Here is a 115,343-nt window from a genome sequence, read left to right as displayed (position 1 = left end):
GGGGATCAGCCGCAGGGTGTCGGCCTGGAGCCGCTCCTCGGCGCCCACCAGGGCGGCGAGTTCGGGATCGGCGGCGTGCAGCGCGGGATGGGAAAGGGGCAGTGACATGGCGTCCTCCGGGGCGCTCGATCGGTGGTCCGGTCGGGTCCCGGGTGCCCAGGCGGGCGGCACCTCGTGATGGCGTCCTCGCACCGCTCCCTCGGGGTCGATTCCCCGCACGCCAGTCGCGGTGCGCACCGCCGAGTCTAGGGCCTTTCCGACCCCGACCCATCGGACAGGCCCTAGGGGGTGCCGCCCGGGGGTGCCTCGCCTCTCCGCGTATGCCCGCCGGTGCCGGAACACCGAACCACCCCAACGGCTTCCGAACAAACCGCCCACGCGGCAAGATAGAGGGGCATCTCGATGCATATGCCCCGTACGGCCTACCGAACGGAGTCACCGGTGACGTCAACGGAACGCAGCATCGCCGCCGCCGAAGCCCACAGCGCGCACAACTACCACCCGCTGCCCGTCGTCGTGGCCACCGCCGAGGGCGCCTGGATGACGGATGTGGCGGGCCGGCGCTATCTGGACATGCTCGCCGGGTACTCCGCGCTGAACTTCGGGCACGGCAACCGCCGTCTGCTGGACGCCGCCAAGGCCCAGCTGGAACGGGTCACGCTCACCTCGCGCGCCTTCCACCACGACCGGTTCGCGGACTTCTGCGCCGCGCTGGCCGAACTGTGCGGCATGGAGCTGGTGCTGCCGATGAACACCGGCGCCGAGGCGGTCGAGACGGCCGTGAAGACGGCCCGCAAGTGGGGCTACGAGGTGAAGGGCGTCCCGGACGGCCGGGCCAGGATCATCGTCGCGGAGAACAACTTCCACGGCCGGACCACCACCATCGTCTCCTTCTCCACCGACCCCGAGGCCCGCGCCGGCTTCGGTCCGTACACCCCCGGCTTCGAGATCGTCCCGTACGGCGACCTGGCGGCGCTGGAGGCGGCCGTCGACGACCACACCGTCGCCGTCCTGCTGGAGCCGATCCAGGGCGAGGCGGGCGTGCTGGTGCCGCCGCCGGGCTACCTGGCAGGCGTGCGGGAGCTGACCCGCCGCCGGAACGTGCTGTTCATCGCCGACGAGATCCAGTCCGGGCTGGGCCGCACGGGCCGGACCTTCGCCTGCGAGCACGAGGGCGTGGTGCCCGACATGTACGTCCTGGGCAAGGCGCTGGGCGGCGGAGTGGTGCCGGTGTCGGCGGTGGTCTCCTCCCGCGAGGTGCTCGGGGTCTTCGCACCCGGCGAGCACGGCTCGACGTTCGGCGGCAACCCGCTCGCCTGCGCGGTGGCGCTGGAGGTCATCGCGATGCTGCGGACCGGTGAACTCCAGCAGCACGCCGCGGAGTTGGGCGAGCATCTGCACGGCGAGCTGAGGCTGCTGGTGGGCGACGGCACGGTGGACGCGGTACGCGGCCGCGGGCTGTGGGCGGGCGTGGACATCAACCCCGCGCGCGGCACCGGACGGTACGTCTCCGAGCAGCTGATGGCCCGGGGCGTGCTGGTCAAGGACACCCACGGCGCGACGATCCGGATCGCCCCGCCGCTGGTGATCAGCAAGGAGGACCTGGACTGGGGGCTGGCCCGGCTGCGGGAGGTCCTGGAGGGGTAGCGCGGCTGCCGCGAGCACGCAGCGGGCGACCGGCGGGCCGAGGGCCCTGGCCGCTCGCTGCGCCATGCCGCGGGCGGGCGGACGCGCCGGCGCCTGGGCGCGCGGGGCGCGGTGGACGTGCGATCCCGGTGGACGCACGATGCCGGTGGACGCACGATGCCCGCTGCGGCACACCCTGTGGCGCGCCTCAGCGGATCAGGTCAGCGGGTCAGGTCAGCGGATCAGGTCAACGGATCACATGCGGCACGAAGCGCGCGTACTCGTCCGTGACCGGTCCGGACGACTCCCGGATGCCCAGCCCCGCCGCCTCGTCCTCGACGACCCACGCGCCGAGGACGACACGGTTGCCGTCGAAGTCCGGCAGCGGCGCCAGCTCCTGGTAGCAGCACGGGTCTTCGGGCTCGCGCGGCACCGGGGCGGCACCCGGCTCGTGCAGCGTGACGCCGGCGCCCTCCCGGCCGAGCAGCGGCTTGGCCGCGTAACCGCGGGTGTGCGCCAGCTCGCGCGGCCCGTCGAGGTAGGCGGCCAGCAGGTTCGGATGCCCGGGGTAGAGCTCCCACAGGATCGCCAGCAGCGCCTTGTTGGAGAGCAGCATCTTCCAGGCGGGCTCGATCCAGAGGGTGGAGCCGGTGCCGCCGCCGTTGTCGAGGGTGTCCAGGACGTACGGGCCGAAGTCGTCGGTGGCCAGCCACTCCCACGGGTAGAGCTTGAAGCACGCCCGCATGAAGCGCAGCCGCTGGTCGACGAAGCGGCCCGAGAGCCGGTCCCAGCCGATGTCCTCCATCGAGACGGCGACCGTCTCCAGGCCCGCCTGCTGCGCCGTCTCCTCCAGATACGCGACGGTCATCAGGTCCTCGCCCAGCTCATCGCCCGCGGAGTGCGCGAAGTGCAGCGGCGCACCGGGCGGCAGCAGCGGGGCCTGCCGCTTCCAGGCCGCCACCAGCCGCTCGTGCAGCGAGTTCCACTGGTCGGCGCCCGGGAAGCGCTCCTCCATCCAGAACCACTGCGGGCTGGCGGCCTCGACCAGCGAGGTCGGCGTATCGGCGTTGTACTCCAGCATCTTGGCCGGGCCGGTGCCGTCGTAGTGCAGGTCGAACCGCCCGTAGAGGGAGGGCAGTTCGTCGCGCCGGCGCCAGGACTCGGCGACCAGGGCGGCCAGCCGGGGATCGTCGATGCCGAGGTCGGCGAAGCGGTCGTGCTCGACGATGTGCGCGGCCGCGGCCAGGCACATGCCGTGCAGCTCCTCGACGACCTCCTCCAGGGCCTCGACCTCGGGGAGGGTGAACTCGTAGTAGGCGCTCTCGTCCCAGTAGGGCCGCAGCGAATCGTCCGGGTAGCGGGTGAGCGGGTAGATCAGCCCCTGCGCCTCGACGGTCTGCTGCCAGCCGGGGCGGGGCTCGATGGTGTGGCGTTCCATGCCGTCCGGGCCGCTCAGCCGCCGAAGGAGCCGTGCCGGCCGCCGCCGCTGCTGCCGTGCGACCCCGAGCAGCCGAAGCCGCCGCGGTTGACGGCCGAGCTCTTGCTGAAGGTGCCCTCGACGGCGTAGCTGCCGCCCTTGTTGCTCGGGTCGTAGTACCACTGGCCGTCGACGGGGCGCTTGGCGCTCTTGCCGCCGCCCTTGCCGTACCCGCCGCTCGTACCGCTGCTCCCCGTGGACGAGCCGCCGCCCGCGGAGCAGTTCTTGGAGTCGACGATGCGGTAGCCCTTGACCACGTCGTAGCTGTTGCGGTCGACGCAGCGCTTGTCGGGCTCGGAGCCGCAGGACGTCAGGGCCGCGGCGAGCGCGCCCATGCCTCCCAGGATCACCGTGCTCGAACGCAGCCGCCGACGTGCCTTCTCGGCCATTTCTTCCCGCTTCCCCCGTGGATGGATCAACGTGCTCTCGTGCAGCACAGCCACCCTAGAGGGCGGCCGCGCCCCGCCCCGGACGGGCCCCGCCCCGCTTCCGGATCCGCCCCCTACGGCCGCTTCACGGCCCTTCGAGGGCCCTTGGCGGGATCTGCGCCCTGCCGTCCCGGACGCCTCCGCCGCCTGGGGCTCCGGCGGCTTCTGAGACTTCCGGAACTCCTGGGAGACGCCACACCACTCGCCCTAGGCTGACCGCCATGACCGAAAACACCCCTACACCCGGTCCGACACCCGCCCCGATATCCGACGGGCTGTCGCTGCGCCATCCGGTGGCATCGGACCATCCGCGCCTCCAGCTGGCGCTGGCCGACTGGTGGGGTGGACTGGGCGGTGAAGCGGGCGCGCTGCAACGGAAGTTGCTGGTACCGCGCCTGTTCCTCCAGCACTTCGCCGACACCAGCTTCCTCGTCGAGCGCCCCGACGGCACCCTGCACGCCTTCCTGATCGGCTTCCTGTCCCAGACCGACCCGCGCACGGCCTACATCCACTTCGTCGGCGTATGCCCCGACGGCAAGCGCGGCGGCGTCGGCAGCGCGCTGTACGAGCGCTTCTTCGCCCTCGCCCGGGAGGCGGGCCGCAGCCGGGTCCGCTGCATCACCAGCCCCGACAACCGCGACTCGATCGCGTACCACACCCGCATGGGCTTCCAGTGGGAACCGGGCGACCGGACCGACGACGACGGCGCCGTACCGGTGCACACGGACTACGACGGTCCGGGCCTGGACCGGGTGTCCTTCGTACGGGAGCTGTAGCCGGGCCTGCGCACGGCCGTTGCCGCCACGCCGTACGGGAGTCGCCGCCACGCCCGCCCCGGAACCGACCACTGCCACGGAATCGATCACCTGTCCCGAAGCCAGAGGCAACCCCGAGCGCACAAAACCCTTCCTTATCAACGGCAAGTCTTATGCGGTATGCGGAACGAACAGGGGGAGTCGTGCGTCGGCGTTCACTTCTCGCGGCGACAGCCGCGCTCACTTTGACCGTCACCCTCGGCCTGGGGCTGCTCGGCTGCGGCTCGCCCCGGATGGCGGCCCTGCACGCCGACTGCACGACGAAGAGCCTGCGCTGGAAGCTCACCGTGCTGAAGAAGAAGCCGCACACCACCCACCGCGACGCGCGGCTGTCCATCGCCAACAAGGGCCCGGGAACCTGCGTCTTCCGCGGCTTCCCGGTCTTCGAGGTCCACGTCGGCAAGGGGCCCGAGTCCGACGCGCAGGGGCACGGCCGCACCATGCCCATAGACCTCCCCCGCGGCGGCACCCTGACGTCCGCGCTGCGCTACAGGGACTCCGACCGGGCCACCCAGCCCGAAGGCTGCATGGTCAGCAACGACACGGCCATAGTCGCCGCACCGCGCGACGACCAGGACCGCCACCCGATAACGGCCCACGACGAGAAGGGCCGGCGCACCTCGATGAGCATCTGCGAGGACAAGATCGCCATGAGCCCGCCGACGGAGGTCGCGGAGTAGGGCGCTCACGGCCCCCTTCATCGGTCGTCATCCGCTCCCCCGCTTCGGATGGGAGTGGCGGCACATCTCGACGTTGCAGTCGGTCGCCTTGGACTTGTCCCCGACGGCGTGAGCCTTCGCGCGCTGCTCGGCCACATAGATGTACTCGTCTACGCGGCAGTCTTTCTCCATGAGGCGTATCCGCGCCTCAATGACCTCTTACGCGAGCGCGCCGCCGAAGGCTGCACCGTACGGATTGCGATAGGTGACGCCGACAGCGCCAACGTTCAACAACGTGGCCAGGAAGAGAAGTTCGGCCACGGGATCGAATCACGCTGCCAGCTGGCGATCATGCATTACCGGCCGCTCGTGAGCACACCAGGGATCGAACTGCGGACACATGGAACAACCCTCTACAACAGCATCTACCGCGGCGATGACGAGATGCTGGTGAATTCCCATGTGTGGGGTGCGAATGCCTATGCTGCGCCCGTATGGCACCTCCGTCGCAACGACGTCGGGGGCATGTTCGACGGCTACGCAGGAAGCTTCGATGCCGTATGGGCTACGGCGACCCCTGTACAAGGAGGCTGAGCAGTGACTCGGACCGAATATTACGACGACCCTGACGCGCCCGAGCCGAACAGTCTGATCGTCGCCGCCTCGGCCGTAGTTACGGACGATGCAGGACGCATTCTGCTGCAACGCCGCACCGACAACGGCCTGTGGGCACTTCCCGGTGGCGGAATGGACATGACGGATTCCCTGCCGGGAACGGCCGTACGGGAAGTCAAGGAAGAGACAGGGCTGGATGTGAAGATCACCGGCCTTGTCGGCACGTACACGGATCCACGCCACATCATCGCGTACAGCGACGGAGAGGTAAGACGACAGTTCAACGTGTGCTTTACCGCGCGCATCGTCGGTGGCTCACTGGCAATCTCCGGGGAGTCCTCCGAAATTCGATTCGCATCCCCCAGTGAGATTCACGGACTTCCCATGCACCACACGCAGCGGCTGCGGCTTCAGCACTTCCTGGAGAACCGTCCAACTCCACACCTGGGCTGAAGATCTTCAAAAGTGCGGGCACATATCGGGTGGTGACGGCTATCCGATGCAGGCAGAAGACCGTTCCGACCGTCTGAACGGAGGAGCACACTGTGATCGAGGCAGAGCTGAAAGCACGCGTGCACGATCCCGAGTACGTCATGGGGCAGCTTGACCACATTGCAGAAGGGCGGGTCGAGGTATATCAAGACACCTACTACGACGACCCGTCGGGTGGCCTCGACGCGCAGGATCAAGAGCTGCGGGTCCGCACGATCCATGGGCCGTACTCGACACGCTCCTTCCTGACGTACAAGCGCGCCCGGATTGACGCCGAGTCCGGCTCGAAGCCGGAGCATGAAACGCGCGTGGAATCCCCAGATGCTGTTCATGCCATGCTGCACGGACTGGGATACGTTCCAACAATCGCATTCCAGAAGCGGTGCCGGAACTATGAGTTCAGCGCTCATGGACGCAGCTTGCTCGCCACGCTGGTCCAGGTTCCTGAGATCGAAGGAACCTTCCTGGAAGTCGAGACCATGGTGTCGGAGGAGAAGGAACTTTCCACGGCGCTTTCCGACGTCCGGTCCGTCATGGGTGAACTCGGCATCGGCGCGGGTGACTTCACGACGGAGCTCTACACAGGTGCCGTGGCTTCCCGGCGCGCCCCGGATGCGGAATCAACTCGACTTACATGAGTGTTCCAGCAGCGTTCCAAACGCCGCGGCCATGCCCGCCGACACGCACGTCACTACGGAGCGGGCCGGCGCTACCGTCTGCTCGTGTGTCTCCGCCGCTGGGGAAAATGCAGCCATAGGGTGAGCCCAGTCGTCGGCAAAACTGGCGCGGGGCTGCCCGCCATACGCGATGTCGCCGTCCAGCTGTCCAAGAGCTCCCGGTGGGAGGCGGCTCAAGCCTCGCGGACGAACGTCGCGCAGTCCGGGCAGTCGTCGAGATATCGGTGGCGGCAGTCAACGGTGTGTTGCAGGAAGGTGATCGCCTGCTGTCTGCGGAGGACTTCGCTTTCGAGTGCGGCGATCTTTTCCCGCACGACCGTCTGTGCCGCCGACTTCTTCGGTGACATGGCGGAGATGATCTCCGGCAACGAGAGCCCGACGCGTCGCAGTTTCAGCACGGTGCGTGCCTGTTCCCGTGCGTGGTCGTCGTAGCGGCGGTAGCCGTTGCCATCGCGACGCGTGGTGAGTGCCCCGACGTGTTCCCAGTGCCGCAGCACATGGGATTCGATGCCGAGTTCTGCGGCTACTTCTCCGATCGTCTTCAGCGCCTGCTCCTTGCCTTCATGTCGACCTGAACCCTTAGCGTCTCGATCATGCCTGACACCACTCGCCCGGCGGGCGCCCGTCACAGTTCATCGATCCTGGTCACCGGCGCGGCCGGCAACCTCGGCCGGGAGGTCGTTCTCCGGCTCCACGCACACGGCGCACGCGTGCGAAGCCTCGTGCGCCATCAGACCGCTCCGCGCGACGGGGTCGAGTCGGTGGTCGGCGACCTCACAGACCCCGCTGTCGTCCGCGCGGCGCTCGTGGGCATCGACGCTGTCTTTCTGATCTGGCCACTGCTCGATTCCGCCCCTGCCCACGGCCTGGTCGCGGAACTCGCCGCGGCGGCACCCCGCGTCGTCTACCTGTCCTCGGCAGTCATAGACGACGATGCCGCCCGCCAGAGTGATCCCATCGTTCAGGTGCACGCGGAGATGGAAGCCCTGCTCCGCGATGCCGGTCTGCGGCCCTCGGTGCTGCGGAGCGACACTTTGGCCTCCAACGCCCGTGGCTGGAGGCGGCAGTTGCGGGCGGGCGATGTGGTGTCGGGCCCGGATGTGGCGCGCACGGCCGTCGTCGACGAGCGCGATGTGGCTGACGCAGCCGTAGCCGTATTGCTCGACCACCATGACCCACGCGATCACGAGCCGTATGTGTTGACGGGCCCTGAGGTGCTCGGTCGCGACGACCAGGTCGCTCTCCTCGGTGCCGCGGTCCGGCGCCGGCTGCGCTTCCAAGCGCTCCCCGCCGACCAGGCACGATCACGCATGCTCGCGGACGGTCGCCCCGAGGGTCTGGTGGAAGCGCTGATCGCGGCCTCGGTGCACCGAGGGGAGACACGCCGCATCACCGATCATGTGGAGCGCCTCACCGGCCGACCGGCCGGCACCTTCGCGCAGTGGGCCGTCGACCACGCGGCCGAGTTCAGCTGATGACATCCGCGGCACGGCCACCAGCCAGACCATTACGGACTACTCCCCCGGCGGCAGCGTCCTCACCAGTGCGTCCAGGGCGCCCGTGAAGGAGTGGTCGGGTGGGGTGCCGTAGGCGACGACCAGGGCGTCGCGCGGGGGTGTGGGGGTGGCGGGGGCGCGGAAGCGGGACAGGCCCTCCAGGGCGAGGCCCTGCCAGCGGGCGGCCTGGATGATGGACTGCTCGGTGCCGGGCGGGAGTTCGAGTACGGCGTGGAGGCCGGCGGCGATGCCGGAGACATGGACGTGCGGGGCGCGCTCGGCCAGGGCCGTGACCAGCTGGTCGCGGCGGCGCCGGTAGCGCAGCCGCATACCGCGCAGATGCCGGTCGTAGGCGCCCGAGGAGATGAACTCGGCGAGGGTGAGCTGCTCCAGCGTGCCGGAGGACCATTCGCCGGCGCTCTTGAGGGCGAGTACGGGGTCGATGAGGCGGTCCGGCAGCACCATCCAGGCGAGCCGCAGCGCGGGGGCCAGGCTCTTGCTGGCGGTGCCCAGGTAGACGACGTGGTCGGGGTCGAGCCCCTGGAGCGCGCCGACGGGCTGGCGGTCGTAGCGAAACTCGCCGTCGTAGTCGTCCTCCAGGATGTAACCACCGGTGGCGCGCGCCCAGTTGACGGCGGCGGCCCGGCGGTCGGGGTGGAGGGGGACGCCGGTGGGGAACTGGTGGGCGGGGGTGAGCAGGGCCGCCCGCAGGTCGTCGTGGGCGGTCAGCTGCGCCGTCTGTGCGCCGTGTTCGTCGATGGCGAGGGGGACGGTGCGCAGACCGGCGCGGGCGACGACCTCGCGGTGGAAGTCCAGGCCGTAGGACTCGACGGCCAGCTGCCCCGCCCCGTCGCCCAGCGCGCGGCCGAGCAGGGCCAGTCCCTGCATGAAGCCGGTGCAGACGACGATGCGCTCGGGGTCGGCGCGCACACCGCGGGCGCGGCCCAGATAGTCGGCGAGGACGGTGCGCAGTTCCGGGCGGCCGGCCGGGCTGCCGTATCCGAACGCCTCGCTGGGTGCCGCGGTCAGCGCCCGGCGGGCGGCCGCCAGCCAGGCGGTACGGGGGAAGGCGGCGACGTCGGGGGTGCCCGGGGTGAGGTCGAAGCGCGGTGGACCTGCGGGTCCGGGCGGGCCGGGCGCGCGCCGGGCGGCGGGACCGGTGCGCGGCAGCACCCGCTCGGCGACGCGGGTGCCGGAGCCCTGGCGGGCGCTGAGCCAGCCCTCGGCCACCAGCTCGGCATAGGCGTCGGCGACGGTGTTGCGGGCGATACCGAGGTCGGCGGCGAGCGAACGGGAGGACGGCAGCCGGGTGCCCGGGGCCAGCCGCCCGGACCGTACCGCCTCCCGCAGCGCACGCAGCAGTGCGGCCCGCGGCCCGCCGGAGCCGGTGAGGTCCAGGTGCAGGTCACGGCCGAAAGTGGCCCAGGAACTCTCCATGAGAGTGGACCATACAGTTGCGCCATTACGGTCGTAGCGTCGCAGTCATGACGACAACGACGAGTACGACGAGTACGAACACCGCAGGGACGAACGCCTCCGGGACGGGGCACCGGCATGGGCCCCGGCTGCGCTGGGCCAAGCTCGCGCCCGACGTCTACAAGGCCATGATCGCGCTGGACGCGGCGGCGAAGAAGGGCCTCGACCCGGCGCTGGTCGCCCTGGTCGAGATCCGTGCGTCACAGCTCAACCACTGCGCGTTCTGCATCGATATGCACAGCACGGACGCCCGCAAGGCCGGCGAGACCGAGCAGCGCATCCACCTCCTCAACGCCTGGGAGGAGGCCACCGGCTGCTACTCCCCCAAGGAGCAGGCCGCCCTCGCCCTCACCGAGGCGATCACCGTCCTGACCGACGGTTTCGTGCCGGACGCCGTCTACGAACGCGCGGCCGACCACTTCGAGGAGGCCGAGCTGGCCCAGCTGATCGCCATGATCACCACCATCAACGCCTGGAACCGCTTCGGTGTGTCCACCCGTATGGCCCCGGGGCAGGCATGACCACGTACCCCTCGACCTCCATGACCACGGGCGGTGCCGTATGACCGCCGCCCGGCTGCGCGCCCTGCACCACGGTCCCGGCCTGCCGCTGGTGCTGCCCGGGCCCTGGGACGCGGCCAGCGCCAGGGTCTTCGCGGACGCCGGGTTCCCGGCGCTGGCCACGCCGAGCGCGGGTGTGGCGGCCTCGCTCGGCTACGAGGACGGCCGGACGCCGCCCGACGAGATGTTCGCCGCGATCGCCCGCATCGTCCGGGCCGTCGACATCCCGGTCTCGGCGGATGTGGAGGCCGGATACGGGCTGTCCGCGAAGGAGCTGGTGGGCCGGCTCGCCCAGGCCGGGGCGGTGGGCTGCAACCTGGAGGACACCGACCACGCCACCGGCGCGCTGCGCGATGCACAGGAGCAGGCTGACTGGCTGGCCCGCGTGCGCGCCGAGGCGGGCGGGGAACTGGTGATCAACGCCCGGATCGACACCTTTCTGCGCGGCGTCTCGGACCCGGCGGAGACGGTGCGCCGCGGCCGGCTGTACGCCGAGGCGGGCGCCGACTGCGTCTACCCGATCACCGCTCCGCCCGAGCAACTGGCCTACCTGGCCGACGCCATCGGCCTCCCGGTCAACGCCGTGGTGCTGCCGGACGGCCCCGGCCCCCGGGCGCTGGGCGACCTGGGCGCGGCCCGGGTCACCTTCGGCCCGGGGCTCCAGCGCAGGGCCATGGCCGCGGTGGCGGGCCTCGCACAGGGGCTGCGGGAGGAACTGGGGGCGCAGGAACAGGGGGACTGAGGCGCCGTTGCCGAGGGGGCCGGGGCGTCTGTCGCCCCGCCCCGCACGGGCGTCTGTCGCCCCGCCCCTCACCGCTCGTCGGTGCCCGGTACCTTCCCCGTGCTGATGGCGATCCGGTTCCAGGTGTTGATCGTGAAGATCAGGGCGAGCAGCCGGGCCAGCTCGTCGGCCTCGAAGTGCTGGGCGGCCCGCTCGTAGACCTCGTCCGGTACGCCGCCCTGGGCGACCAGCGTCACCGCCTCGGTGAGGGCCAGCGCCGCCCGCTCCTTCGCGGTGAAGAAGTGCGCCGCCTCCTGCCAGACGGCGACCATGTGCAGCCGCTCCTCGCTCTCGCCGGCCTTGCGGGCGTCGGTGGTGTGCATGTGCAGGCAGTACGCGCACTTGTTGAGCTGCGAGGAGCGGATCTGGACCAGCTCGACCAGGGAGTGGTCCAGGCCCTCGCGGGCGGCGGCGTCGAAGCCGATGAGGGCCTTGAACGCCTTGGGGGCGGCCTTGGCGAAGTCCACCCGGGGGGTGCGGGGCGCCGCGTCGTCGAGGTGGTTGTCGTGGTGCGTGTGCTGCGTTTCGTTCGTCATACCCTGAAATCTATGGGCCCCGGCGACCGGCTGTAGGGTGCATTTCCATGCCGGAATCATGGGTCAATCCAGCCGAGAGCCTAGGTGCCGATCTGCATCTGGAGCTGAGCGGACCGGGCGGCCGGCGCGCCGTTCTCCTGCGCGCGCTGCGCGAGGCCGTACGGTCCGGGCGACTGGCCCCGGGCACCCGGCTGCCGCCCTACCGTTCACTCGCCGCCGACCTCGGTATCGCCCGCAACACCGTCGCCGACGCCTATGCCGAGCTGGTGGCCGAGGGCTGGCTCAGCGCCCGCCAGGGCTCCGGCACCCGCGTCGCCGAACGCGCCGAACCGCTGACGCCCACCCGCGCGCCGTCCCGTCGCGCCCCGGTGGCCCGCCCCGTGCACAACCTCCTCCAGGGGCAGCCGGACGCCGCGTCGTTCCCCCGTACCGCCTGGCTGGCGGCCGCCCGCCGGGCGCTGACCGCGGCCCCCAACGACGCCTTCGGGCCCGGCGATCCCCGCGGCCGCGTGGAGCTGCGCCGTGCGCTGGCGGACTATCTGGCCCGCACCCGCGGAGTGCGCACCGACCCCGAGCGCATCGTGATCTGCTCCGGTTTCGCACACGCCCTGCGGCTGCTCTTCCCCGCCGTGCTCCCCGGCCCCCTGGCGGTGGAGTCCTACGGCCTGCCCTTCCACCGGCAGCTCCTGGCGGCGGCCGGGGTGGACACCCGCCCCCTGCCGCTCGACGAACACGGCGCCGACACCGAGCGGTGGGGCGCCCTGGACGACGTGGGCGCGGTCCTGCTGACCCCCGCGCACCAGTTCCCCACGGGGGTGCCGCTGCACCCCGACCGGCGCGCGGCGGCCGTCAACTGGGCGCGCGCCGGCGGGGGTTACGTCCTGGAGGACGACTACGACGGCGAGTTCCGCTACGACCGCAAGCCGGTCGGCGCCCTCCAGGGACTGGACCCGGAACGCGTCATCCATATCGGCTCGGTCAGCAAGAGCCTGTCGCCGGCGGTGCGGCTGGGCTGGATGGTGCTCCCCGGCCGCCTGGTCGACGCCGTCCTTGCGGCCAAGGGGGAACGCGAGGCGTGGGCGGGCGTCACCGACCAGCTGACCCTCGCGGAGCTGCTGGCCCACGGCGCCTACGACCGGCATATCCGCAAGATGCGCCAGCGCTACCGCCGGCGCCGCGACCAGCTCGTCGACGCGGTCACCGGGCAGGCCCCGCACCTGGGCGTCACCGGTATCGCCGCCGGCCTGCACGCCGTGCTCCAGCTGCCCGCCGGCTCCACCGAGGCCGACGAGCGCGCCGCGCTGCGCGCCGCCCGCTTCCAGGGCCTGGCCCTGGACGTGCTGTCCGACTACCGCCACCCGGCCGCCACGATGCCGCCCCGCCACGGCCTGGTCGTCGGCTATGCGACCCCGGCCGACAGCGCCTTCCCTGGCGCCCTGGAGGCGCTGTGCCGGGCGCTGCCGCCGGGGCCGCGGACGGCGGCCGCTACTGGTTCGCGAACTTCCGGCTGATGCCGTCGAAGACCCGCTGGGCCTCCGGCCCCAGGTGCGGGCCGGCGAGCCAGGTGTGGGCGTTGGAGCTGATGGAGCTGTTGGACACCAGGGCCAGCTTGCCGCCGCGCTCGGCGAACCAGCCGCCGCCCGAGGTGCCCCCGGTCATGGTGCAGCCGATGCGGTCCATGGCCGGCGTGCCCTGCTCCATGACGAGGCGACCCGGACGGCCCTGGCAGGCCATCATCTGCGCGCCGTCGTACGGCGGCGCCGCCGGGTAGCCGACGGCCCGCACGAAGTTGACACCCTTGGCGGACGGGGCGTTGAACCAGACCGGGATGGCGATCCCCACGGTCTCCTGGAGCGACTTGCCGCCGCCGTTCTCCGGCTCGACGTGCAGCACCGCGAAGTCGTACGCGGAGCCGCCGTTGCCGCTCTCCTCGCTGCCCATGTTGATCCACTCACCGGAGGTGGTGATCCAGTCCGCCCAGAAGCGGCCGTACGGCGTGACCTGCTGCGCGGGCAGGGCGCCGACCTGGCTCATCGGCGCGCCGTTGTCGTTGTACGACGGCACGAAGACGATGTTGCGCATCCAGCCGCCGCGCTTGCCGGAGTGCACACAGTGCCCGGCGGTCCACACGAGATTGGACTTGCCCGGGTGTGCCGGGTCCTCGATGACCGTGCCGGAGCAGACCATCGGGCCCTTGGGGCTGTCGAAGAAGATCTTCCCGACCGGGGCCATGTTCCGGTGGTACGGGCGGCCGACCTGGATGGCGCTCACCGGCCGCGGCTCGGGGTCGGTGGCGGCGAACTCGCTGCCCGCGCCGGTGGCCTTGACGCCGATCTCGGGGGCGGCCTTCGCCTTCGCCAGCCGGTCGCTCTTCCAGTGGTCCTTGATGATCGGGTTGGCGAAGTCCTTCGCCTCGCGGGCCCACTTGTCCCAGTTCCGCCAGCCGCCGTCCTGCCACTTCTTCAGGTCGTCGATGCTGGTCGGCACGCCCTTGGGGAGCTTGAGGCCGCCGTCGCCCCGCTCGTTGTCGTCGGCGGCGGCCGAACTGCCCGGTCCGGCGGCCTTGTCGTCGGCAGGGCCGCAGGCGGTGGCGGTGACCGCGAGCAGCGCGGCCAGTGCGGCGGCCGCGGCGGTGGAGCGGCGGATGGATGGCATGGAGCGAGTCCCCCTGATACGTGGCGGCGCCGAAGGTGCGCCGCGCCGTGATGTGTTCATGTCCCGCGTCGGACTGGGCTCTACTATGCCGCCACGCCGGGGCCGGCGGGCGGCCGGGTCGGCGGGCCCGAACGCCCGCGCGGGCGGCCGCACCTCGTGCGACCGCCCGCGCGGTGTGAGCCGGAACCGGCTACTTCTTCGGCAGCCAGGACTTCCAGACGTCCGGGTGCTTGTGCACCCAGCGCTTGGCCGCCTCATCGGCCGACAGGCCCTTGGAGGCGATCGACTCGGACACCTCGTTCTGGGCGTCCTTGGTCCACTTGAAGTTCTTCAGGAACGCCGCGGCACTGGTGCCGCTCTTGGCGAAGTCGGTGTTGAAGTACTTCTGGAGCGGGGTGGTGGGGTACGCGCAGTCGATGGACTGCGGGTCCTTGGTGCCCTTCTCCGCGCAGGCGTCGGTGTACTTGGGGAGTTTGACCTCCACCATCGGCACCTGGTTGAAGAGCCACTGCGGCTCGTACCAGTACGTCAGGAACGGCTTCTTCTCCTTGGCGAACTGCTGGATCTGGGTGATCTGCGCCGCCTCGGAGCCGGCGAAGACCACCTCGTAGTTCAGATCCAGGTTCTTCACCAGCGCCTTGTCGTTGGTGACGTAGGACGGTGAACCGTCCATCAGCTGGCCCTTGTTGCCGCTCTCCGAGGTGCGCAGCTGGTCGGCGAACTTGTTGAGGTTCTTCCAGTTGGTGACCTCGGGGTGCGCGTCGGCCCAGTACTTGGGGACGTACCAGCCGATGTGGCCGGTGACGCCGTTGCCGCCGCCCGCCGTGATCGTCTTCTTGTCCTTGACGTAGCGCTGCTCCTGGTCGGGGTGGCCCCAGTCCTCCAGGATCGCGTCGACCCGGCCCTGGCTCAGGGCGTCCCAGGCGGGGATCTCGTCCACCTGGACGGTGTCGACGTGGTAGCCCAGCTCGTGTTCGAGCAGGTACTTGGCGACCGCGACATTGGACTGGGCACCGACCCAGGTCTGCACGGACAGCGTGACGGACTTGGAGCCCTCGGCCGCGGCGAACGGCGAGGACTGCTTGGTCATATCGGCCTTGCCGCAGGCCGACAGGGACAGGGACAGGACCGCCGTGCCGGCCAGCGCGGCCGCCCCGATGATCGTGGTGCGCTTACGGGACATGGTCAGGCTCCCTTCCCCGTCGTACGGCGTTCCGTGGGCTGGGTGACCCGGTCGAGCATCAGGCCCAGGCACACGATCGCCACACCCGCGACCAGGCCGAGGGCCAGGTCTCCGGTGGCCAGACCGGTGACGACGTCGTACCCGAGGGCACCGCCGCCGACCAGGCCGCCGATGATGACGACGGCGAGGACGAGCACCACGCCCTGGTTGACGGCCAGCAGCAGCGCCGGCCGGGCCAGCGGAAGCTGGACCTGGCGCAGCATCTGCCAGCGGGTGGCGCCCAGCGAGCGGGCGGACTCCACGGCCGCGGGGTCCACCTGGCGCAGGCCCTGGGTGGTGATGCGGATGACGGCCGGCAGCGCGTAGACGACCGCCGCCGCGGCGGCCGGGGCGCGGCCCACGGCGAACAGCGCGACGACCGGGATCAGGTACACGAACTGCGGCATGGTCTGCATGACGTCGAGGACCGGGCGCAAAATCGCCTCGAAGCGCTTGCTGCCCGCCGTCAGGACGCCGATGCCGAAGCCCAGCACCAGGGTCACCACCAGGGCGGCGAGGACCTGGGAGAGGGTGTTCATGGACGGCTTCCACACGCCCAGCACGCCGATGGCGGCCATCGCCAGGACGGCGGTCAGGGCGGTGCGCCAGGTGCCGATGAGCCAGGCCAGCGCGGCGACGATGAGCAGCGTGCCGTACCAGGGCAGCGCCGTCAGGCCGTCCCGCAGCGGGTTGAGCACCCAGTTGGTGAAGTGCGCGGCCCAGTCGGCGGTGCCGCCGACGACGGGGACTCCGGAGTAGAGGTGGTCGACCATCCACTCCTTGAAGTCGTTGACGGGGGCGGCGATGTTCACCGACCAGGCGTCGGGCCAGACCAGCGAGCCGGACAGCCGGCCGAGGACGGCGAGCGCGGCGGTGACCGCGGCCACCCCGGCCCAGGCCCGCCAGCCGCGCAGCCACTGCGGGCCGGCGGCGCCGGCGGCCGCGCCGATGCGTTCGCCGGCCGCGGCGGTGGTGCGGTCCATGACGATGGCCAGCAGGACGATCGGGATCGCGGCGGCGAGCGCGGCGCCCACATCGACCGAGGCGAGGGCCTGGTAGACGCGGTCGCCGAGACCGGCGGCGCCGATCATCGAGGCGATCACGACCATGGACAGCGCCATCATGATCGTCTGGTTGACGCCGAGGAGGAGTTCCTTGCGGGCCAGCGGCAGACGGGCGGTCAGCAGCCGCTGCCGTCCGGTGGCGCCGAGCGAGGAGACCGCCTCCAGCACGCCGGGGTCCGCACCGCGCAGCCCGAGCGCGGTCAGGCGGGCCATCGGCGGCGCCGCGTAGACGACGGTGGCCAGCAGCGCGGCCGGTACGCCGATGCCGAAGACCAGCACGACGGGCAGCAGGTAGGCGAAGGCCGGCAGGACCTGCATGGTGTCCAGGACCGGGCGCAGGATCTTGAACAGCCGGTCGGACAGGCCCGCGGCCAGGCCCAGCAGGGCGCCGACGACGACCGAGACGGCGACCGCCACGACCATCAGCGCCAGCGTCTGCATGGTCGGGACCCACATCCCCATCAGGCCGCTGACCAGGAAGGACAGCAGCGCGACGGCGGCGATGCGGACACCGGCCACCCGCCAGGCGACCAGCGTGACGCCGGCCGTCACACCGGTCCAGCCCAGCGCGAGCAGCAGCAGGTAGACGGCGCGTACGGAGATGACCACGGCGTTGGAGAGGTGGCCGAGGAAGTAGACGAACAGCGGGTGGCTGTCGCGGTTGTCGATGATCCAGTCGCTGGTCCTGCCGAGCGGGCCGGAGACATCGACGGTCAGCGACGACGGCCAGGCCGCGCCGTACTTGGCGGCCAGCAGCGGGACGAGGACGGCGGCGGCGAGGGCGAGCAGCAGCAGCTTGACCGTGCCGCGGCGGTGCAGCAGGAGCTGGGCCGCGCCCTTGGGGGTGTCGACGCCGAGGGTGCCGCGCGGGGAAACCGGGGTGGGGGCTGCGCTGCTCATGCGCGCCCCCGCTTGACGGTGCCCACCGGCACGTTCATGGCGGCGGCGCGCTGCGCCTCCCGCCACTGGCGCAGCAGCGCGGCGCGCATCCGGGACCGCGGGGACGCCGCGGGAGCTCTGGAGCCGACGGCGCGCAGGGCGCCGCCGTGGGGGGTCGCGGCGTACATCAGGCAGCCACCTCGCCGTGCTGCGGGTGGTCGATCCGGGCGACCACGTTGAGCAGGCAGGCGTGGTCGACGATGCCCAGGCAGCGGCCGTCGTCGACGACGCGGGCCGCGCCGCCGGAGCGGGCGACCGCCTCGATGGCGTCGGAGATCAGGGTGTCGGGGCCGAGCGCCGGGCCCTGGTCGCTCTCGCCGTCCTCGACCGGACGCATCGCGCGGCGGACGGTCAGCACCTGCTCGCGCGGGACGTCGCGGACGAAGTCGCGGACGTAGTCGTCGGCCGGGGAGCCGACGATCTCCTCGGGGGTGCCGAGCTGGACGATCTCGCCGTCGCGCATCAGGGCGATCCGGTCGCCGACCCGCAGCGCCTCGGCGAGGTCGTGGGTGATGAAGACCATCGTCCGGCCCTCCTCGCGGTGCAGGCGGACGACCTCCTCCTGCATGTCGCGGCGGATCAGCGGGTCGAGCGCGCTGAACGGCTCGTCGAACAGCAGCACCTCGGGGTCGACGGCGAGCGCCCGGGCCAGGCCGACGCGCTGCTGCTGGCCACCGGAGAGCTGGCCCGGACGGCGCTTCTCCAGCCCGGCCAGACCGACCTTGTCGACCATCTCGCCGGCCTTGACGCGGCGCTCCGCCTTGCCGACGCCCTGGATCTCCAGGCCGTAGGCGACGTTGTCGACGACGGAGCGGTGCGGCAGCAGACCGAAGTGCTGGAAGACCATGGCGGCGCGGCGGCGGCGCAGTTCGCGCAGCGCGCCGCGGTCCATGGCGCGCACGTCCTCGCCGTCCATTTCGAGGTTGCCGCTGGTCGGCTCGATCAGCCGGGTCAGGCACCGCACGAGGGTGGACTTGCCGGAGCCGGACAGGCCCATCACGACGAAGACCTCGCCCTTGTGGACGTCGAAGGAGACATCGCGGACGGCGGCGGTGCAGCCGGTCTGCTCGCGCAGCTCCTGGGCGCTCAGGCCGGCGACGGCGGAGTCGCCGGGGATCTTGTCGGCCTTGGGGCCGAAGACCTTCCAGAGGTTGCGGACGGAGAAGACGACCTCACGGGCGTCCGGCTCGGTCTCGGTGGCTTTGCGGGCGTTGGGTATCTCGGATGCGCCGGCGGAGGTGCTAGCCATCACGCATCACCTCCCTTGGTCGGGGCTTCACGGAGCAGTTCGGCGCACTTCTCCCCCACCATCAGCACGCCCAGCATGGGGTTGACGGCCGGCATCGTCGGGAAGACCGAGGCATCGGCGATTCGGATGCCGTCCAGCCCGCGGATCTTCAACTGCGGGTCGACGACGGCGAGTCGGTCATCGGCGGCACCCATCTTGCAGGTGCCGGCCGGGTGGTAGACGGTGTGCGCGGCCTTGCGCACCAGCTCGCTGATCTCCGCGTCGTCCGTCACGTCCGGACCGGGGAAGACCTCGCGCTTGAGCCACTTGGCGAACGGCTCGGCCTGCGCGACCTTGCGCGCCAGCTTGATGCCGTCGACGAGGGTCTGCCCGTCGTAGTCGTCCTCGTCCTCGAAGTACCTGAAGTCCAGGGCCGGCTTGGCCTCGGGGTCGGCGGAGGTGAGGTAGAGGCGGCCGCGGGAGCGGGACTTGGGGATGTTCGGCGTCATCGACACCCCGTGCTCGGGGCGCTCGTAGCCCAGCCGCTCGGGGTTGTCGGTGAAGGGGATCTGGTAGAAGTGGAACATCAGGTCGGGGCCCTTGTGCTCCGGGTCCCGCTTGACGAACAGGCCCGCGTCGGAGTCCATCGCGGAGTTGCCCGGGATCGGTCCGTTCGTCTCCCAGACGATCACCGACTCCGGGTGGTCGATGAGGTTCTCACCGACGCCCGGCAGGTCGAGCACGCAGTCCAGGCCCAGCGCCTCAAGGTCCTTCCTCGGGCCGATGCCGGAGTGCATCAGCAGCCGCGGGGTGTCGACGGCGCCGGCGCACACCAGCACCTCGCGGGCGGCCTCGACGTAGACCTCCTCGCCGTCCTTGGTGCGGACGTGGACGCCCTTGGCGGTCGTCCCGTCCAGCTCCAGCTTGTGCGCCCAGGTCTCCAGCATCAGCGTGAGGTTCGGGCGGTCGCCGGCCTCCATGTGCGGGTGGAGGTAGGCGACGGACGCCGAGGACCGCTTGTTGTTCTCCGGGTGGTAGGAGAGGTCGAAGAAGCCGACGCCCTCGTCGAAGGGCTGGTCGTTGAAGCCGACGACCTCCGGGACGCCGAGCGCCGTCTTGGTGGCCTCGATCCAGTCGGTCGCGATCTGGTTCTGGTCCTTCTTCGCCACCCGCACGATGTTGTTGCGCAGCTTGCCGAAGTACGGGTCCATCGCCTTGGCGTTCCAGCCCTTGGCGCCCGCCTCCTCCCACTCGTCCCAGTCGGACGGCAGCGGCTTGAAGGAGATCAGGGTGTTGTGGGAGGAGCAGCCGCCGAGGACCTTGGCGCGGCTGTGCAGGATGTGCGAGTTGCCGCGCGGCTGCTCGGTGGTCGTGTACTCGTAGTCCAGCTCGCCGCCGAGCAGGCCGAGCCACTTGCGCAGCGTCAGCACGTCCTCACGGCCGATGTCGGAGGGACCGCCCTCGATGACGGCGACGGAGACGGCGGGGTCCTCGGTGAGGCGGGAGGCGATGACGGAGCCGGCGGTGCCGCCTCCGACGACGACATAGTCGTACACGGGCATGAGGGGTACTCCTTTACTGCGCGGTGCGTGGTGCGGGGGTGCGTGCTCGGGCCGGGGGGTCAGCCCGCGAACCACCGCACCGGCGCCGGCCGCAGGTTCTCGTAAATGTGCTTGCTCTCGCGGTACTCGTCCAGACCCGTGGGGCCCAGTTCCCGGCCGATTCCGGACTTGCCGAAGCCGCCCCACTCCGCCTGCGGGAGGTAGGGGTGGTAGTCGTTGATCCACACCGTGCCGTGCCGCAGCCGGGCGGCGACCCGGCGGGCGCGGGCGGTGTCGGCGGAGAAGACGGCGCCCGCGAGGCCGTACTCGGTGTCGTTGGCGAGCGCGACGGCCTCGTCCTCGGTGGCGAAGGTCTCCACCGTCAGGATCGGGCCGAAGGTCTCCTCGCGGACCACCTTCATCTCGCGGTGGCAGCCGTCCAGCACGGTCGGCGCGTAGAAGTAGCCGGTGGCCGGGCGCACGTCCGAGGGCTTGGGCCGGGAGCCGCCGCACCGCAGCTGCGCACCCTCGGCCAGCGCGGAGGCGACATAGCCCTCCACCTTCTCCAGCTGCTGCTGGGAGACCAGCGGACCGCACTCCACGCCGTCCTCGGTGCCCCGGCCGAGCTTGATCCGCTCGGCGCGGCGGGCGAGCTCGGCGACGAAGCGGTCGCGCACCGACTCCTCGATGATCAGCCGGGCGCCGGCCGAGCAGACCTGGCCGCTGTGGATGAACGCGGCGTTCAGCGCCTGGTCGACGGCGGTGTCGAAGCCCTCCTCGGTGGCGCAGGCGTCGGCGAAGACCACGTTGGGGTTCTTGCCGCCCAGCTCCAGCGCGATCTTCTTGGCGCCGGAGACCGCCGCCGCGCCCGCCTTCGTACCGCTGGCGAGGCCGCCGGTGAAGGAGAACAGATCCACGTCCGGGTGCTCGGCCAGCCGCTGGCCGACCGGCACTCCCGCGCCGGTGACGATGTTGGCGACACCGGCCGGCAGCCCGGCCTCGACCAGCAGCTTGATCAGGTGCACGGTCGAGAGCGGAGTGACCTCGCTGGGCTTGATCACAAAAGTGTTGCCGGCCGCGAGGGCCGGCGCGATCTTCCAACTCGCCTGGAGCAGCGGGTAGTTCCATGGGGTGATCAGCGCACAGACGCCGACCGGCTCGTGCACGACGACGCTGTGCACATCCGCCGACCCGGCGTCGACGACCCGTCCGCCGCTCTCGTTCATCACCACGTCGGCGAAGTACCGGAAGGCGTTGGTGACGTCGTCGACGTCGACCCGGCCCTCCTCCAGCGTCTTGCCGGTGTCCCGGCTCTCGATGAGGGCGATCTCCTCGCGGTCGCGCTGCAGCAGGTCGGCGACCCTGCGCAGCAGCGCGGAGCGCTCGGCGACGGCCGTGCGCGGCCAGGCACCGGCGCCGCCCGCGAAGGCACGGCGGGCGGCCGCGACCGCCGCGTCGGCGTCGTCGGCGCCGCCCTCGGACACGAGCTGGAGCGTCGTCGCGTCGGCGGGGTCGAGGACCTCCCGCGTGGCGTCGGATGCGGCGGCACGCCACACCCCGTCTACGTGAATGGTCTCGATTGACGACACGTCGTTCTGCCTTCCGGTTACTGATCTGTTCCCACTGGTGCAACCACTGGCGTCACCAGCAACAAGGAGCCCTCCCCGGAAGCGGCCCACCTATGCCCAAACATTCATGGAAAGTGAGCCGACTCACTCAACGTGCGACTAAATGTCCAGGAACCTACCCTGAATAGCTGTATGTCCCTGCGGATGCCCCTGCGACACGTCCCCTCGTACTCCCCCTCCGGACCGGAGGTGCCGAGATGACCTGCAGACGCCGTACCGTCACCGCCACCGCCCTGGGCTGCGGCGCGGCCCTGCTCGCCGGGGCCGTGGGCGCCGGAGCCGCGGCGGCGACCCCCGGCCCCGACGGCGAGGGCGACCTCGCCGGCAAGACCGCCCAGCAGATCTCCGACGACGCGCTCGACCAGCTGATCGCCGCGAAATCACTGCGGCTGCGCACCCTGACCACCGCCGGCCCCACCAGGCTCGACATCACCCTGGACCGGGCCGGCAACTGCGCCGGCGCCATCAGCAAGGGCGCGCTGGGCCGGGTCGAGCTCGTCAAGCGCGGCAACGAAGTCTGGATGAAGCCGGACGCGGCCTTCTGGAAGAACCAGTTCCCCGGCGCCGAGGGGACCGAGGCGGCCGCGAAGTACAAGGACACCTTCCTGCACGGCACCACCCACGACGGCTTCCTGCAGAGCCTGTCCGCCGCCTGCGACCTCACCGCCTTCCAGAAGTCCGCCGCCGGCACCGACCAGCCGCCCACGAACACCCCGTCGCCCTCGGTCACCCCCACCCTCACCAAGGGCCGCCCGACCGTCCACGAGGGCACCCGCGTCCTGCCGGTCATCAGGAAGTTCGACGGCGCCGTCCAGACCCTCTACGTCGCCGTCAAGGGCAAGCCCTACCCCCTCAAGCTCACCACCGAGATCGACCACGAGACGGGCACGATCCTGCTGAGCAACTACGACCGCCCGGTCCCCACCAAGACCCCCGCCCCGGGCGACACCGTCGACATCGGGGTGTTCGAGGACATGCTCCAGGGCACGAACAACACCGACGCATGACCCGATGACTCACTCCGGCATATGCCACTACCTCCCGTGACCGTTCATACATACGTTTCATTGAACCGCACGGCTGCCCGTATGGCGCGGCAGCGGGGAGGAGCGGCACGATGACCATCAGCCTTGAGCGGACCGAAGCGATCGCGAGCGACGGGAATGAGATGGCGGAGCCTGACGAGAACGAGCAGCGCTTGGACGAGCTGTTCGAGCGGCTGGGGGCCTTCCCCGAGTTCAGGGTCGAGATCGTCGAGGGGGCCATCTTCATGACGCCGCAGCGGGCCACGCACTGGGAAACCATCCTGGACATCGTCGAGCAGTTACGCGCGCGCTATCCGCGCAAGCGTGTGCTGTCCGACGTACGCATCGATTTCCCCGGCAAGGAGAACGGCTTCTGCTGCGACGTGGTGGCCATCACCACGGGTGCCTCGAAAGACGGGAAGGGCCGCTGGCACTACCAGGACATCGACCTCGTCGCCGAAGTCATCTCCCAGGGCACGGCAGCGAACGACTACGGCCCGAAGAAGGCGGTGTACGCCGAGGCCGGCATCCCGGTCTATGTGATCGCCGACCCCTACGCAGGCCGCTGCCACGTCTTCACGCACCCGCAGGGCGGCGACTACAAGGCCGAGGCCAGGCTTGCGTACGGCCGACCGATCGACCTCACCGACACCGTCGTCGACCTCACCCTCTCCACCGAGGAGTTCCCCCGCGACTAGGGCCTGTCCGCCTCAACAGGACGCCATGCCGGTGCCCGCCGGCAGACCGTGGCTCAGCTGGGTCCAGCGATTGGTTCGGGCCGCTGCGCACAGGTGGGCCGCGGCCGCATCGGGGTCGGTGTCCCAGAGGCGTGCGGATCCGTCGTAGCTGCCTGTCACCAGGGTGCGGCCGTCGGGGCTGAAGGCCACCGTGGACACGGGGCCGGTGTGGCCGGTGAGTACGGCTGTTGTCCGGTGGGATGTGAGGTCCCATAGCCGCACGGTCTTGTCGTAGCCGGTGGTGGCGAGGGTGTGGCCGTCGGGGCTGAAGGCGCTGGCGAGGACGGAGTTGGTGTGGCCGGTCAAGGTGGCGACGGTCCGCTGCGACGCCACGTCCCATAGGTGCACCTTGCGGTCCATCCCTGCGGTGACGAGAGTCCTGCCGTCAGGGGAGAACGAGGCGGTGAGAACGCCTTCCTCCCGGGCGGGCAAGGTGGCCCGGACGCGGCGCGTCGCCACGTCCCACAGACGTACCGAGCCGTCGTTGCGGTAACCGTTGCCGGCGAGGGCCAGGGTGCGGCCGTCGGGGGAGAAGACGGCTGAGGACGCCCACCCTCCGAGTCCGCTTCGGGTCACCGTGGTGCGGTGTGCGGTCACGTCCCACAGGCGTAGGGTGCCGTCGTCGGCAACGGCGGCCAGGGTTCGGCCACTGGGGGACATGGCCAGGGCTGTGATCCTGTTGGTGTGGCCTTTGAGTGTGGCCACCGGACGACCTGTGCGCACGTCCCACAGCCTCACCGAATCGTCCTGGTATACGGCGGCCAGCACATGCCCGTCGGGAGTGAAGGCCAGCCGCTGTGCGGACTTGACCGGGGCAGCGAGCGTGACCGGTCGCCGAGGGCGCTGGGCCTTCCAGAGAGTGACGGAGCCGTCGTCGACGGCGAGGGTGCGGCCGTCCGGTGAGAACGCCGCGGCAGTGATGTCGTCCCGGGAGCCGGCCAGTGTGGCCGCCATCCGGTGGGATGCCGTGTCCCACAGATGCACCGTGCCGTGCCGGCTGCCGGAAGTGGCGAGTGTGCGGCCGTCCGGGGAGAACACCAACGCGCCGGGGGCGTCCGCGTGCTTGATGACTTGGGTGGTGGCGCGGCGGGAGGAGAGGTCCTGCAGGCGCACCGAGCCGTCCGCTCCGGCGGTGGCCAGAGTGCCGCCGTCCGGAGAGTAGGCCATCAGGTTCTCGTTGCCCGCCTGACCGGCGAATTGTGCGATGACGCGGCGTGCGGCGATGTCCCACAGCCGCAACGTGTGGTCGTCGCCGGCGGTCGCCAGGGTCCGGCCGTCGGGGCTGACGGCGATCGCATAGGACCACTCGATGTCGCGCGTCAGCGGCAGAGTGGCGAGCAGACGGCGCTCGGTGGTGCTCCACAGCTTCACCGTGTGGTCGGCGTCGGCGGTGACGAGGGTATGGCCGTCCATGGCGAAGGCCACCTCCGCCACCTGGCCGGTACGCCCCTTGAAGACGGTGGTGACGCGCCGGGAGGAGACGTCCCACAAGCGGGCGGTGCGGTCCGCGCTCCCCGTCGCCAGCGTGCGGCCGTCAGGTGAGAACGCCAGCGTCCATACCGCCTCCGAATGCCCCATGAGGATTGCGGTGGTGCGGCGGGCCGTCAGATCCCATAGGCGCACGGTGCGGTCGTCACCAGCACTGGCGAGTGTCCGGCCGTCGGGGCTGAAGGCGATCGCGTTGATGCTGGCGGGCTGCCCGGTCAAGGTGTCCAGCAGCCGCCGCGAGGCCGCGTCCCACAGCTTCACCGTGTGGTCTTTGCCGGCCGTGGCCAGCATGCGCCCGTCGGGCGAGTACGCCATCGCGTTCACGGCATCGGTGTGGCCGGTGAGCTGATGGGCGTGGTAGGCGGCGGAGGCGCTCAGCAGACTGCCCCGGGCCTCCACGGTGTGTGCCTGCCGATAGCCGTCCAGCGCGACTATCGCGGCCGCTTGGGGATCGTCCCGCAGGAGTTCATTGGCCTGTGCGGCCCGCTGCCGGGATACCGCGAGCAGACGCTGGTCCTCTGCCTCGTCGGCTTTCCGATAGGCGGTGACCGCCGCGCAGAGGGAGAGGACGACGAGGACGGCGAGAGCCGCTGTCATCCGACGGCGGCGCCTGTGGTGCAGCCGCTCGATCCGGACCGCCGCGATGAGGAAGTCCCGTTCCAGTGCGTTGAGTTCACTGTGTTCCGCAGCGGCGAACGACTCCTTGGCGCGTGCCAGTCGGGTGCCGCGGTAGAGGGCCCCGGGGTCGCGGTCCAGGTCCTGCCAGGCGGTGGCGTCGCGGGTGAGTTGGCGGTGGAGGCGGAGGCGGTCGCGTTCGTCGTTGATCCAGCCGAGCAGCCGCGGCCAGGCGTTGATCAGTGCCTCGTGGGCGAGGTGGACGTGTCCGTCGTCGAGGGTGAGCAGGCGGCTGCGGGCGAGGCGGTCGAGGACGGCCTCGACGTCGGTCCGGTCGGCACTGCCGGTGGTGGCGAACTCGCCTCGCGGCGTGGGGCGGTGGGAGTCCTGGGTGCCGTCGCCGGGGGCTATCAGGCGCAGCAGGATGCGGCGGGCCAGGACGGCCTGGGCCGGGGTGAGCCGGTGGTAGGCGTCCTCGGCGGTACGCGCGATGGCGCCGTGCAGGCCGCCGGCCGCCTCGTACACCTGCATCGTCAGCGTCCGTCCCCGGCGCCGGCGCCAGGTCTCCATCAGGGCGTGCGACATCAGCGGCAGCGCGCCGGGCTCGTCCGCCACCTCTTCGAGGATCCGGGTGGTCAGCTCGCGTTCCACCTTCAGCCCGCAGGTCCCGGCGGGCCGGACGACGGCCGCCCGCAGCCCGTCCGCATCCAGGGGGCCGACCAGGAGGGTGGCCTCGTTGAGCGCTGCCGTCAGGGCGTGGTGTTCGGCGCACCGGCCGAAGAAGTCGGCCCGTACGGCGAGGATGACCCGCAACCGACTGTCGCCCTCCCTGGCGGCCAGCAGGCAGTCCAGAAAGGCTTCACGTTCGCCGGGGTCGGTGCAGAGGGTGAACAACTCCTCGAACTGGTCCACCAGCAGCCAGGTGTCTCCCGGTCCCTCGGCCGGCTTGAGCCGTTCGGCGTGGCCCATCGGATGCGCGCCAGGGGTCAGTACCCGCACCGCGGCGGGCATCCCGGTCGCTTCCTGGCCGGGGCGGCGCAGCCGGGGTATGAGGCCGGCGCGCAGCAGGGAGGACTTGCCGCTGCCCGACGCACCCACCACGGCACTGAGGCGATGCCGACGGGCCATCTCCTCCAGCCGCTCCGACATCTCCTCGCGGCCGAAGAACAGTTCCGCATCCCCGGGCTCGAACCGCGCCAGCCCCCGATACGGCGACTCGCCGTCCTCCTCGTCCACGCGCGGCTGCGCCGCGATCTCCTCGTCCACCTGCTCCCAGCGGTGCCGCCACTCCGCCTCGTCGCCCCCGCAGGCGCGCACGTAGGCCAGGAGCACCGGCAGGCTCGGCAGGCGCTCGCCCGCCGCCGCCTTCGACAGTACGGATGCGGAGAACCCGGCCCGCCGCGCCATCGCCCGATACCCCGGTGCCCCGGCCTCGTCACGGAGCTTGCGCAGCTCGCACGCCAGACGCTGCACCGGGCCGTCTTGCGGATCGATGGCCTTCTCCGGCCGCCCCACGCCACACACTCCCCCCTCTTGCCCCTCTGGCCTCGCCACCCTAAGGATCGGCTCACCGGGCCCGCAAACAGCGGGGTCTTGGCGTTTTTCCCCTGCTCACGGCCGTGTTAGCCGGGTGTTAGCGGAGCGGCAGCACGGCGCTAGCGGGCTCGACCAGAGTGAGTGTCGTACCGAGAAGACAGCGACACCGACCGCCCTGGGGGACCTGAAATGCGCGCCAACACCACTGCCCGTACCGCCCGTCGCCGCACCCTGCGCGTTGCCGCCGCGGCCCTGACCGCGGCCGCCGCGCTCTCCCTGACCGCCTGCTCCGGCTCGGACACCGCCGGCACGAAGCCCGCGGCCCAGACGGACACGGGCTCGGCCCCCGCCGAGCCCGGCGGCGCGGGTTCCTCCGCCGGGGCGCAGGGTTCCGACACCAAGGCGGACTCCGGTGCCGAGGCCGACGCGAAGGCGGACGCCAAGGCCGGTGCCAAGCCGGGTGCTGCGGGCAAGCAGTCGGGCGGTGGGCAGGCCGCCGGCGGTGGCAAGGCGGGCTCGGGTGTCGAGCGGTGCCACACCTCCGGGCTGAAGGCGTCGTTCGCCACGGGCGGCGATGCGGCGCCGGACCCGGACGCGGGCGGGTCGACGACCACCAGCGTCGTGCTGACCAACAAGGGCAGCCGCGCCTGCAAGATCGGTGGGTTCGCGGGCGTGGACCTCAAGTCCGAGAACGGCGGCGAGCGCTGGTCGCTGGCCCGCTCCTCGGCCAAGCACGGCTCGATCACCCTCGCGCCCGGCGACAGCACCGACTTCACCATCAACGTCGCCCTGACCAAGGAGGACAAGGGCTTCTACCAGCCCGCCTACGCGGACATCACCCCGCCCAACGAGACCAAGTCGATCACCATCGCCTGGCCCTGGGGCACGCTCGTCGACCAGCGCGGCGCCACCCACCCGGCCACCTTCGTCAACCCCATCGGCTGACCGCCTCGACCGACCGCCTCGGCACCGCCCCGGAGTCGAACCGGAGTCGAGCCGAGAAAGTCCGCTGCCCCGGATGTGTCACATCCGGGGCAGCGGACTCTCCGCTTCACGGCCCGCGCCCTCCGGCATGTCCCGCCACGGAACACGCCCGATCGGTCACCCCGCCGCGGGCTCCGTCGCCATCACCCGCACCGGGCGCGTCTCCGGCAGCAGCGCGAAGCAGCCCAGACTGAGCAGAGCGATCCCCGTCAGATACGCGGCCACGCCCCAGGGCACCGCGCCGCCCCGCTCGGCGAGCGCCGTCGCCACGATCGGTGTCAGCGCCCCGCCGACGACCCCGCCGAGGTTGTAGCCGACCGCGGCCCCCGTGCAGCGCACGCGCGGCTCGTACAGCTCCGGCAGATACGCGGCGATCACGGCGAACATCGTGATGAACGCCAGCAGCGCCCCCAGGAAGCCGAGGAACATCAGCAGCGGCGCCCCCGTGGCGAGCAGCGCGACCATCGGGAACATCCACAGGGCGGAGGCCGCGCATCCCGCCAGGCACAAGGACCGCCGGCCGAAGCGGTCGCCCAGCAGCGCCGCCAGCGGTGTCAGGGAGCCCTTCACCACCACCGCGGCCATGATGCAGGTCAGCATGACGGTGCGGCTCACGCCCAGTCGTTCCGTCCCGTAGGCGAGAGACCAGGTCGTCACGGCGTAGAAGACCGCGTAGCCCACCGCGAGCGCGCCGGCGGTCAGCAGGACGAGCCGCCAGTGGTCGCGCACGACATGGGCGATCGGCACGCGCGCATGGTCCTCGATTTCGCGGAACCGCGGACTCTCGGCGAGCGACGACCGCAGCCACAGCCCCGCCACGGCCATCAGCCCGGCCGCCCAGAAGGGCACGCGCCACCCCCAGGACGCGAACTGCGCCTCGGACAGCGTCGCCGACAGCGCCAGCATCACGCCGTTGGCGAGCACGAACCCCAAGGACGGCCCGACCTGCGGGACGCTCGTCCACAGCGCGCGCCGTTCGGCGGGCGCGTGCTCCGCGGTCAGCAGCACGGCCCCGCCCCACTCCCCGCCGAGCCCGAGCCCCTGCAGAAACCGCAGGACGAGCAGCAGGACGGGAGCGGTCACCCCGATCGTGTCGTACGTCGGCACGCAGCCGACCGCGACCGTCGAGGCGCCGGTGAGGAGCAACGACGCGAGCAGAACCGGGCGTCTGCCGTGCCGGTCCCCGATGTGCCCGAACAGCACCGAGCCGAGCGGCCGGGCGACGAAGCCCACGCCGAAGGTGGCGAAGGCGGCCAGCGTCCCGGCGACCGAGGAGAACGTGGGGAAGAACAGCGGTCCCAGGACCAGCGCCGCGGCGGTCCCATAGACGAAGAAGTCGTAGAACTCGACGGTCGTCCCGGCGAGCGAGGCGGCTGCGAGCCGCAGCATGGAGGGCGCCCTTACGGTGCGTACATCGCGCATGCCGTGTCAACTACCCACGGTGATCGACGGTTACGGGAGCGCGGCGGGGGCGCGGACGCGTCGGTGCGTCACGGCGATGCGCCCGGCGCGATGGTGGAGGCGGATCGTGCCCGTGCCCGCACGTGACCCACCGACCCCTAGGCCGAGGCCGACGGGTCCTCATCGCGCCGCGGCCCCTGGGCCAGCGGGATGGCGCAGTTGTCGGAGAAGCCCTGGCTGTGCAGGCCCATGGCGCTGTTGACGCGGGAGCGGAGGTTCTCCACGGCGACCATCATGGTCAGCTCCACGAACGCCGCCTCGCCCAGGCGCCCGCGCAGGCTCTCGGTCAGCTCGTCGGTCACGGTCGGCGGGGTCGCCGTCATCGCCTCGGTGTACTCCATGACCAGCCGCTCCAGCTCCGTGAAGGACTCCTCGTGGTCCCGCCAGGCCGGCACCTTGCTGATCTTCGTCAGCGGCAGCCCCAGCCGGTCGGCCTGCCAGTAGCCGAAGTCCACGCACCACGAGCAGCCGATCGCCGCCGCCGACACCAGCTCCGCCAGGTGCTTCAGGGCGGGGTCCAGCGCCTTCCAGCGCGCCACCTTGTTCTCGAAGGAGAAGTAGGAGCGCAGGATCCTGGGGTGGTGGCCCATGGCCAGCGCGGGCTCCATGACCTTGCCGTAGGCGCGCCGCGAGTACCACTGCGCGAACCGGACGGTGAGGGTGCGCCGCGGGGTGAGGGAGATGCGGGCCATGACGGGTGCCTCCTGGTTCGTAGCTGCCTTCTCACTCCATTGACGTACCGGGGGCGGGCCGATGTGACATGCCGGGGCGAGAATGCAGGCATGGCTGACAAAGCGGCGAAGGCAGTGCTGGTGGGCGGGCCCGAGGAGCTGCCCGAGCGGATCGTGCCGATCGATCCGCCCGGGGACGAGCTGAAGGTCCCGTACCGCAACGGCTATGAGCACTTCCGGGCCACCAGCCGGCAGCAGCACACCGCCGAGGGTGCCCTGCCCGTGTACGAGTGGTGGGAGCGTACGGAGCTGCCCGGGTAGCCCCGCGAGCCCGACGAGCCCGACGAGCCCGACGAGCCCGGAGCGCGCTGCCCCGGTCGGCGGTTCACGGGGTGGCGGCGAAGGCCCGCAGGGCGATCTTCTGGGTGTTCTGCTGCTGCGGCCAGTCCGCCTCCGTGCCCAGGACCAGGACGGCGAACTGGCGGCCGTCGTCGGCGGTGAAGGCGCAGTCGACGACCTTGACCCGTTCACCGATCTTCTTGCTGTCATAGGCATAGACCAGTTGGGCGGCGTCCTTGCCCGGAGCCGGACCGTCGAAGGGCGCCAGGCTGATCTCCTCGTAGCCGGGGTTGTTGGCCAACCCCTCGGATGCCTTCCGCAGCGCCTCCTCCGGGGTGGTTTCCGGTTCGGTGATCTCGAAGATCTGCACCAGTCCCCGAGCGTCCGGAGCCGTGTAGAAGACGCCGGTGTCGCGGACGCTGCGCAGCCAGCCGACCGGTACCGCGGTGGTGAAGCCCTTGTCGTCGTGGACGACGCGGTAGCCGTGCGGCGGCGCCGGGCCCCAGGGGTCGCCGGAACCGGTGGAGCCGGTGTCGCCGGTGGGCGGCGCCGAGGTGCCGGTGCCGGGGCCCTCCGATGCGGACGCCTTGGTACGGGCCGGTGGGCGGGCGGCGGCCGGCTCGTCGCCGCGCCCCCACAGCAGATAGCCGCCGCCGGCACCCGCCGCGATCACGGCCACCGCCACTCCGGCGGCCAGCGCGGTACGGCGCCGCCGCCCGCCGCTCATGGGTCCCGGCGCGGGCGCGGGCGGGTGCGGCGCAGGCGTGGGGACCACCAGCGGGTCGGCCCCCGGGACGCCGGCACCGTCGGGTGACGGTCCCGGTCCCGCCGACGGCGCGAAGTCCGGCCGGGGCGGCATCGGTCCCGTATACGGGGCGGGCGGTGGTGTGCCGTCCTCCCAGCTCTGGGTCTCGCTGTTCCAGCGGGCCGGGCCGCGGCCCTTCATCGTCAGCCTCCCACCAGGGCCGCGACCGCCTGGCCGACCGCCGCCCCGGAGGCCAGCAGCCCCACGACGGCGCTGGCGTCCGTGAGCGCCGTACGCAGCCGGGCCAGCCGCCCCGGCCCGGCCGCACCCGTGTCGGCGATCTCCGTCTCGGTGTCGGCCAGCTCCCCGCTCAGCGCCGTGACCTGCGGTGTCTCCACCGCCCTGGACAGATCGTCGCGCAGGGCCCGGACGGCACGCAGCAGCTCCTGCTGCGCCGGGTCCGCCGCGGGCCCGCCGACGCCTTCGTTGTGGGTGACGGTGTTGTGGTCGCCGATGGCGAAGGCACCCTGGACGCTGCCGATGTGGATGCCGCCCTTGCCGCGCTCGTCAGCCGTTGCCACGCTTGGTACTTCCCTTCGCCGCGGAGCCCCGCTCGGTGGAGTGGTGGGTGATCGTGTTGTGGTCGCCGATACCGACGGCGCCCTGCGCGGACTCGACGTACACGCCGCCCTCGGCGACATGCACGATCCGCTGCTCGAACTCGTCGGTCCGATAGCCGGCCTCGCTCAGCGCCGTGGTGACCCCGGCCGCCACCCGCTGCTGAACGGTCTTCAGATAGCGGGCCACGTCCATGTCCTGGAAGAGCGAGGACTCCCCGTAGGAGCCCAGCTCGCGTACGGCGGCACCGGGGCCCTCGGGGAGCGCCGCACCGTGCCCCGCCGTCGCCAGCCGCCAGGCCGACAGCAGCCCGCGCAGCAGCGTGAGCACCGCCGAACCCGCGGAGCGCGGCGTACGGCTCAGTGCCCACACCGCCTTGCCGAAGTGGTGGTGGTGCCGGTACTGGTGGGCGATCCGGTCGGCATCCTGGAACTGCTGCCGCAGCGGCCACAGCACATGCGGCGCGACCTCCAGCATCAGCATCCCGCCCTGGGTGTGCACCCGCACGAAGATCGTGGTGACGATGCCCTCGTTCCAGCCGCCGACCCGGATGCGCAGGAAGTGCCGACGGGTCTCCCCGCCCTCCTCGACGGCCGCGGCCCGGTGCTCCTCGAACGCCTCCGGTGCGTACGGCGCCGCCGCCCGGGTCGGCAGCCCCTCCGCCGGCAGGAAGACGCACTCGTCGATCTCCAACGCGCGCAGCCGGTCGCGCACGGCGGCCGCCGCCTGCGGTGACCCGTGCGGGGACGGCACCCGCAGCGCCGCCACCAGGGGCACGATGCGCTCCAGGATGCCCGCGTTGTCCAGCGGCTCGACCTTCCGGTCCGGCCGCGGGACCAGCTCCACCGACAACGACCACGTCTTGTACGGCCAGCCGGCGCCGCAGAACGGATCGGCGGCCCGGTACATCACCAGCGGCCCGTGCTGCTCGATCCGCACCCGCTCCCGCAGCCGCCGGAAGCGCAGGCCCTCGGCCCGCTCCGCCGGGTCGGACATGACGTCGGGGAAGCGCTCCTTGGACAGCTCGCGGGCCAGCGCCCGCGCGAACTGCCCGCGCTGCAGGGCGACCAGCGTGGCCAGCACCAGCGGCAGCAGCAGCGCGATCCACACCTGGAGCATGCCGGAGCCGCCGCTGGGACCGGCGTCGGTGTAGGCGGACGTGGTGTCCAGGCCGTCGTACGAGCCGCCGTAGGAGTCGCCGCCCCCGAACCAGCCGAAGTCCGGCGCCTCGGAGGAGGACGAGCCGAACGGCAGCAGGTTCGTCAGGAACCTGGTCGGCAGTCCCCGCCAGGCGCCTCCCAGGGCCTCCCCGACGACGACCGCGACCACCAACGCCACGATGAAGAACAGCAGTTGGAGCCGCCCGTACCACCGCAGCAGGAAGGAGAGGCCGCGCGCCAGCCACGCGGGGACGGGCGCCCGGCGGACCAGGCGCGACAGCGCCATGAAGACGACGGGGAAGAGGTAGAGCACCGCCAGCCCCGACGACATCGGGATGGCCACGATCCACACACCCAGGATCGCGGCGGCCCAGCCCAGCTCCAGGCGGCGGGCGCGCAGCGCGTGGGCCAGCACCCGGGCCGCATCGATGCCCAACGAGGGTGCGGCGAACCGCTCCTCGTGGACGTACAGCTCGTCGATGACCGCGTCCCGGAACGGCTCGTCCATATACGTACCGGCGCACAGCAGCCGGGTGGCATCACTGGCCCCCGGCGGGGTCACGGGCAGTGGCGGCGGCGGAGGCTCGGTCGCGGACTCGGGCGGTTCGGGCGGCCTCTTGTCTAACCGCGGTTGATCATCGGGCCCTTCGGGCTGCGCGGGCACACTCGTCCGGGTCATCGGCCTCCCCCATATACGCCAATGGACTGCCACAGCGGCGGAGTTGACGGACGAGGCGCCGGTGACCGCCGCGGCGACACGGAAGCCGCAGCATAGGCCAGTGGACCACTCCGTGTCAGCGCGATAACGGAAAGTGGTCGCCGCGCGGGTCAGAGGCCCGTACGGAACTCCCCTTCCTTGACGGCAGCGAGGAAGGCCGCCCACCCGGCCACCGGGAGGAGCAGGACGGGCCCCTCGGGGTTCTTGCTGTCACGGACGGGGACGATGCCGGGGATACCGGGGGCTACTTCGATGCAGTCCCCGCCGTCGCGGTCGCTGTAGCTGCTCTTCGTCCAGGTCGCCGCGTCGAGCTCGTACCTGTCCATCGTCGCCGTACCCTTCCATCGCCTCGATGATCAGAGCGGCGGACTCCCGGGCCGACAGAGCGTCCGCCCTGAGCACATCATAGGTCTGGCTGTGGCGGGCGTAGGCGGCCGGATCGTCGTTGAAATGACCACGGTCCAGCGACTCCGAGTAGACCCACTGCTCCCCCTTCGGCAGGGTGATCAGCGTCATTGAGGTCTTGGGCCGGATGAGTTCAGGCCGATTGGCCGGCGCGACCTGGATGCGGATATTTGGGCGCCGACCGACGGCCAGCAGGTGCGCGCACTGGCTACGCATGACGGCCGCGCCGCCCACCACGTTACGCAGACAACTCTCGTCAAGAACCGCGAGATACAAGGGGCCATCACCGCCGAGGAAGCGACCCTGCCTGCTGAGCCGTGCCCTGACTCGCTCCTCCGTCCTTTCACTGCTCGCGGGATCGGAGAACAGCGCCCATGCGTACTCTTCCGACTGCAACAGCCCTGGCATGACTTGCGTTTGATACTGACGCAAGGCCACCGCCACCGCATCCATCTCAGCCCTGCGCTCGAACCAGTCCGGATGCTGCACCTCCGGATACCAGTCGATCCGCCGCCACAACCGCAGCAACACCCCGCCCGTGCCCAGCAGTTCATCGCAGGCCCTGGCGAAGGACTCCTGTGGTACGCGAGTGCCCGCCTCCACGCGCGCCACGTGGGAGCGGTCGCACGGGATCTTGGCCGCCAGGGCGGCCTGGGTCAGGAGTGCCGCCTCCCGGTGGTGTTTGAGCACCTCGCCGAACACGGCCGCGGTGGTACCGGCCGTCCCTCCCGTGCCGTTGCGTCGACCCACCGACCTCGCCCCCCTTTGTGACAGTTGACCACTGGCACGCGCTCAGCGTTGTGACCGGCGATCTCACTGAGCAACGATGAACACACCCAGAGTAAAAGGCCGCACTGACAATCACGGCGTGCTCCTGCATGCCCGAACACGCAGAACCCCCGCGACGTTGGCAGACGTCCGGGGGCGTGGTCTTCAACCCAGAGAGATGGAGATTGACGACATGCACCACGTTATCCGGCTCTTCGAGCCGCTGCTACGCCTGTTACTGCCCCGGGCGGGACGTCATCGGCCTGGCGAGGTACCGCCCTCCTGCGCGAGGTGCGCGGCGGGGCCGACGTCGGCGCGGCCGCCTTTCCTCCCTCCCGCACGTCACTCGGAGCCGCTGCGGGATGAGAAGTATGCCCTCGTACTCCCTTACCTGATCGCGTATGAGCGGCGGCAGCGGCGGCGCGAGTACTGGCGTCACCAGATGCAGGTGGGGGGCTGATGGGCCGTGAGTGCCGCCCAGTTCACCTGATGGAACCGGCGACGGGGGCCGATCCCAAGCCGATCGCCGGGTGCGATGTGTGCGGGGCGCTGGCCCGGCAGCGGGCGGCGGCGTACGCCGTCGGGGACCGGTCGGCGGCGACCGACTGCAACGTGGAGATCCGCCGCCATCCCCACCCGGGGTAGCACCGGCCGCGGCCCGTAGGTGGCCGGATAGGTGGCCGGATACGGCCGAGCCCGCACGGCCATGGCGGACCGTGCGGGCTCGTGGCGGTACGGCTCTTTCAGAGCCGGGTGAGCGCGGTGGCTCAGAGCAGGCCGAGGGCGCGGACCGCCTCGCGCTCCTCCGCGAGCTCCTTCACGGACGCGTCGATGCGGGTGCGCGAGAACTCGTTGATGTCCAGGCCCTGGACGATCTCGTACGCGCCGTCCTTGGTGGTGACGGGGAACGAGGAGATCAGGCCCTCCGGGACGCCGTAGGAGCCGTCCGAGGGGATGCCCATCGAGGTCCAGTCGCCGTCGGCGGTGCCGTTGACCCAGGTGTGGACGTGGTCGATGGCGGCGTTGGCGGCGGAGGCCGCGGAGGACGCGCCGCGGGCCTCGATGATCGCCGCACCGCGCTTGGCGACGGTCGGGATGAAGCTGTCGGCCAGCCACTTCTCGTCGTTGACGGTCTCGGCGGCGTTCTTGCCGGCGACCGTGGCGTGGAAGATGTCCGGGTACTGGGTGGCCGAGTGGTTGCCCCAGATCGTCAGCCGGCGGATCTCGGAGACCGGGGTGCCGGTCTTCTGCGCGAGCTGGGAGACGGCGCGGTTGTGGTCCAGGCGGGTCATCGCGGTGAAGCGCTCGCGCGGTACGTCCGGCGCGGCGGCCTGCGCGATCAGCGCGTTGGTGTTGGCGGGGTTGCCGACGACCAGGACCTTGATGTCGTCCGCGGCGTGGTCGTTGATGGCCTTGCCCTGCGGCTTGAAGATGCCGCCGTTGGCCTCCAGCAGGTCGCCGCGCTCCATGCCCTTGGTGCGGGGGCGGGCGCCGACGAGCAGGGCGACGTTCGCGCCGTCGAAGGCGACGTTCGGGTCGTCCGAGATGTCGATGCCCTGAAGCAGCGGGAAGGCGCAGTCGTCGAGCTCCATCGCGGTGCCCTCGGCGGCCTTCAGACCCTGCGGGATCTCCAGGAGGCGCAGCTTGACCGGCACGTCCGCGCCGAGCAGATGACCGGAAGCGATGCGGAAGAGGAGGGCGTAACCGATCTGGCCGGCGGCGCCGGTGACGGTGACATTGACGGGAGTGCGGGTCATGGCGATCTCCTGCGCGACGTTTTCTGGGGGCAAGCCCCAGACCACCATGGGTGGCGGTGGGTGTCCCTGCCCATTTATCTCGGCCTCTCAAGGTCTCTTGGTATCGAGAGACCGGCCGCCAGGCTATCGGACCCCCGCCGGTGGCAAGCGACGGGCCGGTGTGGCGCACCTCACCGGGTGCGTCGGGGCATCCGTACGCCCGCCCGCGGTGCCGTACACAGGGCCGGGCCGAGCGCTCCGCCGTACGCCCCTGGGGGCGGGTGCGGCGGCCGCCCGCTGGTAGGAGGGGCGCGGGCGGCCGCCGAGTTGTGCACACCCGTGGGGGGTACCGGTCGCATGCCCCCGATGGCGGCGGGCATGCGCCCCACTTCCCGACGCGCTCCCGCGGACGGCGATTCCCGGCCAGGGGCGCGCCCCGATGGCGGGACGGCCGACTGCCGCACGGGATTTTTTGACCGACCCCGGACGGGATTGACCGACCCCCGGGCGGGACGACCGACCGACGAGGCGACCGATCGACGAGGCGACTGGCCGCCGGGGCGACCCGCCTCCGGCTAGCGGGCCGTCGGCTGGACGCAGCCCTTCGCGCCCGCCACGGTCGTACCGCAGGCCGTGACCTTCGCCGGGTCGCCCGGGACCTCGACCATCGCGGTGTACGCGGCGCCGCCGCGCTCGACCCGCGCCGTCAGGCCGCGGCCGGCCTCGCCGATGGTGACCCGGTCGCCGGGCGCCGCACCGCTGATCCGCGCCCAGGCCGCATGGCAGACGGCGCTGTAGCGGACCTCGACCAGCGCACCGCCGGCCATCCCGCGCGACGGGCTGACGGCGCGCTTCCCGCCGCACCCCATCGCCTCCGGGTCCTTGCCCGCACACGCGGCCCCGTCGCAGCGCACCCCGGCGGGCAGCACCGGCCGGGCGCTCGGTGTCGGCTTCGACGCGGGCGGTGCCGCCGTCTTCTCGGCACCGCCGGTGCCCGGATTCAGCAGCAGGAAGGCGGCGCCGGCCACCAGCAGCGCGCCGACGACGCCGACGGCGCCCATCAGCAGCCGGCCGCGACGGGCGGGCGGCTGCTCGGCGGCTGCCGCGGGCGCGGCCGGCGGGGCCGGGGACGGCGCGGCCGCCGCCTGCTTCCACTCCGGGAAGTCCGACGCCGAGGGCGTCTCGCTGCTCCTTTGGTGCGGCACCGGCGGGATGCGGGGCGCGGACGCGGTCTGCGGCGGATCCGCGACCTGCACGCCCTTCGCCGACCGCGCGGCCTTCACCGCCTTCACCGCCTTCGCCGGCTGCTCGGCCCCGGCCGGCTGGGCCGCGATGTCCAGCGCGGCCCGCGCCTGGGCGACGCGTATCGCCTCCATCGTGACGTCGTGCCGCATCTCCGCCCGGCTCCAGGCGCGTTCGGCCAGCTCCCACATCGTGGTGAGATGCCCGGGATGCGTACCGGTCGCCTCGGCGAGCGCGATCACCGCGCGCTGCGGCGGCAGCAGCCGCCCGTTGAGATATCGCTCCCACGAGGTCTTGCTGAAGCCCGTACGGTCCGCGACGGCGGCCACACTCAGCCCGCTGCGGTCCACGAGTGTGCGCAGCCGATCGGTGAACTCCCCTACCTGCGGGTCGAGTTCCTCCGGTAGCGCCTTCCAGCGAGGCATGGCCTCCCCCAATCCCCCACACATATGCGACGGCGCGGCTCCCCCAGCGCGCCCGCCCTCATTGACTACCCGTAGGGATGCTTCCGGCCAGGAGGCAGTTCCCCATTTCCCAGCGCACGGGAGCATTCAGGTGCATACCGGCACACCCGCGCACGCCCCACGAGCCCCCAGCAGTGTGGCATTTCCACCGCAGCACCTACGACTTCTCTACGTATCCCGATAAGAACCGGCCACGATGGGGTAAGGGGCCAGCCATCGGGGCCGGGCTGTTCCTGCTACTGCGGGAAGCACTCCGCGGCCGCGCCGCCCGCCGGGCGCAGGCACACCCGCACGCCGTGCGGGCCGCGGGCCGCCGTCATCGGCGTGACGAGGTACCCCTCGGCGTCGAAGCGGTCCTCGACCCGCACCGACCGCGGCTTCGCCCCCGGAGCCGACACCTCGACACGGTCACCGATCCGGCCGCCACGCAGCCGCGCCCAGGCGGCCTTGCACGACTCGGCGTAGCGGATCTCCAGATGCCGGCCCCCGGCCGCGGTCCGCTCCGCGACCGTCGCCGCCAGGCCCTGGCCTCCGCAGTACATCGACCGCGCGTCCTTGCCGTCGCAGGCCGCCCCCCGGCAGCCGGTCACCGAGGAGGGCACCGACGCGGGAGGCGCCGCCGGTCCGCCGCCGGGGTCCGTCCCCGGCCGCAGCACCCACACCGCGACGAGGGCCGCCACGGCGGCGCAGACCCCGGCCGCCACCGGCACGGCCCACCGCGCCAGCCGCGGCGCCCGTCCCGCCCCGGGGTCGGAATCCGGGGCGCCGCCGGCCGGTCCGGCGGCATCCGGCCCGCCCTCGGACGGGCCCGGGGCGGCCGCGGCCGGGGCGGGGGCGGGGGCGGCCCGCCCGCTCCACGCGGCGTCCGCCAGCTCCCACAGCGCCACCAGCCGCCCGGCCGGCTCGCCCGCCAGCCGGCACAGCGTCTCCACCGCGTCCCTGGGCGGCAGCTTCTTGCCGTTGAGATACCGCTCCCACGACGACTTGCTGTAGGCGGTCCGCGCGGCGAGCGAGGCCAGGCTCAGGCCCGTACGCGTCCGCAACTCCCGCATCGCCGCCGCCAGTCGGGCGCACTCCAGCCCCGCGCGCAGCTCACCGGTCCGCCCACTCACCGGCGCAGCGCCTTCCAGGTGTCGGGGCCCACGATCCCGTCCACCGGCAGACCGGCCGCCTGCTGAAGGCGCTTGGCGGCGCGCATGGTGTTCTCGCCGACGATGCCGTCCACCGGCCCCGGGTCGTAGCCCCGGTGGCGCAGCAGGCACTGCGCCTCGACGACCTCCCAGCCGCTGGTGCCGTTGCCGAGGATCGCCGTGGCCGTACGGCTGCGCCCGGCGTACAGGCCGTCGCCGGTGCGCCGGACGTGGCAGGCGTAGGTCTCCCCCGCCCGGTGGGTGAAGGCCGGTGCGGGCCCGGGGGCGCGGGCGGCCGCCTCGACGCCCCGGTCGGGCCCGGTCGCGCCGTCGTCCTGCCAGGGCCGGACGAGAAGCAGCGCCACACCGGCCACGAGGAGCAGGGCCAGCGCGCCGAGGGCGATGAGCCCGCGGGCGCCCGGGAGGCGGCGGGCGGGCGCCGGGGGCTCGGCCTCCGGGCGTTCGCCCTCCGGGAGCTGGGCCTCCGGCTGCGGCGGGGCCGCCTTCCATGCCTGCGCCGCGACCTCGTGCAGCGCCAGCAGCCGGGTCGGATCGGTGCCGCAGACCCGCGCGAGCGCCTCCACCGCCTCCCTGGGCGGCAGCTTCTTGCCGTTGAGGTACCGCTCCCACGACGACTTGCTGTACGCGGTCTTGGCGGCGAGCGAGGCCAGGCTCAGCCCGCTGTGGTCCTTCAGTCTCCGCAACTGCACGACGAGCTGCCGCACCCGCTGGTCGAGCGATGCGGGCAGCCCCTTCCAACGCGACATGTCCCACCCCATACGCGTTCGATCCCCCGAGGCCAGGAGCCCCCTGTGCCCCGATAATGGCGCGCACCCGGCCTCCGGTTCCCGGTTTTACGCTTTCCGCACGGTATCCGGACATCCGCACCGTGTTGTTCCGCATCCCAGCGCGACCTCCGCCGAAACGGCGTCCCCGCAGGTCAGAGGCGAAGACGTCCCACAAGCTCCCCACCACCGCGCTTCGGGTGGCCGTGGCCGCAGACGGCGGCGCACAGTCGGTGGCGCACCACAGGGCGGCGCGGTCCACCCCGCGCCGCCTCCACCACAACGGGGAGGACATCCACACCATGAACGCTCGCAAGCGCCTCGCGCTCACCGCGGCCGCCGCGGCCGTCACCGGGGGCCTGGCCTTCGCGCCGGCCGCCGGCGCGGCCGCCGCCCCCGCGCAGGCCAAGCAGGGCCCGGTCACCGCCCAGCGCGCGCCGTCCAACTGCCCCCGCGGCTACCTGTGCGTCTACCCCAAGGCGAACTACCAGGGGACGCCGAAGAAGGTCGCGCAGAACAACCGCGACCTGCGCCGCTACGGCGGCGCGTTCAACTACCCGCTGTCGGCGTTCAACAACGGTGCCCAGTGCAATGTGACGGTCTACGAGAAGCCCGGCTACCGCGGCGGCCACGCGAAGCTGAACCGCGGCACGGGCTGGGCGTACATCGGCGCCAACCTCATGACCATCTACTCGAACAAGTGGTGCTGACCCACCCCTGAACGAAAGCGGCGGCCCGCCCTCCCTCGGGGGAGGGGGCGGGCCGCCGCCGTCCGGTCTCGACCGGAACTAGGGCCTGTCCGATGGGTCCTAGCGCACGGTGAAGTGCACGATGTCGTCCAGGAACGGGATGTGGATCCACGGCTTGGGCTGCACCATCATCGCCAGCACCACGATCACGAAGCCGAGCACCCCGTACGTCGCCATGTCCGTGAAGCGGGAGCGGACCGCCAGCATGCCCACCGAGGGCAGCGCCCACCGCAGCACCGCGCCCCCCAGCAGCGCCAGGCCGATCACCAGCGACCCGACCCGGAACGCGTCGAGCGCGACGAGCAGCAGCCCCACCGCGACGCCGCCCATGACGGCGAGCAGCGGCCACTGGCGGGCCGGCGCGGGATAGTCGCCCGACGCGGCCCGGCCGCCGCCCTCGGGGCGGGCCGTGTCGCGGGTCAGCGCCGGGAAGCGGCGCGAGGTGCGCTGCGGCTCGGAGGCTCCGTCCGAATGCGCTTCGGCAGCCATGGCTGGCAGTCCCTTTCCGCTGGCTGGTTCGATGGTGCGGGCCGTCCGGCCTGCCAAGGACAGGATCGCAGATCCGGGGCGCTGTCTCAGCCGGCCGCGCGCTCGGCGGCCTCGACGACGTTGACCAGCAGCTGGGCGCGGGTCATCGGGCCGACACCGCCCGGGTTGGGGGCGACCCAGCCGGCCACCTCGGCGACGCCCGGGTGCACATCGCCGACGATCTTGCCGTTCTCGTCCCGGCTGACGCCGACGTCCAGGACGGCCGCGCCGGGCTTGACGTCCTCCGGCTTGATGATGTGCGGCACACCGGCGGCGGCGACGATGATGTCGGCCTGCTTCAGATGCGCGGAGAGGTCCCGGGTGCCGGTGTGGCACTGGGTGACCGTGGCGTTCTCCGACTTGCGGGTCAGCACCAGCGGCATCGGGCGGCCGATCGTGATGCCGCGGCCGACGACCACCACATGCGCGCCCTTGATCTCGACGTCGTGCCGGCGCAGCAGCTGGACGATGCCGTACGGGGTGCACGGCAGCGGGCCCTCGATGCCCAGCACCAGCCGGCCCAGGCTCATCGGGTGCAGCCCGTCGGCGTCCTTGGCCGGATCCATCAGCTCCAGGACGCGGTTGGCGTCGATGCCCTTGGGGAGCGGGAGTTGGACGATGTAGCCGGTGCAGGCCGGGTCCTCGTTCAGCTCCCGGACGACCGCCTCGATCTCCTCCTGGGTGGCGGTCGCGGGCAGTTCGCGCTGGATCGAGGCGATGCCGACCTGGGCGCAGTCGCGGTGCTTGCCGTTGACGTACCAGCGGCTGCCCGGATCGTCGCCGACCAGGAGAGTGCCGAGGCCGGGCTGCACGCCCTTGGCCTTCAGGGCCTCGACGCGGGTGGCGAGCTCGGACTTGATAGCGGCTGCGGTGGCCTTGCCATCCAGAATCTGGGCAGTCATGCCCCCATCCTCCCGGATGAGGGCGGTCGCGTTCCAATCAGGGCACGCGGGACTCCGTTGGCCGGAATTGATCATTGCACTTGCACAACGGCTGGGGCTCTTGACTGGACAGAGTGAATGCGCAACTAGAAGGATTGACGCGCAGTGCCGCAGGCTTCATCGGGGGGTGGCCAGTGCAACCTGTTTTTCCTCCGAGTCACGCCGCGTCGTCCCCCACTGACACAACGGAGGAAAACAGCAGATGAGTTTCGGTGACCCGAACAACCCGTACGGCCAGCCGCCGCAGGCCCCGCAGGCCCCCTACGGGCAGCAGCCGCCGGTGCCGCCGCAGGGCGGGCCCGGCTACGGCTACCCGCAGCAGCAGCCGGCCGCCCCGCAGCAGCCGTACGGATACCCCCAGCAGCCGGCCGCGCCGCAGCAGCCCTACGGCGCCTACCCGCAGCAGGGAGCGCCTTACGGCCAGCCCGGCATGCCGGGGATGCCGATGGGCTACGCGAGCTGGGGCGCCCGGGTCGGCGCGTACCTGATCGACGGCCTGATCGTGGGTGCCATCCCGGGCATCCTGTACATCATCGCCGTGATCATCGCCAGCAGCTCGTCGGTGACCGTGGACACCTCCACCTGCCCGCCCGGCGACTACCAGTGCATCAGCGACGCCTACGACGCGGCCAGCGTCATGCCGGTCGGCTCGATCATCATGATCGTGCTCGCCGGTCTGATCGCCTTCGCCGGCGGGATCTTCATCCTCACCAAGGAGGGCAGCACGGGCCAGACCCCGGGCAAGAAGGCCCTGAAGATCCGCCTGGTCAAGGAGGCCACCGGCCAGCCGATCGGCTTCGGTATGGCCTTCGTGCGCAAGCTGTGCCACTTCCTCGACGGCATCTGCTACATCGGCTACCTGTGGCCGCTGTGGGACGAGAAGTCCCAGACGTTCGCGGACAAGATCGCCGGAACGGTGGTCGTCAGGTCCCAGTGAGGCGTCGGGGGAACACCCCCGGCCCCTAGCGCCACTCGTCGAAGGCCCCCTCGCAACTGCGCGATCGGGGCCTTCACCGCTCCGTCCGACTCGTTTGAAGGACACAGCTCGTGAGTTACCCCAATCAGAACCCCTACGGCCCGCCGCCGGGCCAGCAGCCCGGCTACGGGCCGGGTCAGCAGCCGGGCTACGGCTATCCCCAGCAGCAGCCGCCGTCGCCCTACGGCCCGTACCCGGGCGGCCCCGTGCCGGGCATGCAGCCGCAGTACCCGATGGTGATGCCCGGCGGGGTCAAGGCCGCCCGGGTGATGCTGTTCGTGCTCGCCGGCCTGAACCTCATCGGCCTGGTCCTCGCCGTGATGGGGCTCGGCGGCGTCAGCAAGGCCTCGCACAACGCCTCGCCGTACGCGGCCGAGGACGACATCATGGCCATGAACGTCGGCAAGGGCCTGCTGATCGCGGTCATCGTCGTCATCGTGGTCTTCATCGCGGCCGCCATCACGCTGGCGGTGCAGTTCGCCAACGGCGGCAGCGGCGTCCGCGTCGGCACCATCATCTTCGGCATCGCCAACATCATGCTGAGCCTGTTCAGCTTCCCCATCGGCCTGGTCCACACGGTCCTGGGCATCCTGGTGCTGGTCTTCGTCTCCAAGGACGACGGCAACGCCTGGTTCAACCGGCCGCGTTACTGACACCGCAGGCACCCGCTCCGGCGCCCCGCGCCGCACCGAAGGCCCGCACCGAGGAGACTCGGTGCGGGCCTCGTGCTCGACCGGGCGGCCCCGTGCCGGGCAACACCGCGGCCTGCGGGCCGAGTTCGCACCCCACCCCACCACACGCGCGAGGCGCCCACCCCGGCCGGATTCGGGGTGGGCGCCTCGTGTGTGCAACAGGCCGAGGCTCGGCCTCAGACTCGGGCTCAGTGGAAGAAGTGCCGCGTACCGGTGAAGTACATCGTCACGCCGGCCTTGCGCGCGGCCTCCACGACCAGCTCGTCACGGACCGAACCGCCCGGCTGCACCACGGCCTTGACGCCCGCGGCGGTCAGGATCTCCAGGCCGTCGGGGAACGGGAAGAACGCGTCCGAGGCGGCGTAGGAGCCGCGGGCCCGCTCCTCGCCCGCGCGCTCGACGGCGAGCTTCGCGGAGTCGACGCGGTTGACCTGGCCCATGCCGACACCGACCGAGGCGCCGTCCTTGGCGAGCAGGATCGCGTTGGACTTCACCGCGCGGCACGCCTTCCAGGCGAAGGCCAGCTCGGCCAGTTCGCCGGCGGACAGCGCCTCGCCGGTGGCCAGCGTCCAGTTCGCCGGGTCGTCGCCCTCGGCCTGGAAGACGTCGGAGTGCTGCAGCAGCACCCCGCCGGAGATCGGCTTGAGGTCGCCGGGCCGGTGCGGATGGCCCTCGACACGCAGCACCCGGATGTTCTTCTTGCGGGCCAGCACCTCCACCGCGCCGTCCTCGTAGCCGGGGGCGGCGATCACCTCGGTGAAGATCTCGGCGACCTGCTCGGCCATCGCCACCGAGACCGGCCGGTTGACGGCGATCACACCGCCGAAGGCGGACAGCGAGTCGCAGGCGTGCGCCTTGCGGTGCGCCTCGGCGACATCCGCGCCGACCGCGATACCGCACGGGTTGGCGTGCTTGATGATCGCCACGCACGGCGCGTCGTGGTCGTAGGCGGCACGGCGCGCGGCCTCGGTGTCGACGTAGTTGTTGAAGGACATCTCCTTGCCGTGCAGCTGCTCGGCGTTGGCGAGGCCGCCCGGCTGACCGTCGGTGTACAGCGCGGCGCCCTGGTGCGGGTTCTCGCCGTAGCGCAGCACGTTCTTGCGCTGCCAGCTCTCGCCGAGGAACTCCGGCAGGCCGTTGCCCTCCGGCTCCGGCGCGTAGGAGTTGGTGAACCAGCTCGCCACGGCCACGTCGTACGCCGCGGTGTGCTGGAACGCCTCCGCCGCCAGCCGCTTGCGCTCGTCGAGGGCGAAGCCGCCGTCGGCGACCGCCTTGAGGACGTCCGCGTACCGGGCGGGGTTGACCACGACGGCGACCGACGGGTGGTTCTTGGCGGCGGCGCGGACCATCGACGGGCCGCCGATGTCGATCTGCTCCACGCACTCGTCGGGGGACGCGCCGGAGGCGACCGTCTCCCGGAACGGGTACAGGTTCACGATCACCAGGTCGAACGGCTCGACCCCGAGGTCGGCCAGCTGCCGGCGGTGGTCCTCCAGGCGCAGATCGGCCAGGATGCCGGCGTGCACCTTCGGGTGCAGGGTCTTGACCCGGCCGTCGAGGCACTCGGGGAAGCCCGTCAGCTCCTCGACCTTGGTGACCGGCACCCCGGCCGCGGCGATCTTCCCGGCCGTCGACCCGGTGGAGACGAGCTGGACGCCCGCCGCGTGCAGCCCCTGCGCCAGCTCCTCCAGGCCGGACTTGTCATAGACGCTGACCAGCGCGCGGCGGATGGGCCGCTTCGAACCTTCGGCGGTGGCGGTCACGAGATACGTACCTTTCGTCCCTCAATGCGGTAGCCGTGCCGGGCCAGACGCCCCACGACCTCGACGAGCAGCGATCGCTCGACTTCCTTGATGCGCTCATGCAGCGCGGATTCGTCGTCCTCGTCCCGGACCTCGACCGCGCTCTGCGCGATGATCGGGCCGGTGTCGACGCCGGTGTCGACGAAGTGGACGGTGCATCCGGTGACCTTCGCGCCGTACGCGAGGGCGTCGCGTACGCCATGGGCACCGGGAAAGCTCGGCAGCAGCGCCGGGTGGGTGTTGACGGTCCGGCCGCCGAACCGGGCCAGGAACTCCTTGCCCAGGATCTTCATGAAACCGGCCGAGACCACCAGGTCCGGCTCGTACGCGGCGGTCGCCTCGGCGAGCGCCGCATCCCACTCGGCGCGCGAGCCGTAGTCCTTGACCCGGCAGATGAACGTCGGCAACTGGGCGGACTCGGCGCGCTCCAGGCCCGCGATGGCGCCGCGGTCGGCGCCGACGGCCACGATCTGCGCGCCGTAGGCGTCCGGGCCCCGCTCGGCGATGGCGTCCAGCAGCGCCTGCAGGTTCGTACCGGAACCGGAGACCAGGACGACGATGCGGGCCGGGCGGCCGAGGGGGGTCCCCTCTGCGCGAGGGGCGTCGCCGGCACGGGGCCGGGCGGGCTGGGCGGGGGCTGGGGACGAAGCCACGGCGGGGCTCTTTTCCGATCTCGCGTGTGTGGAGCTCACATGCTTTGTGTGGTCGTACAAAGCCGCGGGTACCGCAAATCCAGGGAACCCTACGAAGGCGCCGACCGTCAGCAACGATACCGGCACACCGAGCGGCCCCCGCGGGACGGGGGCGGGGACGGAAGGTAGCGTCGGGCGTAAGACTGCATGCAGTTCGTGGTAACCGGCCGCCGGCCACATGGCCCGCGTACGGACGAGACAAGGGGAAGACGCACTCCAGATGACGGACCGACGCCGCCGCGCGGCCCTCCTGCTCCCGCTGCCCGCCACCGCCCCCGGGGTGGTGCTGCTGCCGCGCGAGCGCAAGCCGTCGTCCTCGAAGTCCGCCTCCCCGGATTCGTCGAACACCCCGGCCTCCGACCGCGACGACAACCCCTTCGCACCGCCGCCGGCCGACGCCCCCGACCAGGAGTGGCGCCCGCGCCACCAGACCTCGGGCAACGGCGGCGGGGACAGGGACGGGGAGCAGCCGCAGCAGGACGAGCCGACGCCCGGCTGGGGCAGCCAGTGGAGCCCCCGGCAGCCGGGCCGGCAGAGCGGCGGATTCGGCTCCCGGCCGGGCGGCCGCAACGGACAGCAGGGCCCCGGCGGCCCGGGCGGCCCCGGCAACCTGCGCTGGGACCCCACCGACCCGGCCCAGCGGCGCGCCCGCTACGCACTGCTGGCCGGTATGTGGTCGTTCTTCTTCGTGCTCTTCAGCCTGCCGGAGATCTCCCTGCTGCTGGCCGCGCTGGCGCTCTACTGGGGCGTCAGCTCCCTGCGCGCCAAGCCGAACCAGGCAAAGAAGGCGGCCGCCGCGGCGACCACCGCCGCCATGGAGGGCCGACCGGCCCCCGGCACCGGCCCCGCCACCACCCCTGGCCCCGGCACCGGCACCCCGTCCGGGCCCGGCTCCACCCGGCCCCAGACCACCGCGGCGATCGCGGGACTGGTGACCGCCTCCCTGGCACTGGTGATGGTGGCGGCGACCTTCACCGTGCAGATCGCCTACCGCGACTACTTCACCTGCGTGAACGACGCCCTGACCCAGTCCGCCAGCAAGTCCTGCGAAAACCTCCTGCCCAAGGAACTGCGGCCCCTGCTGAGCGTGCAGTAGGGGCCGGGATAGGCACGGCCCTAGGCGTTTGACCGCCTGAGCCCTGCCCCCCGCGAGCACCTGCACCCCGGCCACCTGGGTCGTGACCGCCCACCCTCGGACACCTGCACCCCGGCCGCCGTCTGACCCCTGACCGCCCCCGGACACCTGCACCCCGGACACCTGGGGCCTGACCGCCTACCCCCCGGCGCCCTCCCCGGGCCGCCTGACCCTCGACTGCCTGGCCCTCGACTGGCTGGTCTCCAGCTGCCCGCCGCGGGCCGGTCACAGGTCACTGCGGGCTGGCCACAGGTCGCTCGCGGGCCGCTCGCAGGCCGCTCGCAGGCCGCTCGCAGGCCATTGTCACCCTCAGTAAACTTCGCTACTCTTGGTGAAACTAATTACTCTCCGTATTCGTTGCCGTAAATAGGAGGGGACGCGGCGGGCGGCACGGGGGCCGCGGGCGCCTCCACCTCAGGCCCTGGAGCTTCCTCCACCTGGGGGCCTGTGGCTGCGCCTACCGCCTGACCCGCCGCCGGGCCCGTGGCCGCGGATCCCGCCGAACCCCTGCCCGCGCCCTCGCCCTGGCCCACCGCCAAGCCCGCCAGACCCGTGGCGGCACCCGCGCCCTGGCCTGCGGCCGCACCCGACTCGGGGGCGGCCACCCCCGTCCCGGGCACGCCCGGCACGCCCGCACCTGCCGTAGGGCCGCCGCTCCCGCGCCCCGCCCGCGGTCGGCCGCGTAGCCACCAGAACCGCAGCCCGACCGCGCCCGGGACCCCGATGAGCGCCGTCCAGCCCGCCGCCGCCAGGCCCGTACGCCACCAACTCGGGCCGAAGTCGGCGAGCGCGCCGGTGCCCAGCGCGCCGCCGGCCAGGGCCGCGAGCGCCGCCATGAGGGCGCCGCAGACAGCGGCCGCCAGGGCCGCCGCGCAGGCCGTCGTCCACCAGGACCAGGGACCGACCGGGCGGCCATGGGTGCACGGGGTGCCGGAGCGGTGGTCCGGGCCACCGGCGGAGCACCGGTTGCCGGAGGGGCACGGGTTGCCAGAGGGGCACGAGTTGCTGGAGGGGCACAGGCTGCCAGTTGGGCACAGGCTGTCGGAGGGGTGCAGGTTGCCGGAGGGGCAGGGGGCACCCGGTGGGCACGGGGCCCCCGCCGGGGGCGGGGGCGACGCCGCTGAGCGGGCCACGTGGCGGGCCAGGAGTACCCCCGCGGCCACCGGGACCGCGACGGCCGACCAGGTCAGAGGGGTGCCCGGGCCGGGGGCCGAGAGGCCGCTGAGGAGCGGTAGCGCCGGGTGGGACGTGGTGCCGAGGGGGCCGATCGTGCTGCCGGCGCCGAGGGTGAAGCCCGGGCCCAGGCCGTAGGCGGCGCTCCAGACGGCCGCGTTCGGGAGGAGGAAGAGGCAGAGCAGCAGCACCGTGGCGCGGCTCTGCCAGTCCGGGGCCAGCTGGAGGAGGTCCTGGTACACCCGCCCGGCGTGCAGGCCGAGGACGAGGAGGGTGAGCAGCGCGCCGGAGGCGAGCAGGGCGAGGATGGCGCTGGCGGCGGCCCGGCGGGCGGCGGCGAAGCGGGGCCCGCGGAGTGCGGCTCGGAGGCGGTCCGGCACCTTGGCCCAGGCCCGCCGGACCCGGTCGGGCAGCAGCTCGGCGCCAGCGGGCCCCAGGAGGGACCAGGCGGTGCCGGCCAGGGTGGCGACGGCGAAGGCCGGTACGCACAGCAGGACGCTGAGCGGCTCGGCGGTCAGCTCGCCGGCCGAGGCGTAGAGCAGGACGGCGGCCGCGACCAGCAGATAGCCGGCCAGCAGCGCGCCGAGCAGGGTGCGCGGCGCGGCCGGTGCGACGAGGCCGGCGCCGCCGCCGGGGCCCGTACCGATGCCGCGGCCCGTGACACCGCCGGAGCCCGACCCGACGCCGGGACCCGTACCGGCGCCGCGGCCCGTGACACCCCCGGAACCCGACCCGCCGCCGAGGCCCGTACCGACGTCCCGACCCGTGGCACCGCCGGAACCCGTACCGCTACCTGAGCCCGTACCGACGCTGGGACCCATGCCACCGCCGGGACCCGTGGCATCGCCGGAGCCAGTACCGCTGCCGGGATCCGTACCGATGCCGAGGACCGTGCCGCACCCGGGGCCCGTGCCGCCACCGGGGCCCGTGCCGCCACCGAGGTGCGTGCCGCCGCCGAGGTCCATGGCGTCGCCGAGGTCCATGGCGTCGTCGATCGCGGGTGGCACGGTGTGGCGGGCGGCGGTCGCCAGGGTGTGGCGGGCGGCGCGGTGGAGCAGGCAGACCGGGAGTACGGCGAGCAGCAGCGGGGTCACGGCGACCGGGGCGGGCGTCCCGGACTGCGTCACGGTGCGTACGAGGTCGCCGCCCTGCGCCAGCAGCCAGAGGTCGGCGGCGAGGTGGAGCGCCCCGGAGGGGTCGCCACCGGGGTAGGGCGAGGCGACCCACAGCAGCAGGACGGCGACCGCGAGCGCGCCGAGGCCGAGGCCGGCGGCCGTCACCCCGCCGAGGAAGGCGGCGCCGATCGCCGAGGACCGCTGCGCGGCGATCCGGCCCTGCGAGGACAACGTGGTGCCCCGGTCGGTCAACTGGCTCACGCGGTCATGCTGCCAACAACACCCGTTTCATCCCTGTACTGGGCAAATGATCGACGTGTCGCGCATGTCGTGTGTGTCGGTGGGGATCCGCCGACGCCGCTTTCCACACTGCTGTTCATGACTCCGCCGTCCTCCTCGACTCCGCCGTCCTCCCCGACTCCGCCGTCCTCCCGGACTCCGCAGTTCTCGGCCCCGCCGTCCATGACTCCGCCGTCCACGACTCCGCGCGGGCAGACCCCCGCTGCGGCCGCCTTCGACGATCTCCACATCCGCCATGCCGCGGCGCTGGCCCGGCAGGCGTATCTGCTCACCGGGCGGCCCGCGCTCGCGCGGCGGGCGGTGGAGCGGGGCTTCCGGCTCGCCTGGCAGCGGTGGCCGGCGGTCGCGGTGGACCCGGATCCGGCGGGGTGGGTGCGGGCGGCGGTGTACGAGTACGCGCTGACGCCGTGGCACCGGCTGGTCCCCTGGCTGCGGACCGCACGGAAGCCGCAGCGGCTCCCCGGGTCCGTCCCAGCCGCGGACCGTGCGCTGCTGGCGGCGGTGCTGGACCTGCCCGCCGTCTACCGGCGGACGCTGCTGCTGCACGACGGGGTCGGGCTCGGGCTGGACGAGGCCGCGGCCGAGACCGAGGCGAGTGCCGCGGCCGCGGCCGGGCGGCTGACGCAGGCCCGCCGATGGGTCGCCGCACGGCTGCCGGAGCTGGTGCCGGCGGGGCGGCCTCCGGCCGAGCAGGACTGGCCCGGCGAAGTCCTGCGGCCCCGGCTCGCCGCGCTGCTGGCGAACGAGGCCGGGGGGACGGGCGAGGGGAAGGTCGCGGTGATGGGCGAGGGGGAGGCCCGGGTGATGGGCCAGGAGGCCGGGCCGGCGGCGGCGCGGCGGGCTCGGGTCGGCGGCGAGTGCAGCGCCCGCCGCACCACCCGGGCGGCGCTCGCGCTGACCGGGCTGTTCGCGCTGCTCACCCTGTTCGTGGGGATCGCCGCGCCGGATCACTCCGCCCCGCCGGACGGCCGGCGGTCGGCGAACATCCAGACCCCGACCGTCACGGCCCGGGAGGCGCGCCTGGCCCCCGAGGCCCGTTGAGGTGAGCGGTCGAGCCCGGTTGGGGGCGAGCGGCCAAAGCCCGTTGAGGTGAGCGGTCGAGCCCGGTCGGGGCGCGTTGCCGAGGCCCGTTGAGGCCCGCGGACGGGCCCTTGGTGGGTACTGGGTACGGGAACGGAACGGAACGGGAACGGGCACTGGGTACGGGCACTGGGTACGGGAACGGGCCCGTACCCACCAAGGGGGTACGGGCCCGTGTCCGTGTGCACTGCGCCGCAGGACGGGTCCGGCGGTGCGCCGGGAGGCGCGGGTCAGCCGACGAGGATCTCGCGGGCCAGACGGGCGGTCTCCGACGGGGTCTTGCCGACCTTGACGCCGGCGGCCTCCAGGGCCTCCTTCTTCGCCTGGGCGGTGCCGGAGGAGCCGGAGACGATGGCGCCGGCGTGGCCCATGGTCTTGCCCTCGGGCGCGGTGAAGCCCGCGACGTAGCCGACGACCGGCTTGGTGACGTTGGCCTTGATGAAGTCGGCGGCACGCTCCTCGGCGTCGCCGCCGATCTCGCCGATCATCACGATCAGGTCGGTGTCGGGGTCGGCCTCGAACGCGGCGAGCGCGTCGATGTGGGTGGTGCCGATGACCGGGTCGCCACCGATGCCGACGGCCGAGGAGAAGCCGATGTCGCGCAGCTCGTACATCATCTGGTAGGTCAGCGTGCCGGACTTCGACACCAGGCCGATGCGGCCGGGCTTGGTGATGTCGCCCGGGATGATGCCGGCGTTGGACTGGCCGGGGGTGATCAGGCCGGGGCAGTTCGGGCCGATGATCCGGGTCTTGTTGCCCTTGGCCTTGGCGTACGCCCAGAAGGCGGCGGAGTCGTGGACCGCGATGCCCTCGGTGATGACGACGGCCAGCGGGATCTCGGCGTCGATCGCCTCGACGACGGCGGCCTTGGCGAAGGCCGGCGGCACGAAGAGGACGGAGACGTCGGCGCCCGTCTTCTCCATCGCCTCCTTGACCGAGCCGAAGACCGGGACCTCGGTGCCGTCGAAGTCGACGGAGGTGCCGGCCTTGCGCGGGTTGACGCCACCGACGATGTTGGTGCCGTCACCGAGCATCAGCTTGGTGTGCTTCATGCCAGTGGCACCGGTCATGCCCTGGACGATGACCTTGCTTTCCTTGGTGAGGAAGATAGCCATGGTTTAAGTGTCCTCGTCCCTTACTTCGCAGCCAGCTCGGCGGCCTTGTCGGCCGCGCCGTCCATGGTGTCCACGCGCTGGACCAGCGGGTGGTTGGCGTCCGACAGGATCTGGCGTCCCAGCTCCGCGTTGTTGCCGTCGAGGCGCACGACCAGGGGCTTGTTGACGTCTTCGCCCTTGGACTTGAGCAGCTCCAGGGCCTGGACGATGCCCTTGGCGACCTCGTCGCAGGCGGTGATGCCGCCGAAGACGTTGACGAACACGGACTTGACGTCCGGGTCACCGAGGATGATCTCCAGGCCGTTCGCCATGACCTCGGCGGAGGCGCCGCCGCCGATGTCGAGGAAGTTGGCGGGCTTGACGTTGCCGTGGTTCTCACCGGCGTAGGCGACGACGTCCAGGGTGCTCATGACGAGACCCGCGCCGTTGCCGATGATGCCGACCTGGCCGTCGAGCTTGACGTAGTTGAGGCCCTTGGCCTTGGCCGCGGCTTCGAGCGGGTTAGCCGCGTCCTTGTCCTCCAGCGCCTCGTGCTCCGGCTGGCGGAACTCGGCGTTGGCGTCCAGGGACACCTTGCCGTCGAGGGCGAGGACCTCGCCGCTGGCGACCTTGGCGAGCGGGTTGACCTCGACGAGGAGCGCGTCCTCGGCGATGAAGGTCTTCCACAGGGTGACCAGGACGTCGGCGACCTTGTCGGCGACCTCGGCCGGGAACTTCGCCGCGGCGACGATCTCCTGGGCCTTCTCCTTGGACACGCCCTCGTTGGCGTCGACCGGGATCTTGGCGAGCTTCTCGGGGGTCTTCTCCGCGACCTCTTCGATGTCCATGCCGCCGGCGACGGAGGCCATGGCCAGGAAGGTGCGGTTGGTGCGGTCGAGGAGGTACGAGACGTAGTACTCCTCGGCGATCTCCGGCGCGGTCTCGGCGATCATCACCTTGTGGACCGTGTGGCCCTTGATGTCCATGCCGAGGATGTTGGTCGCGTGCTCGACCGCCTCGTCGGGGGTGGCGGCCAGCTTGACGCCGCCGGCCTTGCCGCGGCCGCCGACCTTCACCTGGGCCTTGACGACGGACTTGCCGCCCAGCCGCTCGGTCGCCTCGCGGGCCGCCTCAGGCGTGTCGATGACTTCACCGGCCAGCACCGGTACACCGTGCTTGGCGAAGAGGTCCCTCGCCTGGTACTCGAACAGGTCCACGCGCGTCCGTCCCTTGTCTTCTCAGAATCGCCGTAGTGATCGCGGTTCGTTGTCTGCGATGGGCGTGCCGCGAAGGGCAACGTGACGGCGCTGTCACAGGGGAGGCGTACACGGTGTCCGGATACGCGGCATGTCCGTCTCGCAGGTTATCGCCGCAGGACGTGCGGCCCTAAATCGCAGATCACACTCTGGCGGTGATTACGGTCACAGATCTTTTGGCCACGTTGCGTCTCCACGGGTTTTCCGCGTGTCGTAGGCCGCTTTTCGACGCCGTCCGGGTGAGCGGCCCGCTCCGGTGCCGGCCGGCGTACACCTCCGCTTCACGCGCCGTGCGGGAGCGGCGCCTGGTACGTCCCGGCGCGTCCGGTCTCCGGTGATTCCGCTTCCGGCGACGGCGGAATCCGCTTGGGAAGACCCTGCAACGCGCCCCCACAGGACCTCCGCATCCGGTGTCCAGAAAGCCCTCTTGACCCTCAACTGCCAGCAGCAGAGACTGCGTTGAGCACTTGCACACGCATACGCATCAGGAGTCACAAGCTTCGGGCTTGGTCCCGTGCAGGCCGGTCGGCAGACCGCTCGGCACCGGGTGCAGACGGGGGAACTTGATGGGTAGCGGGGGGATGCGCGTTCGCGGGCAGGGGGCGGCCGCGGGCTCTTCCGTACTCGCCGCCCCTCCCCCTTCTTGCCACCTCCCCTCCCAGCTTTCTCGATTTCTTGGTGTCGTCACACTCGGTGCCTGAAGGGATTGGAGGGGGAATGCCGACACATACGACCTATCCCGGCGTTTATGTCGAAGAGCTTCCCAGCAGCATCCGCAGCATCACCACCGTGACCACTTCGGTGACCGCTTTCGTCGGTCACACCCGGCGCGGCCCGCTCAACCAGCCGGTGCGGATCACCAGCTTCGCCGACTTCGAGCGCCGCTTCGGGGGGCTGACCTCGCAGAGCCCGGTCGCGTACGCCGTCCACCAGTTCTTCGGCAACGGCGGCACGGTCGCGGTGATCGTACGGGTCGCCAAGGCCGGCAGCGGCAAGGAAGCCCACGTCACCCTGGAGTCCACCGAGGGCCACAGCCAGTGCCCGGTGCTCCGGGTGCACGCCAAGGAGCCGGGCGTATGGGGCTCGGGCCTGCGGGTGGCCGTCGACCACGACACGCCCGCCCGTCGCCCGGCCACCACCGCGGCAGGAGGCGCTTCGCGCCACCCCTCTCCCTCGGAGGAGACGTTCAACCTGCAGGTGCTGGACGTCCACGGCACCGCCCGTGAGTCCTTCTCCGGCCTGTCCATGGACCCCTGCCACGGCCGCTACGCGGAAACGGTGATCAACGCCGGGTCCGCGCTGATCCGCGTCGAGGTCGTCGGCGAGGGCCGCCCGGACCCCTCCGGCACCGTCTCCAAGCCCTTCCACCACGAGCTCCCCGACCTGGCCGTGGACCTCACCGTCAAGATCGGCGACGTGGAGCGCGAGTTCACGCTCTACGACCCGGACTGCGACGGCGAGGCGCCCTGCACCGTCACCGAGCTGGCGCTGCTGCTGGAGCACAAGCTGCGCGCGCTGCCGGACGCCCCCGGCAAGCACGCCTTCGCGGGCGCCGAGGTCACCGCCTTCGGCCGCCGCATCCAGGTCGTGGCCGGCTCGACCGACCCCGACGACGTGGTCCGCTTCCTGGGCGAGTGCGCCAACGACCTCGGTCTGGAGGCATCGGTCAACCCGCCCGTCTTCCCGCTGTGCGGCGGCGAGGACGGCGATCCGCCCGGCCCGCGGGACATCATCGGCAGCGAGGCCCGCAAGAGCGGCCTCCAGGCGCTGCGCGACGTGCACGACGTCAACCTGCTCGCGCTGCCCGAGCTGGCCTCGTACGAGTCCACCGACGACATGGTCACCGTCCTGTCGGCGGCCGAGCGGCTGTGCCGGGAGCGCAGGATCTTCCTCCTGGTCGACGCGCCCGCCGCCTGGGGCAGCGTCGACGCCGCCCGGGCCGGTATCACCGCCTTCGACGCGGTCCGCGGCAACCACTCCGCGCTGTACTTCCCGCAGCTGCAGCTCACCGACCCGCTCAGCGGCCGGCTGCGCTCCTTCCCGCCGTCCGGCGCGGTCGCCGGTGTCATCGCCCGTACGGACGGTGAGCGCGGGGTGTGGAAGGCGCCGGCGGGGACCGAGGCCCGGCTGGCGGGCGTGCACTCCCTGACGGTCAAGCTCACCGACCGCGAGAACGGGCTGCTCAACCCGCTGGGCATCAACTGCCTGCGGACGCTGCCGATGGCCGGCCCGCTGGTGTGGGGCGCCCGTACGCTCCAGGGCGCCGACGCGCTGGACAGCGAGTGGAAGTACGTGCCGGTGCGGCGGCTGGCCCTGCACGTGGAGGAGAGCCTGCTGCGCGGGCTGCAGTGGGTCGTCTTCGAACCCAACAACGAGCAGCTGTGGCAGCAGATCCGCCTCAACGCCTCCGCCTATCTGCACTCCCTGTTCGAGAAGGGCGCGTTCAAGGGCGGCACTCCGCGCCAGGCGTACTTCGTCAAGTGCGACAAGGACACCACGACGGAGGCGGACATCGAGAACGGGATCGTGAACGTCGTGGTCGGCATCGCGCCCGTCAAGCCCGCCGAGTTCGTGATCGTCAAGATCCAGCAGCTGGCCGGGCAGTTCGACGTCTAGCGACGTACAGGAAGCAGGAAAGGAGAAGTGAAGGATTCCGATGGCTGAGTTCCAGATCAACGCCCATCGCTTCGACCCGTACAAGAACTTCAAGTTCCTGGTCCTGTGGGACGGCCGTACGGTCGCGGGCGTCAGCAAGATCAGCCCGCTGAAGCGCACCACCGAGGTCGTCAAGCACCGGCACGGCGGCGACCCCAGTTCGCCGCGCAAGTCCCCGGGCCGCTCCGAGTTCGAGGGGATCACCCTGGAGCGCGGGGTCACCCACGACCCGGAGTTCGACCGCTGGGCCAACAAGGTCTGGCAGGTCGGCGCCGGACTCGGCTCCGAGGTCTCGCTGGCCGACTTCCGCAAGGACATCGTCATCCAGGTCCTCAACGAGGCCGGTCAGGTCGCCGTCTCGCACAAGATCTACCGCTCCTGGCCGAGCGAGTACCAGGTCCTGGGCGAGCTGGACGCCAACGCCAACGCCGTCGCCATCCAGAGCCTGAAGCTGGAGTGCGAGGGCTGGGAGCGCGACTACGAGGTGCCGGAGCCGGAGGAGCCGTCGTTCACGCATCCGGCGTGAGGCGGCTCCGACGGCGGGCCACCAGAGCACCGAAGCACCGGACGAGGTGAGGAATGGCGGTCACCGGGCCCGCTGAACTGCTGGCCACCTGGGAAGCGGGGCTGGCCCAGCAGAGCGGCGGCCGGGCCCTGTTGCTGCACCGGGCGGCCCGCCCCGGGGCCGGCACCGACGCGCTGCTGTCGGTGCCGCTCGGGGAGCGGGCGGCCGATCTGTTCGCGCTGCGCCGGGCGCTGTTCGGGGAGCGGATGCAGGTCACGCTCGACTGCGCGGCCCCGGACTGCGGCGAGGCGATGGAGTTCGAGCTCGACGCGGCGGCGATGGGCGCCCGGCCGCGGCTGCCGGAGGGCGGTCTGCGGGTGGCGGAGGGCGACTGGGTGGTGCGCTTCCGGCTGCCCTGCCCCGCCGACCTCGCCGCGGTCGCGTCCCTGGCCGACGGCGCCGTGGACGCCCGGCGGCTGCTGGGTGCCCGGTGTGCGCTGTCGGCGCTGCGGGGCGGCCGGACGGTCGCGGAGGAGGAGTTGGCCGCGCTGCCGGAGCCGGTGCTCAAGCGCTTCGCCGAGGCGGCCGAGGAAGCCGATCCGGCCGCCGAGGTGACGCTGAACATCGCCTGCCCGGAGTGCGGTACGGCCACCGCGGCGGAGCTGGACATCGCCGCGTACCTGTGGACCGAACTGGACGCCTGGGCGCGCGATGTGCTCCTGGACGTCCATCTGCTCGCCTCGGCCTACGGCTGGAGCGAGCCGGAGATCCTGGCGCTGAGCCCGCTGCGGCGCCGCTACTACCTGGAGCTGTGCGCAGATGCCTGACCTGGCTGACTACCTCGACCGGCTGCTGGCGCGGCATGCGCCGGCGGCCGGGGGCGGCGTTCTGGGCGCGCCCGGCGGCGGCCCTGCGGACGGGGCCCGGCGCACGCTCGTACAGCCCCGGCTGCCGGGCCCGTTCGAGCGGGTCGAGGCGCTGCGCGGCGCGCCCGCGGCGGCGGACGAACCGGCTCCGCTGTATCCGCAGGCGCCGCGGACCTCGCCCTTCGGGGGCGAACAGGTCCGCTACGAGCGGGAGATCAGGACCACCGAGCGGCAGACCGTCGTCCGCGCCGAGGCCCCGCACGAGGCCCCTTCGGACCTCGTCGAGCCGGTGGCGCGGCCGGCGGCACCGCTGCTGCGGCCCGCGGCGGCGGTGGAAACGGGGCTGCGGACCGCCGCGGCCGACGTCGTACGCCCGCAGCGGGGAGTACGGGCGTCCGGGGAGGACGGGTCGGCCCGCCGGGCGGCAGCACCGTCGCCCGCGCCCGGCAGGGACGTCGCCGCCCCGGCCGTTGCCCCGGCGCTGCGGCCGCGTACCGACGCGGTTCCGGCGGCCCGCACCGCCACCCGGGCCGCGGCCGCCGGGCGGCGCGGGCAGCGCGGCGCCGAGCGGGTGGTGCACGTACAGATCGGACGTCTTGAGGTCAGCGCGGCAGGTGCGGAGCGGCCCGCGGCGGGCGGCCGGCCGGCACGCCCGCAGCGCAGTGAGCCGTCGCTGAGCCTCGCGGACTATCTGGCGCGCGGGGAGAGGACGAGCTGACGGTGACGCACAGGGCGATCAGGGCGATGTGGCCGGCGTGGATGTCAGGGATTTCAGGGGGACGGACTTCATGAGCAACGCACTCGCCGTCGCGACGGTCACCCAGGCCCTTGCGCTGCTGATCGAGCACAATCTGCACCCCGAGATCGATATGGCGGTCTCGGTGGAGACCCGCAAGCCGCCGGCCGATCCGCCGACCGACCCGACGATCACGGTCTTCCTCTACCAGGTCACCCACAACCCCTCGATGCGCAACAACGACCTGGTCACCCGCGCCTCCGACGGCACGCTGCTGAAGCGGCCGGCGGCCGCGCTCGACCTGCACTACGTGATCAGCGCATACGGCGAGGAGACCGAACTGGTCGGACAGCGGCTGATCGGAAGTGTCGTCCGCACGCTGCACGAAATACCCGTACTGCCAAGGGAGTTGATCGAGGAGGCGGTGCAGCGGCCGTATCTGGCGGGCAGCGATCTCGCCGAGTCGCTCCAGAAGGTCCGCTTCACACCGACCCAGATGGACGTCGACGAGACGTCGAAGTTGTGGGGCATGCTCCACAACACGCCGTACTCGCTGTCGGTGGTGTACCAGGCGTCGCTGGTGCTGCTCGACGGCCACCAGAAGCCGAAGCCGGCGAAGCCGGTGGAGCGGCCGGAGGTGACGGTGCTGCCGTTCGGGGCGCCGGGGGCGCCGCAGCGGCCGGGGAGCGGAGGCGCGGCGGGGGCTGTCGAGCCCGCGCCCCCTGAGCGGACGAGGGCGCCGGAGCCGAAGGGCGGCGTGCCGGCCGAGGACGAGAAGGCCGGGGGAGCCGAGGCCGGGGGCGCCGGAGACGGAGAAGCCGAGGCGGGCCGGGCAGACGGGCCCAGGGCCGGGGGCCGCGCGCGGGCCGGGCGTACGGCCGGGGCGTCGACCCGGGCGGCGCGCAAGGCCGCGGCGAGCGTCGGCGGCGGCCGGCCCGCCAAGAAGACGCAGCCGAAGCGGGAGACGCAGGGAAAGCAGGAGGCGCCGGCCCAGCGGGACGCGGCGCCGAGGCGGGAGGCACCGGCCAGGCCGGACTCGTCGGCGAAGCCGGACTCGTCGGCCAAGGCCCCTGACTCCGGGGCGGGTTCGGGCTCCGGCCCGGGTTCGGGCTCCGGATCTGCCGGCTCCGGCAAGGAGGGCTGAGCGAGGTGAACGGGGTGAACGCATGCGCCGAGGGCGACCGGACGACGGACGGCCAGGCGCTGACCGCCGCACTGGCGGCCGTCCTCGCGCGTCTCGACACCCACGCCGCCCGTGCCACCCGTACGCCCGCCGAGCCCGCCGGCCGGCTCACCGACGAGCCCGCCGACAAGCCCGCCGACAAGCCCGCAGGCCGGGGTGCCGCCCACCCCACCGCGCCCCCCGCCGCGCTTGAGGCCCTCACCTCCTGCTTCGGCCTCAGTGACTTCGAGCGGGACATCGTGCTGCTCGCCGCCGCGGCGGAGCTGGATCCGACCACCGCGCCCCGGTGCGCCGCCGCGAGCGGCGACCCCGACCGGGCGTACCCCACCTTCTCCCTCGCCCTGGCCGCTCTGGGCGCTCCGCACTGGAGCGCGCTGACCCCCGTCGCCCCGCTGCGCCGCTGGCGCCTGATCGAGCTGGACGACGAGACCCGCCTGACCACCACCCGGCTCCGCCTGGACGAACGGATCCTGCACTTCCTGGTCGGCGCGCCGTACCTGGACGCCAGGCTGCACGGCCTGCTGCGCCGCACCCCCGCCCCCCAGGCCCTGCCGCCCTCGTACGACGCGGCCGCGAACCGGGTCGCCGCGGGCTGGGCGGGCGCCGGGCCGGACTCCGTGCTCCGCGTCGAGCTGGTCGGCGCCGACCTGCGCACCCGCGCCGACATCGCCGCGGCGGCCGCCCGCCGCTCGGGCCTCGGCCTGTACTCCATGGCCGCCGACGACATACCGTCCGACGCCGCCGAACGCGACCGCCTGGCCCGCCTCTGGCAGCGCGAGGCGATCCTGCTGCCCGCCGCCCTGCTCGTCGAGGTCGGCGAGCTGGACCGCGACCAGCACGCCGCCGCGGACGCCTTCATCGCGGGCGCGGCCGTCCCCCTGGTCGTCTCCAGCCCCGACCCGCGCCAGACGGGGCAGCCGCGCGGCGAGCGGGTGACCGTACCGAAGCTGAACGACGAGGAGCAGCTGGGGCTCTGGACGGACGCCTTCGCCGACGTCCCTGAGGTGACTGAACGTCAACTGCAGTCTCTCGTAGCCCAGTTCCAGCTCCCGCCGCATGTCGTACGGACGGCCGCGGCCGCCGTACGCCGCGATCTGCCGCACTCGGGCGGGCTCGACGCCGCCGAACTGGCCTGGCAGGCCGGCCTCACCGAGGCCCGGATGGGCCTGGACGAACTGGGCCGCCGCATCGAACCGCGCGCCGGCTGGGACGACCTGGTCCTCGCCGACCGTCAGCTGCGCATCCTCCAGGAGATCGTCGCCCACGTACGCCAGCGCGGCACCGTCTACCAGGACTGGGGCTTCGCCAAGGCGCTGCGCAGCGGCCTGGGCGTCACCGCGCTGTTCGCGGGCGGCTCCGGCACGGGCAAGACCCTGGCCGCCGAGGTCATGGCCAAGGAACTGGGCCTGGACCTGTTCATCATCGACCTCTCCCAGGTGGTCAGCAAATACATCGGCGAGACCGAGAAGAATCTGAGCAGGGTCTTCGACGCCGCCGAGCGCGGGGGCGCCCTGCTCCTCTTCGACGAGGCGGACGCGCTCTTCGGCAAGCGCAGCGAGGTCAAGGACAGCCACGACCGCTACGCGAACCTGGAGGTCAGCTATCTGCTGATGCGGATGGAGGCGTACCGGGGGCTGGCCGTCCTGACGACGAACATGAAGAAGGCGCTGGACTCCGCCTTCATGCGCCGTATCCGCTTCGTCGTGGACTTCCCCTTCCCCGGCGAGAAGGAGCGGGCGGAGATCTGGCGCCGGGTGCTGCCCGCCCAGGCGCCGCTGAAGGGTATCGAGCCGTCCCGCCTCGCCCAACTCACGGTCGCCGGTGGCTCGATCCGCAATATCGCGCTCTCGGGGGCCTTTCTCGCCGCCGAGGAGGGCGACCGCCTCCAGATGCGCCACATGCTGGCCGCGGCTCGCACCGAGTACCTGAAGCTGGAACGCTCCTTGACGCCGTCGGAGGTCCACGGATGGGTCTGAACGAGGTCCACAACCCCGACCGGGAGCCGGCCGGCCAGGAGCCCGCGGCGGCCGCCGACCAGCGTTCCCGCCGTAGTGAGTCCGAGGTGCCGCACTCCTTCCGTGTCGACATCGGGGAACTGGTCCTGGACGGCTTCGACGCGCGCGTGGACCCGCACCGCGTCACGGCGTCCTTCGAACGCGAGCTGGCCCGGCTCGTCCACGAACGCGGAGTGCCGCTCGCGGCGGGCGATACGGACGTGACGCTCGACGGCCTCGCGGGCCTGCCGCCGCTCCCGGCCACCACCTCCCCCGCGCGCCTGGGCGAGGCCCTGGCCCGCGCGGTCCACGCCGGCCTGACCGGACGGGGGGAGGCCCGATGAGCAGCTCGCCCCAGTCCTCGACGCGGGACACCGGACAGTCCGCACGCGACAAGCGGCGCAAGCGCAAGGAGCGCGCCAAGTCCGCGGTCCCGGAGCCGAAGAACATCGTCAGCGGCGCGGGCCAGCCCCTCGACCTCAGCGTCCGCCGCGAGCTGGAGGAGCAGCTCGGCCACGACTTCAGCCAGGTCCGGCTGCACACCGACCGCGATGCCGGGCAGCTCGCCGAGCTGATGGGCGCCGATGCCCTCGCCGTCGGCCAGGACATCTTCTTCCGGGAGGGGACGTACCGGCCGGGCACGGCGGACGGCCGGCGGCTGCTGGCCCATGAGCTGCTGCACACGGTCCAGAACCCGCACGGCCTGGGCGCGCTGCGGGCGGGTCGCGAATGGGGGGCGGTCAGCCTTCCGCAGGAATCCATCGAGCGGGAAGCGGAGGCGGCAGCCCAGAATCTCGTACGTCCGGCCGCCGGGCACTCCGTGGGTGCCGACGCGGATGCGGCGGCGGCCGAGCTGGACGAGGCGCAGGCGACTCCCGGCTGGCTGCGCTACGCCACGGTCGACGCGGACCGCAACCGGGCGGAGCGGATCGATCCGGCGACTCTCCTCGACCGTCTGACGAACTCCGTCGTGCGCGCGCTGCGCGGCGACCCCGAGGACCTGTCGAAGCGCACACGTAGGCAACTGGCGCGGATGCCGGACGAGTTGCGGGACGACGTGCTCGTCCGCCTGGAGCACCGGCTGCTCGGCTCGGAGCATGACCGGGTGCTCGACCTGGTCGAGGAGGTCGAGGCGCAGGGCGACCTCGGTGCCGACACCGCCGAGTGGGCGGCGCAGGACGCCCCGGCGGTGGAGCCCGACATGGCCGACGACCTGCGCATCGAGCGGGACAGCGAGCGACGCAGGGCCGAGGAGGAGCGGGCCCGGGAGCAGAGGCCCGCCCTGGCACCCGGACCTGAGAAGGACCGTGCCGAGGCGCGGCCCGCGCCCGGCAGCACTCCGCAGAACGGCGGCACGCCGCAGAGCGGAAGCACTCCGCAGGGCGGGGGTGCGCCGCGCGGCGCCCAGAAGCCCGAGGCGGGGGCGGGTAGGGAGGGTGCCTCGTCCGCGGCGAAGGAGCAGTCGGGGTCTGCCGGGGGTGCGGCCGCCAAGGAGAAGGAGTCGTCGTCGGGCACGCCGGCTGCGGGCGGCAAGGAAGGCGGTCAGCAGAAGTCCGAGGGGGCCGGGGAGGGCAAGGAGGACGGCGGGGACAAGAAGAGCGGGGAGAACAAGAAGAGCGGGGAGGACGAGAAGGGCGCGGCGGGCAAGGGGGAGACCGGCCAGCAGGGCGCGGCCGCCGCGAGCAAGGAGGAGTCCGCGGCGAAGAACCGCCCGGGAGCCGCCGAGCAGCACGTGGCGGGCCAGCAGGTGAAGCAGGAGGACAAGGGCGGCAAGGACCAGCCCCAGGGCTCCCCCACCGCGGCGCGCGCGGGCACCGAACTGCCCGGGCGGACCAGCAGGCTCGACGGCGTACGCAACCAGGACCTCGACGGCGTCGAAGAGACCGCCGAAGACGATCCGTTCGGCTCTGCCAGCGCGTCGGAGGTGGAGGTAGGCGGCGCCGAGAAGAGCGCCTGGGACACCAGGCTCCAGCCGGAGGACTTCCTGCCCGAGCAGGACCTCGACGTGTCCGGGCTACCGTCGGCTGAGGCACTCGATCCGGCCTCGTCCACCGCCCGGGCGGTGCCTTCCTTCCCCGCTCCCCCGCCGACCAGGGCTGACCAGGTGCAGGCCGAGCGGGACGCGGAGGACGCCGAGGACGAAGCGGCCGAGACCGGGCCGGAGGAGAGCGAGGCCGGGGAACCCCTGGAGTCCGAGCCGTCGGTGGAGACCGAGGGCGGGCCCGACGACGCCTTCTCCGGCGACCCGGATGCGGAGCGCACAGCCGACTCCCGGCCGGGCGCGGGCGCCCCGTCGAAGGACCCGAAGAGCGGGGACGACCCGAAGGCGGGCCCCGTCTCCGCCCAGAAGGCGGTGCAGGAGTCACCGGGCAGGACGGACGGCGGCGGCGAGGCGAAGGAGTCTGCCGCCAAGGAGGAGAAGGGCACCAAGGCCGGCGGCGACAAGGCCGTGGGTGCGCAGGAGAAGGAGTCCCAGAAGGCCGCGGGCGGCAAGTCCGCGGCACCTGAGACGGCCGGCAGGGGCGAGGAGCCGAAGAAGGACGAGCAGAAGAACGACGGCCAGAAGAAGGCGGAACCGGCCACCGCGAGCCAGGGCGGCGGCACGGCGGACAGCGGCGGCGACAAGGACCAGGGCACCTCGCCTTCGCCCGCGCGGGATACCCACGTCTCCGGTGGCTCGAAGGCGGACACGCCGGGTGGTGCGAGCAGCCGGGCATCCACGGATGCCCGGAGCGACACGTCGTCTCAGGGGTCTGACTCGCAGGGGGCCAAGGAGCCGGCGCCCAAGGAACCGGCGAAGGGGACCGCGCCCAAGGACGACCCGCAGCCGTCGAAGGCCCCCCAGGAAGAACCAGGGGCGAAGGAGGACGCGGGCGCCGAGGCCGCCGGGCCCAAGGCGGCCCCCGCGCCCAAGGCGCCTCGTGGCGGCGGCGGAGGAGGCGCCAAGGGCGGCGCGCCGGCCAAGGGGAAGAAGAAGGACTCGGGCCCCGCCCCGAACCTCTCGCAGGTCTCCCCCGAGGCGGGCCTGTCCTCGGCCGCCAAGCTGAAGCCGCACAAGGCACTTGAGGCCATGGGCGGCGTGGGCGGTTCGGTGGACCGCACGGTCGGCGACGAGCACAAGCAGCTCGCCGCGGCACCGCCGAACATGCAGCGCCCGGCAGGAGCGCCCCAGACCCTGGAGGGAAAGCCCAAGGCGGACGCCGCGGCGCAGTACTCCCAGGACCCGGCGAAGAAATCCGATGCGCCCAAGGACGAGAAGGCGGAGGTCAAGGGCGAGAAGAAGCCCGAGGGCCAGATCGAGGCGGAGAAGGCGGAGGAACCGGGCGGCTGGGACACCTTCAAGATGGCCCTCGGCTTCGGTGTCGGCTGGATCGCGGAGAAGCTCGGCTTCAAGGTGGACAAGGAGGAGCTGGCCGCGAAGTTCGCGGGGCTCCCGACGAAGGACGAGGCCCTCAAGCAGGCCCAGGCGGGCAACGCGCCGGGCGTGAACATGCAGGGCGCCGCCGACGAGAAGGCCGGTGAGCAAGGCCAGGCGGTCGACGACAAGGGCCAGGAGGCCGTCACGACGGGACGTGACGACGCCGGGCGCCAGATGGGTGAGAACCAGGTCTACCCCAACGCCCCCAAGGAGGAGCTGAAGGGCAAGGTACCCGGCCGCGAGGGTGGCAAGGGCGCAGTACGCGCGGGCAGGGCGTCGACGGGCGCGGTACCGGCCGAGGCTGCGTCGACGGTGGCGGAGCACGATCGGAAAGCACAGTTCCAGCAGGCGTTCAGCAAGGGCCACAAGGAGATGTCCGACGGTCGCCAGACCAAGGACAGGAACTTCCGCGAGTCGCAGGCGAAACACCAGCAGCAGGTCGCCGGCGAGGTGGCCAAGAACACCGCGGAGCAGACGGGCAAGCGCGCGAAGGCCCGGTCGGAGGTCACGTCGCAGCGCGCCGACTGGCGCACGGAGCAGGACGAGGAGCTCAAGAAACTCGGCACGAAGAAGACCGAGAAGCACGAAAAGGTCCGTAAGGACGTCAAGGACCGAGAGAAGAAGACCGACGACGACACGAAGAAGGAAAAGGAGAAAAGCGACAAGAAGATCAAGGACAGGGGCGACAAGGCCGAGACGGACGCCAAGCAGAAGACCGACACCGCGGCCAATGACTCGGGCAACTGGCTCACGAAGGCGTTCGACTGGCTCAAGGAGAAGGTCCTAGAGATCAAGAACGCCATCGTCCGGATCATCCGGGAGGCGCGTGACGCGGTCCTCGACTTCATCAAGAACTTCAAGGAGAACGCCGAGCGCTGGATCAACGAGGCCCGCAAGTACGTCGCCGACGCGATCAAGAACCTGATCGATGAACTGATCGAGTTCGCGAAGAACATGGTCAAGGCGATCATCGAACTGGCCAACCGCATCAGAAAGTTCATCACGGATCTGATAGCGGCGGCGATAGCGCTGGTCACGAAACTGGCGGCGCTCCTGAAGAAAATCGTCACAGATCTCCTCAACCGGATCGCCAAGCTCCTCAGCGACATCCTGAACGTCCTGATGAAGATGCTCATGGACGTCATCAAGGCAGTCGTGGACGCGATCAAGACGGTCTTGGAGTACGCATCCAAACTCCTCGGCGCCCTGGGCGAGTTCATGATGATCGCGATCGACTTCATGGACGACCCGGGCGGCTGGCTGAGCGGCGCGAAGAACTCAGCGGTCGACGGCGCGAAGCACCACTTGTTCCGCGAGGTGAAAGCGGCGGTCAAATCGTGGTTCCAGTCGAAGATCGAGGAGATCATCGGCATCCCGAAGGCGATCATCGACAAGCTCATCAAGGGCGGCTTCACCCTTGAGAAGATCGTGAAGGAGACCTGGGACGCGATCGTCCCCCAGCTCCCCTTCATCATCGGCGAGATCGTGATCACCAAGGTCATCGCGAAGCTGATCCCCGGCGCGGGCTGGGTGATGGCGGTGATCGACGCGATCCGCACGGCGATCGGCGCCCTCGGCGAGATCCTCCGCGCGATGGGTGCGGTCCTCGACTGGCTCAAGGCCGTCCGCCAGGGCGGCGCGGGCATCCTCTTCGCCAAAGCGGTCGCGGCGGGCATCGTCGCCCTCCTCGAACTCGCCTACCAGGCCCTCCTGAACGGCATCGGCAAGTACGTCGCCAAGGTGGGCCGCCGGTTGAAGTCTGTGGCAGCGAAACTCGGCAAGGGTGGCAAGAGCGGCAAGACGAAGGCCGGTGCGGGCGACGACAAGGGCGGCAGGAGAGAACAGCCGAGGGGCGACAAGGACACCCCCCGCCCGACCTCCACCCTGCCGAAGCCGGGTAGGAGCACGGGCCCGGGCACCAAGCCGAACGCGAAGCCCGCCCCCAAGGCGGACCCGAACAAGCCGACGACGAAGGCCCCGGACAAGGACGCGGGCCCGGGCAGGCCGAAGGACCAGGACGCCCCCGGGACCACCGAGCCCAAGGACCGGGAGGCTCCCGGAAGGCCCAGGACCGACAAGGACGCTCCCGGCAGGCCCACGGACCAGGATGGCCCCGGCAGGCCCAAGGACACCGAGAAGCCGGGCCGACCCAAGGACGACAAGGGCACCCCCGGCAAGCCGGACACGCACCCGACCCCGGCCCCGAAGCCCAAGCCGAAGGCGGAGCCCCAGCCGAAGCCCAAGCCCGACCCGGACACCAAGCCGAAGCCGAAGGACACGTCGCCCGAGAAGCCCAAGGACGACAAAGACGCTCCGGGCAAGCCGAAGGACGGCGACGGCAGGCGCCCGGACAAGGACAGGCCCAAGGACCAGGACCCGACGAAGCCCAAGGACCACGACGCCGACGGCAAGAAGCCGAAGGACGACAGGGACGGCAGGCCGGGCACGTCGAAGGAGAAGGACGGCCCGGACAAGCCCCAGCGGAAACCCGACAAGGACCGTCCCGGCAAGCCGGGGAGGAAGCCCGACAAGAAGGGACCCGGCAGGTCCGGGCCCAAACCGGAGAAGAGCGGGCCGGGCCGGCCCAAGTCCAAGCCTGAAAAGGAAAAGAAGAAGGACGAGAACTCCAAGGAGTCCAAGGACGAACGACTGCGCAAGATCGTGGCGCGGCTCCGCCCTCGGATCAATCGCATGACGGACAAGGGCGTCAAACAACTGCCCTTCCGCGCCGCACTGCGTGGCTGGCGGGCCTGGTACCGCTTGACCTCCTTGGACGCCCGAGGCGGTAGCCCTACGTCCATCAACGCGACGCTCAATCCGTCTGCGGAAGTCACGCAGGCCATGCGCGCCATGCTGCGTTTAAAGTTCAAGGGCGCCCCCGAGAAGCGGGAGCAGCTCGAAGCCGCGCTGGGCATCCAGAACTTCAACGACTGGCTGCTGTTCCACGAAGGTGAAAGCGTCGCAGACTTCCGCCACAAGATGGAGAGGCTGCTTGAGGAGCTGGACGAGGCTGCTCAAGGCGACCTCAAGGACGAGCCGCTCCAGAAGATCAGGGCAGCTGAGCGGGACGTGCAGAACAACGAGAAGCCGGCGGACTCCGGAGTTCAGGAAGAAACTCCGAAACCAGCCGGAAGGACTTACGAGTCGAAGATGCAGTCCCTCCTCGAAGACGAGAGACTCAATGAGCGGAAGGAGCGCCGACGGAGGGGACAAGCCGGCGAGTATCCAGACCCGCAGGTCGGCACGCATCAGCTCAAGATTCAACGATACGGCCACTACGACACCATAGGCTTCGCCCGCAAGGCCCTCGCCCTCAAGCGCCTCGACCAGGCCGGAAAGACGTTCCGCAAGGAGGCCGGGCCGGACTTCTACGAGTTCAAGGTGTTCAACGAGATCAACACCCTGAGAAGGGAAGCCAACAAGGCCCGCGAAAACGGCGACGAAGACGAGGCGCGCCGGAAGATGGATGAGGCAAGTCAGATTGAATCATCCATCCCGGAGCTGAAGGAAAGAGCCCGCCGGCTCGGCAGGATGACCATCGACTTCAAGGAGCTGGTGAGGATTCGGGCAGGGTCCAGCACGGCAGACTCGAAGCTCAAGACGGGGATCAACAGCCGCATCAAGAACATGCAGGCGGACCACGTCCACGACCTGCAACTGGGCGGGCTCGACAGTTACAAGAACTTCTATTTGCTGGATCGCAACACGAACCTCGAAATGGGACGCGATATGGCTACCAGAATGAGGATCAACAACGAAACGGTGGCCGCAGGAACTGTCATCAACATCGAAATAGACTGGGAACCGGCCACGAAACCAGAGAAGAAGAAAAAGAAGAAATGATCTCACACCAGCAGATGACCGATCTTTACGGTGCCGAAAACGTCGTCACACTGACCACGCAGGACGTCGAGCGCCTTGACCTTCGCCCCGAGGATGCCGAGGTGCTCACGACCGTCGGGCTCCCCCGGCACAGCCCACCGTTTTTCACCACCGAGGTGGAGGGCGGGCCCGAGTTTCTCCGCGTCATCGATGTGACAACCCGCGACGGGAAGAGCCACCGTGAGGTCATCTTCGGCGGTCCGCCGGGGGACCCGGGGATGCGGTTTTCGATCTCCGCGTACGAGCGCTTCATCATGCTGGCCCAGCTCGAAGGCTCAACACCTCGCGGCGAGGTCGTGAACAACAACCTGCCCGATTTCCTTGAGTTCCTCTATCGAATCGAGGCGCACACCAAGCGCGTGGCAGCCGATCCCGCTGCCGAGCAGGAGTCGCTCGACGAGCTTCGGAGTGCCCTGATGTCCCTCGACCCCTTCTCGTTCGAACTACCGGAGGACTGGTGGGCCATAGCTCTGCGTCAACTCAGCGGAGGCGGCATGGGGCTGTGACCACGCGGCCGCTACTCGTCATCCGGCAGGAGAAGAAATGACCCGATACGCCGACATACCCAAGCCCATCCGCTCCGGAATCGTCATCGTCGATCCCGACCTGGGAACGCCGCAGCGCATCATCGTTCTCCAGTTCAATCCGGACACTCTCGAACGCTCCGTTTCTCCTCAAGCCGCCGGAGGGGAAGGGGGCGGTGGTGGAGGGGACAGTGGTGGCGACAGGAACGAGGCCCTGAGACTCAAAGGCCCGGCGCAGGAGTCGTGGAAGTTCACCGCGGAGATCGACGCCACCGATCAGCTGGATGTCGCCGCGCCGGACGGGATTCATCCGCAACTCGCCGTGCTGGAGATGCTCGTGCAGCCCACCACTGCGCAGCTTCGGGCCGCCTCGCATCTCAGTAAGAAGGGGACGATCGAGATCAGTCCCCTGGAGATGCCGTTGACGCTGTTCACGTGGGGGAGCAAGCGCGTCATGCCCGTGCGGCTTACCGAGTTGTCGGTGAATGAGTCGGCGTTCGACGTCGCTCTCAACCCGATCAGGGCTTCGCTGAGTATCGGCATGAAGATCTTGACCGTGAGTGATCTGCCGGCCGGGCATCGGGGGGCGGAGCTGTATCTGGCTCACCTCGCGCAGAAGGAGCAACTGGCGCGGGCCGCCCGGGGCGGGAGTTTTGCCGGGCTCGGGCTTGGCGGGAGGGGGATCTGAGGGTGATCGAGCCGTATGAACGGGCCTTGGACGAGGTGCCCGGGGCGCATCCGTATCCGCGGAGCAGTCGGTATGCCGAGGTGGAGATCGGGGTGCATCGCCTGCCCGACGGGACCGAGGTGAGGTACGCCAAGCGGCGGTTGCTGCCGCCGTTGGAGGAGGCGGCCGAGGAGGCCGTGCCGCATACCGTCAGCAGTGGCGAGCGGCCGGATCAGCTGGGGCAGCGGTACTTCGGGGATCCGGGGCAGTGGTGGCGGATCGCCGATGCCAACCCGGTGCTGGATCCACGGGAGTTGACCGATGAGCCGGGCGAGGAGATAGCCGTTCCGCTGCCGGGCGGGTTCCCGGGCGGGATGGGTGGGCCGGGGGTGCGGAATGGGTGACGACCAGCCGGTCGGACGTGGGCCTCTTCATGTGTCGTTGTATATGGGGCCGAAGTCGGCGCGGCCGGTGCCCCCGGAAGTGACCGAGGCGCTGTTGTCGGCGCAGATCACGAGTACGGCGGGTGAGCGGAGCGGATTTCAGATCGCGTTCGATCTGACGAAGAAGGGCGCCATTGTCCAGCGGTTGCTGCCTGAGGGGTTCTTCGATCCGAAGACGCGGGTGATTGTGGCGGTGTCCATCAAGGGGACGCCGTTTGTGCTGCTGGACGGGTTGATTGTGCGGCAGGAGGTGGGGGCCAGTAATCACCCCGGGCAGACGACTCTGACGGTGACCGGGGAAGACCTGACGCTGTTGATGGACCTGGAGGAGCGGGCCGACCGGTATCCGAATCTGGCGCCCTCGCAGCGGATCGAGCGGATTCTGGGGAAGTACGCGGATTACGGCATCGATGCTCGGATCATCAGGGAGCAGATTCCGCAGCCGCCGAGGGAGCAGTCGCGGGTTGACTACCAGGTCGGGACGGATCTGCAGTATGTGAACGAGTTGGCCAGGGCGAACGGGTACACGTTCTATCTCGACCCTGGACCCGTGCCGGGGCGGTCGACGGCGTTCTGGGGGCCCGAGCAGCGGCTCGGGCAGAGACAACACGCCCTGAACGTGAATATGGATGTGAACTCCACGGTGGATCAGTTGACGTTCGCGTACGACGGGACGGCGAGGGAAGAGCCGCAGGCGCGGGTGCAGGACCCCGTGACGCGGCGGGCGCCGTTGCTTGCGCAGCCGGATATCAGTCCGCTGCGGCCGCCGCTGGGCCGGCGGGCCTCCCCCGCCCTCAAGCGGAAGACGTTGAGCGGGACCGCGAAGCGGGACGAGGCGATGGCGAAGGCGGAGGCGTTGGGCAGGGCGGCGACGTCTGCGGATGCCATTTCGGGGTCGGGGTCGTTGGACGTCACTCGGCATGGATATGTGTTGCGGCCGCGGGAGTTGGTGGGGGTGCGGGGGGCGGGCGTCACGTATGACGGCGACTACTACGTCAAGAGTGTGACGACGAATCTGCGCCCCGGGTCCTACCAGCAGAATTTCACCCTGTCGCGGGAGGGCCTGATCGCCCGTAGCGGGACCGTACGCCCGTAGGCCCGCACGCCTTGCGCCCGTACGCCCTTAGGCCCGTACGCCCGTAGAGCAGCAGTCGCTGGAAGCCAGGAGATGTGAGTAATGGCCGGTGCACCTAACAACCGCTTTCTCGGCAAGTTCCGCGGCCGGGTGGTGGACAACAAGGATCCGATGGGGCGGGGGCGGCTGATCGTCCAGGTTCCGGACGTGCTCGGTGAGGAGCCGTCGACGTGGGCACTGCCCTGTTTTCCGTTCACCGGGCCGCAGGCGGGGCAGGTCGTCGTGCCGTCGGTCGGGGCGGGTGTGTGGGTGGAGTTCGAGCAGGGGGAGCCCAGTTATCCGATTTGGGTGGGGTGTTGGTACGGGAATCGGGAGGAGTTGCCGGAGGATGCGCGGACCGATCCCCCGACCGCGCATCCCGTCGTGATCCAGACGCCCGGGAAGCACAAGTTGGTGATGTCGGACGTGCCCACGAACGGGATTTTGCTGGAGGCGCCGGGCGGCGCGTACGTGAGGATCGATGCGACGGGTGTCCATATCAATAACGGGCACGGCGCTTCGATTTCGCTGCTCGGAGATCAGGTCGATATCAACGAGGGTCGGTTGACCGTGCCCAAGAAGCGCTGAGAAGAACGGGGGGAGGACAGATGGCGAGCGGGAACGTCGTGCACGGCGGGGCCGTGATCAGTTGTCCGCACGGAGGCCGGGCGATATCCGCAACGGGTGCGGGTGGCAGTGCCGGCGTACGGATCGATGGCGCGCCGGTGGCCACCGCCGCGGACCTTTTCACGATCGGCGGATGTCCGCACACCGTGGGGCACCGACCGCAGCCGTGCACCAGTGTGCGCTGGATGCCGGGCGCGGAGAGCGATGCCGTACGCGTCGACGGGGTGCCGGTGCTGCTGGACACCACGGCGGCGATGTGTTTCAGCGTCGGGCTGGTGCCGCAGGGCCCGCCGGTCGTGGCGTCCGTCCATCAGGGCCAGGGGGTGTCCAGCCGATGAGGGCTGCGAAGAAGGTACGTACCGAGATCGCGTTTCCGTTCCGGATCGACCGGCGGGGGCGGACCGCGCACGCCGATCACGAGGCGCATGTGCGGGATCTGATCGAGCAGTTGTTGTTCACCAGTCCCGGTGAGCGGGTGATGCGGCCGGACTTCGGGTGCGGGCTGCTGGATCTGGTCTTCACGCCGAACAGCCCGGAGCTGGCGTCGGCGGTGGAGCTGTCCGTGCAGGCGTCGTTGCAGCGGTGGCTGGGGGACCTCATCGAGGTCGAGTCGCTGGACGTGGTGAGCGAGGAGAACGTCGTACGGGTGTATCTGCGCTATGTGGTGCGCTCCACCGCGAGCCGGCGCGACGAGGTGTTCGAGGGGCGGGGCGAGGGATGAGCCAACTGGGCAGCAGTGCGGGCGAGTTGATCTGCGGGATGGACGGTCGCCGCGGCCGGGTCAGGGCGGCGCGACTCAACGGCGTCGACGCGGTGGAGGTAGGCGACGACGGGGTGACGCTGACCGTCACCTTTCTCGGCAAGGCGCCGCACGGGCTGGGGCCGGAGCATGTGCGGATCGACGGCGGGCGGCGGATCACCGGCCTGGTGGCCGTGGAGGTCTGCGTGGAGCGGGAGGAGGACCCCGAGCTCGACGACCGGCTGCTGGTGACGCTGGACCGGACCGGGGACACCTCGCGCTACCGGCTCTCCCTCGTCGAGGCCGATCCGTACGGGCGGCCCGGCACCGAGCCGTATGAGGGCTTCGACCAGCGCTACTTCGGTCAGGAGTTCTCCTTCCGGGCGGATTGCCCGAGCCCCTTCGACTGCGCGGACGAGGAGGGCGGCGCCGGGCCGGGCGACTGCCCGGACACCTTCCGGCCGGCGCCCGTCGTCGACTACACGGCCCGCGACTACGACACTCTGCGCCGGCTGGTCCTGGACCGGCTGCGGCTGACCACCCCCGACTGGGTCGAGCGCAGTCCCGCGGATCTGGGAACGACGCTGGTGGAGCTGCTGGCGTACACCGCCGATCAGATCAGCTATCAGCAGGACGCGGTGGCGACGGAGGCGTATCTGGACACGGCCCGGCGGAGGGTCTCCGTACGGCGGCACGTCCGGCTGATCGACTATCCGATGCACGACGGGTGCAGTGCGCGGGCGTTCGTGTCGGTGGAGGCGGTGGCGGAACTCACGCTGCTTCCGGGCGAGTTCCGCTTCGCGGCGATCGACACCCGGACGTTCGGGCCGCGCGACCGGCCGGAGATCGGCAGTGTCGTCGACGACCGGGATCTGGCGGTGCTGGACGAGCGCGGTGCGGTGGAGGTCTTCGAGCCGGTTGCGGAGACGCCCCTCGTGGCGCGGCCCGAGCACAACGCCATCCGGCTGTGGAGCTGGGGCGGGGAGGTCTGCGCCCTGCCCAAGGGGGCCACCGGCGCGACGCTGCGCGACGAGTGGGCGGACGACGCCTGCGAGGCGCGGGCGCTGCGGCTCTCCCCCGGTGATCTGCTGCTGTTCGAGGAGGTCAAGGGGCCGCGGACGGGAACGCCCGGCGATCAGGACCCCGCCCACCGGCAGACCGTCCGCCTGACCTCGGTCACCCCGGCCGTCGACCGGCTCGACGACCAGCCGGTGCTGGAGGTGACCTGGGCGCCGGAGGACGCGCTGGCGTTCCCGCTGGTGCTGTCCACCCGGGGCGGGCCCGACTGCGCGCCCGTCGAGGACGTGAGTGTGGCGCGCGGCAATGTCGTGCTGGTCGACCATGGGCGGTCGCTGGTCTTCGGCGGCAGCGATGAGGGCGTACCCGAGACCGTGGTCGTACCGCCCGTCCCCGCCGTCCTCGGCTCGTGCGACCCGCCCGCCTTCGGCTGCGGCGATCGCAAGGACGACGGCAACGCCACCGCGGCCACCATCAACGCCCTGCTGGAGAAGACCGGTTGCCATCAGGCGCTCACCGCCGACGACATCCGTGAGCTGTTCACCGTCGTCGGCGAGGAGGCGACCGTACGGGCCGGGCTCGGGCTGGAGCCGGCCGGGCAGCGGCAACGGGAACGCGTGGTGCCGGGCACCGTCCACGCCCAGGCCGAGGCGCTGCGCACGCTGCTCGCGCAGTCCGTCTACCCGGGCGTCGTACCGCGCTTCCGGCCGGTGCTGGACCGCTCCCCCGTCGCCCAGACCGTGCCGTACCCGCAGCCCGCGCAGGTCGCGGCGGGGCAGGCCGACCGGCTGGCGGGGATACCGGAGCGCGTGCGGGACCGGCTCGTCGAGCTGTGGCGCAGCGCCCGGGACCACGACGGGCTGGCGGAGGACGAGATCGCCGAGCTGGCGGTGGTGTTCGGCCTGAAGGCCCTCGAACGGTTCGAGCTGCGCCGCCACCCGGTGCGGGCGCTGCGCGAGCTGCTGCACCGCACCGAGGGGCTGCTGGGCGGCAAGCTGCGCCGCCTGGAGGTGCTGGGCGCGCGGGCCCGGGCGGGTACGGTGCTGGACCGGCGGATCGCCTGGGAGATCGCGCACAGCTGGGGCCCGGCGTACGCCGTGGGGCTGGACCCGGACGAGCCGGTGCTGCACGGGCCGGCGGCGGGCCTGCTGCCCGATCCGCGGGCCGCGCTGCCCGCCGTACGCCTCGACGACGGGGAGCGGACCTGGCTGCCGCGCCGCGACCTGCTCGACAGCGGGCCCCGCGACCGGCACTTCGTCGGTGAGCTGCAGGACGACGGGCGGCTGGCGCTGCGGTTCGGCGACGGGCGCTACGGGGCCCGGCCCGAGCCCGGCAGCCGGCTGGCCCTGCGCTACCGGCTGGGCGGCGGCACGGCGGGCAACGTCGGCGCCGAGGCCATCAACCATCTGGTGCTCGACCGGAGTGCGCGGGACTCGGATGCCGCCGCCGAGGAGCTGCCGGTGGCCGGTGTCCGCAACCCGCTGCCCGCCACCGGCGGCACGGAGCCCGAACCGGTCGAGCAGGTACGGCAGTTGGCCCCGCTCGATCTGAAGCGGACCCGGCTGCGGGCGGTGACCGCCGCCGACTACGCGGAGCTGGCGTCGGCGCTGCCAGGTGTGCAGCGGGCCGCGGCGGAGATCCGCTGGACCGGCAGCGTCCAGGAGGCGCATGTGGCGATCGACGCGGCGGGCAGCGGTGCGCCGTCGCCGCGGCTGCTGGACTCCGTCGCGTACGCGCTGGAGAGCTACCGGCGGATCGGGCACGACCTGGTCGTCGAGGCGGCCCGGACGGTGCCGGTGGATCTGACGGTGGAGGTGTGTGCGGCACCGGGCCACCAACACGGCCGGATCCTGGCCGAGTTGACCCGGGCACTGGGCAACCGGCGGCTGCCGGGGGGCGGTCTGGGGTTCTTCCATCCGGACGCGCTGACGTTCGGGGAGCCGGTGCGGCTCAGCCGCCTCACGGCGGTGGCCGCGGCCGTCCCGGGCGTGCTGAGCGCCCGGGTGACCCGCCTGCAGCGGCTGGTCCATGAGGAACATCTCGACGACCGGGCGCTTGAGGACGGGGTGCTGCGGCTCGGCCCGCTGGAGATCGCCGTGTGCGACAACGACCCGGAGCGGCCCGAGAACGGCCGGCTGACATGTGAGTGGGGGACTGCCCGATGAGCGTCTGCGGATGCGGCTGCGACGGGGGGATCGGCGGCCACGACGAGCGCCGCGCCCCCGACGCCCTCTACAACCCGCCGGGCCGCCCGGCGCTCGACTACCGCGTCGGCGACTACGGCGGCTTCCTCGCCGGGATGCTCGACCGGCTCGCCTCGCCCGCCTACCCGGCGCTGCGCGGTCTGACGGTGCGCACCCCGGACGATCCGGCGATCGGGCTGCTGGACGCCTGGGCGGTGCTCGGTGACGTACTGACCTTCCACGGCGAGCGGATCGCGCAGGAGGGCTATCTGCGGACCGCCAACGAGCACCGGTCGCTGGCGCTGCTGGGGCGGCTGGTGGGGCACCGGCCGCGGCCGGGGGTCGCCGCCGACACCCATCTCGCGTACACCCTCGACAAGGATCCGCGCGCCGAGGACCTGCCGGTGGTCATCCCGCGCGGCGCGCGCAGCCACAGTGTGCCCGCCGCCACCGGCGAGGAGTCGCAGACCTTCGAGACGGACGAGGACCTGACCGCGCGCTGGGCGTGGAACGAGCTGAAGGTGCGCCGGCGGCGGCCGGCCCTGCTGGTCGCCGAGGACCTCGCGCAGCGCTCGGAGCTGTTCGTGGCCGGCACCAACGCCTCGCTGCAGACCGGTGACCAGCTGCTGTTCGACTTCGGTGGGAGTCGGCAGCTGCTGCTGCCGGTGGCGAAGGTGCGGATCGACCGGGAGGAGGACCGCACCGCGATCGGGCTGCCGCGGTCCGCGCCGCCGACCCTGAAGGAGCTGGTGGACGAGGTGCGGCAGTGGATCACCGAGCCGCCGGACGGCGGTGACCCGGACGATCCCGACGAGCCCGGCCCGCCCACGCCGCAGACGCCGAACCCGCGGCCGGTCAGCAGGCTGATCGACACCTTCGACGTCCAGGTGCTGGCCCCGCTGCGCAAGGACCTGGACGGGGCGGCCGGTTCCTCGCCGGCCGCCTTCGCCGAGCGGCTCGCCGGGCCGCATGAGCGGCTGGCCGAGGCGCAGGTGCTTGCCGCGCCGTACGAGGAGGTCGCGGCCTGGTTCGAGCGGTTGGAGGCGGTGGTCGGCGAGCTGCGGGAGCGGGCGGGGGATCTGGAGCCGGCCCGTACGGTGCCCGTCCCGCCGAAGCCGAAGTCCGCGGCGGGGCAGGGAGCGCCGGCGCTGCGGGCCCTGGCCGCCGTGCTGCCGGCGCTGCGTACCCGTGTGGTGCGTCCGCCGTCCGGTGCGGGGGCCGCGTTCCGCGACCCCGGCCGGCTCTTCGCGCCCGGTTCGGATCTGACCGCGCGGCTGCTGTCCGCGCTGGATCCGCGGCTCGCCGACGGGATGTACCAGGCGTGGCGGCAGGCGGCACCGCAGGCGCAAGGCGCGCTGCGGGAGCTGCTGGCGATGCGGGTGAGCGCCGCGCCGTTCGGGGCGACGGCGCCGCTCAAGCCGGTGCAGGACGACCAGGGCCGGGTGATCCGGCAGTCGGACTGGCCGCTGACGGGCGCCGCGCTGACCGGCATGCGGGTGGTGTTCGACACGGCCGGCAAGGTGCCGGTGAAGGCGGAGTTCCAGCACATCGAGACCGGCGCTTCGGTGCAGCACACCGTGAACCTGCCGTCGGACGAGTCGTTCGCTCTCGGTCCCGGCCGGGTCGAGCTGTCCACGCGTACCGGCCAGGACCACGATCTGAGCTGGCTGGGGCGGCGGCCGACCGATTCGCAGGAGGCCGGGGTCACCGCGCGGCTGCGGGCCGGGCTGCCCGAGCGGACGCTGTTCGTGGCCCGCCCGGACGAGGAGGACCGGATCGAGGTCGCGGTGCACAACGGACAGCCGCAGACCTGGCACCTCAAGCCGGGCGAGCAGCGGCAGGTCCGGCACGGCGAGTACGAGGTGACCGTGCGGCGCACGCCGGGCAGCGAACCGCCCGCCGTGGAGATCGGTATCGCCACCGTCCCCGCGCCCGCCAACCGCCATGTGCTGCCGCTGGATTCGGTGCGGGACGGCATCACGGTCGGCAGCTGGGTCGCGATCCGGCGTCCCCGTAAGGGCGCGGGCGGGCCGGACGGCATACCGGGCGACAAGAAGCTGGCGTTCGTCACCACCCGGGTGACGGCGGTGCGCACCGCCGCGTACACGAACTTCGGCATCACCGGGCGGGGCACCGAACTGACACTGGCCGATCCCTGGCTGGACGAGCACGATGTGGTGCTCTCGACGATCCGGGACACGACCGTGCACGCGGGCGGCGAGCCGCTGCGGATGGCGGACGAGCCGCTGGGCGAGGACGTGCACGGCAACGAGCTGGAACTCGCCGAGCTGTACGACGGGTTGCTGCCGGGGCGGCGGATCGTGGTCTCCGGTGAGCGCAGCGACATACCGGGCCTGGCGGGCGGCGCCGGGCTGCGGGCGACCGAACTCGCGGTGATCGCGTCGGTGGACCAGCGGCTGGACGCGGACTTGCCGGGCGACCATGTGCACACGGTGCTGACCCTGACCGCGGATCTGGCCTACCGCTACCGGCGGGGGACGGTCCGCGTCCAGGGCAACGTGGTGCCCGCGTCGCACGGGGAGAGCCGCGACGAGCCCATCGGCAGCGGGGACGCCACCCGCGCCAACCAGACGTTCGCGCTGTGGCAGTCGCCGCTGACGTGGCTGCCGGACGACAGTCCGCTGGGCGCCGCCCCGGAGCTTGAGGTGCGGGTCGACGGGCTGCTGTGGCACGCGGTGGACAGCCTGGCCGGGCGCGGGCCGCGGGAGCGGGTGTATGTGACGGGCACCGGCGCCGGCGGCGGGGAGGGCCGCACGACGGTGACGTTCGGCGACGGGGTGCACGGCGCCCGGCTGCCGAGCGGCCACGACAACGTGCGGGCCCGCTACCGCTTCGGCACCGGGCGGGCGGCGAACGTCGCGGCGCACCGGATCACCCAGGCGGTCACCCGGCCGCTGGGCGTCACCGGGGTGACCAATCCGCAGCCCGCGCGCGGCGGTGCGGACGCCGACGGCCCCGGGCTGACCCGGCGCACCGTCCCGCTGGCGGTCTCCGCGCTGGACCGGCTGGTCTCGCTCGCGGACTACGAGGACTTCGCCCGCTCCCGTGCCGGCATCGGCCGGGCCTCGGCCCGCGAACTCTTCGACGGGCGGCGCAAGGTGCTGCATGTGACGGTGGCCGGGGTGGACGACATCCCGCTCGACCCGGACGCGGAGGTGCTGCGGGCGCTGCGGTCGTCGCTGGCCGAGTACGGCGACGCCCGGCTGCCGGTCCGGGTGGATGTGCGCGAGCCGGTGCTGCTCCTGTGCGTGGCGAAGGTGAAGGTGGCTGCGGACCACGCATGGCCGCTGGTGGAGCCGCGGGTGCGGCGGGCGGTGCTGGACCGGCTGGGCTATGACGGGCGGGAGCTGGGGCAGCCGGCGCGGCTGTCGGAAGTGCTGGCCGCCGCCCAGTCGGTGCCGGGGGTGGACTACGTCGACGTCGATGCCTTCACCGGCGTCCCGGCGTCCGTCTCCGCCGCCGAACTGGCCGCGCTGTCACAGCGGTTCGCCGAGCCGCCGGGTGCGTCGGTGCCGTCCCGGCTCGCCGCGTACGACGAGCGGATCCACGAGGTGACGGCGGACGGCGGGGAGACGCTGACCGCCGTCGCCGCCCGCCACGGCATCGCGCTGGCCGAGCTGCTGCGGCTGAACCCGGACATCACCGACACCCGGCCGCTGGCCAAGGGCCGTGCGGTCTGCGTCTTCCGCGGTATCCGGCCGGCGCAGCTGGCGCTGTTCTCGCCGCGGGTCGCGGACACGCTGATCCTCACCGAGGTGACCCGATGACCCCGACCCCGACCACGACCACGAGGACCGTGGCCACGGCCAGGACGACCGTGACCACGGCCACCCTCGCGATCACCATCACCGACCCGGCGTTCGGCACGGAGGTGCCCCGATGAGTACGAAGAGGGAGCCGGACGGGCTCGCCGAGCTGCTTCCGCAGTGGCACCGGCTGCGCGACGCGGAAGGCGGCGAGCCGCTGCGCGCCCTGCTCGCCGTGATCGCCGAGCAGGTGGACCGGGTGCGCGACGGGGTCGCCCAGCAGTACGACGACTGGTTCGTGGAGAGCGCCGCCGAGTGGGTGCTGCCCTACCTCGGCGACCTGGTGGGCTACCGTCCGCTGCCCGGCTACGAGGGGGTGCTGGCCGGCGGGCTGCGCGACGGCGGGCTGCCGGACTCCTCGCGGCGGCGGCTGGCCGAGGCGCTGGCGCCGCGCCGCGATGTGGCGGCGACGGTCGGCAACCGGCGGCGCAAGGGCACGTTGGCGCTGCTGGAGGAGCTGTCGGAGTCGGTGGCGGGCTGGCCGGCGCGGGCGGTGGAGTTCTCCCGGCTCCTCGCGCACCAGCAGCCGGTGAAGCTGTACGGGTCGGGCACGGAGGCGGTCAACGCGCGGCGGGCCGGGCGCGGGCGGCTGGTGGACCTGCGCGACGGCGCGGCGCTCGATCTGGCGGGCGGGCCCTTCGGGACGGTGGCCCGTTCGGTGGACGTGCGCCGGGCCGACTCCCGTCACACCCAGGGCGGTTACACCCCGGCCGGGGTCGGCCTGTTCGTGTGGCGGCTGAAGCCGTACTCGGTGACCGGGGCGCCGGCGTACTGCATCGACCGGGCCCGCAACCTCTACACGTTCTCCATCCTGGGCAACGACACCCCGCTGGTGACCCGCCCGGAGCCAGAGCCGTCCGCGGCGCATATCGCCACCCTCGACAACGTGCCGGCGGCGATCCGGCGCCGGCAGCTGCACGACCGTCTCGCGGACTACTACGGGCCGGGCAAGAGCTTCACCCTCCGCCGGGACGGGCACGACGCCCCGGTCCCGCTCGCCGACATCGTCGTCGCGGACCTCGCAGACTGGCGCTACCGGCCCAAGCGCGGGCAGGTCGCGGTCGATCCGGAGCTGGGCCGCATCGCGTTCGGCGCGCGCTCGGCGCCCCGGCAGGGCGTATGGGTGGACTACCACTACGGGTTCGGCGACGAGCTGGGCGGCGGCGAGTACCAGCGCGAGCGAAGCGAGAGGAGGGTCCCCCCGGCCGGAGGCTCGGGGAGCCCCGCCGCCCCGGACGCCGCGGTCTACCGGGTCGGGCCGGGCCGGCCGTTCCAGCGGATCATGGACGCCTACGGGGCGTGGCAGCACGACCGGCGGTCCGGGCGGTGCGGCCCCGAGGGGATCATCGAGATCACCCACAGCGGCGCCTACCAGGAGCAGCTGGACTTCGACCTGGATCCCGGCGACCGGCTCCAGCTGCGCGCCGCCGAGGGCACCCGGCCCGTCATCCGGCTGCTCGACTGGTACAGCAACCGTCCCGACGCGCTCAACATCCGGGCGCGGGAGGCCGATTGCGCGGTCGGCGAGCGGCCGCGGATGGTGCTGGACGGGCTGCTGGTCACCGGGCGGGGGCTGAACGTCACCGGCCCGATGGGCGCGCTGGTGCTGCGGCACTGCACCCTGGTGCCGGGCTGGTCCCTGGAGCCGGAGTGCGATCCGCACTCCCCCGAGGAGCCGAGCCTGGTGCTGGACCGGACGACCGCGTGCGTGGAGATCGACCGGACGATCCTGGGCACCATCGAGGTGATCGGCGACGAGGTGGGCACCGATCCGCTGCCGATCCATCTGCGCGACAGCATCCTGGACGCCACCGGAGCCGACCGCGAGGCGCTGTCGGCGCCGGACTGCCGGCACGCCCACGCGGTGCTGTACGCGCACCGCTCCACCGTCATCGGCGAGGTGCACACCCACGCCGTGCAGCTCGCCGAGAACAGCGTCTTCACCGGCCGGCTGCACGTCGCCCGGCGCGGTGTCGGCTGTGTGCGGTTCAGCTATGTGCCGCCGGGGTCGCGCACCCCGCGCCGGCACCGCTGCCAGCCGGACCTGGCGGGCCCCTCGGACGCCGCGAGGGTGCGGCCGCTGCTGCGCGGTGAGCGCTACGGCACGCCCTGGTACGGGCAGTTGGCGGACGGCTGCGCGCCGGAGATCCGGCGCGGCGCGGAGGACGGCGCGGAGATGGGCGCCTACCACGACCTGTACCAGCCGCAGCGCGAGGACAGCCTGCGGGCCCGGCTGGCGGAGTACACGCCGGCGGGCAGCGACGCGGGGGTGGTGTTCGTGACATGAGCCCGCCGCCGGTGGGTGACGTGAGCCCGCCGCCGGTGCGTCGGGCGAACCGGCGGCGCACCCGGCGCCCTTGCCGTGGGACGCCCGCCGGCCTCACGCCCGCCGCCCTGACGACCGTCGACCTCACGACCGCCGGCCTCACGCCCGCCGGTCCGACGACCGTCGGCCTCATGCCCACCGATCCGACGACCGCCGACCGCCGACCTTCCGAGCATCCCGTACGAGGGGGACCCCTTCCATGCACGCTGATCTCTCGCGCCTGACCCACCGGCCGGAGCGTCACTACTCCGCGGTCGTCGCTCAGCAGGGCCGCGTACAGCTCGACGCGGACGCCAACGAGCAGACCGCGATCCAGCTGCTGCAGGCCCGTACGCTCGCCGCCGACCTGATCGGCGAGCACGGCGGCCCGAGCGGCGCCACCGGCTTCAAGATCACCCTGCGGGGCGGCGGCCGCGAACTGGACGACCTGGTCATCGGCGGCGGCCGCTACTACGTCGACGGCATCCTGTGCGACGCCACCCGCCCGCGGCCCGGCGTGCCGGTGCCCGCGCACGGTGCGGCCGACGACGACGGCAAGGACGAGCCGGGCGGCGACGGCGCGGGCGCGCCGGCCGCGCCGGCCACCACCTGGACGTACTGGGACCAGCCCGACGGCTTCCGGGACCCCGAGCGGCCGGGCGACCGGCTGCCCAGCGCCTTCCCGTACCTGGCGTATCTGAAGGTGTGGGAGCGGGTGGTCACCGCCGCCGAGGACCCGGCGCTGCGCGAGGTGGCGCTGGGGTCGGCGATGCCGGACACCGCGGCCCGTACGAAGGTGGTGTGGCAGGTGCTGCCGCTGCCCGCGGCGGAGCTGGGCATCGAGGACCACACCCCGCCGATCAAGGACGTCCGCAGGGCCTTCGCCGACTGGGCGCGGAAGCAGGCCGCCCCCGCCTCCGGCCTGGCGGCACGCAGCGAGCGTCCGGACCACGCCGACGACGAGCCCTGCCTGGTCGCCCCGGACGCCCGCTACCGGGGGCCGGAGAACCAGCTCTACCGGGTCGAGGTGCACGACGGCGGCGCCGCGAAGGACGCCACCTTCAAGTGGTCCAGGGAGAACGGTTCGGTCACCTTCCCGGTCGACGAACTCGACGGCACCTGGGTGGAGCTGGCGACACTGGGCGGCGACGGCAAGCTGGATCTGAACGTCGGCGACCGGGTCGAGTTCGTCGACACCGCCTACGCCAGCCGCGGCGAGGCGGCGCCGCTGCTGCGGGTGGAGGAGCTCGACCTGCCGGGCCGCCGGGTGCGGCTGTCCGACGAGCCGGCGCCGGGCGTCGGGCGCCGGCCGGAGCTGCACCCGTTCCTGCGTCGCTGGGACCACCACGAGGGCGGCCGCAAGGCCGTCAGGCGCGGTGCCCGGGCCGAGCGGCTCAAGCACGGGGCACTGCCGGTCGAGGAGGGCGAGTGGCTGCCGCTGGAGGACGGTGTGGAGGTGTACTTCGCGCCCCGCGGCACCTACCGCACCGGCGACTACTGGCTGATCCCGGCCCGTACGGCCACCGGCCGGGTGGAGTGGCCCGCGGACGCGGCGCGCCGTCCGCTGCTTGAGCCCCCGGCCGGTATCGAGGTGCACTTCGCGCCGCTGGCGTGGGTGGCGGGCGAGCAGGCCGAACCCGATCTGCGGCGGGCGTTCCGTCCGCTGGCGGCGGACATTCCGGCCGCGGACGACGAGGCGCTGGCCGCGGAGGCGGCGGCGCGGGCGGAGGAGCAGGCGGGCCACCCGGCGGACGCATCCGGGGCCGGGTACGACGCGTCCGGCGCGGCGGGCGACCCGGCGGACGCGGGCTTCGACTCGACGCGACCGCTGCGCAGCAGGTCGCAGACCACCGCCGCGGCCGAAGCCGCGGTCGACGAGGGGGGAGCCGGCTGATGGCCACACCGCTGACCGCGGGGAAGCTGCTGGCGGCGCTGCGCGCCGAGGGCCTGGTGGTCCACGAGGTCCGCGACTGGCGTCGGCACCACCGCAACGCCAAGGGCAGATGGGGCCCGATGCACGGGGTGATGATCCATCACACCGTCACCGAGGGCCTCGAAGCCTCGGTGGACCTGTGCTACGACGGGCACGCCGATCTGCCGGGACCGCTCTGCCACGGCGTGATCGACAAGCGGGGCGAGATCCATCTCGTCGGCAACGGCCGCGCCAACCACGCCGGGCTCGGCGACCGCGACGTCCTGGAGGCGGTGATCGCCGAGGAGTATCCGCTGCCGAAGGACAACGCCGCCGACGCCGACGGCAATCGGCACTTCTACGGCTTCGAGTGCATCAACCTCGGCGACGGCCAGGATCCGTGGCCGAAGGAGCAGCGGCTCGCGATCGAGAAGGCGTCGGCGGCGCTCTGCCGGGCCCACGGCTGGAGCGAACGCTCGGTGATCGGCCACAAGGAGTGGCAGCCGGGGAAGGTCGATCCGCGCGGCTTCGTGATGGACCAGATGCGCGACCGGATAAAGCAGCGCCTGGCAAAGCCACCGGAGGGCGAACCCGAACCCGACCCCGATACGGGCAACGACGGTACCGGGGGCGCGGGGCCGGGCGGCGCGGGCTCGGGCGGCACGGGCTCGGGCAACGGCGGGTCGGGTGGCGGTACCGGTGGCGGGTCGGGTGGCGGTAACGGTGGCGGCTCCGGTGGCGGCACGGGCGACGGGACGGGGCGGCCGGTGCCGCCCAGGCCGCAGCATCCGCCGTACGAGCCGTTCCCCGGCCGCGACTTCTTCCGCCCGGGGACGCCGAGCCCGGTGATCGCGGCCATGGGCGAGCGACTGGTGGCCGAGGGCTGCGGCCACTACAAGGGCCGCCCGAGCCCGGAGTGGACCGAGGCACACCGCAAGTCCTACGCCTCCTGGCAACGCAAACTCGGCTTCCGCGGCAAGGACGCCGACGGCCTACCGGGCCGCGTCAGCTGGGAACGCCTACGGGTACCCAACTCGTAGAAGCGAAAGGTCCGTCGGCGGGGCACGGAGGGTGGCGGGCGACGGCGCACAGCGGCGGCGCCGCGACCGGCGGCTCTCGCAGCGGCCGTTGCACCTGCGGTGCTTTCGGCACCCAGTGGCGGTTGTGCTCACGGTGCTTGCGGCACATAGTGGCGGTCGCGCTTACGGTGCTTGCGGCGCGCGATGGTCATTACGCTCGCGGTGCGCGATGGTCCTTACGCTTGCGGTGCTCGCGGTGCTCGCGGTGCTCGCGGTGCTTGCGGTGCGCGATGGTCGTTACGCTCGCGGTGCTTGCCGCTCGGAGTGCTCGGTGGGTTCAGTGGACTCGGTGTGCACCTTGTGCTCCTCGTGCACCGGGCGAACACGGGAATACCGCCCTGCACCCCCACGTTGTGGCCTCACAGGGGGCCCTCGCTACCCCTACAGGATGCGTTCGACCGCCCCCTAAGGCCCCCGCCCCACCCCGCAGCCCAGTCGCCGCGCCCTCAAACACGCACACACCAAAGCCGGGCGGTCCTCCCCCACAGAGGTCCGCCCGGCTGTTCATGGGTGATCCGGCGTCGGCCGCCGCCGCGGCCGACGAGCCGGTGGTGTCGGCCTGGTAGGCCGACGGATCAGACGGCCTGGACCGGCAGGACCGGCAGCGCCGGGACGTTGGCGGCGTTGGTCAGGTCCGCCAGGTCGGCGGGCACGGCCGGGACGGCGACGGTGTCGGTCAGGTCGGCCGGCACGGCCGGAACGGCGGGCGCAGCCGGAACGTTGGCGACGTCGGACAGGTCGGCCGGCACGGCCGGAACGGCAGGCGCAGCCGGGACGGCGGGCACGGCCGGGACGGCGGGCACGGCCGGGACGGCGGGCACGGCCGGGACGGCGGGCACGGCCGGGACGGCGGGCACGGCCGGGACGGCGGCGACATCGGACACGTCGGCCGGCAGGGACTTGACCGGGGTCAGGCCCTGCACACCGGCGACGGCCTTGGTGGCGGTGCCCTGCGCGTCGGTCACGACCACGGCGGCCAGGCCCTGCGCGAACGGCGTGGCGTCGGTCGCCGCGCCCTGGGCGAACGCGACGGCGCCGGCGGCCTTGCCCTGCGCGAACGGCACCGCGTCGGTCGCCTTGCCCTGCGCGAAGGCGACCGCGTCGGTGGCCGCACCCTGCGCGAACGGCACCGCGTCGGCGGCGGTGCCCTGCACGAACAGCTGCGCCTGGCCGCCGACGACGGTCACGAACGGGGTCGCCTGGGCGGCCGCGTCACCGGCGAGTCGGCCGGCGCCGCCGACCGCGCCCTGGGCGACCGGCACGACCTTGACGACGATCCGCTGGGCGACGGGCGGCAGCACGTCGGCGGCGGTGCCGTCGACGACCGGGCGGACGGTGGCCAGCGCGCCCTGGGCCTGCTTCGTCAGCTGCTCGGGGCGGACGCCCGCACCGGCGAGCGAGGCCAGCAGGTTGTCGGCGGAACCGGGAGCCTTGGGCAGCGCGGGGGTCTTGGGCAGCTCGGGGGTCTGCGGCACCTCGGGCAGGCCCGCGGAGGGGACGCCCGGGGTGGCGGACAGCGACGGAACGGCGGGCAGCTTGCCGTCCGTCAGGCGGCCGAGCTTGCCGAGGTCGGCCTTCTTCGCGGCCTTCTTCGCCGCCTTCTGGGCGGACTTGGCGGCCTTCTTGGCCTGCTTGAGGTCGGCGGCCTTGTGCACCGCGCCGGTCTTCGGCAGGTCCGCGCCGCCGGCCAGCTTCTGCACGCCGTCCACGGCGCCGGTGACGTCACCGAGCTTGCCGGTGGGCAGGTCCTGGGTCGGCAGGCCGCCGCCGAGGGCGCCGGTCGCCTTGCCGGCCACGTCGCCGGCCGTCTTCTGCGCGGTGCCGCTGACGTCGGTGGCGGCCTTGTTCGCGGTGTCGGTCACCGTGCCGGTGGCGGGCAGGTCCGGGACAGCGGGCAGCTCGGCGGCGTTGGCGGCGACGGAGCCCAGGGCCCACAGACCGGTGGCGGCAGCGGCGACGACGATGGAGCGGCGGATGTTCGAGCGCATGGTGATGAAGTCCTTCGAATTCAGGAGGGGTTTAAGGGCAGACCTGTCCCGCCCCCGCGCGGCAGGTCCAGTTACAGACGCGGAGCGGTCTGCCCTAGCCCGGGAATTCGAGGATTTCTTCGGCCCGCATGCGCGTCGGAGCGCCATCGGCCGTGCGAACGCCACCCGGCAGCAGCCGGAGGCTCATGAAGTCCGCCGGGGCGGCGGCGTGCTGGTCCCCACCACGGGGGCCGTGGCCGTCACCGGCGGTGTGCGAGGACGGCGCCGTCTGGCCCTGCGGAAGCTGACCCGGAAGGCCCTGGTGGCCCGGGTCCCGCTGCTCGTGAACGGCGGTCACGGGCTGCTCGGCGGCCGGCTTGTGCGGGCCGTCGGCGAGGTGCGCGAGCCGGTTGGCGGCGCCGCCGTCGGCCGACGCGGCGCACCGCGACTGGCCGGCCGGGTGCATGCCCTGCGGCGTACGGCCGTGCTGCTGCTCCGCGCCGTCGCCGGGGCGGTTCGCCTGCTCACCGGCCGGGAGGTGTACGGGCAGCGCGGCACCGGCCGAGTCCCCGGCCTCCCGCACGATCCGGCTCACCGGCTCGGTGATCCGGCCGGTGACCGGCGCGGTCTGCTCGGCGGCGGGCTTTACGGCCTCGGCCACCGTGGCGGACGCGTCGTGCGTACCGTCGGCGATCTCCGCGCCGGTTGCCTTGCCCCGCCGCTCAAGCGCGGTCCGGGAACCGGAGAGCCGGTCGGCCGCCCCGGTCCGGTCGGCCGCCGCGGTCCGGGTGGCGGCCCGGTCCGGGAGGGACGCCTCGGCCGGGGCCGGGGACGCCGCCCCGGTCAGGGCCGGTGCGCCGGTGCGGTCGTCGGCGTGGGCGCCGGGACCGAAGGCGAAGCCGAGGGCGACGAAGCCCACCAGGAAGAGCCCGGCCAGCAGTGCGCGCCGCGCGGCCACCGTGCGCGGCAGGCGCACGGCGGCAGGCAGGGCGAACACAGCAGACAAGGAGGGGACCTTCCCATACGGACGGGGACATCCGGGCACGCGGCCTCGATGTCACGCGCGTCGCGGGCGATCGAGCGATGCCCTGATCCTTGCACGAGGAGCCAGGTGCCACGCAAGTCCTCCCGGTGCATCGGTCACCGTTGCTCCGCCATGTCCGGTATGGGCAGCGGACGTTTCTCCAGCGCGGCCGCCATCACGTCCGGAAACAGGTCCGGCGTACAGGCGAATGCCGGTGCGCCCAGGGCCGCGAGAGCCGCGGCATGGTCCCGGTCGTAGGCGGGGGCGCCCTCGTCGGAGAGCGCGAGCAGGGTCACGAACTGCACACCGGACGCCTTCATCGCGGCGACCCGTCCCAGCATCTCGTTGCGGATACCGCCCTCGTACAGGTCGCTGACGAGGACGACGACGGTGTCGGCGGGTCGGGTGATCCGGGACTGGCAGTAGGCGAGCGCGCGGTTGATGTCCGTACCGCCGCCGAGCTGGGTGCCGAAGAGCACGTCGACCGGGTCGTCCAGCTGGTCCGTCAGATCCACCACCGCGGTGTCGAAGACGACCAGCCGGGTGTCCAGGGCCTGCAGGGAGGCCAGCACCGCGCCGAACACCGAGGCGTAGACGACCGAGGCGGCCATCGAACCGGACTGGTCGATGCAGAGCACCACGTCCTTCTTCACCGACCGGGCGGCCCGGCCGTAGCCGACCAGCCGCTCGGGGACGACGGTGCGGTGCTCGGGGAGGTAGTTCTTGAGGTTGGCCCGGATCGTGCGGTCCCAGTCGATGTCGCCGTGGCGGGGCCGGCTGAACCGCGCGGAGCGGTCCAGCGCGCCGGTGAGGGTGGCGCGGGTGCGGGTCGCGAGCTTCTGCTCCAGCTGCTCGACGACCTTGCGGACGACGGCCCGTGCGGTCTGCTTCGTGGTCTCGGGCATGACCTTGTTGAGCGAGAGCAGGGTGCCCACCAGATGCACGTCCGCCTCGACGGCCTGCAGCATCTCCGGCTCCAGCAGCAGCGCGGCCAGCCCCAGCCGGTCGATGGCGTCACGCTGCATCACCTGCACCACCGAGGACGGGAAGTACGTCCGGATGTCGCCGAGCCAGCGCGCGACGCCGGGCGCCGAGGCTCCCAGTCCTGCCGTGCGCCGCCCGCCGTCCGGGCCCTTGCCGTCCTCGCCCTGCTGCCGGCCGTAGAGCGAGGCCAGCGCCCCGTCCATGGCGGCATCGCGCCCGCGCGGCTGGTATCCCGTGCCGTCCGCGCCGCCGTCGCCCAGGACCAGCCGCCAGCGGCGCAGTCGCTCGGCGGTGGGCTCCCGGCCCGTTGTGACCTCGCTCAACTCGCCACCCCCGTGAGGTTTTCGAGCGATCGGGCCCGCTCGTCGTCGAAGCCGCGGTGTTCGATCCCCAGCAGCAGGCGCAGCGTGGGGAGTGCGGCCGCGGCGCGGTCGCGGTCCAGGCCGGGACCGAAGCCGGGCGCGGCCATGGTGTCGCCCGCGGCCGTCGCGGGACCACGGCGGATCAGTTCGCCGAGTGTGCGCCGCACACCGGAGTCGTACTCGGCGAAGGTGCGGCGCAGCAGCGGCAGTACGTCGGGGAAGGCGGCGTCCGGTACGCCCGTCAGCCAGCCGTCGACCAGTGCGAGCAGCCGCTCGTCATGGACCAGCAGCATGCCGCCGTCCCCGCCTCCGGCGAACCCCTCGATCCAGCCGGCGGCGTCGGCGGGGGCGGTGCCCGGTGACAGGGCGAGCCCCATCAGCCGCTCGGCTCCGCCGTCGCCCAACTCACCGTCGTCCAGCAGGAGCCGGGTGGCCCGGCCGCGGATCACCCCGGCTACGGCGTCCCGTTCGCTCACCGCGCGCAGCACCTGGGCCCAGCGTGCCCGCAGGCCATCGGGCCGCGTCGGGGGCGGGGCGAGGAGGGCTACGGCGCGGTGCGTGGCGTCGAGATGGCCGCGCATCTCGGCGGCGCCGTCGGCGTCCAGGCCGCGGCAGGCCGGCGGCAGTCCGACGAAGATCCGCTCGGCCAGGCCCGTCGCCACTTCGCGGAGCGCCGTGGCGTCCGTTCCGCGGACATCGCCGTAGCGCACGGACCGTACGAGCGCGGGCAGCGCCTGCGCGAGACGGCCGACGTCCGCGTCGAGCGCCGCCCGGTCCGCCAGTGCGCGCATCACCACCGGCAGGGCGTCGGGGAGCTGGGCGAGCAGGCAGCGTTCGGCGAGCGCGGTCACCTCGGCGAGGGTGGCCGCCCCGGACGCCTCGGCGGCGGCCTTGGCGGTGGCCGCTGCGGGCAGGGTCGTGCCCCACATGCCGGCCTCCGCGACCCGCACGGCCAGCTCCGGTGCCCAGCGCAGCCGCCAGGTCTCGCGGAAGGTGCCGGTGCTGCCGCGGGAGCGGACGGGTTCCCCCCAGGGGACGCCCAGCAGCCGCAGCCGGTGCAGCAGGCGGCTGCGTCCGGCGTCGGTCTCCTTGCGCAGGTCCAACTCCAGCTCTCGTTCCTGGGCCTCCGGTTTGAGGCGCAGCGCCCGCTGGCTGCGGGTGATGTCCCGTTGCAGCGGGACCGCGGGGGCGTCCTCGGGGACCTCGCCCAGTGCCTCGCCGACCACCAGCCGGTCGTGGATGAGCAGGGACGGTGCGTCGGTGCCGTCGCCCATGACGGCCCGGACGGCGTCGTCCAGTTCGGTCAGTCCGGCCAGTGGGCGGCCGCGGACCGTGGCCAGTGCCTCGGCCAGCCGGACCGCTTCGATGACATGCGCCGAGGAGACGGCGTAGTCCTCCTCGCGCAGCAGCCCGGCGACCTTGGTCAGCCAGCGTTCGACGGGGCGGTCGGGGGCGCCGAAGAGGTGGCCGTACCAGCCGGGGGAGGCGATGCCGGCGCCGTAGCCGCTGCGGCGGGAGAGCCGGCGGTGCGTCCAGGGCACCCACGTCACCGCCGTCTTCACCTTCGGCAGGCCCTTGAGCAGCCGGCGGTCGGCGGCCATGGTGGTGCGCCGCGCCAGCGCGGGGACGTGCCAGGCCCCGCACACCACGGCGAGGCCGTCGCCGAACTCCCGGCGCGCGGCCCGCAGCCGGAGCCGCATATGGGCCTCGCGCACCAGGTCGGTGGGGGCGGCCGCCGGGCACGGGGGTCCGTCCTCGCGCGGGGGTCCCCCCTTGCTCGCGGGCCCCTCCGTGGCGGAGCCGGGAGGGCGGGAGGGGCCGCCGTCGCCGTACGTCTCGCGCAGCGCCCCCATCGCCTCGGCCACCGCCGCGAACGGGGCGAGCGCGTCCGCGCCGGGCCCCGCGCCGTCCCCGCGGTGCTCGACCACGTCCTCCCACCAGCGCTCGGGGTCGTCGTAGCCGGCGGCCTCGGCCAGCACCCGGATCGGATCGACGCGTACGTCGGCGGTGCCGTCCGCCTCCTCGGCATCGGCCCGCGCGCCGCCCTCCGGCTCGTCGGCGGCCAGGGAGTGCGCCGCCGGCAGGTCGATGAAGCGGACGGCGACGCCGTGCTCCAGCGCCCAGCGCATCGCCACCCACTCGGGGGAGAACTCGGCCAGCGGCCAGAACGCCGCCCGGCCGGGGTCGTCCAGCGCATGGGCCAGCAGCGCGACCGGCGGCCGCATGTCCTCCCGCGCGGCCAGCGGCACCAGTGCGTCCGCCTCCGGCGGGCCCTCGATCAGGACGGCGGCGGGCCTGCACTGCTCCAGGGCGGCCAGCACGGCCCGCGCGGATCCGGGGCCGTGGTGCCGCACCCCGAGCAGCACCGGCCCGCCTCCGCCGCCCCTCCGTCCCCCGTGCTCGCTCATGCGCTCACCTCGCGGCAGGCGCGGTAGAAGTCCTTCCAGCCGTCGCGCTCGCGCACGACGGTCTCCACGTACTCCTGCCAGACGACGCGGTCGGCTGCCGGGTCGCGGACGACGGCGCCCAGGATGCCCGCGGCCACGTCCCCGGAGCGCAGCACGCCGTCCCCGAAGTGCGTGGCCAGGGCGAGGCCGTTGGTCACCACCGAGATGGCCTCGGCCGTGGAGAGCGTGCCGGACGGCGACTTGAGTTTGGTGCGGCCGTCGGTGGTGAGGCCGTCGCGCAGTTCGCGGAAGACCGTGACGACCCGGCGGATCTCGTCCATGCCTTCGGGCGCGGCGGGCAGCTCCAGCGAGCGCCCGATCTGGCCGACCCGGCGCGAGACGATGTCGATCTCCTCGTCCGGGGTGGCGGGCAGCGGCAGTACGACGGTGTTGAAGCGGCGGCGCAGTGCGCTGGAGAGTTCGTTGACGCCGCGGTCGCGGTCGTTGGCCGTGGCGATCAGGTTGAACCCGCGGACGGCCTGCACTTCCTGGCCCAGCTCCGGGATGGGCAGGGTCTTCTCCGACAGGACCGTGATGAGGGTGTCCTGGACGTCGGCGGGGATGCGGGTCAGCTCCTCGACCCGGGCGGTCATGCCCTGGGCCATCGCGCGCATCACCGGGCTGGGCACCAGCGCCTGGCGGCTGGGGCCCTCGGCGAGCAGCCGGGCGTAGTTCCAGCCGTAGCGGATGGCCTCTTCGGGGGTGCCGGCGGTGCCCTGCACCAGCAGCGTGGAGTCGCCGCTGATGGCCGCCGCCAGGTGCTCGGAGACCCAGGTCTTGGCGGTGCCGGGGACGCCGAGCAGCAGCAGCGCGCGGTCGGTCGCCAGGGTCGTCACGGCGACCTCGACGATCCGGCGCGGGCCCACGTACTTGGGTGTGACGACCGTGCCGTCCGCGAGCGTGCCGCCGAGCAGGTATGTCGCCACCGCCCAGGGAGAGAGCCGCCAGCGCGCCGGACGCGGCCGGTCGTCGGCGGCCGCGAGGGCGGTCAGCTCCTCGGCGAAGGTGTCCTCCGCGTGCGGGCGGAGGGCTTCACCGGCGCCGGCGGCCGGTGCGGAAGCGGTCGGGTCGTCAGGTGTGTCGATGGTGTTCTCGGACATGGCTCCCCCTCGTCGCAAGGACTGCGGCCGACCCTGCGGAACCCCGTCGGCCGCCTGCGGAATCCCAGCCTGCACCACGCCACTGACAACGCCCCGGAAACGGCCTCTGACCTGCACGTTCGCTGCCGCTCCAGCGCGCGCGGCGGCGATTGTCAGTGGTGCGTCGTAGCGTCGAGGACATGAATCCGCAGGGGGAACGCTGGACGACGGATCAGGTGCTCTCGCTGGCGCCTGACGAGGCATCGGGCAGGGCCGGCGGCAGGCTCGCGGCGGCCGGGCCGTGGTCGGAGACGGGCGCGGACGGGAGTGCGGTGTGGGGGCTGTGCGAGGGCAGCGGAAAGCAGCCTTATCAGGCGGTCGTGGACATCAAGGGCCCGGCCTTCAGGTGCAGTTGCCCGAGCCGGAAGTTCCCGTGCAAGCACGCGCTGGGGCTGCTGCTGCTCTGGGCGGGCGAGGAGGGGGCGGTGGCGGCCGGGGAGCCGCCGCAGTGGGCACGGGAGTGGCTGGCCGGCCGCCGCGAGCGCGCCGCGCGGCCGGAGGGTGCGCCGTCGGGCGGCGGCGCGGCGTCGCGCGCGCCCTCCGGCGCGGAGGCCGCCAGGCGGCGGGCGGAGCGCCGGATGCAGCGGATCGCCTCGGGCGCCACGGAGTTGGAGCAGCGGCTGGAGGACCTCGTGCAGTCCGGTCTGGCCTCCGCCGACGGGGGCGCCTCCCGCGCGGGGGGCGGGTCCTGGGAGGAGACCGCCGCGCGCATGGTCGACGCCCAGGCGCCCGGACTCGCCTCGCGGGTGCGCGAGTTGGGCTCGTTGACCGGGTCCGGGCCCGGCTGGCCGGCCCGGCTGCTGGAGGAGTGCGCGCTGGTGCACCTCCTCGACCAGGGCTTCCTCGGCATCGAGCGGTTGCCCGCCCCGCTCGCGGCGACGGTCCGTTCGCGCGTTGGGCTGACCACGGAGGCGGCCGAGGTGCTGACCGGCCCGGAGGCGGCGACGGTGCGGGACCGCTGGCTGGTGCTCGCCCAGCAGGACGGCGAGGACGGCGCGTTGACCACCCGCCGCATCTATCTGCGGGGCGAGCGGACAGGCCGGATGGCGCTGCATCTGTCGTTCGGCGGTGCGGGCCGCCCCCTGGAGGTGGCCTTGCCGCCGGGTCTGGTCCTCGACGCGGACCTGGCCTACTACCCGGGCGCCCGCCCGCTGCGCGTCGCCCTGGGCGAGCGGCACGCTCCGGCGGCGCCGGGGCCGGTGCCGCCGGGCTGCGGCATCGACGCCGCGCTGGCCGCGTACGGCGATGCGCTGCGCGACGACCCGTGGCTGGATTCCTGGCCGGTGGTGCTGGCCGATGTCACACCGGTTCCGGGCCGCGACGGCGAGGGCTGGCAACTGGCCGACGCGGACGGGGAGTCGGCGCTCCCGCTGGACCCGCGGTTCCTGGGCCGTACGGGCCTGTGGCAGCTGGCCGCCATATCGGGCGGCGCGCCGGTCACGGTCTTCGGCGAATGCGGCCACCGCGGCTTCCTGCCGCTGACGGCCTGGGACCCGACCCCGGTGGCCCTGTGACGACGGCCCGCGGCCGCGCCGGCCGCGCCCGTTGCGGCATCCGTCCGTCCGTACCCCCCGTCCACCACCGATGCCTGGAGGAAGGGCATGACGACCACCACCAGCCCTGACCCCGCCGAGGCGATCGCCACCAGCCCTGACCCCGCCGAGGCGACCGCCGCCGACCCGCCCGCCGGGTCCGCCCGGCCCTCCGCTCCCGCGCCCACCGCGACCGCCCCGGCTCCCTGGCCCGATCTGGTCAGTGCGGCGCTGCTCGGGACCGAGCGGCGCCGGCCGCCGGTGGCGGTGCGGGCCGGGCAGGCCGCCGCGGCCGCGCTGCTGGACGCGGCCGCGGTGAGCACGGTGCGCCGGCGCGCCGCGCTGCGCCCCGCACCGGCCGGTGAGCGGCCCGCCCCGGCCCCGGCCGACCCGCGGCCCCCGCTGCCGCCCGCCGCGCGCCGCAGGCTGTCGCTGCTGCTCGCGGACCGCGGCGGCGCAGGCGGCGGCAGCCGCCGCGGCACGGCACCCGATCTCACCGAACTGCTGCCCCAGTGGCTGGCTGCCGCCGAAGCCCACGGCTACCGCGCGCCGGACGCGCTGCTGCCCGCGCTGCTCGACGCCGCCCGGGCCCGTACGGACCTGCGGCCCGCCGCGCTCGCCCTGGCGGGACCGCGCGCTCTGTGGCTGGCGCGGCTCAACGACTCCTGGCGGTTCGCGCTCCGTGGGATCGGGGGCCCGGCCGCGCCGCCGGGGGACGACGGTGCCGAGGGAGTGCGGCGGCGCTGGGAGGAGGGCCTGTTCGCCGAGCGGGTCGCCCTGCTGACGGCGCTGCGCCGCCGCGACCCGAGGGAGGGCCTGGACCTGCTGCGCACGACATGGGCGACGGAGCGGGCCGAGGAGCGCCTGATGTTCCTCGACTCGCTGCGCGAGGGCCTGTCGGCGTCCGACGAGCCCTTTCTGGAGGAGGCGCTGTCCGACCGCAGCCGCAATGTGCGCGCCACGGCCGCCGAGTTGCTCTCCGCGCTGCCCGGTTCCGCGCTTGCGGCCCGTATGGCGCGCCGCGCCCGTACCTGCGTCGGGCTGGACCGCACGGCCGGCGCGGCGGTGATCGCCGTGGAGGCGCCGCACGAGTGCGATGCGGGGATGCTGCGCGACGGTGTCGCGCCCACGCCGCCCTCGGGCCGGGGCGAACGGGCCTGGTGGCTGGGCCAGTTGGTGGAGGCGGCGCCGCTGGAGGGGTGGCGGGCGCGGTTCGAGGGCCGCGACCCGGCGGCGATCGTCGCGCTCCCGGTGGCCGACGACTGGCGGACAGAGCTGCACGACGCCTGGTGCCGCGCCGCCGTGCGCCAGCGCGACCCCGAGTGGGCGCGGGCGCTGCTGGGCGCGCCGGCCGCGCCGGCCCAGGCGGCCGAGGTCGCCCCGGCCGGCTCGTCGCGGGACCTGACCAAGCTGCTGACCGTGCTGCCCAAGGAGGAACGGGCCCGGTGGGTGGCGGAGTTCATCGCCGCGCACGGCCTGTCGGACGCCTTCCGGATGCTGGGGGTGTGCGCGGTCCCCTGGGCCGAGCCGCTGGGCCGGGCCGTCGTCGACGCCCTGGACATCGCCCGGGACGCGGGGAGCTACCCCTGGAGCTTCAGCGGGGTGATGGGCCTGGCCGAGCGCTGCCTGGACCCGGCCGCGGCGGACCGGCTCGACATGCTCACCGCGGTCACGGACGAGCCGGAGGGCGCCTCTCCGGGCTCCGGCGGCTACTGGTCCGAGGCGTTCCTGCGGCTGGTCGGCACGCTGCGGCTGCGCGCCACAATGCGTGCCGAGCTGGCTCCGTCGCCGCCCCCGGGCGACGACGGCCGGGGCGCGCCGTGATCGTCCGCACCCCGGCCGCCCGCCGTCCTCCCGCCGTGCCGGGCCGCGCCTCAGACCGCCAGCGAGCGCACGTTGGCGTTGACCCACTCCACGATGGAGGCGGTCGTGGCGCCCGGGGTGAAGATCTCCGCGACGCCCTGCGCCTTGAGCGGGGGGATGTCCGCCTCGGGGATGATGCCGCCGCCGAAGACCTTGATGTCCGCCGCGTCGCGCTCCTGGAGGAGCTCGATGACCTTCGCGAAGAGGGTGTTGTGCGCGCCGGAGAGGATGGACAGCCCGATCGCGTCGGCGTCCTCCTGGATGGCGGTGTCGACGATCTGCTCCGGGGTCTGGTGCAGCCCGGTGTAGATCACCTCCATACCGGCGTCGCGCAGCGCCCGCGCGATCACCTTGGCTCCCCGGTCGTGCCCGTCCAGGCCCGGCTTGGCCACCACCACGCGGATCGGCCCCGACCTGCCCGCCGCGCCCTGGCTCCCCGCTTGCGCCCCGTCCTGCCGAGCCACACTCATCACTGCCTCCAAGCCATGCACGGCACTGTGGTGCCGCCGAGCCGACAATCGATCGCGCGACCGCGATCCGGCGGCCACGAGCGTGAACGAACGTTATCTCCAGCATCGCTTACCCGGCTGTTTCGTGACATCCGGGGAGGGGGAAATCACACGTGGGACACGTTCGCTACGCGCCGCGTTCCGCGTGTCGTCACGCCAGGGCCATGTGGTGCGGTGCGCGCGGGCCGGGCGCCCGGGGAGCCGCAGCCGGGCCACCGCGCCACGGGGCGCGCATCAGGGCGGGTACGCCGCATGCCCGCCTTCGCCGCTCACGGCTTCCCGCGAGGGCATACGGGGGACGAAGACGCCTCCCGCATGCCGTTCGGGAGGTCGGCCATGCAGGTCCTGCCCTTGTTTTCCGCACCCCTTCTGATCGCGCGCGCCCTCCGCGCACCCCTGCGGTGCGCGCGTCTGCTCCCTGCGCGCTCCGCACGCCTGCCGGCCCGCAGCACGGTCGTGGAGCTGGCGGTCCTCGCCGGCCATCTCCTCCTCTATCCGACCGGCATCCCCCGGGAGCGCCCGGTGCCCCGGTCCATCGCCGCGGATGCCCCCGTGCTGCTGCCGACCGAGGGCCGGGCCCGTCCGCCGGTCCTGCTGCTGCACGGCTTCATCGACAACCGCTCGGTCTTCGTGCTGCTGCGCCGCTCGCTGCTGCGGCACGGCTGGCGCCATGTCGAGGCGCTCAACTACTCCCCGCTGACCTGCGATCTGCGCCGGGCCGCCGAGCTGTTGGGCCGCCATGTGGAGGAGGTGTGCGCGCGCACCGGCCACCGCCGGGTGGACGTGGTGGGCCACAGCCTCGGCGGCCTGATCGCCCGCTATTACGTGCAGCGGCTCGGCGGCGACGCCCGCGTCCGCATACTCGTCACGCTCGGCACACCGCACTCCGGCACCCGCGTCGCGCCGCTGATGTCAGCGCACCCGCTCGTGCGGCAGATGCGCCCCGATTCCGAGGTGATAGCGGAATTGTCGCTTCCGGCGCCGCATTGCCGGACCCGCTGGGTGGCTTTCTGGAGCGAGGAGGATCAGGTGATGGTGCCGGCCGCGACCGCCAGAATCGATCATCCGGATTTGTCGGCGCGGAATGTCCGCGTCCTTGGTGTCGGGCATCTCGCGCTACCGGTCAACGGCGCCGTCGCCGCCGGAATACGTGAGGCGCTGGACTCCGCGGAGGCGGCCGAGGAGGGGGGTGCGGACGCCGTTTCGGTGGCCTGACGGCTTCCCTCCGACATGACGCGGAGTCGAACACCCGTCGAACGGGGCGCCAAGAAGTCGCATGAGGGCTGCCGAAAGGCGGCCAAATGCCCGGTCTTGCCGAGCCGGGAACCCGTGGAAGATTGTCGCCGTCGCGTACCGCCGGGTACAGTCGCCGCTAATTCTCCTGCTGCCGAGGCGAAAGAGAAGTTGGTGAACGACCGTCACCCATCGGAAGGTCCGCTTCCGACCGGCTCTGCTTCCGACGCCTCGTATGCGCACTATCCCGCCTACGACGCCTACGGGCAGCAGCACTCCGGGACCGGCAGCGCCGGTTACGGCGACGGCGACCCCCTCTTCGGCTCGCTCCCCGACTCCTACGACACCGGGACGTACGACACCGGCTCCTATGCGACCGGCGCCTATGGCACCGTCGCCTACGACGCCGGGATGCACGGCGGCGGTTCCTACGACACCGGCAGCCACGACACCGGCACGTACGGCGCCGGCGCCTACGGCACGGGCGGCTACGACACCGGCGCGTACGACACGGGGTCCTACCCGACGGCCACGGGCGGCGGGTACGCCACCGGCATCTACGACACCGGCGGTTTCACCTCGACGCAGTGGGACACCGGCACCTACGAGACCGGTACGGCCGCCGGCTACGACCCGTATGCGCACACCGCGTACGACACCCTGGCGCCGGGCGCGACCGCCTACGCCGGGGCGCACGACTCCGGCGCCTACGAGGCGGCCGCCTATGAGGCCACCTCCTACGGGCACGGCGGATACGACACCGGCACCCACGCCACCGGCGCATACGACACCGGCAGTTATCCGACCGCGGCACCGACCGGGGCGTACGAGACAACAGGCGCATATGAGACGGCCGGTGGCTACGAGACCATCGGCCGGCAGGCCACCGCGGTCGAGGAGACCGCCGCCTTCGAGGCCGCGGTCTTCGACACCTCGGGCTTCGAGACCGCGAGCTATGAGGCCACGGCGATCTGGCCGGCGGCCGACCCGGAACTGATCGCCGGGATCCCCGCACAGGCCGGTCCCCCGCCGGGCGACACCGACCAGTGGGAGACCGCCACTTGGGAAGCGGGCGCCGGGCACGACGACGGCTCCGACGATGACGGCAGCCCCGACGACGGCGCCGCCTCCGACGAGGCCGCCGCCGTCGCGGACGCCATGACCCAGGCGATGCCGGTGACCCCCGCGGACCCCGCCCCCGCCGGGCGCCGGGTCACCGGGCCGCCGGCCGGAAAGGCCGTCCGCGGCCGGGGCCGGCGGCGTCCGGCCAAGCGGTCGGCGCTGCTGACCGTCGCCGTTCCGTCCGTCGCCGCCATGGGAGTGTGCGGTGTGGCGGCCGCGTCCGTCGCCGGTATCGGCGGGGACGACAAGGACGACGCCACCAACCAGGCCGGGCCGGTGGACCCGGGGGCGGTCAAGCCCTCCGCGGCCAACAAGAAGCTCGACACCCAGCTCGCCGGGCTCAGCGCCGGCGCGGACGACTTCCGCGACCGGGCCAGCCGCACCCAGGAGCGGATCGACCTCAAGGAGCGCCAAGCGCTGGAGCGCAAGCGCAAGGCGGAGGAGGCGGCCCGCAAGGAGGCGATGCGGCCCAAGTTCGTGCTGCCGGTCAGCCAGCACGGGCTGAGCGCGCTCTTCGGCCAGGCCGGTGTGAACTGGATGTCCGTCCACACCGGCATCGACTTCCCGGTCGACTACGGCACCCCGGTCCTGTCCGCCACCGACGGCACCATCCGCACCCAGTGGAACTCCGCCTACGGGAACATGGCGATCGTGACCTCGCCCGACGGCACGGAGACCTGGTACTGCCATCTGAGCAGCACCAAGATCCGCTCCGGGTCGATCAAGGCCGGTGACCAGATCGCCTATTCGGGCAACTCCGGCAACTCGACGGGACCGCATCTGCACTTCGAGGTGCGCCCCGGCGGAGGCTCGGCGATCGACCCGCTGCCGTGGCTGCGCAGCCACGGGCTCGACCCGAACTGACCCCCGGCGTACCGTTCCTGCAACATCCGACGTGCCGTTCCCGCAGCGTCGGGCCGGCGCGCTCCCCCGCCTTGCGCCGGCCCCCCGGGCGCCCGCCTACAGCTTCTCTACGGGCGCGTACCGCAGCAGCAGCCGCTTGGGCTTCTCGCCGCCGAAGTCGATGGTCGCCTCGGCGTTGTCGCCGCTGCCCTTGACGCCGACGACGGTGCCGAGCCCGAAGCTGTCGTGGGTGACGCGATCGCCGACGGCCAGCGAGACCACCTCGCGGTCCTTGGTGCGCCGGGTCGCGAAGCCGCTCGGGCCCTTCGAGCGGGCCGACGAGAGCGTGGCGCCGATGCCCCCGCCGAGGCCGCCGGTGCCGCCGCCCCTGGACGAGAGGCCGCCCATGGTCGCCGAGGGCGTCGCCGGCCCCGTCCGCCGCCACTGCACGTAGTCGTCCGGGATCTCCTCCAGGAACCGGGAGGGCGGGTTGTACGACGGCTGGCCCCAGGCGCTGCGCATCGTCGAGCGGGTGACGTAGAGCCGCTCGCGGGCGCGGGTGATGCCGACATAGGCCAACCGGCGCTCCTCCTCCAGCTCCTTGGTCTGGCCCAGCGCCCGCATGTGCGGGAAGACGCCGTCCTCCATGCCGGTCAGGAAGACGACCGGGAACTCCAGGCCCTTGGCGGTGTGCAGCGTCATGAGGGTGATCACGCCGCTGCCCTCCTCGTCCTCGTCCGGGATCTGGTCGGAGTCGGCGACCAGCGCGACCTGCTCCAGGAAGTCGGCGAGGGTGCCGGGGTTGGCCTCTTCGCGGTCCTGCTCGAATTCCAGGGCCACGGCGGCGAGTTCCTGGAGGTTCTCGATCCGGGTCTCGTCCTGCGGGTCGGTGGATGCCTGGAGCTCGGCGAGGTAGCCCGTGCGCTCCAGGACGGCCTCCAGGATCGTGGCGGGCCCGGCGCCGGACTCGACGATCGTGCGCAGCTCCTCCATCAGGACGTTGAAGCGCTTGACGGCGTTGGCGGAGCGGGCCGCCATACCGTACGCCTCGTCGACCCGGCGCAGCGCCTGCGGGAAGGTGATCTTCTCGCGCGAGGACAGGGCGTCGATCATCGCCTCGGCGCGCTCGCCGATACCGCGCTTGGGGACGTTGAGGATGCGGCGCAGCGGCACGGTGTCCTCGGGGTTGGCGAGCACCCGCAGATACGCCAGGACGTCGCGGACCTCCTTGCGCTCGTAGAAGCGCACGCCGCCGACGACCTTGTAGGGCAGACCGACCCGGATGAAGATCTCTTCGAAGACGCGGGACTGGGCGTTGGTGCGGTAGAAGACGGCGACGTCGCCGGCCTTGGCGTCGCCGGCGTCGGTGAGGCGGTCGATCTCGTCGGAGACGAACTGGGCCTCGTCGTGCTCGGTGTCGGCGACATAGCCGATGATCTTGGGGCCGGCCCCGGCGTCCGTCCAGAGGTTCTTGGGGCGGCGGTTCTCGTTGCGCTCGATGACGGCGTTGGCGGCGGACAGGATCGTCTGGCTGGAGCGGTAGTTCTGCTCCAGCAGGATCGTCGTGGCGTCCGGGTAGTCCTCCTCGAACTGGAGGATGTTGCGGATCGTGGCGCCGCGGAAGGCGTAGATCGACTGGTCGGCGTCGCCGACGACGCACAGCTCGGCGGCGGGGATGTCGGCCGTTCCCCGGCCGACCAGCTCGCGCACCAGGGTGTACTGGGCGTGGTTGGTGTCCTGGTACTCGTCGACGAGGACATGGCGGAAGCGGCGGCGGTAGTGCTCGGCGACGTCGGGGAATGCCTGGAGCAGATGGACCGTCGTCATGATGATGTCGTCGAAGTCCAGGGCGTTGGCCTCGCGCAGCCGCGCCTGATACATCGCATACGCCTCGGCCAGCGACTTCTCGAACCCGTCGGCCGCCGTCTGGGCGAAGGTCTCCTCGTCGATGAGCTCGTTCTTGAGGTTGGAGACCTTGGCGCTGAAGGACTTGGGCGGGAAGCGCTTGGGGTCCAGGTCCAGATCGCGGCAGACCAGCGCCATCAGGCGCTTGGAATCGGCCGCGTCGTAGATCGAGAAGGAGGACGTGAAGCCGAGCTTCTTGGACTCGCGGCGCAGGATGCGCACGCAGGCGCTGTGGAAGGTGGAGACCCACATGGCGTTGGCGCGCGGGCCGACCAGCTGCTCGACGCGCTCCTTCATCTCGCCCGCGGCCTTGTTGGTGAACGTGATCGCGAGGACCTGGCCCGGGTGGACATGGCGCTCGGCGAGCAGATGCGCGATGCGGTGCGTGAGCACCCTGGTCTTGCCGGATCCGGCGCCGGCGACGATCAGCAGCGGGCCTCCGGCGTGCACGACCGCGGCCTTCTGCTCGTCGTTGAGCCCCTCCAGCAGCGCGGCCGGGTCGACGGGCGGGCGGGCGGCGCCGTCGCGGTAGTACGCCTCGGTGTGCACGGGCGCGTCGAACCTCCCGCCGAAGAGGTCGGCGGGGACCTCCTCCGGGACCGGCTCGTGCTCGTCCTCGGGAGGCGGCGGGTGCTCCTCCTCGCCCTTGGGGCCGAGGTCCGCCAGAAAGCTGTCGTCAAAGAGGCTGCTCATCGCCCACCGAGTCTAGGCCGCCGCACTGACAGCGCGCCGGGGAGTACGCGATTGTCCGTGCCGGGGCAGGTCAGGCGACCGGAGGCGGAACCGCCGGGGGCCGGCCGCTACCCGAACCCGACATCTGACGCAACACCCGCCGCCGCGCGTTCAGGTCACGAAAAGGTTTCGGGCATATCGAACATCAGCCTTCACAGGAGCCACACGAATTGGCTAACGTCCTCGCTCGGGCAGCCCGCCTCCCCGCGGTCGACAGCTTCCGCACGGGCCGCCCACGCCGAGTCCGGCCTGCCCTCAGGCACCCGGAGCCGGGGACCCACCAGCACCACCGGGGTGAATCGGTCCAGCGGCCGTCATCAGCGGCCGCACGGACCGTAGGGCAAGCCTTCCGTCAGCGACACCGCCCGAACCCGACAGCTAACCCGGTAGGCGGTCCACGGAAGGAGTTGCCGGCCTTGGCGTCCCATCGCAAGCCGCGCACCAGCGTTCTCCTCTCGCCCGGGAGCCGGCGTACGGCGGCCGGGCTCACCACCGCCGCGCTCGCCTCGGTCACCCTGCTCTCGCAGACCGCCGACGCCGCCCCCAGGGCGCCCAGACCCTCCATCGAAGAGGTCAAGAAGAAGGTCGACGACCTCTACCACCAGGCCGAGGTGGCCACCCAGAAGTACAACGCCGCCAAGGAGCGCGCCGAGCACCAGAGCGCCACCGTCGACGATCTGCTCGACGCCGCCGCCAAGCGCGCGCAGCGGATGAACGAGTCCCGGCGCGAACTGGGCACCTTCGCCTCGGCGCAGTACCGCACCGGCGGCATGAACCCGACGGCGCAGCTGATGCTCGCCAAGGACCCGCAGCAGTTCGTCGACCGCAGCCACCTGATGGAGCGGCTGACCAGCCGGCAGAAGCAGGCGGTCACCGACTACCAGGAGCAGGCGGCGGCCGCGGCGCGGCAGCGGGCCAAGGCCACCAGCAGCCTGGAGCAGCTGCAGCAGTCGCAGGCCTCGCTGAAGGAGTCCAAGCAGTCCGTCCAGGGGAAGCTGGCCGAGGCCCGGCAGCTGCTGTCGCGGCTCACCGCCCAGGAGAAGGCGCGACTGGCGGAGCTGGAGCGCCAGAAGGAGGAGGCGGCCCGGCGCAAGGCCGCCGAGGAGGCGCGCCGGCAGCAGGAGGCCGAGCGCCAGCGTCAGCAGGACGGCTCGACGGGCGGCTCCACGGGCGGCTCCACGGGCGGTCAGACCGGTGGCGGCACCAGCGACGGCGGCTCCACCGGGGGCTCGTACTCCACCAAGGCGGAGAAGGCGCTGGCGTTCGCCCGCGCCCAGATGGGCAAGCCGTACGTCTGGGGCGCCACCGGGCCCAGCTCCTATGACTGCTCGGGGCTGACGCAGGCGGCGTGGAAGGCGGCCGGGGTCGATCTGCCGCGGACGACCTGGGACCAGGTCAAGGTCGGCCAGCGGGTGGCGACCAAGGATCTGCAACCCGGTGACCTGGTGTTCTTCTTCGACGACATCAGCCACGTCGGCATGTACATAGGCGGCGGCAAGATGATCCACGCCCCCAAGCCGGGCGCCTACGTCCGCGAGGAGTCGATCTACTACATGCCGATCTACGGGAGCGTCCGCCCGGCCTGAGGCCGCGGCCCCGCCTCCCCGGAGGACCGCTCCTTTCCCCAGGCGCCCCAGGGCGCCCGACCAGGCCACCCCCCACGGTCACCCCCCACACGCCACCGCGCGGCCATCGGCTCCGGAATTCCGGAGCACGGTGACCGCGCGGTGTGCCGTAGTGGGGGGGTGCCGCCGTCAGGTCCAGAGCACCGCGATGAAGATGTTGGCGATCGTGAGCCCGCCCACCACGCCGAACAGCGGCGCGGGGACCTTCTCCTCGTCCCGCTTGACGTAGACCAGCGCCAGGATCACCACCAGGACGGCCATCTTGACGCCGATCTTGATGTTGTTGACCGGGTGGTCCTGGGCCTGGTTGAGGCCGACCAGCACGATGCCGGTGACCAGCATCGTCAGCGCGCCGTGCAGCATGGCCGGCACGAAGCGGGCGGTGCCCGCGCCCATCGCCTTCATCTGGGTCAGGAAGCCGCCCAGCAGGGAGGCGATGCCGATGATGTGCAGGCCGACGAAGACATTGATTACTACGTCCATAGTGCTGGATCGTAGCCGCCATATAGCACGCCCTTTCCGGCAGGGCGTCCGCAATCGCCGCTTCGGTCACGGCAGACCGGTCCCGGTGTGCAGGCGGCGGCGGTGCGGTCAACCGCGCACCGGCCGCGGTCGAAAGCGAACAATGCCAGCCAACCGGACTCACCCCCGTGACGCCCAGGCTTAGCGTCCTCCTCCAGGCGGCCGACATCCCGCCATCGCCGGCCTCCGCGCCAGTGTTCCGTCGGCCGCCCCGCCGAGAGGTGCGGCGACGGCCGGCTCCCCCGTTGCCGACCGCCGCCGCGCCCTCGGCCCGAAGGGAAGGAAGTGACGGCCACCGTGGCCTCGCACCGCAAGCCCAGGCAGCATCCGCTCGCCGCGCTCACGGGTGGTTCGCGCAGTGCGCGCACCGTCCGTACGGCCGCCACCCTCGCCCTCGCGGGCGCCGCCACCGCCACCGCCTTCGACGGCACCGGCCAGGCGGCCCCCTCCCCCACCCCCGACCAGGTCAAGGACCGGGTCGACGCGCTGTACCAGGAGGCAGAGGTGGCCACACAGAGCTACAACGGCGCCAAGGAAGCCGCCGACACCGCACGCGAGGAGCTGAGCAGACTGCAGGACGAGGCCGCCCGCCGGACCCGGAAGCTGAACACCGCCCGCGCGGAACTGGGCGCCGTGGCCGCGTCCCAGTACCGCGCGGGCGGCATCGACCCGACCGTTTCGCTGCTGCTGTCCGAGGACCCGCAGCGCTATCTGGACGGCGCCGCGGTGCTGGAGCGCACGGGCAGCCACCAGGCGGCCGCGGTGGCCGGTTACGCGCGCCGGCTGGGCAGCGTGCGGCAGGTCCGGCAGCGGGCTGAGGACACCGCGCAGCGGCTGGTGTCCACCGAGGCCGGGCTGAAGAAGCACCGGATCACCATCGTCCGCAAGCTGGACGCCGCCGAGCAGCTGCTGGACCGGCTGACCGCGGAGCAGCGGCGCCGGATGGCGGGCGCGGACGGTTCCCGGGGCGGCGCCCGCGCGGACCGGGGAACGGGCCGCGGTGACGGCCTGCTCGGCGGGATCCCGGCCGGCTCGGCGGCCGCCGCGGCCCAGGCGGCCGCGCTGGCCCCCGACTCCCGGGCGACGCGCGCCGTTTCCTTCGCCTACGCAGCCCTCGGCAAACCGTACGTCTGGGGCGCCACGGGCCCCTCGGCCTACGACTGCTCGGGCCTGACCCAGGCCGCCTGGGAGTCCGGCGGCGTCTCGCTGCCCCGCACCACCTACACCCAGATCAACTCCGGCCCCCGCGTCGACCGCTCCCAACTCGCCCCCGGCGACCTGGTGTTCTTCTACACCGGCATCAGCCATGTGGGCCTGTACATCGGCGACGGCAAGATGATCCACGCGCCCCATCCGGGCGCCCCGGTACGCATCGCGCCGATCGACCAGATGCCGTTCGCGGGGGCCACCCGGCCGGCGTAGGGCCGCCGGGCCGGCGCGGGGACTTTGGGCCCGCGCCGGGACTCCGGTGGAGAGGTCAGGGCTTGAGCTGTGTGCCCAGCCACCGGAAGACCTCCGGCACCTGCTGGCGCCAGACCGCCGTGGTGTGGCCGCCCGCGTTCGCCGGGATCTGCTGCACGGTCACCGTGGTCGGCAGCTTCGCCAGCTGGCGCAGGCCGATGCCCGCCTGGTAGCCGTCGCCCGCGGCGCCCGAGACGTACAGCGCCGTACGGGGCGGTCGGCCGGCGGCGTTGGCGGACTTCAGGATGTGGATCGGGTTCGACGCGATCCGCAGCTGGGGGTCCTTGCCGGCCAGGGAGTCCGGTTCGAGGGCCGGGTCGTTGTAGCCGGACATGGCGACCGCGGCGCGGTAGCGGTCCGGGTGGGACAGGGCGAGCTTGGTGGCGCAGTGGGCGCCGGCCGAGTAGCCGGCCAGGGCCCAGGAGTCGGGCCGGTCGCCCACCCGGAAGTTGTCGATCATCATCTTGCGGACGTCGACGGTCAGCCAGCTGTCGGCGTTGACCTTGCCGGGGATGTTGACGCAGCCGGTGTCGGCGCCGGTCAGGAGGTTGGTACGGGGCGCGACCAGGATGAACGGCTTGATCTGGCCGCGCTGCATCAGCGGCCGGAGCTGCTCGCCTACGTGCAGGGACCCGAACCACGCCTTCGAGGAGCCGGGGTAGCCGGGCAGCAGCTCGACCACCGGGAACCTGGTGTTCTTGTAGGCGGGGTCGTGGTACTGCGGCGGCAGCCACACGTACACCTCGCCCCGCACGCCCGAGATGCGGCCCTCAAGGTCCGTCATCTGCACGCCCGCCCCCATCCGCGGGTCGTCGCCGGGGCGGAACCGCTGGAGCTGCTTGGGCTCGTTCTTGATCTGCTTGCCGCCCATGCCGTCGGGACCGAGGTCCTTGGCGACCGCGACATGGCTGTCGGTGCCGAGCAGATCGCCCCAGGTGTCGTAGAGGTTGTTGGCGTTGTTGACCAGGACGAAGACCAGGGTGACGGCCGTGATCTGGGCGAACAGCAGCATCAGCAGCCGGGCCAGACCGCGTACCAGGGCCGGCCCGGCTATTCGGCCCCATAGGGCGAGCGGCACCACGACGGCGACGAGCAGCAGCGCGATCGAGGTGAGGAGGAAGGGCGTGCCCGTCAGGCTCATCGGGATCTCGCTTCCAGGACGACTATGCGAAGGACGTGGGGATGGTTCGGGCCCCGCCTTCGGCAGTGAGCCTCTCCGCGCCCTTAGATGGCGATCCACGTGGTCCTGGTTGCCCGGCTCAGGTCCTTCTTTGTCCCTTCCCGCACCCTTCCGCCCGCTGCCCGCACGCCCTCGGCCCCGGCCGTGCGGCCGGCGGCGGTATGGCACCCGCCGCCGGCCGAACCGCAGGTCAGGGCGTCAGACCAGGCGCCGGGCCGCCGCCCAGCGGGTCAGCTCATGGCGGTTGGACAGCTGGAGCTTGCGCAGCACCGCCGAGACATGCGACTCGACGGTCTTCACCGAGATGAACAGCTGCTTGCCGACCTCCTTGTACGCATAGCCGCGGGCGATCAGCCGCAGGACCTCGCGCTCGCGCTGGGTGAGGCGGTCGAGGTCCTCGTCGATCGGCGGGGCGTCGGTCGAGGCGAAGGCGTCCAGGACGAAGCCGGCCAGCCGCGGGGAGAAGACCGCGTCGCCGTCGGCCACCCGGAAGATCGCGTTGACCAGGTCCGTGCCCGTGATCGTCTTGGTGACATAGCCGCGGGCACCGCCGCGGATGACGCCGATGACGTCCTCGGCCGCGTCGGAGACGGAGAGCGCGAGGAAGCGGACCGGGCGCTCGGCGTCGGCCGACATCGCGGCGCAGCGGCGCAGCACCTCGACACCGCCGCCACCGGGGAGGTGGACGTCCAGGAGGACGACCTCGGGGCGGGTGGCGGTGATGACCGTGATCGCCTGGTCGACGTCGGCGGCCTCGCCGACCACCTCGACGCCGGTGCGCCCGGTCTCGCCGATCTCGGCCTGGACGCCCGTACGGAACATCCGGTGGTCGTCGACGAGCACGACCCGTACGGTCCGGCCCTCGGCCGCCTCGTCGCCGCTCCCGCCCTGCTGTGCGCCCTCGCTGCTCATGTCTTCCGCCCGTCCGTTGGTGTCTGCCCCGTCATCATCCCGCGCCCCGTCCGGCGCCGAAGCCACCGGCTGCGGCTCGCCCGGCCCCGGCCGCGGTTCGCTCGGCCCCGGGCGCGGTTCGCTCGGGCCCGTCATCCGTCACGCTCCGCCGCGGTCCGCTCCATCTCCAGCTCGACGACCGTGCCGCCCTCGGGGGCGGCGCGCAGCCGGGCCGTGCCGCCGTTGCGCTCCATCCGTCCGATGATGGACTCCCGCACGCCCATGCGGTCGGCGGGGACCGCGTCCAGATCGAAGCCGGGCCCGCGGTCGCGCACCGAGACGAAGACCGAACGGCCCTCGACCTCGGCGAACACCTGCACCGCGCCGCCCTCGCCCCCGTACTTGGCGGCGTTGACCATCGCCTCGCGCGCGGCCTGCATCTGGGCGTCCAGCGCGTCGTCCAGCGGGCAGTCGCCGACGACCACGACCTCGATGGGGACGCCGTGGTGGTCCTCCACCTCGGCGGCGGCCTTGCGGACCGCCTCCGCCAGGGTGGCCGGCTCCTCGTCCTCCTCCTTGCCGCGGCCCTCGGGCTTGTAGAGCCAGGCGCGCAGTTCGCGCTCCTGGGCGCGGGCCAGACGCGCCACCTCCCTGGGGTCGTCGGCGTTGCGCTGGATCAGGGTGAGGGTGTGCAGGACGGAGTCATGGACATGGGCGGCCACCTCGGCGCGCTCCTGGGCGCGGATACGCATCAGCCGCTCCTCGGAGAGCTCCTGCATCATCCGTACGAGATAGGGGCCCGCCAGCAGCGCGATGCCGACGACGACGGCGAGCGCGGCCTGGAGCACGGAGCCCAGATGCCGCACCGAGCCCTGCAGCACGACGATGCCCGTCACCCCGACGCCGACCAGCAGCACTCCGGCCGCGCCGCGCAGCACCGGCAGCAGGGCCTTGCGGCGGCCGAGCTCCAGCCACTGGGCGCGGCGGGCGTTGTCCGCCTGGCGCCACACCAGGGCGACACCGGCGCCGATCAGCAGCACCGGCCACAGATAGCCGTTGGCCTGACCGAGCTGGAACCTGGAGGCGATGACGGTGGCGCCGATCAGCAGCGCGATCAGGGCGAAGACCTGGCCCTTGTCGGGCTTGTGCCGCAGCAGCCGGCGCTTGTCGTCGCCCGGGGCGTGCGGGCGGTGCTCCACACCGCCGACTCCCAGCGGGACGAAGAACCAGAACGCGGCGTAGAGCAGGGCGCCCATGCCCTCGGCCATGAACAGCGCCACGAACACGACCCGCACCCAGGAGACCGGCAGCCCGAGATGCCCCGCCAGACCGCGCGCGACACCGCCGAGCAGCCGCCCGTCGGCGCTGCGGTAGAGCTTGCGCACGGGTGGGTCGCCGGGGTCCGGAGCCGGGCCGTAGGCCGTCTCGGCGCGGGGTGGTGCGGTGGTCATGTGCCCGATCGTCACACGCCGCGGGGGCCCGCGGCATCAGGGGCGACCCTGAACCCTCCCCTGACGTTTCACGGGGCGGGTCGGGGGCGGGACGGGTCCGAAGCGGGTCAGCTCTGCGGGTCGCTCCTGCGGAAGCCGTCCTTCACGGCCGAGAAGATCCTCTCGTACTTCGCCCAGTCGGCATCCGGCGCGGACACGTAGATCGCGTACTCCTTGCCGCCCTCGCGGCCGAAGCCGAGGTCGATGCCGCGGAAGGTGCGGGCCCGGCCCCCGAAGGTGAACTCCCAGATCGCGGCGGGGTCGCCCTGGAAGATGGTGTCCTGCATCCGCAGCCGGGAGTACACGGGGTACTTCTGCTTGAAGGCGGCCTCGACGTCCTTGAAGTGCTGCACCTGATCCGCGGAGGAGAAGTCCAGGACGCTGAGGGTGAGCTGGGCGCGCTCGGCCTCGGAGGCGTAGACGATCTGCCGGCCGCCGTCGTTGACCTTCCGCTTCCAGTCGCCGGGCACCGGGAAGCTGACGCCGAGCGCGGACTCGGTGACGTTGCGGTAGCCGTCGGGCAGGGGCGGCGGCGGTCCGATGCTGTTGTCCGGGACGCTCGGCTGCACCGGCGCGCTCTTGTCGCCCGCTTCCTTGCCGCTCGCTTCCTTGGACGTGCCGGAGTCGTCACCGTGCATCAGGTACCAGGCCGTGCTCGCGCCACCGCCGAGCGCCAGAACGCCGACGACGCCCCAGGCGGCGGCGCGGGCGCCGCGCCGCTTTCGGGGTGCCGCGCCGCCGGACAGCGCCTCGGTACGGCCGTCGTCGGGCCGCCCGCCGATGCCGCCGTCCGGGACGGCCACCCGCCCGGTCACGTCACCGCCTGCATCCGTCTCCCGCCCCGAGGGCGTACGGGCCCCGGCGCCGCCGCCCGCAGGGGCGGCACCGGCGGCGGGCCGCACCGGACGTGTCGGTGCCTCGGTCCGCGGGTCCGTCGCGGTCCGCTCCGCGTCGGCGCGGCCGACCGTCCCCAGGGCCAGCGTCGGCCAGCCCATCAGGGCCGTCTCCGCGTCGCCCTCGGCCGCCCGCAGCGCCTGCTCGACGACCTCGGCCGTCGGACGGTCCGTCGGCTCCTTGGCGAGCAGCGCCTCGATCAGCGGGGTCAGCGAACCGCCGTTGCGCGGCGGGTCGAACGGGTCCATGGCGATCGCGTACGCCGTCTCGACCGCGGTGTTCTTCCGGAACGGGGGCTTTCCCTCGACCGCCTGATAGAGCGTCGCTCCCAGCGCCCACAGGTCCGAGGCGGGACCCGGTGTGCCGCCCTTGACCCGCTCGGGCGCCAAGTAGTCGATGGAGCCGACCAGCTCGCCGGTCTTGGTGAGCGTGGAGGTGCCGGTGGCGACCGCGATGCCGAAGTCGGTGAGCACGACCCGGCCGTCCTGTCCGAGCAGCACGTTGCCGGGCTTGACGTCGCGGTGCAGCACACCGGCGGAGTGTGCCGCACGCAGTGCCGCGATCATGCCGCGGCCGATCCGGGCGGCCTCGCGCGGGGTGACCGAACCCCCGTCCCGGGCCGCCTCCTTGATGGCGTCGCCGAGGGTGGTGGAGGGGACGTACTCCATGACGATGCAGGGCGAGCCGGCGTCGTCCACGACGTCGTGCACCCCCACCACGTTGGGGTGGTTGATGCGGGCCGCGGCCTGCGCCTCCCGGGTGGTGCGTTCATGGCGGGTCGCCAGTTCGTCGGGCTCCAACTGCGGCGAGACATGCAGACGCTTGACCGCGACCTGGCGCCCGAGGACTTCGTCCCGGGCACGCCAGACGGTGCCCATACCGCCTTGGCCTATCCGTTCGACCAGGCGATACCGCCCGGCGACCAGTCGCCCCTCGTCCACCGACGCCGCCTCCGCCACCGCACGCCCCTCCGGAAACCCGTACGTATCCAGGGCGCAACGATAGTCTCCGACGTCGGCGAACAGCCCTCCGGCCACCGCGCGTCCGCGCCTGTCTTCCCTCCGGTGCCGGGCGCCTGTGGCATATGCGAACCCGCGAGGGGTTTCGGGACCCCCCTGGGGCATGTCGGGGGCGCCGGCGGCGGATCTCAGGGATCCGCCAGGGTTTCCACGGATGCCGCAGCCGCGGCGGTCTTGTCACCATGGCTTCATGAACGAAGCAGCCCCCGCCGCGGAGCCGGCGCCCTCCGGCCCCGCCGACCCCACACCGCCTGCCGCCCCGCTGCGCCGCAGCCGGCGGCACAAGGTCATCGGCGGCGTGTGCGGCGGACTGGGGCGGCAGTGGGACCTCGATCCGGTGATCTTCCGGATCGTGCTCGCCGTGCTCGCCGTCGGCGGCCTCGGCCTGATCGCCTACGGCTTCGCCTGGCTGCTCGTCCCCCTCGACGGCGAGGACGAGAACGAGGGCCGCCGGCTGCTCTCCGGCCGGGTCGAGGGCTCGGCGCTGACGGCCCTGCTCTTCGCACTGGTCGGCTGCGGACTGTTTCTGACGACCCTCGCCAAGGGCAGCATGATGTCCTTCGCCATCATGCTGACGCTGGCGGTGGCCGGCTCCGCCTACTGGTCGCGGCGGCGCCGCCAGGCGCAGGCCCGGGGCCCGGAGTCGATGGACGCCGCCACGGCCCAGGCGGTCGCCGACGCCCCGCCGGAGACCACCGCGCCCCCCGCGCCGGCCGGCCCCTCGTGGTGGCGCGCCCCGCACGTCAAGGACACGGCCGGTCAGGGCTATCTGTGGGGCCCCGAGCACACCCCGCTCCCCCTCGACATCGGCTATCGCGGCGAGCACGGCGCCGCCGCGCCCACCGCCCCGCCCCCGCAGGGCGCCTGGCCGGGTGCGGGCCGCCCGCCCGGCCCGGCCGTGCCGCCGCACGGGGCCCACCCCGTCGGCCCCCCGCGCCGCCGCAACGGCCGCCCGATCGGCGGCTGGACGTTCCTCCTCGCGCTGTGCGCCGGCGCCTTCACCGCGCTGTCCGTCTCCCGGAACGAGACCCTCGCACCGTCCCTCCAGGCCGGACTGGCCGCCGCCCTGGTCGTCTTCGGCCTGGGGCTCGTGCTCAGCGCCTGGCTCGGCCGCACGGGCGGCGGCACGGTGTTCCTGATGGCCGTGACGGCCGTGCTGCTGGCGGGCGCGACGGCGCTGCCCGACAACATCACCGCCGACTGGCACCGCCGCACCTGGACCCCCACCTCCGTCGCCGACGTCCGCCCGCACTACGAACTGGGCTCCGGCGAGGGCGAGCTGGACCTGACCGAGCTGCCCCTCAAGGGCGGCCGTACGGTCCGCACCAGCGTGGAAGTGGGCGCCGGCCGCCTCCAGGTGACGCTGCCGCGGGGCGTGGCGACCCGCCTCCATATCTCGCTCGGCCTCGGCGACATCCAGCTGCCCGGCGACTCGCCCCATGACGTGGACATCTCCGCCGGCGGCGAGGAGCGGACCGTCACCCTGCCCGCCGAGGGCCTCAAGAAGGGCGAGAAGCCGCGCGGCACCCTCGAACTCGACCTGGACGTCGGGGCCGGCCAGGTCGCCGTCGAGCACGCCGCCCCGACCCCCGCGAAGCCGACCGGGCCGACCGCCCCCGATGAGCCGACCGCCCCCACCCGCCAGGGAGCCCCCTGATGATGCGCCACCCCTTCGAACCGGGCCGCCTGATCTCCGGCCTCACCGCCCTCACCCTCGGCACGGCCTACGGCCTCGACGCCCTCGGCAGATGGCAGGCGCCCGGCCCCTGGCTCTTCCTCGCCCTCCCCGCGGGCCTGCTGCTCTCGGGTATCGCCGCCGCCCTCTGGGCAACGCTCCGCCGCCGCACCCGCCCCGCCGACGGTGCGGACACACCGTAGGGCGTGCCCGCACCGTCCCGTCGTGCCCCCACAGTCCCGTCGCCCGCCCGCAGGGCGGGGTCCGCCGACTCGCGGCCCTAGCCGAACAGCTGCGCGCCGTGCCGCTTGCGGCGGTTCTCCCATGCCGCGTCCAGGGAGTACCTCGGGGTGCCGGCCAGCAGAAGGGGGAGCCAGGCCATCAGATAGGCGAGGTCGTTGCCGTAGTAGTACGGGGTGGTCGACCAGCTCACGGTGAGCCAGAGCGTCAGGGAGATCAGCGCGCCGCCGAACGCCGCCAGCCGCCCCAGCAGTCCGGCGAGCGCGCCCAGGCCCACCGCCAGTTCACCGGCGGCGATGGCGTAGCCGAAGCCCACGGGGCTCTGCTGCGCCAGCTCGACCAACTGCGGCAGCGCCGCCGTGTCGTGGACCTGCTCCAGCAGCGCGCCGAGCGACCCCTGACCCCCGGCCGCCAGGAACGCCGGGTCCGTGAGCTTGTCGATCCCCGCGTAGAGGAAGGTGACGCCCAGGAAGACCCGCAGCGGCAGCAGCGCATGACGCGCCAGCCGTCCGCGCAGCCCGGCGCCGACCCCTTCGACGCCCGCTCCTGCCAAGTCGGCACCGACCGTGCGATGGGCATGCACCATGATGTCCGCCTCTCCGTTGCCTCCGGGAGCAGACGATTGTGCCCGCGCCCGCGCCTCACGGGGAGATACGTACGGACGACCGCAAGAGGTTCAACCAACCGATGCACTTCGGGCGACGGACGCACACACAATCGCCACGCCCGGCACGCGTACGGCCCACCCCGTACGGCTTCCTACGGCATCCGCCCGGCGGCCGGCGACTCACGGCCGACCGCCCGTGGCCGACCGCCCGCGGCCGCCCCCAGGGGGCGTCGCCCTAGGGCCTGTCCGATGGGTCGGGGTCGGAAAGGCCGCGGCGTCTGGTGCGGTGCATCGCAAGGCGCCGGAGCGTCTCGATAGCGGAGCTA

Annotated in this window: 92 protein-coding genes, 1 pseudogene and 2 riboswitches (1 of these 95 running past the window's edge); of the genes and pseudogenes, 48 read left to right on the top strand and 45 right to left on the bottom strand. The window is 72.5% G+C overall.

The genetic code is table 11. The features are described from left to right. A protein-coding gene (locus ACZ4NB_RS27935; RefSeq protein WP_467665797.1) for a serine hydroxymethyltransferase crosses the window boundary here: on the bottom strand, nt 1-108 show its 5' portion. Its footprint begins 1,167 nt before the window's first position; 108 of the gene's 1,275 nt are visible here — the first part of the coding sequence; the start codon lies at nt 106-108; its stop codon lies beyond the left edge, outside the window. Nucleotides 109-147: 39 nt separating this feature from the next. Beyond that, a riboswitch (ZMP/ZTP riboswitch) is annotated at nt 148-238 on the bottom strand. A 170-nt stretch (nt 239-408) separates the two neighbouring features. Between ACZ4NB_RS27935 and rocD the strand changes: the two genes are divergently transcribed. Then, the gene (gene rocD / locus ACZ4NB_RS27930) at nt 409-1,647 is read left to right on the top strand and encodes an ornithine--oxo-acid transaminase (RefSeq protein WP_467665819.1); all 1,239 of its coding nucleotides are present in this window, start codon (nt 409-411) and stop codon (nt 1,645-1,647) included. Between the two features lie 226 nt (nt 1,648-1,873). Here rocD and ACZ4NB_RS27925 read toward each other — a convergent pair whose 3' ends face one another. Further along, entirely contained in the window at nt 1,874-3,064 is a 1,191-nt protein-coding gene (locus tag ACZ4NB_RS27925) for a glutathionylspermidine synthase family protein (protein ID WP_467665796.1), read from the bottom strand. A 14-nt stretch (nt 3,065-3,078) separates the two neighbouring features. Continuing rightward, a complete protein-coding gene (locus ACZ4NB_RS27920) occupies nt 3,079-3,492 on the bottom strand; it encodes a hypothetical protein (protein ID WP_467665795.1) in 414 nt (137 codons plus the stop codon). Nucleotides 3,493-3,752: 260 nt separating this feature from the next. Between ACZ4NB_RS27920 and ACZ4NB_RS27915 the strand changes: the two genes are divergently transcribed. The 5 genes and pseudogenes from ACZ4NB_RS27915 to cyaB all read left to right on the top strand — a co-directional run bounded on the left by ACZ4NB_RS27915 (nt 3,753) and on the right by cyaB (nt 6,750). Continuing rightward, complete coding sequence (locus tag ACZ4NB_RS27915; RefSeq protein WP_467665794.1) at nt 3,753-4,307, top strand: GNAT family N-acetyltransferase; 555 nt, start codon at nt 3,753-3,755, stop codon at nt 4,305-4,307. A gap of 224 nt (nt 4,308-4,531) precedes the next feature. Then, nucleotides 4,532-5,026, top strand: a complete 495-nt coding sequence (locus ACZ4NB_RS27910) for a DUF4232 domain-containing protein (protein ID WP_467665793.1) — start codon at nt 4,532-4,534, stop codon at nt 5,024-5,026. 135 nt (nt 5,027-5,161) lie between these two features. Continuing rightward, nucleotides 5,162-5,599 (top strand): annotated as a pseudogene (locus ACZ4NB_RS27905) (XRE family transcriptional regulator); the annotation flags it as partial. 3 nt (nt 5,600-5,602) lie between these two features. Continuing rightward, nucleotides 5,603-6,073: an NUDIX hydrolase gene (locus ACZ4NB_RS27900; RefSeq protein ID WP_467665792.1), complete on the top strand. Its 471-nt coding sequence runs from the start codon at nt 5,603-5,605 to the stop codon at nt 6,071-6,073. A 92-nt stretch (nt 6,074-6,165) separates the two neighbouring features. Further along, complete coding sequence (cyaB, locus tag ACZ4NB_RS27895; RefSeq protein ID WP_467665791.1) at nt 6,166-6,750, top strand: class IV adenylate cyclase; 585 nt, start codon at nt 6,166-6,168, stop codon at nt 6,748-6,750. A 212-nt stretch (nt 6,751-6,962) separates the two neighbouring features. Here cyaB and ACZ4NB_RS27890 read toward each other — a convergent pair whose 3' ends face one another. After that, nucleotides 6,963-7,418, bottom strand: a complete 456-nt coding sequence (locus ACZ4NB_RS27890; protein WP_467665790.1) for a MerR family transcriptional regulator — start codon at nt 7,416-7,418, stop codon at nt 6,963-6,965. Between ACZ4NB_RS27890 and ACZ4NB_RS27885 the strand changes: the two genes are divergently transcribed. Then, nucleotides 7,383-8,264: an NmrA family NAD(P)-binding protein gene (locus ACZ4NB_RS27885; RefSeq protein ID WP_467665789.1), complete on the top strand. Its 882-nt coding sequence runs from the start codon at nt 7,383-7,385 to the stop codon at nt 8,262-8,264. The two genes, ACZ4NB_RS27890 and ACZ4NB_RS27885, sit on opposite strands and share 36 nt — an antisense overlap. A gap of 39 nt (nt 8,265-8,303) precedes the next feature. On the opposite strand, the gene pdxR (ACZ4NB_RS27880) is transcribed toward ACZ4NB_RS27885, so the two are convergent. After that, entirely contained in the window at nt 8,304-9,722 is a 1,419-nt protein-coding gene (gene pdxR, locus ACZ4NB_RS27880) for a MocR-like pyridoxine biosynthesis transcription factor PdxR (RefSeq protein ID WP_467665788.1), read from the bottom strand. A gap of 47 nt (nt 9,723-9,769) precedes the next feature. Here pdxR (ACZ4NB_RS27880) and ACZ4NB_RS27875 point away from each other — a divergent pair, with 47 nt between their 5' ends. Beyond that, nucleotides 9,770-10,282, top strand: a complete 513-nt coding sequence (locus ACZ4NB_RS27875) for a carboxymuconolactone decarboxylase family protein (RefSeq protein WP_467665787.1) — start codon at nt 9,770-9,772, stop codon at nt 10,280-10,282. Between the two features lie 40 nt (nt 10,283-10,322). Beyond that, entirely contained in the window at nt 10,323-11,063 is a 741-nt protein-coding gene (locus ACZ4NB_RS27870) for an isocitrate lyase/PEP mutase family protein (protein WP_467665786.1), read from the top strand. Nucleotides 11,064-11,131: 68 nt separating this feature from the next. On the opposite strand, the gene ACZ4NB_RS27865 is transcribed toward ACZ4NB_RS27870, so the two are convergent. After that, nucleotides 11,132-11,638: a carboxymuconolactone decarboxylase family protein gene (locus ACZ4NB_RS27865; RefSeq protein WP_467665785.1), complete on the bottom strand. Its 507-nt coding sequence runs from the start codon at nt 11,636-11,638 to the stop codon at nt 11,132-11,134. A gap of 47 nt (nt 11,639-11,685) precedes the next feature. On the opposite strand from ACZ4NB_RS27865, the gene pdxR (ACZ4NB_RS27860) reads away from it, so the two are divergent. Continuing rightward, on the top strand, nt 11,686-13,149 hold the full coding sequence (gene pdxR, locus ACZ4NB_RS27860; RefSeq protein WP_467665784.1) for a MocR-like pyridoxine biosynthesis transcription factor PdxR: 1,464 nt from the start codon (nt 11,686-11,688) through the stop codon (nt 13,147-13,149). Here pdxR (ACZ4NB_RS27860) and ACZ4NB_RS27855 read toward each other — a convergent pair. From ACZ4NB_RS27855 to ACZ4NB_RS27825, 7 genes are all read right to left on the bottom strand, one after another. Beyond that, the gene (locus ACZ4NB_RS27855) at nt 13,124-14,293 is read right to left on the bottom strand and encodes a trypsin-like serine peptidase (RefSeq protein WP_467665783.1); all 1,170 of its coding nucleotides are present in this window, start codon (nt 14,291-14,293) and stop codon (nt 13,124-13,126) included. The genes pdxR (ACZ4NB_RS27860) and ACZ4NB_RS27855 overlap by 26 nt on opposite strands. Before the next feature lie 190 nt (nt 14,294-14,483). Beyond that, entirely contained in the window at nt 14,484-15,476 is a 993-nt protein-coding gene (locus ACZ4NB_RS27850) for an ABC transporter substrate-binding protein (RefSeq protein ID WP_467665782.1), read from the bottom strand. A gap of 2 nt (nt 15,477-15,478) precedes the next feature. Then, entirely contained in the window at nt 15,479-17,479 is a 2,001-nt protein-coding gene (locus ACZ4NB_RS27845; protein WP_467665781.1) for an ABC transporter permease, read from the bottom strand. Then, nucleotides 17,476-17,646, bottom strand: coding sequence for a hypothetical protein (locus tag ACZ4NB_RS27840; protein WP_393497257.1), 171 nt, complete (start codon nt 17,644-17,646; stop codon nt 17,476-17,478). The genes ACZ4NB_RS27845 and ACZ4NB_RS27840 overlap by 4 nt, the downstream gene beginning before the upstream one ends. Next, nucleotides 17,646-18,767, bottom strand: a complete 1,122-nt coding sequence (locus ACZ4NB_RS27835) for a quaternary amine ABC transporter ATP-binding protein (RefSeq protein WP_467665780.1) — start codon at nt 18,765-18,767, stop codon at nt 17,646-17,648. Before ACZ4NB_RS27835 ends, ACZ4NB_RS27840 begins: the two co-directional genes overlap by 1 nt. Then, a complete protein-coding gene (locus ACZ4NB_RS27830) occupies nt 18,767-20,308 on the bottom strand; it encodes a GMC family oxidoreductase (protein ID WP_467665779.1) in 1,542 nt (513 codons plus the stop codon). The genes ACZ4NB_RS27835 and ACZ4NB_RS27830 overlap by 1 nt, the downstream gene beginning before the upstream one ends. A gap of 59 nt (nt 20,309-20,367) precedes the next feature. Further along, complete coding sequence (locus ACZ4NB_RS27825; protein ID WP_467665778.1) at nt 20,368-21,876, bottom strand: aldehyde dehydrogenase family protein; 1,509 nt, start codon at nt 21,874-21,876, stop codon at nt 20,368-20,370. Nucleotides 21,877-22,112: 236 nt separating this feature from the next. Here ACZ4NB_RS27825 and ACZ4NB_RS27820 point away from each other — a divergent pair, with 236 nt between their 5' ends. Both ACZ4NB_RS27820 and ACZ4NB_RS27815 read left to right on the top strand, forming a co-directional pair. Next, nucleotides 22,113-22,922 carry a hypothetical protein gene (locus tag ACZ4NB_RS27820; protein ID WP_467665777.1) on the top strand — a complete coding sequence of 270 codons (810 nt, stop codon included), beginning with the start codon at nt 22,113-22,115 and terminating at the stop codon, nt 22,920-22,922. A gap of 110 nt (nt 22,923-23,032) precedes the next feature. Further along, entirely contained in the window at nt 23,033-23,638 is a 606-nt protein-coding gene (locus ACZ4NB_RS27815) for a Uma2 family endonuclease (RefSeq protein WP_467665776.1), read from the top strand. Between the two features lie 12 nt (nt 23,639-23,650). Here ACZ4NB_RS27815 and ACZ4NB_RS27810 read toward each other — a convergent pair whose 3' ends face one another. After that, nucleotides 23,651-27,295: an nSTAND1 domain-containing NTPase gene (locus ACZ4NB_RS27810; protein WP_467665775.1), complete on the bottom strand. Its 3,645-nt coding sequence runs from the start codon at nt 27,293-27,295 to the stop codon at nt 23,651-23,653. Nucleotides 27,296-27,505: 210 nt separating this feature from the next. Here ACZ4NB_RS27810 and ACZ4NB_RS27805 point away from each other — a divergent pair, with 210 nt between their 5' ends. Then, nucleotides 27,506-28,261, top strand: coding sequence for a DUF4232 domain-containing protein (locus ACZ4NB_RS27805; protein WP_467665774.1), 756 nt, complete (start codon nt 27,506-27,508; stop codon nt 28,259-28,261). Nucleotides 28,262-28,417: 156 nt separating this feature from the next. Here the strand turns inward: ACZ4NB_RS27805 and ACZ4NB_RS27800 are convergent, their stop codons facing one another. Together ACZ4NB_RS27800 and ACZ4NB_RS27795 are read right to left on the bottom strand one after the other, a co-directional pair. Beyond that, nucleotides 28,418-29,689, bottom strand: coding sequence for an MFS transporter (locus tag ACZ4NB_RS27800; protein WP_467665773.1), 1,272 nt, complete (start codon nt 29,687-29,689; stop codon nt 28,418-28,420). Nucleotides 29,690-29,859: 170 nt separating this feature from the next. Beyond that, a complete protein-coding gene (locus ACZ4NB_RS27795; RefSeq protein ID WP_467665772.1) occupies nt 29,860-30,453 on the bottom strand; it encodes a carboxymuconolactone decarboxylase family protein in 594 nt (197 codons plus the stop codon). Nucleotides 30,454-30,543: 90 nt separating this feature from the next. On the opposite strand from ACZ4NB_RS27795, the gene ACZ4NB_RS27790 reads away from it, so the two are divergent. After that, on the top strand, nt 30,544-30,753 hold the full coding sequence (locus ACZ4NB_RS27790) for a DUF5988 family protein (protein WP_467665771.1): 210 nt from the start codon (nt 30,544-30,546) through the stop codon (nt 30,751-30,753). Between the two features lie 64 nt (nt 30,754-30,817). On the opposite strand, the gene ACZ4NB_RS27785 is transcribed toward ACZ4NB_RS27790, so the two are convergent. The 5 genes from ACZ4NB_RS27785 to ACZ4NB_RS27765 form a co-directional block, all read right to left on the bottom strand. Further along, nucleotides 30,818-31,717 (bottom strand): hypothetical protein, encoded by a 900-nt coding sequence (locus ACZ4NB_RS27785; protein ID WP_467665770.1) that lies wholly within the window; start codon nt 31,715-31,717, stop codon nt 30,818-30,820. Between the two features lie 2 nt (nt 31,718-31,719). Beyond that, nucleotides 31,720-32,097: a hypothetical protein gene (locus ACZ4NB_RS27780; RefSeq protein WP_467665769.1), complete on the bottom strand. Its 378-nt coding sequence runs from the start codon at nt 32,095-32,097 to the stop codon at nt 31,720-31,722. Continuing rightward, nucleotides 32,084-33,973, bottom strand: coding sequence for a hypothetical protein (locus tag ACZ4NB_RS27775; protein ID WP_467665768.1), 1,890 nt, complete (start codon nt 33,971-33,973; stop codon nt 32,084-32,086). The genes ACZ4NB_RS27780 and ACZ4NB_RS27775 overlap by 14 nt, the downstream gene beginning before the upstream one ends. Nucleotides 33,974-34,122: 149 nt before the next feature. Beyond that, nucleotides 34,123-34,266 (bottom strand): DUF397 domain-containing protein, encoded by a 144-nt coding sequence (locus tag ACZ4NB_RS27770; protein WP_467665818.1) that lies wholly within the window; start codon nt 34,264-34,266, stop codon nt 34,123-34,125. Beyond that, nucleotides 34,223-35,119: a DUF5753 domain-containing protein gene (locus ACZ4NB_RS27765; RefSeq protein WP_467665767.1), complete on the bottom strand. Its 897-nt coding sequence runs from the start codon at nt 35,117-35,119 to the stop codon at nt 34,223-34,225. The genes ACZ4NB_RS27770 and ACZ4NB_RS27765 overlap by 44 nt, the downstream gene beginning before the upstream one ends. Nucleotides 35,120-35,674: 555 nt before the next feature. On the opposite strand from ACZ4NB_RS27765, the gene ACZ4NB_RS27760 reads away from it, so the two are divergent. Next, nucleotides 35,675-35,830: a hypothetical protein gene (locus ACZ4NB_RS27760; protein WP_467665766.1), complete on the top strand. Its 156-nt coding sequence runs from the start codon at nt 35,675-35,677 to the stop codon at nt 35,828-35,830. Between the two features lie 122 nt (nt 35,831-35,952). Here the strand turns inward: ACZ4NB_RS27760 and ACZ4NB_RS27755 are convergent, their stop codons facing one another. The 4 genes from ACZ4NB_RS27755 to ACZ4NB_RS27740 form a co-directional block, all read right to left on the bottom strand. Then, complete coding sequence (locus ACZ4NB_RS27755) at nt 35,953-36,942, bottom strand: malate dehydrogenase (protein ID WP_467665765.1); 990 nt, start codon at nt 36,940-36,942, stop codon at nt 35,953-35,955. A 554-nt stretch (nt 36,943-37,496) separates the two neighbouring features. Next, on the bottom strand, nt 37,497-38,588 hold the full coding sequence (locus ACZ4NB_RS27750) for a helix-turn-helix domain-containing protein (RefSeq protein ID WP_467665764.1): 1,092 nt from the start codon (nt 38,586-38,588) through the stop codon (nt 37,497-37,499). 275 nt (nt 38,589-38,863) lie between these two features. Continuing rightward, on the bottom strand, nt 38,864-39,739 hold the full coding sequence (locus ACZ4NB_RS27745) for a helix-turn-helix domain-containing protein (protein ID WP_467665763.1): 876 nt from the start codon (nt 39,737-39,739) through the stop codon (nt 38,864-38,866). Then, nucleotides 39,736-40,524 (bottom strand): peptidoglycan-binding protein, encoded by a 789-nt coding sequence (locus ACZ4NB_RS27740; RefSeq protein ID WP_467665762.1) that lies wholly within the window; start codon nt 40,522-40,524, stop codon nt 39,736-39,738. Before ACZ4NB_RS27740 ends, ACZ4NB_RS27745 begins: the two co-directional genes overlap by 4 nt. Nucleotides 40,525-40,844: 320 nt before the next feature. Between ACZ4NB_RS27740 and ACZ4NB_RS27735 the strand changes: the two genes are divergently transcribed. Further along, a complete protein-coding gene (locus ACZ4NB_RS27735) occupies nt 40,845-41,252 on the top strand; it encodes a peptidase inhibitor family I36 protein (RefSeq protein ID WP_467665761.1) in 408 nt (135 codons plus the stop codon). A 99-nt stretch (nt 41,253-41,351) separates the two neighbouring features. Here ACZ4NB_RS27735 and ACZ4NB_RS27730 read toward each other — a convergent pair whose 3' ends face one another. Beyond that, on the bottom strand, nt 41,352-41,780 hold the full coding sequence (locus ACZ4NB_RS27730) for a DUF3017 domain-containing protein (RefSeq protein ID WP_467665760.1): 429 nt from the start codon (nt 41,778-41,780) through the stop codon (nt 41,352-41,354). Nucleotides 41,781-41,866: 86 nt separating this feature from the next. After that, a complete protein-coding gene (locus tag ACZ4NB_RS27725; protein WP_467665759.1) occupies nt 41,867-42,721 on the bottom strand; it encodes a bifunctional methylenetetrahydrofolate dehydrogenase/methenyltetrahydrofolate cyclohydrolase in 855 nt (284 codons plus the stop codon). A 241-nt stretch (nt 42,722-42,962) separates the two neighbouring features. Here ACZ4NB_RS27725 and ACZ4NB_RS27720 point away from each other — a divergent pair, with 241 nt between their 5' ends. Together ACZ4NB_RS27720 and ACZ4NB_RS27715 are read left to right on the top strand one after the other, a co-directional pair. Further along, a complete protein-coding gene (locus tag ACZ4NB_RS27720; RefSeq protein WP_467665758.1) occupies nt 42,963-43,697 on the top strand; it encodes an RDD family protein in 735 nt (244 codons plus the stop codon). A 110-nt stretch (nt 43,698-43,807) separates the two neighbouring features. Then, the gene (locus ACZ4NB_RS27715) at nt 43,808-44,389 is read left to right on the top strand and encodes a hypothetical protein (protein WP_467665757.1); all 582 of its coding nucleotides are present in this window, start codon (nt 43,808-43,810) and stop codon (nt 44,387-44,389) included. Between the two features lie 227 nt (nt 44,390-44,616). On the opposite strand, the gene purH is transcribed toward ACZ4NB_RS27715, so the two are convergent. Further along, on the bottom strand, nt 44,617-46,191 hold the full coding sequence (gene purH / locus ACZ4NB_RS27710) for a bifunctional phosphoribosylaminoimidazolecarboxamide formyltransferase/IMP cyclohydrolase (protein WP_467665756.1): 1,575 nt from the start codon (nt 46,189-46,191) through the stop codon (nt 44,617-44,619). Then, on the bottom strand, nt 46,188-46,883 hold the full coding sequence (gene purN / locus ACZ4NB_RS27705) for a phosphoribosylglycinamide formyltransferase (protein WP_467665755.1): 696 nt from the start codon (nt 46,881-46,883) through the stop codon (nt 46,188-46,190). The genes purH and purN overlap by 4 nt, the downstream gene beginning before the upstream one ends. A 259-nt stretch (nt 46,884-47,142) precedes the next feature. Between purN and ACZ4NB_RS27700 the strand changes: the two genes are divergently transcribed. Next, on the top strand, nt 47,143-48,018 hold the full coding sequence (locus ACZ4NB_RS27700) for a hypothetical protein (RefSeq protein ID WP_467665754.1): 876 nt from the start codon (nt 47,143-47,145) through the stop codon (nt 48,016-48,018). Nucleotides 48,019-48,398: 380 nt separating this feature from the next. Here ACZ4NB_RS27700 and ACZ4NB_RS27695 read toward each other — a convergent pair whose 3' ends face one another. Then, nucleotides 48,399-50,606 carry a cell division protein PerM gene (locus ACZ4NB_RS27695; protein ID WP_467665753.1) on the bottom strand — a complete coding sequence of 736 codons (2,208 nt, stop codon included), beginning with the start codon at nt 50,604-50,606 and terminating at the stop codon, nt 48,399-48,401. Nucleotides 50,607-50,723: 117 nt separating this feature from the next. Here ACZ4NB_RS27695 and ACZ4NB_RS27690 point away from each other — a divergent pair, with 117 nt between their 5' ends. Continuing rightward, nucleotides 50,724-51,686 carry a SigE family RNA polymerase sigma factor gene (locus tag ACZ4NB_RS27690; RefSeq protein ID WP_467665752.1) on the top strand — a complete coding sequence of 321 codons (963 nt, stop codon included), beginning with the start codon at nt 50,724-50,726 and terminating at the stop codon, nt 51,684-51,686. Nucleotides 51,687-51,955: 269 nt separating this feature from the next. Here ACZ4NB_RS27690 and sucD read toward each other — a convergent pair whose 3' ends face one another. Together sucD and sucC are read right to left on the bottom strand one after the other, a co-directional pair. Further along, nucleotides 51,956-52,840: a succinate--CoA ligase subunit alpha gene (sucD, locus tag ACZ4NB_RS27685; RefSeq protein WP_393497186.1), complete on the bottom strand. Its 885-nt coding sequence runs from the start codon at nt 52,838-52,840 to the stop codon at nt 51,956-51,958. A 20-nt stretch (nt 52,841-52,860) separates the two neighbouring features. After that, complete coding sequence (sucC, locus tag ACZ4NB_RS27680) at nt 52,861-54,036, bottom strand: ADP-forming succinate--CoA ligase subunit beta (protein ID WP_467665751.1); 1,176 nt, start codon at nt 54,034-54,036, stop codon at nt 52,861-52,863. Between the two features lie 756 nt (nt 54,037-54,792). Here sucC and ACZ4NB_RS27675 point away from each other — a divergent pair. The 20 genes from ACZ4NB_RS27675 to ACZ4NB_RS27580 all read left to right on the top strand — a co-directional run bounded on the left by ACZ4NB_RS27675 (nt 54,793) and on the right by ACZ4NB_RS27580 (nt 85,712). Further along, complete coding sequence (locus ACZ4NB_RS27675; protein ID WP_467665750.1) at nt 54,793-56,691, top strand: phage tail sheath family protein; 1,899 nt, start codon at nt 54,793-54,795, stop codon at nt 56,689-56,691. Between the two features lie 40 nt (nt 56,692-56,731). Further along, nucleotides 56,732-57,256, top strand: coding sequence for a phage tail protein (locus ACZ4NB_RS27670; protein ID WP_384425300.1), 525 nt, complete (start codon nt 56,732-56,734; stop codon nt 57,254-57,256). 53 nt (nt 57,257-57,309) lie between these two features. Continuing rightward, complete coding sequence (locus ACZ4NB_RS27665) at nt 57,310-58,062, top strand: T4 family baseplate hub assembly chaperone (RefSeq protein ID WP_467665749.1); 753 nt, start codon at nt 57,310-57,312, stop codon at nt 58,060-58,062. After that, nucleotides 58,055-58,819 carry a hypothetical protein gene (locus tag ACZ4NB_RS27660; RefSeq protein ID WP_467665748.1) on the top strand — a complete coding sequence of 255 codons (765 nt, stop codon included), beginning with the start codon at nt 58,055-58,057 and terminating at the stop codon, nt 58,817-58,819. Before ACZ4NB_RS27665 ends, ACZ4NB_RS27660 begins: the two co-directional genes overlap by 8 nt. A gap of 70 nt (nt 58,820-58,889) precedes the next feature. Beyond that, nucleotides 58,890-59,981 carry a Pvc16 family protein gene (locus ACZ4NB_RS27655; protein ID WP_467665747.1) on the top strand — a complete coding sequence of 364 codons (1,092 nt, stop codon included), beginning with the start codon at nt 58,890-58,892 and terminating at the stop codon, nt 59,979-59,981. Nucleotides 59,982-59,986: 5 nt separating this feature from the next. Next, the gene (locus tag ACZ4NB_RS27650; RefSeq protein WP_467665746.1) at nt 59,987-61,996 is read left to right on the top strand and encodes an ATP-binding protein; all 2,010 of its coding nucleotides are present in this window, start codon (nt 59,987-59,989) and stop codon (nt 61,994-61,996) included. Further along, nucleotides 61,987-62,358: a hypothetical protein gene (locus ACZ4NB_RS27645; protein ID WP_467665745.1), complete on the top strand. Its 372-nt coding sequence runs from the start codon at nt 61,987-61,989 to the stop codon at nt 62,356-62,358. The genes ACZ4NB_RS27650 and ACZ4NB_RS27645 overlap by 10 nt, the downstream gene beginning before the upstream one ends. Continuing rightward, a complete protein-coding gene (locus ACZ4NB_RS27640) occupies nt 62,355-69,275 on the top strand; it encodes an eCIS core domain-containing protein (RefSeq protein WP_467665744.1) in 6,921 nt (2,306 codons plus the stop codon). The genes ACZ4NB_RS27645 and ACZ4NB_RS27640 overlap by 4 nt, the downstream gene beginning before the upstream one ends. Next, entirely contained in the window at nt 69,272-69,820 is a 549-nt protein-coding gene (locus ACZ4NB_RS27635) for an SUKH-4 family immunity protein (protein ID WP_467665743.1), read from the top strand. Before ACZ4NB_RS27640 ends, ACZ4NB_RS27635 begins: the two co-directional genes overlap by 4 nt. A 37-nt stretch (nt 69,821-69,857) precedes the next feature. After that, complete coding sequence (locus tag ACZ4NB_RS27630) at nt 69,858-70,526, top strand: hypothetical protein (protein WP_467665742.1); 669 nt, start codon at nt 69,858-69,860, stop codon at nt 70,524-70,526. Then, nucleotides 70,523-70,909, top strand: coding sequence for a LysM peptidoglycan-binding domain-containing protein (locus tag ACZ4NB_RS27625; RefSeq protein ID WP_467665817.1), 387 nt, complete (start codon nt 70,523-70,525; stop codon nt 70,907-70,909). Before ACZ4NB_RS27630 ends, ACZ4NB_RS27625 begins: the two co-directional genes overlap by 4 nt. Continuing rightward, entirely contained in the window at nt 70,902-72,044 is a 1,143-nt protein-coding gene (locus ACZ4NB_RS27620) for a hypothetical protein (RefSeq protein WP_467665741.1), read from the top strand. The genes ACZ4NB_RS27625 and ACZ4NB_RS27620 overlap by 8 nt, the downstream gene beginning before the upstream one ends. 81 nt (nt 72,045-72,125) lie before the next feature. Next, nucleotides 72,126-72,650 (top strand): phage baseplate assembly protein V, encoded by a 525-nt coding sequence (locus ACZ4NB_RS27615; RefSeq protein ID WP_467665740.1) that lies wholly within the window; start codon nt 72,126-72,128, stop codon nt 72,648-72,650. A 20-nt stretch (nt 72,651-72,670) separates the two neighbouring features. After that, a complete protein-coding gene (locus ACZ4NB_RS27610; protein ID WP_467665739.1) occupies nt 72,671-73,027 on the top strand; it encodes a hypothetical protein in 357 nt (118 codons plus the stop codon). After that, nucleotides 73,024-73,410 (top strand): GPW/gp25 family protein, encoded by a 387-nt coding sequence (locus tag ACZ4NB_RS27605; RefSeq protein ID WP_467665738.1) that lies wholly within the window; start codon nt 73,024-73,026, stop codon nt 73,408-73,410. The genes ACZ4NB_RS27610 and ACZ4NB_RS27605 overlap by 4 nt, the downstream gene beginning before the upstream one ends. Further along, on the top strand, nt 73,407-76,610 hold the full coding sequence (locus tag ACZ4NB_RS27600) for a putative baseplate assembly protein (RefSeq protein ID WP_467665737.1): 3,204 nt from the start codon (nt 73,407-73,409) through the stop codon (nt 76,608-76,610). Before ACZ4NB_RS27605 ends, ACZ4NB_RS27600 begins: the two co-directional genes overlap by 4 nt. Then, nucleotides 76,607-80,416, top strand: a complete 3,810-nt coding sequence (locus ACZ4NB_RS27595; protein WP_467665736.1) for a putative baseplate assembly protein — start codon at nt 76,607-76,609, stop codon at nt 80,414-80,416. The genes ACZ4NB_RS27600 and ACZ4NB_RS27595 overlap by 4 nt, the downstream gene beginning before the upstream one ends. A gap of 112 nt (nt 80,417-80,528) precedes the next feature. Continuing rightward, on the top strand, nt 80,529-82,742 hold the full coding sequence (locus ACZ4NB_RS27590) for a hypothetical protein (protein WP_467665735.1): 2,214 nt from the start codon (nt 80,529-80,531) through the stop codon (nt 82,740-82,742). A 238-nt stretch (nt 82,743-82,980) separates the two neighbouring features. Then, entirely contained in the window at nt 82,981-84,654 is a 1,674-nt protein-coding gene (locus ACZ4NB_RS27585) for a DUF6519 domain-containing protein (protein ID WP_467665733.1), read from the top strand. Continuing rightward, nucleotides 84,654-85,712, top strand: a complete 1,059-nt coding sequence (locus ACZ4NB_RS27580; protein ID WP_467665731.1) for a peptidoglycan-binding protein — start codon at nt 84,654-84,656, stop codon at nt 85,710-85,712. The genes ACZ4NB_RS27585 and ACZ4NB_RS27580 overlap by 1 nt, the downstream gene beginning before the upstream one ends. 614 nt (nt 85,713-86,326) lie before the next feature. Here ACZ4NB_RS27580 and ACZ4NB_RS27575 read toward each other — a convergent pair. The 5 genes from ACZ4NB_RS27575 to ACZ4NB_RS27555 all read right to left on the bottom strand — a co-directional run bounded on the left by ACZ4NB_RS27575 (nt 86,327) and on the right by ACZ4NB_RS27555 (nt 93,635). Further along, a complete protein-coding gene (locus ACZ4NB_RS27575) occupies nt 86,327-87,739 on the bottom strand; it encodes a hypothetical protein (RefSeq protein ID WP_467665729.1) in 1,413 nt (470 codons plus the stop codon). Between the two features lie 94 nt (nt 87,740-87,833). Beyond that, nucleotides 87,834-88,724, bottom strand: a complete 891-nt coding sequence (locus tag ACZ4NB_RS27570) for a hypothetical protein (RefSeq protein ID WP_467665727.1) — start codon at nt 88,722-88,724, stop codon at nt 87,834-87,836. Between the two features lie 134 nt (nt 88,725-88,858). After that, nucleotides 88,859-90,049, bottom strand: a complete 1,191-nt coding sequence (locus ACZ4NB_RS27565; protein WP_467665725.1) for a VWA domain-containing protein — start codon at nt 90,047-90,049, stop codon at nt 88,859-88,861. Next, nucleotides 90,046-92,496, bottom strand: a complete 2,451-nt coding sequence (locus tag ACZ4NB_RS27560) for a DUF5682 family protein (protein ID WP_467665723.1) — start codon at nt 92,494-92,496, stop codon at nt 90,046-90,048. The genes ACZ4NB_RS27565 and ACZ4NB_RS27560 overlap by 4 nt, the downstream gene beginning before the upstream one ends. Then, complete coding sequence (locus ACZ4NB_RS27555) at nt 92,493-93,635, bottom strand: ATP-binding protein (RefSeq protein WP_467665721.1); 1,143 nt, start codon at nt 93,633-93,635, stop codon at nt 92,493-92,495. Before ACZ4NB_RS27555 ends, ACZ4NB_RS27560 begins: the two co-directional genes overlap by 4 nt. A gap of 179 nt (nt 93,636-93,814) precedes the next feature. Here ACZ4NB_RS27555 and ACZ4NB_RS27550 point away from each other — a divergent pair, with 179 nt between their 5' ends. Next, nucleotides 93,815-95,188, top strand: coding sequence for an SWIM zinc finger family protein (locus ACZ4NB_RS27550; RefSeq protein ID WP_467665720.1), 1,374 nt, complete (start codon nt 93,815-93,817; stop codon nt 95,186-95,188). Nucleotides 95,189-95,275: 87 nt separating this feature from the next. Continuing rightward, on the top strand, nt 95,276-97,030 hold the full coding sequence (locus ACZ4NB_RS27545; RefSeq protein ID WP_467665718.1) for a DUF5691 domain-containing protein: 1,755 nt from the start codon (nt 95,276-95,278) through the stop codon (nt 97,028-97,030). 50 nt (nt 97,031-97,080) lie between these two features. On the opposite strand, the gene ACZ4NB_RS27540 is transcribed toward ACZ4NB_RS27545, so the two are convergent. Next, entirely contained in the window at nt 97,081-97,539 is a 459-nt protein-coding gene (locus tag ACZ4NB_RS27540) for a cobalamin B12-binding domain-containing protein (protein WP_384487115.1), read from the bottom strand. A 375-nt stretch (nt 97,540-97,914) separates the two neighbouring features. On the opposite strand from ACZ4NB_RS27540, the gene ACZ4NB_RS27535 reads away from it, so the two are divergent. After that, the gene (locus ACZ4NB_RS27535; RefSeq protein WP_467665716.1) at nt 97,915-98,793 is read left to right on the top strand and encodes an esterase/lipase family protein; all 879 of its coding nucleotides are present in this window, start codon (nt 97,915-97,917) and stop codon (nt 98,791-98,793) included. 192 nt (nt 98,794-98,985) lie between these two features. Further along, the gene (locus ACZ4NB_RS27530) at nt 98,986-100,797 is read left to right on the top strand and encodes a M23 family metallopeptidase (RefSeq protein WP_467665714.1); all 1,812 of its coding nucleotides are present in this window, start codon (nt 98,986-98,988) and stop codon (nt 100,795-100,797) included. Nucleotides 100,798-100,893: 96 nt separating this feature from the next. On the opposite strand, the gene pcrA is transcribed toward ACZ4NB_RS27530, so the two are convergent. Continuing rightward, on the bottom strand, nt 100,894-103,374 hold the full coding sequence (gene pcrA / locus ACZ4NB_RS27525; RefSeq protein ID WP_467665712.1) for a DNA helicase PcrA: 2,481 nt from the start codon (nt 103,372-103,374) through the stop codon (nt 100,894-100,896). A gap of 265 nt (nt 103,375-103,639) precedes the next feature. Beyond that, nucleotides 103,640-103,822: riboswitch (cyclic di-AMP (ydaO/yuaA leader) on the top strand. 7 nt (nt 103,823-103,829) lie between these two features. Here pcrA and ACZ4NB_RS27520 point away from each other — a divergent pair. Next, on the top strand, nt 103,830-104,999 hold the full coding sequence (locus ACZ4NB_RS27520) for a C40 family peptidase (RefSeq protein ID WP_467665711.1): 1,170 nt from the start codon (nt 103,830-103,832) through the stop codon (nt 104,997-104,999). A 168-nt stretch (nt 105,000-105,167) separates the two neighbouring features. On the opposite strand, the gene ACZ4NB_RS27515 is transcribed toward ACZ4NB_RS27520, so the two are convergent. Beyond that, on the bottom strand, nt 105,168-105,521 hold the full coding sequence (locus ACZ4NB_RS27515; RefSeq protein ID WP_467665709.1) for a hypothetical protein: 354 nt from the start codon (nt 105,519-105,521) through the stop codon (nt 105,168-105,170). Between the two features lie 324 nt (nt 105,522-105,845). On the opposite strand from ACZ4NB_RS27515, the gene ACZ4NB_RS27510 reads away from it, so the two are divergent. Next, complete coding sequence (locus tag ACZ4NB_RS27510) at nt 105,846-106,982, top strand: C40 family peptidase (RefSeq protein ID WP_467665707.1); 1,137 nt, start codon at nt 105,846-105,848, stop codon at nt 106,980-106,982. A 55-nt stretch (nt 106,983-107,037) separates the two neighbouring features. On the opposite strand, the gene ACZ4NB_RS27505 is transcribed toward ACZ4NB_RS27510, so the two are convergent. The 4 genes from ACZ4NB_RS27505 to ACZ4NB_RS27490 form a co-directional block, all read right to left on the bottom strand. Then, nucleotides 107,038-108,162: an alpha/beta hydrolase gene (locus ACZ4NB_RS27505; protein WP_467665705.1), complete on the bottom strand. Its 1,125-nt coding sequence runs from the start codon at nt 108,160-108,162 to the stop codon at nt 107,038-107,040. A gap of 237 nt (nt 108,163-108,399) precedes the next feature. After that, nucleotides 108,400-109,113 carry a LuxR C-terminal-related transcriptional regulator gene (locus ACZ4NB_RS27500; RefSeq protein ID WP_467665703.1) on the bottom strand — a complete coding sequence of 238 codons (714 nt, stop codon included), beginning with the start codon at nt 109,111-109,113 and terminating at the stop codon, nt 108,400-108,402. 131 nt (nt 109,114-109,244) lie between these two features. After that, nucleotides 109,245-110,543: a PspC domain-containing protein gene (locus ACZ4NB_RS27495; RefSeq protein WP_467665701.1), complete on the bottom strand. Its 1,299-nt coding sequence runs from the start codon at nt 110,541-110,543 to the stop codon at nt 109,245-109,247. 107 nt (nt 110,544-110,650) lie between these two features. After that, complete coding sequence (locus tag ACZ4NB_RS27490; RefSeq protein ID WP_467665699.1) at nt 110,651-112,435, bottom strand: serine/threonine-protein kinase; 1,785 nt, start codon at nt 112,433-112,435, stop codon at nt 110,651-110,653. 250 nt (nt 112,436-112,685) lie between these two features. On the opposite strand from ACZ4NB_RS27490, the gene ACZ4NB_RS27485 reads away from it, so the two are divergent. Next, on the top strand, nt 112,686-114,152 hold the full coding sequence (locus tag ACZ4NB_RS27485) for a PspC domain-containing protein (protein WP_467665697.1): 1,467 nt from the start codon (nt 112,686-112,688) through the stop codon (nt 114,150-114,152). Then, nucleotides 114,152-114,373: a hypothetical protein gene (locus ACZ4NB_RS27480; RefSeq protein WP_467665695.1), complete on the top strand. Its 222-nt coding sequence runs from the start codon at nt 114,152-114,154 to the stop codon at nt 114,371-114,373. The genes ACZ4NB_RS27485 and ACZ4NB_RS27480 overlap by 1 nt, the downstream gene beginning before the upstream one ends. 77 nt (nt 114,374-114,450) lie before the next feature. Here the strand turns inward: ACZ4NB_RS27480 and ACZ4NB_RS27475 are convergent, their stop codons facing one another. Next, a complete protein-coding gene (locus ACZ4NB_RS27475; protein ID WP_467665693.1) occupies nt 114,451-114,996 on the bottom strand; it encodes a TQO small subunit DoxD in 546 nt (181 codons plus the stop codon). Between the last annotated feature and the right edge of the window lie 347 nt (nt 114,997-115,343).

This window comes from Streptomyces sp. NPDC026575 (assembly GCF_055567415.1).
Note: the sequence above shows the minus strand (reverse complement) of the source record. Positions and strands in the feature narration are given on the sequence as shown.

Coding starts and splice junctions, on each gene's coding strand:
- ACZ4NB_RS27540 (WP_384487115.1), bottom strand. CDS start 97,539: ATGAGTGTGGCTCGGCAGGACGGGGCGCAAGCGGGGAGCCAGGGCGCG.
- ACZ4NB_RS27515 (WP_467665709.1), bottom strand. CDS start 105,521: ATGGACGTAGTAATCAATGTCTTCGTCGGCCTGCACATCATCGGCATC.
- ACZ4NB_RS27655 (WP_467665747.1), top strand. CDS start 58,890: ATGAGCAACGCACTCGCCGTCGCGACGGTCACCCAGGCCCTTGCGCTG.
- ACZ4NB_RS27675 (WP_467665750.1), top strand. CDS start 54,793: ATGCCGACACATACGACCTATCCCGGCGTTTATGTCGAAGAGCTTCCC.
- ACZ4NB_RS27555 (WP_467665721.1), bottom strand. CDS start 93,635: ATGTCCGAGAACACCATCGACACACCTGACGACCCGACCGCTTCCGCA.
- ACZ4NB_RS27660 (WP_467665748.1), top strand. CDS start 58,055: ATGCCTGACCTGGCTGACTACCTCGACCGGCTGCTGGCGCGGCATGCG.
- ACZ4NB_RS27800 (WP_467665773.1), bottom strand. CDS start 29,689: ATGCTGCGGCTCGCAGCCGCCTCGCTCGCCGGGACGACCGTCGAGTTC.
- ACZ4NB_RS27735 (WP_467665761.1), top strand. CDS start 40,845: ATGAACGCTCGCAAGCGCCTCGCGCTCACCGCGGCCGCCGCGGCCGTC.
- ACZ4NB_RS27740 (WP_467665762.1), bottom strand. CDS start 40,524: ATGTCGCGTTGGAAGGGGCTGCCCGCATCGCTCGACCAGCGGGTGCGG.
- rocD (WP_467665819.1), top strand. CDS start 409: ATGCCCCGTACGGCCTACCGAACGGAGTCACCGGTGACGTCAACGGAA.
- ACZ4NB_RS27750 (WP_467665764.1), bottom strand. CDS start 38,588: ATGCCTCGCTGGAAGGCGCTACCGGAGGAACTCGACCCGCAGGTAGGG.
- ACZ4NB_RS27865 (WP_467665785.1), bottom strand. CDS start 11,638: ATGACGAACGAAACGCAGCACACGCACCACGACAACCACCTCGACGAC.
- pdxR (WP_467665788.1), bottom strand. CDS start 9,722: ATGGAGAGTTCCTGGGCCACTTTCGGCCGTGACCTGCACCTGGACCTC.
- ACZ4NB_RS27610 (WP_467665739.1), top strand. CDS start 72,671: ATGGCGAGCGGGAACGTCGTGCACGGCGGGGCCGTGATCAGTTGTCCG.
- ACZ4NB_RS27730 (WP_467665760.1), bottom strand. CDS start 41,780: ATGGCTGCCGAAGCGCATTCGGACGGAGCCTCCGAGCCGCAGCGCACC.
- ACZ4NB_RS27820 (WP_467665777.1), top strand. CDS start 22,113: ATGACCTGCAGACGCCGTACCGTCACCGCCACCGCCCTGGGCTGCGGC.
- ACZ4NB_RS27580 (WP_467665731.1), top strand. CDS start 84,654: ATGGCCACACCGCTGACCGCGGGGAAGCTGCTGGCGGCGCTGCGCGCC.
- ACZ4NB_RS27925 (WP_467665796.1), bottom strand. CDS start 3,064: ATGGAACGCCACACCATCGAGCCCCGCCCCGGCTGGCAGCAGACCGTC.
- ACZ4NB_RS27560 (WP_467665723.1), bottom strand. CDS start 92,496: ATGAGCGAGCACGGGGGACGGAGGGGCGGCGGAGGCGGGCCGGTGCTG.
- ACZ4NB_RS27485 (WP_467665697.1), top strand. CDS start 112,686: ATGAACGAAGCAGCCCCCGCCGCGGAGCCGGCGCCCTCCGGCCCCGCC.
- ACZ4NB_RS27665 (WP_467665749.1), top strand. CDS start 57,310: ATGGCGGTCACCGGGCCCGCTGAACTGCTGGCCACCTGGGAAGCGGGG.
- ACZ4NB_RS27775 (WP_467665768.1), bottom strand. CDS start 33,973: ATGACCCGGACGAGTGTGCCCGCGCAGCCCGAAGGGCCCGATGATCAA.
- ACZ4NB_RS27885 (WP_467665789.1), top strand. CDS start 7,383: ATGCCTGACACCACTCGCCCGGCGGGCGCCCGTCACAGTTCATCGATC.
- ACZ4NB_RS27575 (WP_467665729.1), bottom strand. CDS start 87,739: ATGCGCTCGAACATCCGCCGCTCCATCGTCGTCGCCGCTGCCGCCACC.
- ACZ4NB_RS27815 (WP_467665776.1), top strand. CDS start 23,033: ATGACCATCAGCCTTGAGCGGACCGAAGCGATCGCGAGCGACGGGAAT.
- ACZ4NB_RS27700 (WP_467665754.1), top strand. CDS start 47,143: ATGACGGACCGACGCCGCCGCGCGGCCCTCCTGCTCCCGCTGCCCGCC.
- ACZ4NB_RS27840 (WP_393497257.1), bottom strand. CDS start 17,646: ATGTACGCCGCGACCCCCCACGGCGGCGCCCTGCGCGCCGTCGGCTCC.
- pdxR (WP_467665784.1), top strand. CDS start 11,686: ATGCCGGAATCATGGGTCAATCCAGCCGAGAGCCTAGGTGCCGATCTG.
- pcrA (WP_467665712.1), bottom strand. CDS start 103,374: ATGAGCAGCCTCTTTGACGACAGCTTTCTGGCGGACCTCGGCCCCAAG.
- ACZ4NB_RS27855 (WP_467665783.1), bottom strand. CDS start 14,293: ATGCCATCCATCCGCCGCTCCACCGCCGCGGCCGCCGCACTGGCCGCG.
- ACZ4NB_RS27670 (WP_384425300.1), top strand. CDS start 56,732: ATGGCTGAGTTCCAGATCAACGCCCATCGCTTCGACCCGTACAAGAAC.
- ACZ4NB_RS27805 (WP_467665774.1), top strand. CDS start 27,506: ATGCGCGCCAACACCACTGCCCGTACCGCCCGTCGCCGCACCCTGCGC.
- ACZ4NB_RS27630 (WP_467665742.1), top strand. CDS start 69,858: ATGACCCGATACGCCGACATACCCAAGCCCATCCGCTCCGGAATCGTC.
- ACZ4NB_RS27645 (WP_467665745.1), top strand. CDS start 61,987: ATGGGTCTGAACGAGGTCCACAACCCCGACCGGGAGCCGGCCGGCCAG.
- ACZ4NB_RS27600 (WP_467665737.1), top strand. CDS start 73,407: ATGAGCCAACTGGGCAGCAGTGCGGGCGAGTTGATCTGCGGGATGGAC.
- ACZ4NB_RS27545 (WP_467665718.1), top strand. CDS start 95,276: ATGACGACCACCACCAGCCCTGACCCCGCCGAGGCGATCGCCACCAGC.
- ACZ4NB_RS27870 (WP_467665786.1), top strand. CDS start 10,323: ATGACCGCCGCCCGGCTGCGCGCCCTGCACCACGGTCCCGGCCTGCCG.
- ACZ4NB_RS27785 (WP_467665770.1), bottom strand. CDS start 31,717: ATGAAGGGCCGCGGCCCGGCCCGCTGGAACAGCGAGACCCAGAGCTGG.
- ACZ4NB_RS27605 (WP_467665738.1), top strand. CDS start 73,024: ATGAGGGCTGCGAAGAAGGTACGTACCGAGATCGCGTTTCCGTTCCGG.
- ACZ4NB_RS27790 (WP_467665771.1), top strand. CDS start 30,544: ATGGCTGACAAAGCGGCGAAGGCAGTGCTGGTGGGCGGGCCCGAGGAG.
- ACZ4NB_RS27760 (WP_467665766.1), top strand. CDS start 35,675: ATGGAACCGGCGACGGGGGCCGATCCCAAGCCGATCGCCGGGTGCGAT.
- ACZ4NB_RS27795 (WP_467665772.1), bottom strand. CDS start 30,453: ATGGCCCGCATCTCCCTCACCCCGCGGCGCACCCTCACCGTCCGGTTC.
- ACZ4NB_RS27535 (WP_467665716.1), top strand. CDS start 97,915: ATGCAGGTCCTGCCCTTGTTTTCCGCACCCCTTCTGATCGCGCGCGCC.
- ACZ4NB_RS27915 (WP_467665794.1), top strand. CDS start 3,753: ATGACCGAAAACACCCCTACACCCGGTCCGACACCCGCCCCGATATCC.
- ACZ4NB_RS27590 (WP_467665735.1), top strand. CDS start 80,529: ATGAGTACGAAGAGGGAGCCGGACGGGCTCGCCGAGCTGCTTCCGCAG.
- ACZ4NB_RS27595 (WP_467665736.1), top strand. CDS start 76,607: ATGAGCGTCTGCGGATGCGGCTGCGACGGGGGGATCGGCGGCCACGAC.
- ACZ4NB_RS27620 (WP_467665741.1), top strand. CDS start 70,902: ATGGGTGACGACCAGCCGGTCGGACGTGGGCCTCTTCATGTGTCGTTG.
- ACZ4NB_RS27505 (WP_467665705.1), bottom strand. CDS start 108,162: ATGAGCCTGACGGGCACGCCCTTCCTCCTCACCTCGATCGCGCTGCTG.
- ACZ4NB_RS27845 (WP_467665781.1), bottom strand. CDS start 17,479: ATGAGCAGCGCAGCCCCCACCCCGGTTTCCCCGCGCGGCACCCTCGGC.
- ACZ4NB_RS27500 (WP_467665703.1), bottom strand. CDS start 109,113: ATGAGCAGCGAGGGCGCACAGCAGGGCGGGAGCGGCGACGAGGCGGCC.
- sucD (WP_393497186.1), bottom strand. CDS start 52,840: ATGGCTATCTTCCTCACCAAGGAAAGCAAGGTCATCGTCCAGGGCATG.
- ACZ4NB_RS27850 (WP_467665782.1), bottom strand. CDS start 15,476: ATGTCCCGTAAGCGCACCACGATCATCGGGGCGGCCGCGCTGGCCGGC.
- ACZ4NB_RS27480 (WP_467665695.1), top strand. CDS start 114,152: ATGATGCGCCACCCCTTCGAACCGGGCCGCCTGATCTCCGGCCTCACC.
- ACZ4NB_RS27920 (WP_467665795.1), bottom strand. CDS start 3,492: ATGGCCGAGAAGGCACGTCGGCGGCTGCGTTCGAGCACGGTGATCCTG.
- ACZ4NB_RS27475 (WP_467665693.1), bottom strand. CDS start 114,996: ATGGTGCATGCCCATCGCACGGTCGGTGCCGACTTGGCAGGAGCGGGC.
- ACZ4NB_RS27875 (WP_467665787.1), top strand. CDS start 9,770: ATGACGACAACGACGAGTACGACGAGTACGAACACCGCAGGGACGAAC.
- ACZ4NB_RS27495 (WP_467665701.1), bottom strand. CDS start 110,543: ATGACCACCGCACCACCCCGCGCCGAGACGGCCTACGGCCCGGCTCCG.
- ACZ4NB_RS27720 (WP_467665758.1), top strand. CDS start 42,963: ATGAGTTTCGGTGACCCGAACAACCCGTACGGCCAGCCGCCGCAGGCC.
- ACZ4NB_RS27725 (WP_467665759.1), bottom strand. CDS start 42,721: ATGACTGCCCAGATTCTGGATGGCAAGGCCACCGCAGCCGCTATCAAG.
- ACZ4NB_RS27550 (WP_467665720.1), top strand. CDS start 93,815: ATGAATCCGCAGGGGGAACGCTGGACGACGGATCAGGTGCTCTCGCTG.
- ACZ4NB_RS27635 (WP_467665743.1), top strand. CDS start 69,272: ATGATCTCACACCAGCAGATGACCGATCTTTACGGTGCCGAAAACGTC.
- ACZ4NB_RS27690 (WP_467665752.1), top strand. CDS start 50,724: ATGACTCCGCCGTCCTCCTCGACTCCGCCGTCCTCCCCGACTCCGCCG.
- ACZ4NB_RS27585 (WP_467665733.1), top strand. CDS start 82,981: ATGCACGCTGATCTCTCGCGCCTGACCCACCGGCCGGAGCGTCACTAC.
- ACZ4NB_RS27830 (WP_467665779.1), bottom strand. CDS start 20,308: ATGCCCGTGTACGACTATGTCGTCGTCGGAGGCGGCACCGCCGGCTCC.
- ACZ4NB_RS27615 (WP_467665740.1), top strand. CDS start 72,126: ATGGCCGGTGCACCTAACAACCGCTTTCTCGGCAAGTTCCGCGGCCGG.
- ACZ4NB_RS27640 (WP_467665744.1), top strand. CDS start 62,355: ATGAGCAGCTCGCCCCAGTCCTCGACGCGGGACACCGGACAGTCCGCA.
- ACZ4NB_RS27835 (WP_467665780.1), bottom strand. CDS start 18,767: ATGGCTAGCACCTCCGCCGGCGCATCCGAGATACCCAACGCCCGCAAA.
- ACZ4NB_RS27755 (WP_467665765.1), bottom strand. CDS start 36,942: ATGACCCGCACTCCCGTCAATGTCACCGTCACCGGCGCCGCCGGCCAG.